We start from the raw sequence: 91,750 nt of genomic DNA, 5'->3' as shown, positions 1-91,750 counted from the left end.
GCGGCCGGCGACGCGGCGGCCCTGCGCCGCCTGCTGGACCGCCACGCGGAGCGCGGCCGGCTGACCGCGGAGTCGGCCTCCGTCGACGCGGCGGTGGCCGCCGCGGCCGGCGATCACGACAAGGCAGCCCAGGCCCTTGCCCTGGCCCGCTCCGACGGCTCCGCCGCGCTGCGGGCGCTGGAGGCGGCCAGGGAGGCCTACCAGGCCGCGGTGGCCGCGGACCGCGCGGTCGCGCTGCGGCCCCATCTGCGGGTCGGCGACGCCTGCCCGGTCTGCACGCAGACCGTGCACGAGCTGCCGACGGTGCCGCACGAGCCCGCCGTCGCCGCCGCCGAGGCCGCCGGCAAGGCCGCCCGCAAGCGCAGCGAGGCCGCCGACCGGGTCGTGGAGGAGCGCGACCGCGCCGTGCGCGAGCTGGACCGGGCGCTCGCCACCGCCCGGGCCCACGCCGAACAGATCGGCCGCCGCGCCGGCGAGCTGGACCGGGAGCTGGACGGGGCACCGCCGCCGGAGGCGCTGCAGCGCGACCTCGACGGCATCGCGAAGCTCACCAAGGGCCTGGAGAAGGCCGGCGCCGAGGTGCGCAAGGCCCGCGAGGCCCACCGCACCGCCGGGGGCGCCGCCTCCAGGGCCGAGGAGCGGCTGCGGGCTGCCTGGCGGGCCTTCGACGCCGCCCGCGACGGCCTCGCCGCCTTCGCGCCTCCCCCGGCCAACCGCGACGACCTCGCCGACGCCTGGTCGACCCTGCACGGCTGGGCCACCGGCGAGGCGGGCCGCCGCCGCGCGGGCCGACCGGCCGCCGCCGACGAGGTGGGCGCGGCCGAGCGCCGGGTCGCCGACGTCCGGCAGGCCCTCACGGCCGAGTTCGCCGGGGCCGGCCTGGCCGCGCCCGGGGGCGACCCGGCCCGGGAGGCCGCGATCGCGGTCGAGCGGGCCGAGGCGGCGGTGCGCCGCATCGAGGAGCGCCGGGCCGACGCCGTGAAGCTGCGCGAGCAGGCCGACGCGACCGCGCGCGAGAGCCAGGTCGCCCGGGCCCTCGCCCAGCACCTGCGGGCCGACCGGTTCGAGCGCTGGCTGCTCGCCGAGGCCCTCGACACGCTGGTCGAGGGCGCGTCGCAGACCCTGCGCGAGCTCTCCAGCGGCCAGTACGACCTCGGCCACGAGAAGGGCGAGTTCTACGTCGTCGACCACCACGACGCGGGCCTGCGCCGGGCCGTGCGGACCCTGTCCGGCGGCGAGACGTTCCAGGCCTCCCTCGCCCTCGCGCTGGCCCTGTCCGAGCAGCTGGCCGGGCTGTCGGCGTCGTCGGCCAGCCTCGAGTCGATCGTGCTGGACGAGGGCTTCGGCACGCTCGACGTCGCCACCCTCGACACCGTCACCGCCACCCTGGAGAACCTGGCCGCCCGCGGTGACCGGATGGTCGGCGTGGTCACCCACGTCGGGGCCCTCGCCGAGCGGATCCCGGTGCGCTTCGAGGTGCGCCGCGACGCCCGCACCGCGCGGATCGAGCGGGTGGGGCTGTGAAACTCCACGTCGATGCCTGGGATCCGGCGTACGGCCAGTCGTTCGACGCCGCCGACGGCCCGCAGGCGCCGAGCACGGCCCAGATCCAGCCCGACGTCGAACTCCCGGCCGCCGCGTGGCGGGCCGTCGACCCGCCCGCGGGCCTCGATGCACCCGGCACGGTGCTCATCGTCGACGGGGTGCAGCGCATCGACGCCCGGGTGTGGATCACCGACGACGCCGGGACCACCCACCCCGGCGTGGCCGCCTCCTACGCCGCCGGGGTCGTGCGCTGCGAGCTCGGCCGCGGGGTGGCGCAGGTGGCCACCACCCGGATCGAGCGCGGGCTGTTCACCCCGCTGGAGGAGCTGCCGCCGATCGTGGCCGGCAACATCCGGTACCCGGGGCGGCGGGTGTCCCGCGGCGAGCCGAAGGACCTGGCGCTGGGCGTGCAGCGGCACATGCGCGCGCTGGAGGTCGGGGTGTCGAACGAGGAGCGGGCCGACGGCGACCTGCTCATCGTGGACGGGCCGCTGCAGGAGCGGGCGCACCTGCCGCGGGCGCTGGGCTACATCAAGACGCACCGGGCCGAGTACCTGCCGGCCGAGCTGACCGCCGTGGTCACGTCGCTGCGGGGCGGGCAACGCACGCCCGTGTTCGTGCTCGGCACGTCGTGGAACCGGTTCGCGTGGTACCTGCGGCTGCCCGGGCCGGCCGGGGCGCCGTGGAGCGGGATCGTGCGGGCGGAGTGCTCGGCCGACCTCACCCCGTCGGCCGCGATCGACCTGGCCCACCTGTCGGCGGTCACGCTGCCGCGGTTCGCGTCGCAGGCGTACAAGGACCCGCGGGCGCCGCAGAATCTGGTGCCGATCGCGGGGCTGGAGCGTAAGCTGCGCGCCATGCTCGGCGACGCGCGGCTGCTGCACCGGGCCCTCAGCCGGGTCGCGGCATGACCGCTGGCTTGATTTGGGCACCTCGGGGTAGGACGGCGTGAGGGTCCCGCCGCTGTATGACCTGGCCGGCACCATGCGTGGGCTGGCGCTGATCCAGGGCGACCCGACGCTGTCGATCGGGCGTTCCACCGCGTGGTTCGCCACCCGTACGCCGCTCGGGCCCGGGACGCTGCGCATCGACCTCGCGGCCGGCTTCAGCGCGTATGGCCCTGGGGCGGACTGGCTGATCGAGCGGGCCGAGGCCATCGCCGGGCTGCGCGACGACGTCGACGGCTTCGCCGAGCTGGCCCGGCAGCACCCGCTCGTGCACCGGCTCGCCCGGGAGCACGCCGGGCTACGCATCGGGGCCACCGGGCGGGTCTTCCATCACCTCGTGCCGGCGATCATCGGGCAGAAGGTGAGCGGCAAGGAGGCCCACCACAGCTACGTGCGGCTGCTGCGGCGGATGTCCGAGCCCGCGCCCGGGCCGAAGGAGGGGCTGTTCCTGCCACCCGACCCGGCGGTGATCGCGGCGACGCCGTACTGGGCCTTCCACCCGCTCGGCATCGAGCAGAAGCGGGCCGACACGCTGCGCCGGGGCGCGGCCGCCGCGGCCGCGCTGGAGCGCTGCGGGGACGCCGCCACCTGCACCGCGCGGCTGGTCTCCATCGCCGGGATCGGGCCGTGGACCGCGGCCGAGGTCACCCGGGCCGCGTACGGCGACGCCGACGCGGTCTCCGTCGGCGACTACAACATCAAGAACAACGTGGCCTTCGCGCTGACCGGGGCGGCGCGCGGTACCGACGAGGAAATGCTCGAGCTGCTGGCCCCGTTCGCGCCGCACCGCGGGCGCGTGTGCGGGCTCATCGCCGCCGCCGGCATCGGGGCTCCGCGATTCGGACCCCGGATACAGCTTCGGTCCTACGCGCGGTTCTGAAACTTGTCGTACCCGTGTGGTTGACTTGGGCCCGTGGAGCTGCCAGTCCTGCCACCCGTGGAACCGATGCTCGCCAAGAGCATCCCCAGCCTGCCCAGCGCGCCCGGCATGAGCTATGAGCCCAAGTGGGACGGGTTCCGGTGCATCGTGTTCCGCGACGGCGACGAGGTCGAGCTGGCCAGCCGCGGGGGCAAGACCCTGACGCGGTACTTCCCGGAGGTCGTCGAGCAGGTCCGGGCCCAGCTGCCGGACCGCTGCGTCGTCGACGGGGAGATCATCGTGATCCGGCGCGACCACGGCGAGCCGAAGCTCGACTTCGAGCTGCTGGGCCAGCGCATCCACCCGGCCGCCTCCCGGGTGAAGCTCCTCGCCGAGCAGACGCCGGCCTCGTTCGTGGCCTTCGACCTGCTCGCCATCGGCGACGAGTCGCTCATGGGCGAGGGCTACGCGCAGCGCCGGGCCCGGCTCGTCGAGGCGCTCGCCAAGGTCGAGCCGCCCGTGCACGTCACCCCGGTCACCACCGACATCGAGGTGGGCCGCGACTGGTTCGAGCGCTTCGAGGGCGCCGGGCTGGACGGGGTGATCGCGAAGCCGGCCGACGGGCTGTACGAGCCGGGGAAGCGCACGATGTACAAGATCAAGCACTCCCGGACCGCGGACGCCGTGGTGGCCGGGTTCCGCTGGCACAAGGACGGGCCGATCGTGGGATCGCTGCTGCTGGGGCTGTATGACGACGAGGGGCGGCTGCACCACATCGGGGTCGCCGCGTCGTTCACCCGCGAGCGGCGGGCCGAGCTGGTCCAGGAGCTGGCGCAGTATCGCGAGGGTGTCGTCGACCACCCGTGGAACTGGGCCGGCCAGGCCCCCGGCACCGCCGCCGAGAGCCTGGAGTCGCAGCCGGCCGACACGGGCACGCGGCTGCCCGGCGGCGTGAGCCGCTGGACCGGCAAGAAGGACCTGTCGTTCGTCCCGCTGCGCCCGGAGCTGGTGGTCGAGGTGGGCTACGACGCGATGGAGGGCGACCGGTTCCGCCACACCGCCCAGTTCAAGCGGTGGCGGCCCGACCGGGATCCGCGCTCGTGCACCTACGAGCAGCTGGACCGGCCGGTGCGCTTCGACGTCGAGTCCGTGCTGGCGGGCCGTCCGTGAGCTTCTTCGCGCTGTTGCTTCATGGCGTTCGGTCGCCTCGCCACTCTGCTCCCGCCTCGGTGCCGCGACCCGTCCGGTTGCGGCGGCGGCTGGCGCGGTTCGTGCCCGCCGTCGCCGTGGCGGTGCTCGTCGCGGGGTGCACGGTGCCCGATCCGCAGTGGACGCAGCCCACGTCGGGACGGCCGCTGCACGCCCCGTCCGCCCAGGCCAGCGGGCCCGGCGGGCCGGCGTCGCAGTCCGGCGGGCTCGACATCCCGGCCGCCGACTGGAAGCCGTGCCCGGACGCCTACAAGGACGTGTTCCCCACCGCGCCGGAGAACACCAAGTTCGACTGCGCGACGGTGAAGGTCCCGCAGGACTGGGCCCACCCGAAGGACTCGGGGACGTTCGACATCGCCATGGTGCGTGGCCGCTCCACCAGCCAGCGCGACCGGGTCGGCTCGCTGTTCATCAACCCGGGCGGCCCCGGCGGCTCGGGCTGGGACTACGGCGTGTACCGCTCGGTGTACCTGCCGGCCGAGATCCTGCGCCGCTTCGACATCATCGGCTTCGACCCGCGCGGCGTCGGCCGCTCCTCCCCCGTCAAGTGCTTCTCCGACGCCGACCTGGACCAGAACTTCGGCCTCGACCCCGACCCGGCCACCGACGCCGGCTACCAGCAGACCGTGGCCCTGACCCGGAAGCTGGCGCAGAGCTGCGGCGAGAAGTACGGCGACAAGCTGCCGCTGTTCTCCACCGAGCAGGCGGCCCGGGACATGGACGCGCTGCGGGCCTCGGTCGGCGAGCGGCAGCTGACCTACCTGGGCTACAGCTACGGCACGCTGCTCGGCGCCGTCTACGCCCAGCTGTTCCCGAAGAACGTCCGGGCCCTGGTCCTCGACGGCGCCGTCGACCCGACCCTGTCGGCCCAGGCCTCCGCCGAGAAGCAGGCGGCCGGCTTCGAGCTGGCGTTCAGCAACTTCAGCAAGTGGTGCGCCAGCAACACCCAGAGCTGCCCGATCGCCCCCGACGCCCGGGCCGTGGTGATGAAGGCGATCGCCGACGCCCGCGTCTCGCCGGTCAAGGGCAACGGCCGGGACGCCACCGCCGGGTGGGTGTTCACGGCGGTGGTGTCGTCGCTGTACAGCGAGTCGTCGTGGCGCCTGCTGGCCCAGGCCATGCAGGACCTGCGCAACGGCAAGCCGGACAAGATGTTCCGCCTGGCCGACGCCTACGCCGAGCGCGACGCGGACGGCCACTACTCCAACATGTTCGACGCCAACTCGGCCGTGAACTGCGCCGACAGCGACAACGTCCCGACCGTCGAGCAGTCGCGCACGCTGGAGGCCCAGTGGCGCGAGAAGTACCCCCTCTTCGGCGGCCCGCTCGCCCTGAACCTGATCTGCTCCCAGTGGCCGGGCAAGCACGACCCGTACCCGACCGGCCCGGCCACCGGCTCCGCCCCGATCGTCGTCATCGGCACCCTGGGCGACCCGGCCACGCCGTACGAGCAGGCCCCCGCCCTGGCCAAGATGCTGGGCGTCGGCACCCTCGTCACGTGGAAGGGCGAGGGCCACACCGCCTACCCGCAGACCGGCTGCATCATCGACGCGGTCAACCGGTACCTGATCGACCTGCGCGTCCCGCCGCAGGGCACCACCTGCGAGAAGTAGCGCGGCACGCGGGCCGCGCCTGGCCAACCAGCCGGGCCGCGGCCCGCACTGCTCCGCCCGGCCTGGCCGCCGCTCGGCTCAGCTCCGCTGGGCTGAGCTGAGCTCGGCTGGGCCCCGCTCCGCCCGGCCTGGCCGCCGCTCGGCTCAGCTCCGCTCGACTTGAGCACCTCCCGCTCGGCTTGAGCACCTCCCGCTCGGCTAGGCCCGCTCCACTCGCCCGGCTAGGCCCCGACCCGCTCAGCAAGGCTCAACACTGCCCACCCCGACTCGACTTCGACCAGCTCAGCTCAGTCGGCTTGGACCAGCTCAGCTCAGCGTCCAATCGGCTCAGCTCGGCTTGGTCCGGCTGGGCTGGGCTGGGCTCGGCTCCGTGAGGCTTTGGTGATGGCAGGGCGCGGGCTGGGGTGTCAGGCCTCGGCCTTCTTCGCGCGGCTGGGCTGGACGCGCATCGGCTCGCCGTCCATCTTGGGGTACTCGGGCGGGTAGGGCATGTCGCCCTCACCGTTGGCGGCGTCGCGCTCGGCCCATTCCAGCAGCACGCTGATGTCGTGCGCGGTGTCGTCGATCCCGGCGTGCGGGTCGCCCAGTTCCGCGAAGCGGGCGGGCACGGTACGCAGGTCGAAGTCGTCCGGCTCGACGTCGCCCAGTTCCTCCCACCGTAACGGCGTCGAGGCGGTGGCGCGTGGGTTGGCCCGCAACGAGTACGCGCACGCGATCGTCCGGTCCCGCGCCATCTGGTTGAAGTCGACGAACACCCGCTCGCCGCGCTCTTCCTTCCACCACTTCGTCGTCACCAGGTCGGGTCGGCGCCGCTCCACCTCGCGGGCGAGCGCGATCACCGCCCGGCGGGCCTCGACGAAGGTCCATTTGGGGGCGATCCGGACGTACACGTGGATGCCGCGCCCGCCGGAGGTCTTCGGCCAGCCGGTGAACCCGATCTCGTCCAGAACCGCCTTGAGCTCACCCGCCACCACCGCGGCGTCGGCGAAGTCGGTCCCCGGCTGCGGGTCGAGGTCGATCCTCAGCTCGTCGGGCTGGTCGACGTGCCCGCGGCGCACCGGCCAGGGATGGAACACGATGGTCCCCATCTGCGCCGCCCAGGCCACGTGGGCCAGGTCAACGGGGCAGAGCTCGTCGGCCTTGCGGCCGCTGGGAAACGCGATCTGCGCCGTCTCGATCCACCCGGGCACCCCGCGCGTGGGCACCCGCTTCTGGAAGAACGTCTCCCCTCCGATCCCCTCGGGGAAGCGCTGCAGCGTCGTGGGCCGGCTCCCGAGCGCACGCATGATCCCGTCGCCCACGGCCAGGTAGTACTCGAACACGTCCCGCTTCGTGAACCCCCGCTCGGGGAACACGACCCGCTCCGGACTGCTGAGCCGCACCGCCCGGCCCGCAACCTCGATCTCCAGCGCATCGGCCATGCCAAGGACCTTACGCCGCAACCGGCTCCCCCACCGCCAACCCGAGCCCCGGTCCCTCAGCGGGTCCGGCGGGCCGGCTGGGGTCCTGGGCGCGGGCGGCGCGCGGCGCGGCCGGCGCCGTGGCCGGCGAGCGCGCGGTCGGGGTCGGGACCGGGGCCGGAGCGGCGGTTGCGCGGGCCGGGCACGGGCGTGGACTCGGGGTCGTCGTCGCGGCTGCCTAGGCGGGTGAGGTACAGGACGCCGGCGCCGCCGAAGATGAACGCGAAGCCGATCGTGGTCATCAAGGATGAGGACGGGCCGGTCACCGGGAGTTCGCCGACGGAGCCCGAAACGCCGGAGCCCGTCGTGGTGGTCGGCGGGATGCTGGTGACGCCGCCCGGGGTGTTGCCCGAGACGCCGCCCGTGCCGCCGCCGGGGGTCGTGGTGCCGCCCGGGGTCGTGCCGCCGTTGCCCTGGCCACTGCCGCCCGGGGTGGTACCGCCGTTGCCCTGGCCGCCGCCGCCCGGGGTGGTGCCGCCGTTGCCCTGGCCGCCGCCACCCGGAGTAGTGCCGCCGTTGCCCTGGCCGCCGCCACCGGGGGTGTTGCCGCCCTGGCCCGAGCCACCGCCGCCCGGGGTGCCGTAGCCGCCGCCCGCGCCATTGCCATGGCCCGAGCCGCCGTGACCGGAGTTGCCGTGGCCGCCCGAGCCGGTGCCGTGGCCCGAGCCGGTGCCGTGGCCCGAGCCGCCGTAGCCCGAGCCGGTGCCGACCGGGCCGCTGGTGTGGGCGGGGCCGCCGTGGCCCCAGGTCGGGCCGTTGGTGCTGCCGTAGCCGGCGTCGGCGGGGTTGTGGGCGGCGCCGTAGCCCGTGTCGAGGGCGGTCGTGGCGGGGTGCGAGGTCTCGGCCAGCAGCTGCAGGGGGCTGGGGACGGTCGGCGCTTCCGCGGTTTCGTGGGAGGCGGCGGCCTGGGCCGGGGTCGCCAGGGCGGTCATGCCGGCGGCGCCCACCGCGCCCACTGCGACGGCCTTGTACAGCAGCCTCATCCTCGTCCAATCCCACGCGAGCGTCCGTTGCACCACAAAAGTCCGAATCGTGGCTTTCGCGCAGCCCAACGAAGACAGGCCTGCACAGGATTCGGGCAAGTTTGGGCAAAGGCCGGAAAACCGTACTGTGGCGTTCGCGGGCCGTAATGGTCGGGGCGGGCGAGCGGGCCTAACGTTGAGGCATGACCGAGCCAACTGTCAGCCTGCCCACGACCGACGCGGAGTGGCGGGTGCGGCTGTCACCGGACGAGTTCCGGGTGCTGCGCCTTGCCGGGACCGAGGCGCCGTGGAGCGGGGAGTACGTCAGTACCAAGACCGAGGGCGTGTACCGCTGCCGCGCCTGCGGCGAGCAGCTGTTCACCAGCGACACCAAGTTTGACAGCCACTGCGGATGGCCCAGCTTCGACGATGCGATCCCCGGCACCGTCAAGGAGATCGAGGACCGCTCGCACGGCATGGTGCGCACCGAGATCCGGTGCGCACGCTGCGACTCCCACCTCGGGCACGTGTTCCGCGGCGAGCGCATGACCGAGAAGGACACGCGCCATTGCGTGAACTCCCTGTCGATCAAGCTGGACCCGAAGAACTAGCTGGACCCGAAGAACTAGCTGGACCCGAAGAACTAGGCGGAACGAAGAAGCACTAATGCGCGGGTAGCGGGCCGAGGCAGAGGACCACGTCCACCGTCATGCCGTCGACCTTCTTCGAGATGTCGGAGCTGCCCTTCCAGTCCCACGAGTAGCTCTTGTCGGCGCCCGGCACGTTGTGGCAGGCGCCGTCGGACTGGAAGGACAGCACGTTCTCCACGCGCTTGAGGACCTTGTGGTCGGCCTCCTTCGAGGCGCAGTCGGCGCGCTGGGGCTCGGCCGGGTCCAGGTCCACGCAGTCGCCCTCCTTGGCCACGTTGATGGCCTTGGCGGGGTCGACGTCCTTGGCGCCCATGCACACGATGTTGCTGTCGTCGGTCGTGGTCGAGGTCGAGGCCCCGGCCACGTCGGCGCACCGGCCACCGCCGGTTCCCAGGACGGCCAGCACCTTGTACTTCGCCCCCGCGTCGGTGCACGCGACGAGGCGGAACGGCTCGTCCTTGTCCTCGGGCGCGTCGCGGACGCAGTCGCCGGTCTTGGCGTTGGTCACGTTGTCGGCGTTGAGCACGAACTTGGAGTACAGCGCCACCCCGGCGACCGCCAGCAGCAGGATGGGCAGCAGCACGAGGTACACCTTCGTGGTCTTGTTCATCGATCCTCCCCCGTTCCGGTGAACGGGGGGAAACCCTACTATGCCGCCGGGCGGCGCATCGGCACGTGCTCGATGCCCTCGTCGTCGAACGCCGGGCCGCAGATCGCGAACCCGAACCGCTCGTACACCCCGGTGGCCCCGGTCTGCGCGTCGAGCACCACCTCCCGGCCCGGGCCGACGTGCTCCAGCGCGGCGGCCAGCAGGCGCCCGGCCAGCCCCCGGCCCCGGTGCGCGGCGGCGGTCACCACCCGGCCGATGCGGGCCCCGCCGCCCGGCTCGTCCAGGACGCGCAGGTACGCGGCCACCGTCCCGTCCGGGGCGTCCAGCCACAGGTGCCGGGTGCCCGGCTCGGTGTCGCGGCCGTCGAGCTCCGGATAGGCGCAGTGCTGCTCGACGACGAAGACATCGCACCGCAGCTTCAGCAGGCGGTAGAGATCGGCGGTACCGAGCGAGGAGAACGAAGCCGAAAGGGCCGACGAGGCGGTCACGCCAGGGCCTCCGCGGCCTTGCGGGCGGCGATCAGGATCGGGTCCCAGACCGGGGCGAAGGGCGGGGCGTAGGACAGGTCCAGCGAGGTCATCTCTTCCACCGTCATACCGTGCCACAGCGCGACGGCGAGGGCGTCGATGCGCTTCGCGGCCCCCTCCTCCCCCACGATCTGGGCGCCGAGCAGCCGGCCCGTCGTACGCTCGGCGATGATCTTGGTTCTGATCTTGCGGGCGCCCGGGAAGTAGCCCGCGCGCGTCGTGGACTCGGTGACCACGCCGTAAGGGGCGAAGCCGGCCGCGACCGCCTCGGCCGTGCTCAGGCCGGTCCGGGCCACCTCGTGCGCGCAGAGCTTCGACACCGCGGTGCCGACCACGCCCGGGAACGTGGCGTAGCCGCCGCCGATGTTGATGCCGGCCGCCCGGCCCTGCTTGTTGGCGTGGGTGCCCAGCGCGATGGCCACCGGCCGCTGCGAGACCAGGTGGAACGTCTCGACGCAGTCGCCGGCGGCCCAGATGCCGGGGACCGAGGTGCGCATCCGGCGGTCGACCCGGATGCCGCCGGTCTCGCCGATCGCGATCCCGGCGGCCCGCGCGAGGTCGCTGCCGGGCCGGGTGCCGAGGCCGAGGATGACCACGTCGGCCGGAATCTCGCCGGCGGAGGTGTGCACGGCGGTGACCCGGCCGCCGGAGGTGGCGAAGCCCTCCAGGGTCTCGCCGAGGCGCAGCGTGCCGCCCTCCTGGCGCAGCGCGTCGGCGACCAGGGCGCTCATGTCGGGGTCCAGGGTGCGCATCGGCTGCTCGGCGGCGTCGACGAGGGTGACGTCGAGGCCGTGGCGCAGCATCGCCTCGGCCATCTCCAGGCCGATGTACCCGCCGCCGACCACGACCGCGCGCCGCGGCCGGTGCCGGTCGAGGTACCCCAGCAGCCGGATCCCGTCCTCCAGGGTCTGCACGCCGTGGATCCCCAGCGCCAGCGCGCCGGGCACCTCGGGCCGCCGCGGCACCCCGCCGGTGGCGATGACGAGCTGGTCGAAGGGCTCGCGGTACTCCCGCTCGGGGTCGCGCACCACCACCTCGCGCCGGTCGGCGTCGATCGCCGTGACCTCGCTGGCCAGCCGCAGGTCGATGCGCTGGCGCTCGCGGAACTCGGCCGGGTGCCGGGCCACCAGGTCGTCGGGGTCGGTGACGTCGCCGGCCACCAGATAGGGGATGCCGCAGGCCGAGTAGGACACGTGCCGGCCCCGCTCGAAGGCCACGATGTTCAGGTCCTCGGGGCCGCGCCGCCGCCGGGCCTGCGACGCCGCGCTCATCCCCGCGGCGTCGCCGCCGATCACCACCAGCCGTTCGGTCACCGCTCCATTGTGGTCAGTCGTGGCGGCCGGGCGCAGGGATCGGCGCGCCGTTGTCGTCGAAGACATTGCCGGTGTACTGCGTGAGCGTCGTCCTCGTGCTGACGAGCACCGGGCAGGCGAAGACGGAGGCGCGCCCGAAGCGGTTGCCGACCACGGCGATGCCGGTCATCGGCGGCCCGCCCTGGTGGGCGAAGTTCAGCGTGCAGCCGCCGCCGTCCAGCCAGCTGCCCTCCACGCGCAGGTCGGTGCTGGTGCCGCCGCCGGTCTGGCGGACCTGCCAGGCCGCGTTGCCGCGCGGGCCGACCACCAGCACGTCGCGGCGCAGCGTGATACCGCGCTGGCCGACGGTCTCCACCGCGTCGGTCTCGGTCTCGCCGCCGCCCGGCGCACCGGAGGCGAAGTAGGCCAGGTCGTGCACCCACGAGTCCTGCAGCAGCACGTCGGGCCCGGTCGTGGCCACGCCGTTGACCCCGCCGTGCACGTTGAGCCGGGTCAGGGTGGCGGCCGTGGCCCGGATGCCGTCCAGGCAGGGGCCGGTGGCCGCGGGCGCGATCTCCACGTCCTCGAGCACCGCACTCGCGCCCGCCTCGATCTGCACGACCGCCCCGCACTTCGCGGCCCCGCCCCGGACGATCGCGTTGCGCAGCGTCACCCGCTTGCCCGTGATGCGGACATAGCCGTGAATGTCCACATTTTCGATGACCTTCCCGTCGGTACCGTACGCCTGATCGCCGTTCACGATGGTCAGCCGCACCCCGGCGATCGCGCCGGTGTTCGACGGCCCGGGCTTCCCGCCGGGCCGGGCCGGCCGGGACGCGACGACCGACCGGGACGGCGAGGGGGACACCGACCCGAGGCCGACGTCCGACATATCTGGCGTCTCCGAAATATCGGGCTGGACCGGCGCCGCCGCGCTGGGGCGAGGGGCCGAGCGAGGGGCGGGCTGCGTCAGCGGGTACGCCAGGACCGCCGCCACCGCGATGACCGCGACGCCGCCGGTGGCGAGCGCGATCGGCCCCCACCGCATCGTCACGCCCTGTTTCTAGTGGGACACGAGTGACGGCGCAAAGCCTGCGGGCGTTGTGCGGCCCTATGCCAGTTCTTTCGACATCTGTATCGACATCGTCTGATACCCGAGCTCCTCGTAGAGCGCCCGCGCCCCGGGGTTGTGCCCGAAGACGTTGAGCCCGAGCTTCGCCACCCCGCGCCGCTTGAGCTCCTCCTCGGCGGCCAGCATCAGCGCCCGCCCGTGGCCGCGGCGCCGGTGTGCGGGGTCCACCTGCACGTCGTACACCCAGGCCTGGTCGCGTTTCTCGCCGGGCAGCGCGAGCCAGATGTGCCCGACGACCGCGCCGTCGGCGACCCCGAGGAACAGCAGCTGCCCGGGCGTGCCGGCGCCCTGCGGCAGCAGCGTGGCGAAGAGCTCCTCCACCTTGGCGTGCACGGACTCGGCGGTGCCCCGCCCGGCCCGCAGCTCGTCCTCGGCGTACTCCCGCTTGAGCGCCGGCATCATCGCGTCGAGCTCGGCCTGGGTCATCGGTCGCAGTGTGAGCATGGGGTTCACAGTACGAAGGCGTCCGTCCACAGCTGGCGGGACCGCCCCGACAGCGCGTCGAGCAGGCCGACCGCCTGGCCGTCGGTGAGCGCGGCGACGAAGTCCACGATCGCCCGGCCACGGGCCATGGCCGCCCGGTCGAGGCGCTCGAGGCCGTAGTCGGCCGCGGTCAGCGTGGCGGTCTCGGCCTCGGCCAGCTCGACGAGGTCGTGCAGCCGGCGGGGCAGCCGGGTCTCCTCCTCCGGGTCGGTGAGCCAGGCGCGCAGGGCCTCGACCAGCCCGGCCAGCAGGCGGGCCTGGCCGCGCTGGTGCAGGGCCAGGTCGGGCCGCTCGAGCACGAACCGGTGGTGGATGAACTTGAGCACCTGCACCTCGTGCCACTGGGCGCGGGCCAGCAGCACGTGCCCGGAGCGCATCGGCGGGTCGGCGGTCACCCGCACGGCCTCGATGAGCCGGCGGGTCCAGCGGGCCGAGAACCGGGCCACGGCCTGCTCGGCGTCGATCGAGCCGTCGAAGGGCGCGGCCAGCAGCCCGTCGGCGAGCTCCGCCCGCACGTGCTCGACGGCGGCCGCGAAGGCGTCGTCGTCGCTGACCCAGCCGTCCTTGCGGACGATGTCGCGGCGCAGCTGCTCGACCGAGCGGCCGGGGTGGCGGGCGGTGGCCCGCAGCTGGACGTCGTCGAGGGCGCGCAGGGCGGCGGCGTCGCGCTGCCAGGCGACCAGCTCGGCGGCGACCGCGCCCTGCTGCAGCACCCCGACGCGGTGGAAGTCCTCGAGGTCGTGGATGGCGTAGGCGATGTCGTCGGCGGTGTCCATGACCGAGGCCTCGGCGGTCTGCTGCCAGTCGGCCAGCAGGCCGGCGAACGGGGCGCGGGCCTGGCGCACGTCGGCGAGCTCCGTGACGTAGGCGCCGAACTTGGCCGAGCCGACCTCGGGGTCGCCGCCGGCGCCGCGGGGCGTCGGGCGCATGTGCATCGGGTGCGGGTCGGGGTAGGTGCGCCGGGTCCACGGGTACTTCAGCAGCGCCGCCCGCACCGCCGCGGTGAGGTCCAGCCCGATCGCCGCGCCGCGCACCTGGGTGCTGGTGACGATGCGGTACGACTGCGCGTTGCCCTCGAACCCGTCGGGCAGGCCGAGCCGCTCGCGGGCCAGCCGGTCCAGGACCCGCTCGCCGAGGTGGCCGAAGGGCGGGTGGCCGAGGTCGTGCGCGAGGGAGGCGGCCTCGACCACGTCGGCGTCGCAGCCGCCGAGCTTGTCCAGCAGGGCCCGCTGCTCGGGGTCGGCGACGAGCCGCTCCACGATGCCGCGGGCGACGCTGGCCACCTTGAGGCTGTGCGTGAGCCGGTTGTGCACCAGCAGGCCGGAGCCCCCGGGGCTGATCACCTGGGTGACGCCGGCCAGCCGGGCGAAGAACGGCGAGGCGACGATCCGGTCGCGGTCGGCCCGGTAGGGGCTTCCCGCCAGGTCGCCGGGGGCGACCACGGCCCCGCCGAAGAGTCGTTGCGCGCGCTGGTCGTCCATGGACAAGTTCTATCAAGCGGGCTTGCGGACCTCGATCACGAACCCCGACGCGGCCTGCGCGGCCATCGGATGGTGCACGAGCAGCAGGTCGAGCAGCTTGAGCGGGGACAGCAGCCAGGTGAGCGGCAGGATCAGCCGGTAGAGCCGCTTGCTGCCCAGCGACAGCACCATGGCCAGCCACTCCTGCAGGACCCAGAGCATGCCGGAGGTGGGCCCGGCGCCGACCCGCACGCCGAGCACCTCGAAGGCCCCGAACTGCTCGCGCAGGCCGACCTCGGTGAAGCGCTGGAAGTCGTACGGCGACGCGTGGAACGGCTGCATGAAGGGCACGAACACGAGCATCCGGCCGCCGGGGCGCAGCACCCGGTGCATCTCGGCGATGTGCGCGGCCGGGTCGGGCACGTGCTCGAGCACCGCGATGCTCACGCCGCCGGCCAGGCTGCCGTCGGCCAGCGGCAGGCGGCGCAGGTCGGTGACGACGTCGACGTTGCCGTAGGAGCCGCCGTCGAGGCACAGGACCCGCTCGTCGCGGCGGTGGGTGCCGCAGCCGAAGTCGGCAACCAGGTCGCGGTCGAGGTCGAAGCTGCGCAGGAACGGGGCCACCAGCCCCGGGCGCTCCTGCACCGGCGAGAGCAGCCGGATCGCGGCCGGGTAGAGCCGGTGGAGGCGGGTCTTGACCAGTTCCTTGATCCGGTTGAGCGGGTCGGCGGTCAGCTCGCCCTCGCCGAAGCCGCCGAAGTCGAGCCGGTCGCCGTCGCGCCGGCCGGTGGTGCCGCACACCGCGCAGGCCAGCGACGGGTCGAGCCGGGCGTGGCAACGGGGGCAGGCCAGCACCTCCAAGAGCCGGTCCTGCCTGGTGGTTCCCGCGATGGTTTGCTGCATCACTCCCCCAACTGGTAGACCGCGATGCGGCCGGCGCGATAGCGGAACGTGGCGTAGTCCTGGATCCAGCTGGACGGCAGCAGCAGGTAGCCCTCGTCGACCATGAGCCACTTGACGTGGTACTCGTCGCGGAGCCTGCCGACCGTCGCGGCGCTCGGGTGGTAGAAGGCGGCGTCGTTGTCGGCGAGCTTCTGCCGGTCCCAGTAGGGCGCGAAGATGGCGTTGACGTGGTCCTCGGCCGCCTGGCGGTGGGCCCGGTCGGTGAAGCCCCAGCCCTCGACCAGGAACCGGCGCTCGGTGTAGGCGGAGAACCAGAAGTGCCGGTTGTCGCAGCCCTGCAGCGAGTCGGGGTCGCCGATGCAGTGGGCGTTGGTGGCCACGAGGTCGTCCGGGGCGGAGTGGTCGCGCAGCCAGCGGCCGGCCTCCTGGGTGCCGGGGGTGACGAACGTCCTGATCTGCACGACGCCGCGCCAGCCGCCGAGCCGCGAGGCGCGGGTCATCTCGTTGACGTGCTGCACCGCGGTGCCGAGGCAGGCGCCGGCGAGCATGGCGGCGACGAGTGTCCGCCAGGCCGGGAGGCGGCGGCGGTACATCCACCAGCCGGCCGCCCCGAGCAGCCCGTACGACAGCAGGTACGGCCAGACGAGCCCCCACAGCGAGACCCACATGCTGCCGGTGTTCTGCACCTTCGGGGTGTGCATGCTGCCGATCTTGTGCACCGCGAGCAGGATGACCAGTCCGGCGCCGATCGCGCAGTACACCTGGCGCAGCAGCCGGCCGGTGGGCAGGCCGCGCGGCGTGAGCAGGACCAGCCCGACCACGGAGGCGAGCGAGAGGTAGGGCCGGGCGGAGACCATGAACCAGCCCTCGGCGCCGGCCTCGTGGCCGAAGACCATGAGCGCGCCCACCCCGGACAGGCCGATGCCGAACATGAGGATCACCGGGTCGGCGGCGATGCCGAGGTCGCGGCGCATCCGGCGGGCGTGCCGGATGGTGGGCGCGAGCCGGCCCAGCCCCAGCAGCCCCGGCCAGATGCAGGCCCAGCAGCAGACGGTGAGGACGGTGACGACGAGCAGCCGCCACAGCGGGTGCGGGTACTCGGGGGCGGCGAACTTCACCGTGTACGGCGCCCCGGAGATCTGCGCGAAGTGCAGCGGGTCGATCGCCATGCCCTGCGAGGCGCCGCCGAAGAGCACGAACTGGGCGAAGAGCAGGCCGAGGAAGGTGACCCCGGCCGCGTAGAGCGCCCCCGGGTGCACCTTGCGGCGGGTGACCAGCCGGACGGCGACCACGAGCAGCAGGCCGGCCAGCAGCATCGGCAGGAAGGTTGCCTTGGCCCCGGTCACGGCGGCGGTGAGCACCGTGACGAGCACCCACCGGCCCCTCGTGTGCCGGGCCATGGCCTCGACGAGGGCGAGCGCGAGGCCGGCGAAGAGCAGCGCGCCGAACGTCTGCGTGGGGCTGGTCCACAGCTGGGCCCGCAGCGACGAGCCGTCCTCGTAGGCGTTCGTGCCGAAGGCGGAGAACCAGCCCTCCAGCGGCCAGTGGTACGGCATCGGGGTCAGCACGAAGAACGTGATGACGGCGGCGGCCGCGCCGGCCCACCACACGCCGGTGAGCCGCCGGCCGAGCACGCCGAGCAGCGCGACCAGCCCGAACAGCATCGGCAGCGGCGACAGGCGCACCAGCAGCACGTGCGGCTCGATGCCGGTGGCCCAGGAGGTGGCGGCCATCTCGGCGTAGACGAACCAGTGGTACAGCACCGGCTGGTCCGACAGCCACGGCGACATGAGCGGCATGTGGTGCTTGGCGTCGCCGATCAGGGCCAGGTGGAAGGGCGAGTCGGCGTCGGGGCTGAGCATGCCGGGCTCGCGCAGGTCGTGCGTGCGGAAGAAGCGCACGCAGCTCCAGTAGAAGACCACGGCGGCGGTGCCGGACAGGATGAGCGACCACCACAGCGGGGTCCGGTCGGCCGGGTCGGCGCTGCCGCGCCAGTGCCGGCGCAGCCGGGGCACGGCCACGAAGGCGGCGAGCACGGCGGCGGGCCACGCGAGGAACAGCAGCGGGGCGCCGGCGGCCCGGGCAGGGACGTAGGCGAGGACCTCCCCGGCGTAGCCGACGGCCAGGCCCGCGGCGAGGTCCTCGACCAGCCAGCCGGAGCGGCCGCGGATCGCCCGCCAGATCAGGGTGCCGGGCAGGACGACGCCGAGCAGCACGTACCCGGCGAACATGGCGGTGGTCGGCAGCGGCACGCCGTAGAACTTCAGGCCCGCGGCGACCAGCACGGCAACGGTCGCCGGCGGCACCCAGGCTGCCGCGGCCCGCCGGGCGGGGGTCGCGGCGACGGCCAAGGGGACGCGCTGCTGGACCGTTGCTGTCACACGCTCCGCCGTTCCTCGAGATGTCTGACGCAACGTATGCAACGCCGGACGGCACGGTGAGGCAGCGGGCGATTCTTACCCGATGGTGTGGTTTCAGCGTTCCTGCTGGCGCGTCATGTGCGCCTCGAGCCCGTCCAGGAACCGGGCGATGCCGAACTCGAAGTCGTCGTCGGGGACCTCGGCCGGGTCGTCCAGCGTGCCGGACGCGATGAGCTCGCCGATCGCCGGGAAGCGGGCCGGGTCGGCCAGGAGCTTGAGCAGCCGGGCGTAGCCGGCCATGGCCTGCTCGGTGGAGACCCCGCCGCCGCGGGCGGCCGCGTCGATGTCGGCGGTGAGCAGCGCCCAGTTCCGGGTCAGCCCACTGATGATCATGATCGCGGACAGCCGCTCGTGGTGCGCCAGCGTGGTGTCGCGCATGATTTCCAGGCCGTGGTTCATCCAGGCGATCTGGTTGGGCGTGATCGGCGGGCTGCTGATCGACACCCGGACCACCCACGGCTGGCGGCGCAGCAGCGCGAGGTAGGTGCGCGCGAAGCGGGTCAGCCCGGCCCGCCAGTCCTCCCCCGGCGGCCGGGGCTCCGGCTGGCCGATGGCGGCGTCGACCATGAGGTCCAGCAGGTCGTCCTTGGCCTTCACGTAGCGGTACAGCGACATGGTGGCCGCGCCCAGCTCGCTCGCGACCCGGGCCATGGAGACGGCGCCGAGGCCCTCGGAGGCGGCGACCTTCACCCCGGCCGCGACGATCCGGTCCAGCGTGAGGCCGGGCCGCGGCCCCTTGCCGGACCGCTCCCGCAGCCCCCAGGCGGCGGCGAGGACCGGCGGGATGCCGACTTCTGACTCGCTCATTGACTCGGATTCTACTTCTGCGTATAACGTACGCATAAGCTTACGCCATACGCAGAAGGGCTGTTCCATGGAAGTGCCCGCGATCGAGGCCACCGGCCTCGCGAAGTCCTACGGCAAGCTGCAGGTCCTCACGGGCGTGGACCTGCGGGTCCCGGCCGGCTCGGTGTTCTGCCTGCTCGGCCCCAACGGCGCCGGCAAGACCACCACTGTGCGCATCCTGACCACGCTCACCCGGCCCGACGCCGGCACCGCCCGGGTGGCCGGGCACGACGTGGTCCGGGACCGGGCCGGGGTGCGCCGCGCGATCAGCCTCACCGGGCAGTACGCCGCCGTCGACGCGCTGCAGACCGGCGCGGAGAACCTGCGGATGATGGCCCGCCTGGCCGGCGCGTCCCGGCGCGACGCCCGGGTGCGGGCCGGCGAGCTGCTGGAGCGCTTCGGCCTGACCGAGGCGGCGAACCGGCGGGCCGGGACGTACTCGGGCGGCATGCGCCGCCGCCTCGACCTCGCCGCCGGGCTCGCCGGTCAGGCCGCGGTGATCTTCCTCGACGAGCCGACCACCGGGCTGGACCTGACCAGCCGGCAGGCCATGTGGGAGGTCGTGGACGGGCTGGTCGGGTCGGGCACGACGGTCTTCCTCACCACGCAGTACCTCGAGGAGGCCGACCGGCTCGCCGCCCGCATCGCCGTGGTCGACCACGGCCGGGTGGTCGCGGAGGGCAGCCCGGCCCAGCTCAAGGCCCGCTTCGGCGACCAGCGCCTCGACCTCGACCTCGCCGACCGGGCCGCGTTCGAGGCGGCCGCGGCCCTGCTCGGCGCCCGGGTCGTGCAGCGCGACGACGCCCGGCTGACCCTCGGCGTCACCACCGACGGCAGCGCCGCGCACGTGCGCTCCGTGCTCGACGAGATCGACCCGTCCGGGACCGCCGTGCGCCGCTTCGCCCTGCACAGCGCCACCCTCGACGACGTCTTCCTGTCCCTCACCGCCCGGAAGGAGCCGGCCGTTGTCTAGCACCGCGCTCACGCAGTGGAGCGTCCTCGGCGCCCGCGCCCTGCGGCTCGGCCGCCGCAACGTCGAGGCCCTGATCATGTCGATCGCGCTGCCGGTCATGCTGATGATCGTCTTCGTCTACCTCTTCGGCGGGGCGATCCAGACCGGCACCGAGTACGTCACCTACGTCGTGCCCGGCGTGATGCTGCTGTGCGTGTCGTTCGGCTCGGCGATGACCGCGGTCGCCGTGGCCAACGACCTCAAGGAGGGCATCGTCGACCGCTTCCGCACCCTGGACGTCGGCGGCGCCGCGATGCTGTCCGGGCACGTGCTGGCCAGCCTGGTCCGCAACGTGGTGTCCAGCGCACTGGTCCTGGCCGTGGCCCTGGCCATCGGGTTCCGCCCGAAGGCCGGCGCGGGGCAGTGGCTGGCCGCCGCCGGCATCCTGGTGCTGACCATCGCCGCGGTGTCGTGGCTGTCGGCGGCGCTGGGGCTGCTGGCCGGCTCGGCCGAGGCGGCGAGCGGCTACACCTTCGCGATCACCTTCCTGCCGTACGCCAGCAGCGCCTTCGTCCCTATCGACACGATGCCGTCGTGGCTTCGCGGCTTCGCCGGCAACCAGCCGGTCACCCCGATCACCGAGAGCCTGCGCGGCCTGCTGCTCGACCAGCCGGTGGGCCACGCGCCGTGGCGGGCGGTGGCCTGGTGTGCCGGCCTGGTGATCGTCGCGATCGTCGCCTCCGCGGCGCTGTTCCGGGTCAAGACGAAGTCCTGACCGGATTGGTGCTTTTGCGCGAATAGATGGGTTATGCCCGGTAGGGTGACGCGGGTGCGATCGGCGATCATAGGTCTGGTCCTTGGCCTACTCCTCACCCCTGCCGGTGCCTCCTCAGCGCGGGCCTTCGACGACGGCTCCGCGAGGGCAGGCGCACACGGCCCGGAGGCGGCGGTGGCCACCCCCGGGCCGCAGTACCCGGTCAAGGGCATCGACATCTCCAGCCACGACCACTCGACGTACAAGACGATCGACTGGGCCGCCCAGGCCGCGGCGGGTGTGCAGTTCGCCTACGTCAAGGCGACGGAGACGAACAACTACGTCAACCCGTACTTCAGCCAGGACCTCGCCGACGCCAAGAAGGCCGGCCTGCTCGCCGGGGCCTACACGTTCGCCCGCCCCGACCACGCCGACCCGGTCGGCGACGCGAACATCTTCATCGACCACGCCGACTGGGCCAGCGACGCCAAGACGCTGGTGCCCTTCGTCGACCTCGAGTGGCCGTACTTCTCCGGCACCAACGCCTGCTACAACCTCGACCAGACCGCGATGCGCGCCTGGATCCAGTCCTTCCTGGACCAGATCCAGGTGCGCATCGGGCGCAAGGCGATGATCTACACCGCGGCGAGCTGGTGGAACCAGTGCGTGGGCAACACCACCCAGTTCGCGGCCTACCCGCTGGACGTGGCCACCTGGAGCGGCACCGCGCCGAAGCTGCCCAACGGCTGGACGAAGTGGACGCTGTGGCAGTACGCCGGCGGCGACACCAAGCAGTACGCCAACTACGACAAGGACGTCTTCAACGGCGACCTCGACGCCCTGCGCCGCCTCGCCGGCATCGACCCGCCGTCGCCCCTGATCGCCAAGCCGTCCGTCGCCCCGCACGCGCCCAGCAAGCAGATGCAGGTCTACACCGACGCCGGCCACGGCCTGTCGCAGCGGTACTGGAGCCCCGGCTACGGCTGGTCGAGCTGGAGCAACTTCGGCGGCGGCATCGCCGGCACCCCGCACGTGCTGCAGAACCCGGCCGCCGGCACCGTCGAGGTCTACGCCCGCACCCAGGGCGGTCACCTGGCCCAGAAGTACTGGCGGGCCGGGCGCTGGTCGGACTGGACCGACCTGGGCGGCAGCCTGGCCGGCGACCCGGTCGTCTTCTACAGCCCGCGCTACGGCTCGACCGAGATCTACGCCCGGGGCACCGACGGGCACCTGTGGCAGCGCTTCTACGCCGGCGGCTGGTCCGGCTGGAACGACCTGGGCGGCTCCCTCGCCGGCGACCCGGCCGAGGTGCTGTACAACCCGGTCTACCGCACGACCGAGATCTACGCCCGGGGCACCAACGGCCATCTCCTGCAGCTGTACTTCGGCGGCGCGTGGTCCCCCTGGAACGACCTCGGCGGCGACCTGGCCGGCGACCCGGCGGTCTTGCGCAGCCCGGTGTGGGGCTCGACCGAGATCTACGCGCGGGGCTCCGGCGGGCACCTCATGCAGAAGTACTTCGCGGGCGGCTGGTCGGGCTGGAACGACCTCGGTGGCAGCCTGACCGGGGAGCCGGCCGTGTTCTACAACCCGCAGTACCGCTCGACCGAGATCTACGCGCGCGACGGCGGGACGCTGCGGTACACGCTGATCATGCCCGGCGGCGGGTGGGCCGCGTGGACGGGCATCGGCGGCACGCTGGACACCGATCCGGCCGTCCTGCTGAACCCGTGGACCGGCAACACGGAGATCTACGCGGTCTCGGGCGGCAACCTGGTCACCCAGCTGTGGCTCAGGGACGCCTCGACCTGGACGGGCTGGTCGACCATCATGTCGAACCCGTTCTGATCGCGATTCATCGGGCGCCGGCGCGCCTACTTGGGACGCTTGTCGCTTTCCGGCGGGGCCTCGCAGGACGGGCGCCAGCGGGGCCAGCCGTGGTCGCCGGCCAGCTGGGACAGGCGCGAGCCCAGCATCAGCGCCGTGGCCGGCTCCACCCCGGTCAGCCGGTAGTGGACCTGCTCGGCGATCTCCGGCGCCCGGTACTCGGCGTGCTCCAGCACCTGCAGGGTCACCGACCACCAGTACCGGTCCTCGTCGGTGGCGTGCGGCGCACCCAGCCGGAACCACTCGGCCAGCCCGTCCAGCAGGTCGTCGCCGACGCCGTCCGGGTCGGTCAGGCGCAGCGCGGCGCACACCCGGGCCACCACGTCGTCGTCCCAGCCCGACAGGTGGCCGCGGACCAGCGTGTGCAGCGAGGAGTGGCCGAGCGCGCCGGCCGCGTCGATCTCCAGCGAGTACACGTTCTCGCGGGCCAGCCGCTCGCGCAGCACCGGCAGCGTGCGGGCGTCGCGGCGGCGGGCCAGGCCGAGCAGCGCCTCGCAGCGGGTGTCGTCGTGCGGGTCGTCGAGGCGGGCGGCGAGCGCGTCGCGGACCACCGGACCGTCCACCTCGGACAACTGGGTGCCCAGCGCGAAGCAGGCCCAGTCGCGCACGTCCTCGTCGGCGTCGCCGCTGAGGCGGACCAGGGCGTGGACCGTCTCGCCGGGGTCGGCGTCGCCGAGGACGCTCGGCAGGGCCTGGGCCACGGCCCGGCGCACGGTCGCGTCGTGGTGGCGGGCCAGCGGCAGCAGCAGCGGCAGCGCGGCGTCGTCGTAGCACCAGGCCACGGCGTCGGCGAGCTCGGCCACCGGGGTCGCGGGGGCGGCCAGCAGCGCGGCGATCGTGCGGGCGGTCGGCTCGGTCTCGTCGGGGAGGTACTCCCCCATGGCCCCGGCGAACGGGGCCGTGCCGCCGCCGAAGCCGCCGGTGTCGGCCAGCTCGGCGATCACCTCGGCCAGCGGGTTCACGGCGAACCCGTCCAGGCCGTCCGGCAGCGCGTCGGCCGGCTCGCGGGCCGCCGGCACGAACAGCTCGGACGAGCGCGGGAACAGGCCGGACACGTCGCTCGGGCCGCCGGGGCGCGGGGCCGGCGGCTCGTCGGGCGCAGGGCGGGAGGACGCGAGGTCGCTCATCCCCAGGAGTGTGCGCGCCTTCGCGGCGATCTTCCAGAGGGGTTCGCCCCTCAGATGGACATCGCGACCCGCAGGATCACCCTCGCCGCCGACATACCGGCACACATCGCCCGTGTCGTTGCGGTGGACCGGCCCCTGTACGTGTTAACGAGCGAGGGGCGCGCAGGCTACCGGCCGCGGGCCTCGAGTCGCAGCGACGACCAGGAGCCGTCGGCCGCCCAGCCGCCGTCGACGGAGAGCGCGGCGCCGTTGACGAAGCCGCTGCGCGCCGGGTCGGCCAGGAACGCGACCGCCCGGGCGATGTCGTCGGGCTGGGCGAAGCGGGCCATGGGCACGTGCTCGGTGATGTCGCGGTCACCGTACGCCCCCGAGGCCTGCGACTCGTCGTCCATCTCGGTCTTCACCCAGCCCGGGCAGACAGCGTTGACCCGCACGCCCCGGCCGCCCCACTCGACCGCGAGGGTCCGGGTGAGCCCGATCAGCCCGTGCTTGCTGGCGTTGTACGCCACCCGGTCCGCGACGCCGAGCAGCCCCGCGACGGAGGCGATGTTCACGATCGAGCCCGTGCCGCGCACCAGCATCCGGCGGCCGAAGGCCTGGCACAGCAGGAACGGCCCGGTGAGGTTCACGTCCAGGACCCGCCGCCACTGCTGCGCGGTGGTGTCCTCGGCCGGCGCGATGGAGGCGATGCCGGCGTTGTTGACGAGCACGTCCGCCCGCCCGTACCGCCCCTCGACCTCGGCCACGAACCGCAGCACGTCGGCCTCGTCGGAGACGTCACCGGCGAACGACAGCGCGTCGAGCCCGGTGACCGGCTGACGGTCCATGACGGCCAGCAGGTACCCCTCCTCGGCCAGCACCTCCGCCGTGCGCCGCCCGATCCCCTGCGCCGCCCCCGTGACAACTGCCACTCGCTGCTCGCCCATGCCGCGACAATAGACTGCCGGTATGACACGCGTCGTGGTTGTCGGTGGCGGCATCGCCGGGCTGGCCGCGGCGCACCGGCTGCACACCCTGCGCCCGGGCCTGGACGTGGTCGTGCTCGACCAGCGCGACCGGCCCGGCGGCAAACTGGCCACCGGCGAGCTCGCCGGCGGCCCGGTGGAGCGCGGCGCGGAGTCGTTCCTGATGGGCGACCCGGCCGGGGGGCCCAGTGCCGCGGTGCGCCTGGCCGAGGAGGTCGGGCTCGGCCCGGCGATCGTGCACCCGACCCCGGCCCGCGCGGCGGTCGCCCTCGACGGCGGCCTGCGCGACCTGCCCGCCGGGACCATGATGGGCATACCCCTGAAGGCCACGGATTCGGCGGCGGACGATCCCGCACCGGCGCCGCTGCTGTCACCCGGCGGCGACGTCACCGTGGGCGGGCTGGTCCGGGCCCGCCGGGGCGACGCCGTCGTCGACCACTACGTGGAGCCGCTGCTGGGCGGGGTCTACGCCGGCCGGGCCGACCACCTCTCCCTGCGCATGGCCCTGCCGGCCCTGGCCGCGGCGGCCGAGCGCACCCACACGCTGACCGACGCGCTGGCCGAGGCCGTGGGGGCGAGCCGGCGTACCCCCGGCGCCCCGGTCTTCGGCACGATCCAGGGCGGCATGGGCCGGCTCGTCGGCGCGGTCGCCGCGACGCTGCCCGGCGTGCGCAGCGGGGTCACCGTGCGCGCCCTGCACCGCCACGGCGCCGGCTGGCGCCTCACCCTCGGTTCGACCCGCGACGCCGAGACCCTGGACGCCGACGGGGTGGTGCTCGCGGTGCCCGCCGCGCCCGCGGCCCGCCTGCTGGCCGCCGTCGAGGGAGCCCGGGCGGTACCGCTGGAGTACGCGAGCGTGGCGCTCGTCGCGCTGGCCCTGCCGGACACCGCGCTGCCCGAGCTGTCCGGGTTCCTCGTGCCGGCGACCGAGGGCTACTCGGTCAAGGCCGTCACGTTCTTCGACCGCAAATGGGCCCACCTGCGCCGCCCCGGCGTGACCGTGCTGCGCGCGTCGATCGGGCGGCACGGCGACGAGGCGCGGCTGCAGCACACCGACGACGACCTGGTGCAGACCGTGCGGGCCGAGGTCGCGAAGCTGCTGGGAATGGGCGCGCTGCCCGCCGAGATCGACCGGGCGGTGTTCCGGTGGGGCGGGGCGCTGCCGCAGTACGAGCCGGGCCACCGCGACCGCGTCGCGACGCTGCGGGCCGGCCTCGCCGAACACCCGGCGATCGCCGTGGCCGGCGCCGCCTACGACGGCGTCGGCATCCCGGCCTGCATCGCGTCGGGCCGAGCCGCCGCCGAGACGGTACTAGCAGGATTGGAACAATGGACGCCATGACGACCACGAACGCCGCGCGCATCCGCGAGCTCAACGACACGATCCGGTACACGATGTGGTCGGTGTTCCGGCTCGAGACCCCGTACGGCCCGGACGGCCGCGACGCCACCCAGGCCGGCGCGTTCCTGGCCGACCTGGCCGCGAAGGACGTCGTGGTCCGCGGCACCTACGACGTCTCCGGCCTGCGCGCCGACGCCGACCTCATGATCTGGTGGCACGCCCCGAGCGCCGAGGCCCTGCAGGAGGCCTACGCGGGCTTCCGGCGCACCAGCGTCGGCCAGCGCATGGCGCCGGTCTGGTCCCAGATGGCCCTGCACCGCCCCGCCGAGTTCAACAAGAGCCACCTCCCGGCCTTCCTGGCCGACGAGCACCCGCGCGAGTGGGTGTGCGTGTACCCGTTCGTGCGCTCCTACGAGTGGTACCTGCTGCCCGACGAGGAGCGCCGCACCCTGCTGTCCGAGCACGGCCAGATGGCTCGCGGCTTCCCGGACGTGCGCGCCAACACCGTGGCCAGCTTCGCCCTCGGCGACTACGAGTGGATCCTCGCCTTCGAGGCCGACGAGCTGCACCGCATCGTCGACCTGATGCGCGAGCTGCGCGCGTCGGGCGCCCGCCGCCACGTCCGCGAGGAGGTCCCCTTCTACACGGGCCGCCGCCGCGACTTCGCCGACCTGGTCGCCAACCTCCCGTAGGTGACCTGCGGAAACGACAAGTCGGGCGCGGGCGCGCCACGACTTGTCGGACTTGTACCCCGACAGGCGGAATGTCCGAAGCCGGCGATGTCATGGCGCGCCGGCGCCCGGCACATCCGGAAAGGTCAGGAGTGCAGCGCGGTGACCCCCGGCGGCGGCAGGCCCGCCGTCGAGGCCAGCAGCGCGCACCACGCCTGCACGTGGGCCTGCATGTCGTCGTCGGTCGGCGTCCAGGAGGCCCGGATCTCGATGTCCGCCGCCGGCGGCGGCCCGGCCAGGTCGCCGAAGCGCGTGGACATGGTCTGCGTGACCGTGCCGCCGATCGCCGTGTACGCCGCACTGTGCCCGTCCAGCGCGTCCACCAGCCAGCTCCACCCCACGCCCGGCAGCAGCGGGTCGGTGGCCAGCTCGGCCTCCAGCTCCGCGGTCACGTACGTCACCAGCCGCATGGTCCCGTCCCAGGCGTCGTGCCCGGCGGGGTCGTGCAGCAGGATCAGCCGGCCCGTGGCCACCTCGTCGCCGTGGCGCAGGACCGTGCCGCTGATCGCGTGGGCGTACGGCGCCAGTCTCTGCGGGGCCGGGACCTCCTCGAGCGTGATCTCCGGCCGGGTGGTCGCGGCGCGCAGCTCCTCCACCGCCCGGGTGAACGTGGGTGGAGTCGCGGTCGATGGCGCCATAACGGAAGACTAAATCGGAAACGTGCGCAGGGGGTGCCGCCGCGCCGCCGACGCACACTGAGTGAAACGATGGGCTGGCTATGAACGACACGACGAAGCTGCTCCTGCGCGCCGCTCGCGGCGACGCCGTCCCGCACGCCCCGGTCTGGTTCATGCGCCAGGCGGGCCGTTCCCTGCCCGAATACCGCGAGCTGCGCGCCGCCGTCGGCATGCTGGAGTCCTGCCGCCGGCCCGACCTGGTCTGCGAGATCACCCTGCAGCCCGTGCGCCGGCACAAGGTCGACGCCGCGATCCTGTTCAGCGACATCGTGGTGCCGCTGCAGGCGGCCGGCATCGACCTGGACATCGTGGCCGGCACCGGCCCGGTGGTGGCCGAGCCGGTGCGCACCATGGCCGGCGTCGAGGCGATCCGGCCGCTGGAGGGCGAGTCGGTGGGCTTCGTCGCGGAGGCGATCCGGCTGCTGCTGGCCGAGCTCGGCGACACGGCCCTGATCGGCTTCGCCGGCGCCCCGTTCACCCTGGCCAGCTACCTGGTCGAGGGCGGACCGTCCAAGCACCACACGAAGACCAAGGCGCTGATGTACGGCGCCCCCGACGTCTGGCACGCCCTGTGCGACCGGCTGGCCGGCATCACCCGCACGTTCCTGCAGGTGCAGGTCGACGCCGGGGTGGACGCGGTGCAGCTGTTCGACTCGTGGGCGGGCGCGCTGTCCGAGGCCGACTACCGCCGCTACGTGCTGCCCCACTCCCGGGCGGTGCTGACCGGGCTGCGAGGGCCGGTTCCGCGGATTCACTTCGGCGTCGGTACCGCGGAGCTGCTCCCGGCCATGGCGGAGGCGGGCGCCGACGTGGTGGGCGTCGACTGGCGCACGCCCCTGGACGTGGCCGCCGCGCGGGTCCCGGGCAAGGCCCTGCAGGGCAACCTCGACCCGTGTGTCCTGCTGGCCCCGTGGGAGGTCGTCGAGCAGGAGGCCCGCCGGGTGCTGGGCGAGGGCGCCAAGGCCCCCGGCCACATCTTCAACCTCGGCCACGGCGTGCTGCCCGAGACCGATCCCGACGCGCTCACCCGGCTCGTCGAGCTGATCCACACCGCATAACGAGCAGCGGGGGCCCGACCGGGCCCCCGCTTGTCGTGATGCGGAGCGAGCAACGAGCAGCGGCGATCAGATCCCCAGGATCGTCTGGGCCTCGTTGCAGGGCTTCTCCATCTCGTTGATCTTGTTCTGCATCGTGGTCTTGTCGTTCGCGGCGGAGGCGTCGAGGGCCTCCAGCAGCAGCTTCAGGCAGCTGCCGATGACGTCGCGCTGACGCTTGGCCTCGGTGCTGTCGGCCTGGGTGCCGCGCAGGTCCTGCTGGGCCTTGGTCAGCTCGTCGGCCTTGGCCTTGAGGTCGGTCTTGGTCTGGTCGAGGTCCTTGTCGGACTGGTCGAGCGCGGCCTGACGCTGCGACGACTGGGTCTCGGACTTCGTCAGCTTGTCCGACTTGTCGACGTACAGGAAGACGAACACACCGGCGGCGATGACCGCCAGGGCCAGCAGGCTCGACAGCAGCGGCACGGCGAAGCCGCGCTTCGGCGCCGGCTGGGCCGGGTAGCCGACCGGCCCGCCGGGGAAGCCGCTGGTCGGCGGGCCCGAGACGGGGCCGTAGGACATGGGCGGGCCGGACATCGGCGGGCCCGACATGGGCGGCGCGGACATCGGCGGGGCCGGCTGCGCGAGCGGCACCGGGGCGGTCGGCGGGGCCGACACCGACGGGTCGAGGCTGTAGGACGCCTCGCCATAGGTGGGCAGCTGCGTCGTGCTCTGGTCGTGGAGCGGCTGCGGCTGCGGCGGCACGGGCTGGCCGTACTGCGGGGCCGGCTCGCCGTACGGGCCCGCGGGCGCGCCGGGGTAGCCGCCGCTCGCCGGGGCCTGGGGCGGCGGGTACGCGCCGCTCGGGGAGTTGGGGTCGGGGTAGCCGTAGCCTTCGTTCGGGTTCCCCTGGGGGCTGCCGGGGTATGTCATCGTTCTTCCTCCTGATGGTCCCGCCGGGCAGCACCCTCGCGGGAGTCGTACAACCGGCGCTACCGGGTCGGCGCCGGGATGAAGCACCCCGGCCGGGACCGGGGAAGCGAGGGTGGGTCAGCAGACCGACGCAACGGTGTCGCAGACCACGGAGATCGGGATGGCCAGGCCGATGCCCTCGGCCTGCTGGGCCTTGAGCGTCGCGACGCCCACCACCTCCTTCTTCGCGTTGAACACCGGGCCACCGGAGTTGCCGGGGTTGATGGCCGCGTCGAACTGCATGAGCGACTCGCCGTTGAGCTGGCGGAAGGCGCTCACCACGCCGGTGGTGACGGTGTCCTCCAGGCCGAGCGGGGAGCCGATGACCAGGACCGGCTCGCCGACCTTGGGCGCCTGGGCGGCCGCGGTGAGCCGGGCGAAGTCCTCGTCGGTGTGCAGCACGGCCAGGTCCTTGTCGGGGTGGACCTCGACGATCTTGCCGGGGAAGCGCTGGTCGGTGCGCTCCAGGCTGACGTCCTTCTCGCCCTTGGTGTAGGCGTCCTGCACGACGTGGTAGTTGGTGATCAGGTCGGTGCCGCCGCCGGACGGGGACTTGCCGATCGCGAAGCCGGTGCCGGTGGCGTACTTCGTGCTGACCCGGAACACGCTCGGCCGCACGCTCGCGGCGACGTCGGCCGCGTTCAGGTTGCCGCCGGTCTTCTGCTCCAGCTTGTCGGCGCGGTCCTCGACGGCCTTGAGCCGGGCCGCGTCCTCGGCCTGGGCGCTGCGCGCGGCGGCGTCGGCCTTGTCGGCCTTCTTCTCCAGGTCGATGATGAACGCCGCCTGCACCCCGACGACCACGAGCAGCAGCAGGGCCAGCACGAAGGCGACGGCGGCCAGCGGGCTGCGCCGCGCGGGCACCTGCATCGGCGGGGCACTGTGCGGCGGTGGCGGCCCGGCCGGCGCCGAGACGGGCCAGGAGTTGGTCGGCTGGGCCGGCAGCGCGCCCGTGGAGATCGGGCCGGTCGGGATGGAGCCGGTCTGGTGAAGCCTGGGGGGAAGTGGACCGAGTCGTTCCGGATCCTCGTGCACATCCGGGTTGCCGGAAGCCACCGGGTTGGAGGGGTCATACCCGGCCGTCATGCCGCTCGTTTTCCTTCCTGTCACGGTTCCACCCGTTCCGCCGGACTGCCTGCACCCGAGAAGGGGGTCATCCGGCGATACCGCGGTCGGCCCTCACCCTAGTTGCCCGGCACAAGCCCCGCGACCTCCGAGGCTGCTCTGTACACAACCTGACCGGCCGCGCAAGGGAACCTACCGGCAACGCGACCGCCTGTCCGTCCCGTTTCGGGGCGCCAGCGGCGACCGTCCGGCCGTTGCGAGCGCGCCGGCGCGACGCGTGCGGACGGCCTCCGCGCGGCCGGCGAGACAACGAAGGAGATCACAAGAACGCCGACGCGCCGGACCGGCTGCACGTGCGGACCTATGGCGCAACGTACGGTTGTCGCGTGACCGACGAACCCCCCATGCGGCGTCGGGACGAGGAGCCAGACAGTCCGGACAAACCGGACGCACAGACCGAGCCCGTCCTGCTGACCGCCCCCCGAGACGGGACGCCCGAGCCGATCGCCGACCGGGCCGAGCTGGCGCGTGCCGTCGAACGCTTCGCCGCCGGCACCGGACCGGTGGCCGTGGACGCCGAGCGCGCCTCCGGCTACCGGTACACCCACCGGGCCTACCTGGTCCAGCTGCGCCGCGCCGGCGCCGGCACGGTGCTCATCGACCCGCTCCCCTTCGGCCAGCTGCCCGAGCTCGACGAGGCCATCTCGCCGACCGAATGGATCCTGCACGCCGCCAGCCAGGACCTCCCCTGCCTGACCGAGCTCGGGCTGCGGCCCACCCGCCTGTTCGACACCGAGCTGGCGGCCCGCCTGTGCGGCTTCGAGCGGGTCGGGCTGGCCGCGCTGACCGAGTCGCTGCTGGGCTACACCCTGGAGAAGCACCACTCCGCCGCGGACTGGTCGACCCGGCCGCTCCCCTCGTCGTGGCTGACCTACGCGGCGCTGGACGTCGAGCTGCTCCTCCAGCTGCGCGAGACGCTCGCCACCGAGCTGGCCGAGCAGGGCAAGACCGAGTGGGCAGCCCAGGAGTTCGCGGCGCTCGTCGCCTCGGCCGGCGACCCGCCCCGCGTGCGGGCCGACCCGTGGCGGCGCACCTCCGGCATCCACCGGGTGCGCGGCGCCCGCGCCCTGGCCCGGGTCCGCGCGCTGTGGACGACCCGCGACGAGATCGCCCAGCGCCGCGACGCGAGCCCCGGCCGGGTCCTCGCCGACGCCGCCATCGTCGCCGCCGCCGAGGCCGACCCGAAGGACGAGAAGGCCCTGCTGGCCCTGCCCGGCTTCGGCGGGCGCTCGGTACGCCGGCTCGCCCCGACGTGGCTGGGCGCGCTGTCCGACGCCCGGGCGCTGAGCGACAAGGAGCTGCCCACCACGCCCCCGTCGGAGGGCCCGCCCCCGCCGCACCGCTGGGCCGAGCGCGACCCGGTCGCGGCCGCCCGCCTGGCCCGGTGCCGGGAGGTGGTGCTGGCCCTGGCCACCGCCAACCAGCTGCCGCCGGAGAACCTCATCGCCCCGGATTCGGTACGCCGCCTGGCCTGGTCCCCGCCCGAGGAGCTCACGGAGGAGGCGGTCGCGGCGGTGCTGTCCGGCTACGGCGCCCGCCCGTGGCAGGTCGGCCTCACCTCCCCCGGCCTGACGGAGGCCCTCCACCCCGTGGCATGAGCGCCGAATGCCCGATAAGTCGGGCACTGGCGCGCCACGACTTATCGGATTTATACCCCGACAGGCGAAAAGATCGAAAAGTCGCGGCACGGGGTGCCCGGCATTTCCGCGCAAGATCACCCGAGGGTGAGGTGAAGGGGTTCACAGCAACGATAGACCTACTGGCGAGTAACATGGCCGGTAATTCGTTGCTAGGAGGACTCCGTGCCCCGTGCTGTCCGCGACGTCGTCTTCGTCGACGGCGTGCGCACCCCGTTCGGCAAGGCCGGTGGGATGTATGCCAACACCCGCGCCGATGACCTCGTCATCCGCTGCATCCGCGAGCTGCTGCGACGCAACCCCCAGCTGCCGCCGGAGCGGGTGGACGAGGTCGCCATCGCCGCCACCACGCAGACCGGCGACCAGGGCCTGACCATCGGGCGGACCGCCGCCCTGCTGGCCGGGCTGCCCAAGACCGTGCCCGGCTACGCGATCGACCGCATGTGCGCGGGCGCGCTCACCGCGGTCACCACCGTGGCCGGCGGCATCGCGTTCGGCGCCTACGACGTGGCCATCGCCGGCGGCGTCGAGCACATGGGCCGCCACCCGATGGGCGAGGGCGTCGACCCCAACCCCCGCATCCTCGCCGAGAAGCTCGTCGACCCGTCCGCGCTGGTCATGGGCTCCACCGCGGAGAACCTGCACGACCGGCTGCCCGGCATCACCAAGGAGCGGGCCGACAGGTTCGGCTACGCCTCGCAGGTGCGGACCGCCGCCGCCTACGCCGCCGGCAAGCTGCAGCCCGACCTGGTCAGCGTGGCCACCCGCGACCCGGAGACCGGCTGGGGGCTGGCCACCGTGGACGAGGCGCCGCGGCAGACCAGCCTGGAGAAGCTCGCCACCCTCAAGACGCCGTTCCGCCCGCACGGCAAGGTGACCGCGGGCAACGCGGCCGGCCTCAACGACGGCGCCACGGCGTCGATCATCGCCGCCGAGGAGGTGGCCCGCGAGCTGGGCCTTCCCGTCGGCATGCGGCTGGTGTCCTACGGCTTCGTCGGCGTCGAGCCCGAGGTCATGGGCTACGGCCCGGTGCCCGCCACCGAGAAGGCGCTGCGCCTGGCCGGGCTCACCATCGACGACATCGGCCTGTTCGAGCTCAACGAGGCGTTCGCGGTGCAGGTGCTCGCCTTCCTCGACCACTTCGCCATCGCCGACGACGACCCGCGGGTCAACCCGTGGGGCGGCGCGATCGCCGTCGGCCACCCGCTCGCCTCCTCGGGCGTGCGGCTCATGACGCAGCTGTCGCGGCAGTTCGCCGAGCGGCCGGACGTGCGCTACGGCCTCACCGCCATGTGCGTCGGCATCGGCATGGGCGCGTCCGTGATCTGGGAGAACCCCAACTGGGAGGGCAACAAGTGACCGCCGCGCTGACCAACCCGAACGAGGTCGTGACCAAGGCGCTGCTGCGCTTCGTCACGCTGCCCAGCCGCGAGCGGGCCGCGCTCATCACCCTCGACAACGGCTTCGACCACACCAAGCCCAACTCGTTCGGCCCCGGCGGGCTGGCCAGCCTCGAGGCGGCCATCGACGAGGCGGTCGCGGCGGCGCCGAAGTTCATCGCGCTGACCGGCAAGCCGTACATCTTCTGCGTCGGCGCCGACATCACCGGCATGCCGCTGCTCACCGACCGGGCCCAAGCGGTGGAGCTCGGGCGGTACGGCCACCGGGTCTTCAAGAAGTTCCGGGACTCTTCGGTGCCGACGTTCGCCTTCATCAACGGCGCGGCGATGGGCGGCGGGCTCGAGGTGGCGCTGCACTGCCACTACCGGACCGTCTCCTCCGGCGCGGCCGCGCTGGCCCTGCCCGAGGTCGCGATCGGCCTGGTGCCCGGCTGGGGCGGCACCCAGCTGCTGCCCAACCTCATCGGCATCGCGCCGGCCGCGCAGGTCATCCTGCAGAACCCGCTCACCCAGAAGCAGCTCAAGCCGGCCCAGGCGCACGAGCTGGGCATCGCCGACGCGATCTTCGAGCCGGCCGACTACCTGGAGCGGTCCCTCGCGTGGGCCGAGGGCGTGGTGGACGGCGAGATCACGGTGACCCGCCCGGAGATCGACCGGGACATGTGGGACGGCGTGCTGTACTTCGCCAGGCACCAGCTCGACGAGCGCCTCCACGGCGCGGTGAAGTCGGCCAACCAGGCCCTGGAGCTGCTGGCGCTGGCCAAGGACGCCTCCTTCGAGGACGGCACCGCGGCCGAGGACGAGGCCCTCGCGGACCTCATCATGGGCGACCAGGCCCGGGCCAGCCTCTACGCCTTCGACCTGGTGCAGCGGCGGGCCAAGCGGCCGGCCGGCGCGCCCAGCGCGGGCCTGGCCCGCGACGTCAACAAGGTCGGCATCGTCGGCGCCGGCCTGATGGCCTCGCAGCTGGCCCTGCTGTTCGTGCGCCGCCTCGAGGTGCCGGTGGTGCTCACCGACCTCGACCAGGAGCGCGTGGACAAGGGCGTCGGCTACGTGCACGCCGAGATCGACAAGCTGCTCGCCAAGGGCCGGCTCGACCCGGGCAAGGCGGCCAAGTTCAAGGGTCTCGTCGGCGGCTCGGTCGACAAGGCCGCCTTCGCCGACGCCGACCTGGTGCTCGAGGCGGTGTTCGAGGACCTCAAGGTCAAGAAGCAGGTGTGGGCCGAGGTCGAGGCGATCGTGCGCGAGGACTGCGTGCTGGCCACCAACACCTCCTCGCTGTCGGTCTCCGAGCAGGCGGCCGACCTGGCGCACCCGGAGCGGGTCGTCGGGCTGCACTTCTTCAACCCGGTGGCGATGATGCCACTGCTGGAGATCGTGCGGGCGGCGCAGACCGACGACGCCACGCTGGCCACCGCCTTCGCCGTCGGCAAGGCGCTGAAGAAATCCTCGGTGCTGGTCAAGGACGCCCCGGCGTTCGTGGTCAACCGGCTGCTGACCCGCTTCCTCGGCGTGGTCACGGCCGCCGTGGACAACGGCACCCCGATCCCCGTCGCCGACTCGGCGCTGGACCCGCTGGGCCTGCCGATGCGCCCGATGGCGCTGCTGAGCATGGTCGGCCCGGCCGTCGCGCACCACGTCGCGGAGACGCTGCACCACGCGTTCCCGGACCGCTTCGGCGTCTCGGCCAACCTGGGCCGGGTCGTCGGGGCCGGCAAGCGCGGCTTCACCGACGCCGAGGGCAACCCGGACCCCGAGGTGCTCGCCCTGCTGGAGGTCGGCGACTCGCCGTCGACCGCCGAGCAGCTGCGCGCCGAGGCGACCGAGGCCCTGGCCCGCGAGATCCGGCTCATGCTCGACGAGGGCGTGGTCGCCGACGCGCGCGACATCGACCTGTGCATGATCCTCGGCGCCGGGTGGCCGTTCCACCTCGGTGGCGTGACGCCGTACCTGGACCGGGAGGGTATCTCCGAGCGGGTCACGGGTGCGCGGTTCCTGCCGGAGGGCGCGGCAAACGCCCCGAAAGAGTGACTTACCGCTGAATCAGCACGATCCGGACCCCGCCGGCGCCTAGCGTTGGCGGGGTTCGTGGTCCCCCCGGCCCGAGCGCACGACTCGTCTCGCCCCGGGGGAGCACCATGCGCAGAACGATCTCGATCATCGCCGTCGTCATTGCCGCTCTGGTACCACCCGTGGGCGCCCAGGCCGCCACCACCGGCGCGACGGTCGCCTCGCCCAAGCGCCCGCTCAACGCCCGGGCCGGGGCGGCGGTGTGGACCACCTCCCTGCGCACCCTGCCCGACGGGACCGCGCTCAGCATCGACTGCCAGGTCACCGGCCAGCTCATCGACCAGGGCCCGGTGCGCGTCACCGACAAGTGGGACCGGCTGAGCGACGGGTCGTACGTGAGCGATGCGTGGGTCCGGCGGGCTCAGGGCGTACAGATCCCGGCTTGTGGGCAGGCGACGACCCAGGCGGCCGCGACCACCCCGGCCACCCCGGGCGCCGTGGCCTCCGGCGCCATCCCGCTGAAGACCCGCGGCGGACCGGCCCGCAGCACCATCCAGTACGCGTCCCTGCCCAACGGCACCCCGCTGTCCATCGACTGCCAGGCCCGCGGCGAGGCCATCACCGGCACGATGCGCACCACCGACCTCTGGGACCGCCTCGCCGGCGGCGCCTACGTCTCCGACGCCTACGTGAACCGTGCGGGCACCCCGCCGCTGTGCGCCGCCCCGGCCCCGCCCGCGGCCGCGCCGGACACCGCGACCGGCAAGTGGGTGAGCCCGCTGCCCGGCTTCTCGGCCCGCCCGGGCTTCCGCACGCCGACCAACCCCAACCACGCCGGCGTGGACATCATGAGCTTCGTCGGCACCCCGATCCGGGCCGCCTCGGCCGGCACCGTGCTCGAGGTGGTCTGCAACATCGAGGCGGGCCACAGCTGCGACCAGACCGGCAGCGCGTCGGTCGGCGGCTGCGGCTGGTACGTCAAGATCCAGCACGCCGGCGGCATCTCCACCCTGTACTGCCACATGGTCCGCCGCGGCACCGTCCAGCCCGGCCAGCACGTCGAGGCCGGCCAGGTCATCGGCTACGTGGGCTCCTCGGGCAACTCCTCGGCCCCGCACCTGCACTTCGAGGTCCACGTCAACACCCCGCCCACCGCACCGGGCAACGCGATCGACCCGCTGCCCTTCATGCGTGCCCACGGCGCGCCGATCGGCTAGCGCGGGTAGACGTTATAACCCCACTGGGGTTATAATGGGGGTATGCCGAAAATCAACGTGTACCTCCCGGACGAGCTGGCCGAGGCCGTCCGCGAGGCCGGCGTGCCCGTCTCGGCGATCTGCCAGCGGGCCCTGGAGCAGGCCGTGCGCCGGGTGACCGCGATCCGCGAGACGGTGCTCGGCGACCTCGACGACGCCACCCTCGCCACCCGGCTGCCCGGCTTCACCGCCCGGGCCCGCACCGTCCTGCGCCTGGCCGCCGAGCGGGCCACCCCCTCCGGCACAATCGGCACCGGCCACCTGCTCGCCGGCCTCGTCGAGGAGGGCAGCAACCTGGCCCTGCACGTGCTGCGGGCGCTGGAGATCGACCCCGCGGCCATCCCCGCCGCCGGCCCCGACCCGGACGGCGTCACCGTGGCCGGCGCGCTCGAGCTGGCGGTGACCGAGGCGACCGCGCTCGGCCACAACTACGTCGGCTGCGAGCACCTGCTGCTCGGCCTGGTCGCCGACCCCGACGGCGCGGCCGGGCAGGTCCTGCGCTCCCTCGGCGCCGAGATGCGCCTGACCCGCCGGGCGGTGGCGGCCGCGCTGGCCGGCTACGTGCACCTGCAGGCCAACACCAACCTGCAGGCCAACACGGCCACGCAGCCGCAGGGCCCCGCCCTGGCCGCGCTGCTCGAGCGCATCGAACGGCTGGAGCGGCGGCTGGACGAGCGGGCGTGAAGGTCCTGCTGCTCGCCACCAAGGACACGATGGCGTACCGCCGCCGCCCGACCGGCATCGCGAGCGGCGCCGAGCTGCTGGCGGCGGTCCCCGAGCGGCGGCGGGGCGCCCACGTCGACGTGGAGGACGTCGCGGCCGAGCCGAGCTGGGACACCACGCCGGCCACGATGATCGGCCTGGCCCGCCGGGCCCGCGCGGCGCTGCGCGAGGAGGGCTACGCCGGCGTGGTCGTCACCCACGGCCTGGACACGCTGGAGGAGACGGCCTACCTCTGCGACCTGTACTGCCCCGGCCCGGTCGTGCTGACCGGCGCCGTCCGCCCGCTGGACGCCCTGTCCAGCGACGGCCCGCGCAACCTGTCCGCCGCCCTCACCGCCGCGGCCGACCCGGCGCTGACCGGCGCCGGGACGGTGGTGTGCCTCAACGACGAGCTGCACGCGGCCCGCTGGGCGACCCTGGCCGACGCGGCGGGCGTGGCCGCGTTCAGCTCCGCCCCGCACCCGCCGCTGGGCCGGGTGGCCGGGCCGGCCGTGGAGCTGCTCGCCCCCGCGCCGCCCCGCCCGCCGGCCCCGCGCGGCGAGCCCGAGGCCGAGGTGGCGCTGATCAAGACGTACCCGGGCATGGACGGCACCCTGCTGACCGCCGTCACCGATGCCGGCGCCCGGGGCGTGGTCCTGGAGGGCACCGGGATGTTCAACGTGCCGGCGTCATTGCTGGCCGCGATCAGCGACCTCGTCGAGTGGGACATCCCGGTCGTCGTCGCCTCCCGCGCCCGGGCCCGCCCGGTGGCCCTTGACGCGCTGCCGATGGGCGTCGGCCTGGCCGGCACGGTGGGCGCGATCGGCGCCGGCACGCTGAGCGCGGCCAAGGCCCGGATCGCCCTGATGGTGGCGCTCGGCGGGGGCGGCGGGGCCGAGGCGGCCCGGGAGTACTTCGCGAGGCTCTAGGGATCCCCGCCGGCCAGCGCCGGCAGGGCGCGCACGGCCGACCGGACCGCGGCGGCCGCGTCCTCGACGGCCCGCTCGTCGCCGCCGGCCGGGCGCACGGTCAGCCGCACCTCGTCGGTGAGCGGCGCCGCCGCCCAGACCGGCAGCCAGCGGAACCCGTCGGCGCGCCGGCCGCCGAACTCCATGCCGGGCTTGAACGCCAGGGCGGCGTCCGAGGGCATGAGCAGGACCCCGCCGTCGAAGTCCGCGGCGGCCCGGTGGCGCAGGACCGCGGCCGCCGCGTCGGGGGCCACCGGCACGCCGCCGAGGCCCCAGGCGGCGAGCCGGTCGCGGGGCACGCCGGCGGGGTGCAGCTCCGGGCGGTACTGCCGCAGCAGCTCCGGCACCGTGAGCCGCCCGGCCCCGGCCTGCGCCGCCGGCACCATCGCCTCCAGGCGGGCCGTGTAGAGGGGCACCGACCGGACCCCGGCGATCGCGGGCCCGACCAGCAGCGGGTGGCGGCCCAGGCCGCCCGGGTGGTCGTAGCCGTCGAGGTACTCCACCGTCACCCGGGCGCCGAGCCCGGCGGCGAAGAGCGCGTGGTGCGGCAGGCAGGCCAGCCCCGGCGGCCCTTCGTCGCGGGCGGTGCGCCGCATGAGGCGGTACTCCCCCACCACCCCGCGGGCGGCCCGCTCGAACTCCCGGCCCCGCGCGGTGAGCCGCAGCCGGCCCCGGCCGCCCTCGAAGAGCGGCTCGCCGCACCACCGCTCGATGCGCTGGATGGTCCGCCCGACGAGCTGCCGCGCGTAGGGCCGGTCCCGCAGGTGCCGCGGCCGGGCCGGGGACAGCACCTCGGCCGCCTTGGTGTGCTGGCCGTGCTCGACGACGGCGAGGAACACGCGGCACTCCCACTCGTCGGGCGCCACCTCGTCGCTCACGGCCATGACCCGTCAACCTAGGAGCCGCCGCGGCGGCCGCGGTAGCCCGCGGCCGGGTTTTCGCCGCATGCGCAAAATGCCGGACCGAACCTTGCACTCGTGACCGTCGGTAACGCGACGTATCAGGCGGCCGCCTAACGCTGTGTGATATAGACACTAGTGACGGAGGCGCGAAGGCGGCTTCGCACGGTGCGTAGAGGGGGGATAACTCTACGCACCGTGAGCGAACCGCCGGGGTGCACCGCCCCCGGCGATTACGGTGCGCACGCGCGACGGGGGCGGTAGACAGTGCACGTGACGGCGCTGCGGATCGAGTTCGTCCAGGGCGGGGTGGTCCGGGCGGCCCTGACGGTGCGCCGGTCAGGCGCGGTGCCGGCCGGGGCGGTCGGACCCGTGCTTGACGGCGTACATCGCCTCGTCGGCGTTGCGCAGGACGGCGTCGGGCTGCTCGCCGGGGCCGGCCAGGTGCACGCCGATGCTGGCCCCGATGCGCACCTCGTGCCCGTCGATCTCGAAGGACACGCCGACCGCCTCCTGCAGCCGCTCGATCAGCGCGGAGGTGTCGTCGCCCGGCCCGACGCCGGGCAGCAGCAGCACGAACTCGTCGCCGCCGACGCGGGCGAGCACGTCGCAGGGGCGCAGGCAGGCGGCGAGCCGGGCGCTCACCTGCCGTAGCAGCTCGTCGCCGGCCTCGTGCCCGAGCTCGTCGTTGACCGGCTTGAAGCCGTCGAGGTCGACGAAGAGCACGGCGACGGGCGAGGCCCGCAGCGAGTCGGCCAGCCGCTCGTGCAGGCGGCGGCGGTTGGGCAGCCCGGTGAGCGGGTCGTGGTGGGCGTCGTGGGCGAGGCGGTCCTGCATCTCGCGGCTGTCGGTGATGTCCCGGGCGTTGATGACCACGCCGTCCAGCGCCGCGTTGTGCAGCTGGTTGGAGGCGGTGAAGTCGAACCAGCGGTGGTTGCCGTCGGACTGGCGCACCCGCACCTGCATCCGCTCCAGCCCGCCCTTCTCGTGCAGCAGCGCGGCGAAGCGGGTGCGGACCTGGTCGCGCTCCTCGGGGTGGATGAGGTCGAAGACGCTGCTGCCGACCGCGACGAAGCCCAGGATCCGCGAGCCGCTGGGGCTGGCGTACACCACCCGCCCGTCGGCGTCGAGCACGGTGACGACGTCGGGGGCGTGCTCGACCAGGGCCGAGAAGCGCTCCTCGGCCCGCCGGCGCACCAACTGCGAGCGGTACCCGAGCACGGCCACCCCGGCCACCCCGACGAGCAGCATGGTGAGCAGCGCGAGGCTGGTGGTCAGGCTGCGGTTGCGCATCGGACCGTCGAACGTGGCGGTGGTCTGGGTGCGCACGTAGGCCCAGCCGCCCGGCAGCCCGCCGTGCACCGTCGCGATCATCGAGTGGCCGTTCTCGGAGTACGTCACCAGGATCGACTCCTGGGTCCCCAGCCGCGCGATGATCGCCGGGTCGGCCAGGCTGCCCACCCGCGCCGCGTCGCTCGACGCACCCACGGTGCCGGCCGAGTCCACGAGCATCGAGACGTGCGAGGCGTCGTTGAGCTTCAACAGGTACGCCTGGAGCTGGCTCTTCACCACCGGGATGAACCCGTACAGCAGCGCGGCGGGCTGGCTGCCCACGACGATCGGCACGGCCACCGCCTGCACCAGGGTGTCCTTCACCGTCATGATCGAGGAGAACCCGGGCTCGCCGAGGGCCAGCGAGGAGATGAGCGGCCTGAAGCCCACCGACGCCGGATCGGGGAACATGTTCACGGCCTTGGAGGCGTTGAGCGGGTTGCCGACGAGGTCGGTGAGCACGAGGCCGTAGGTGAAGTACGACGACTTGTCCGCGTACTCGGCCAGCGCCGCGGTGTCCCCGTCGTCCCCTTCCGACAGCGACAGCGGATGGCCCATGACGAAGTCGTTGAGCTCCTTCGCCGACACGCGCAGCAGCTGCCCCGCGAGCCCGGCGTTGTTGGTGGCCAGCGCCCGCGAGTCGTCGCGGTGCACCTTCTCCACGGCGTCGAGGGCGGAGCGGTTCATGAAGATGCCGACGCCGCCGATGGCGAGCAGCAGCACGACGCTGATGCCCACCACCAACCAGCTGCGCAGCCGCATCAGCCGCCTCCGTTCCTGGAAAACGCAGGCCATATCGGCGCCGCCGCGCTTGCGGCTGAGCGAGAGTGCCCGCGATCACACTGCTTCGGGATCGCTCGCGGCGGGCGCGCGGCGTTTCTTCTCGCCGTAACCGGCCACGGCGGTTTGTTGCCGCCTGGACCGCGCACGTCGGTTCGTTCCCGCCCGCACCCCTATGGCGGTTTGTTGCCGCCTGGACCGGTAACGGCGGTTCGTTCCCGACAGCCCACCCAGGGCAGTTTGTTCCCACCTCGACCGGTCACGGCGGTTCGTTCCCCACAGCCCACCCGGGGCAGTTTGTTCCCACCTCGACCGGTCACGGCGGTTCGTTGCCGACCGCGCCCGGCGGCAGTTTCTTGTCGCCGAGACCGGTCCAGACGAAAACTTTCCGCCTGGACCGGTCAAGGCGGAAAGTTTTTGCCGCAACCCACGACGCGCCCGCGCGCCGGGCCGCCGCCGCCTTATCGAGCCGCCTGCCGCACCGAAGCGGTACCGCTCAACACGGGCGTAATCGCCGCCGCAGGAAGGGACACCGTCACCTCGAGCCCCCCGCCGTCGAGGGCGACCGCGCTGACCCCGCCCCCGTGCGCCTCACAAACCGCCCGGATGATCGACAACCCCAGCCCGGTCCCGCGCGCCCCCGTCCGCTCCCGCCCACCCCGCCGGAACGGCTCGAAGAGGGCCGGCAGGTCGGTCGGCTCCACCTCGAAGCCGGTGTTGCCGACCACGAGCCAGGCGAGGGTGTCGTCGGTGCCGGTGCGCACCCAGATGCGTCCGGCCAGGTGGTTGTACCGCACCGCGTTCTCGATGAGGTTGCCCGCGAGCCGCTCCAGGAGGCCCGGATCGCCGACGACGGTGGCGGGCGAGAGGTCGGTGCTCACGTCGAGGTTGAGCCGCTTCACCTCCTTGCCCATCGCCGACAGGGCGACGGTGACCCCGGTGGCGAGGTCGGTGCTCACCTTGCGGCCCAGCCGGCGGCCGGCCTGGGCCTCGGTGCGGGCCAGCAGGAGCAGCGACTCGACCAGCGCGTTGGCCCGCATCGAGGCGTCCCGCACGACCGTGGCCATTCTGCGGTACTCCTCGACGTCGGCCTCCGGATCGGCCAGCGTCACGTCGACCTCGGTGCGCATCACCGCCAGCGGCGTGCGCAGCTCGTGCGAGGCGTTGGCCACGAACCGTTTCTGCGTCTCGAAGCCCGACGCGATCCGGTCCAGCATCGCGTCGAAGGTCTTGGCCAGCTCCGACACCTCGTCGTCGGCGCCGTCGTAGTTGATGCGGGCGTCGAGGGACTCGCCCGAGAGCCGCTGGGCGGTGGTGGTGACCCGCTGCAGGGGGCGCAGGGCCCGGCCGGCCACCACGTACGCGCCGGCCACGCCGACCGCGCCGATGAGCAGCAGGGCCAGGCTGCCCCGGGTGAGCAGCTCCCACTCGGCCGAGTCGACCAGCTCGTCCTGCCAGGTCGTCGCGTCGATCTCGGTGCCGTTCTCCAGCACGACGCGGGTGCCCGGCTGGAGCTGGTCGGCGGGCTTGAGCGCACCGTCGACCAGCAGGTACGCCAGCACGACGAGCACCAGGCCGGCGCCGATGAGCAGAATGCCGTTGAGCAGAGTGAGCCGCAGCCGGAGGGTGGGCCGGAAGACCGCGGTACGGCGGGCGTCGTAAATGGTCATTGGGGTAGCCGGGTCCGATAGCCGGCGCCGACGACGGTCTCGATGAGCGCCGGCTCGCCGAGCTTCTTGCGCAGCGTCATCATGGTCACCCGCACGGTGGTGGTGAACGGGTCGGCGTTGGCGTCCCAGACCCGCTCCAGCAGCTCCTCGCTGGAGACCACGGCGCCGCGGGCCTTGAGCAGCTCCTCCAGCAGCCCGAACTCCTTGCGGGTCAGGTCCAGCGGCTGCCCGGCGCGGGTGGCCACCCGCTTGGCCTGGTCGAGCACGAGGTCGCCGATGGTGAGCACCGGCGGCGCGGCGGGCGTGGCCCGGCGGCCCAGCGCCTGGACGCGGGCGACGAGCTCGTCGAACGCGAAGGGCTTCGGCAGGTAGTCGTCGGCCCCGATCTGCAGGCCTTCGACCCGGTCGGCGACGCTGCCGCTGGCGGTGAGCATGAGCACCCGGGTCAGCGCGCCCGAGGCGACCAGGTCGGCGCAGATATCGTCGCCGTGGATGCCGGGCAGGTCCCGGTCGAGCACCACGACGTCGTACCGAGTGATCATGACCATCTCGTGCCCGCTCGTGCCGTCGTAGGCCACGTCGACCGCCATACCCTGCCTGCGCAGCCCCCGGACGATCGCGTCGGCGAGATTGGTCTCGTCCTCGATCACCAGCACGCGCACGCCTTTCACCCCCAGCCGATCCGGGCCAGTCTCCGGCAGGAGACGTGAAGTCCCCGTGAAAGTTCCGTGTGCCAATGTAGCTAGTCCGGCAACCGCCACAGCCGCACCGAGTCGCCGCCGGCCAGGCAGGACAGCCGGTGGTGACGCACCGAACAGCGGGCGGGCACCGCGTCCACCCGGCCCATCGGGCTGATCGCGCCGGTGGTCAGGTCGATGCGGGCCAGCCGCGAGCCGTCCCCGTCCGGCCGCTGCACGAGCGCGGACGGCGCGACGGTGGCGCCCAGCTCGTCGTCGTCGGTGCCGGTGCTCGCCGACGGCACGACCGCCCAGCCTTGCAGATCGGCCCGGTCCTTCCCGGTACGCCAGTCCACCACCCGCACCCGGGTGAAGTCGTCGCGGTCCCGTGCCACCAGCACGCCGGGCCCGGCCGAGTCGAGCTGCACCGGCCGGCGCCACGCCTGCTCGCCGGTGTCCGGGTCGAGCACGGCGAGGTCGCGCCAGTTCGGCACGCAGACCATCGGCCCGCAGGCCACCACCACCGGCCCATAGGCGATCTCGGCGATCGGCGCCTGGTCACTGGAGGAGAAGAGCCGATGCCACCGGTACCGCAGGCTGCTCCGGTCGTACGCGGTGATCATCGCCCCGTCGGCCCGCACCGCGACCACCACGAGCAGGTCGCCGACCACCCGCACGCTGGTCGGCGGCGTCCCGGACAGCTCGTCCACGTTCGCCGCCGCCGTCACCCCGCCGGTGTCCGACGCCCGGATCTCGGTCCGCCCGCCCGGGTACCACACCGCGAACCACCCGGTCCCCGGCACGTCCGGCGCCACCAGCCGCGCCCCGCCGCCGAGGTCGAACGCCCACCGGATGTCCCCCGTCTCCGCGTCGAGCCCCGCAAGGTGTACGTCACCGGGCGGCGCGTTGCGCGGCGGCACCACGGGCGGGCACACGGCCTGGCGATCGTCGACGCTGAGCAGTACCGGCGCCGCTCCCGGCGGCCCGGCCAGCACGGCCAGCGGCGCCCCGGCCCGCAGCCACAGCGTGTGCCCGGTCGCCGGGTCGAGCCGCTCGAGGCTCCACCCGACGGTGTCCGTGCAGGGCCGATGGCGCACGTACGCGCGGTCCGCCGCCAGGTACACCTGCCCCGTCCCGCCGGTCACCGACCGGCTCCACCTGGCCCGCCCGGTCCCCCAGTCGAACGCGGCGAGCGCCGGCTCGTCCGCGAGCGCGTACAGGGCGCCGCGGTCGGCGACGAACGCGAGGGCCCGCTGGGCGAGCACCCCGATGTCGTCGATCCCGGCCGCGGGCCGCGACCCGGTCGCCAGCAGCGCCACCAGCACGAGCACGGTCACGATCGGCCACTGCCGCCGCCGGGCCGCGCCGGGCGCCGGCCAGTCGAGCACGTCGCCGTCGACCATCCCGTGTGATTCACCCAGGTCGATTAGCCCACCCACATGTTCCAGCGTCCCCGCCAACGCCCTTGGTCGCCAATCGACATGCCGCTTCCTGAGCACGTACGAACGGACGGACTTCGGCAGGGGTGGCGATGCCGCGACCGGTCAGGCCGGCAGCTTCAGCAGCACGACCTCGTCCTGCAAGGTCTGGCACGCGATGAGGTCGCCGTCCAGCTCGCACCCCACGAGCCGGGCGTCGACGGTGACCAGCGGGGCGACGCCCGACCCGGCCCGGAACCCGAGCAGCGTCCCGTCGCCCGAGGTGGCGCCCAGCAGCATCCGCCGCCCGTCCGCGCCCGGCTCGTGGGAGCCCGTTGCCGCCGTACCGCTGAAAGGCCCGTCCACGCCGAGCACATCCCAGTCGCCGAGGCTCACCGCCGTCGCTCCGGTGGAAGGGTCCAGCAGCGCGGCCGGTCGCGTCCCGGCGGCCAGCAGCCCGCCCGGCACCGCGGACAGGTCGGAGGGGCCGCCCGTGCTCCACAGCGTCGCGCCGCCGGCCGGGTCCAGCACCACGGTGCGCTGGCCGAGGACGCACAGCACGCGACCGCACGGGCGCACCGCGAAGCGGCCGCCTCCCGCTGACGCCGGGCGGGTGGGCACCTGCGCGCGCCAGGCCGGCGCCGAGTACTCGCCGCGCCGGTAGGCGGTCAGCGTCGCCGATGTCCCGGTCCCGTCGAAGCTCGCCAGGACGAGCAGCCCGCCGGCGGCCAGCATCAGGTCGCCGGGCGCGACCCGCAGCGACCCGGCGGGCGTGCGGGCGCCGGTGACGAAGTCGGCCACGGTGACCTCGCCCTGCCGGTCGGCCAGCGCCGCCCACGCGGCCCCGTCCTCGGCCGAGTCGAGCGCGACCCGCGACCCCGCGTCGACGGGCACCTCCCACAGCGCCCGCCCGTCCGCGTCGAGGGCCTGCCAGCGCAGCGTGCCGCCGGTCGGCGCGTTGGCCGCGAGCGCCTCGCACCCGTCCGACCAGAGGCTGCGCAGGATCACCGTGCCGGGCACCGAGCGGGCGGTCCGCACCGGCACCCCGGTGGCGTGCCACCGCTCCCGCCCGGTCCGCAGGTCCAGCGCCACGGTCGTGCCGGTCACCCCGGACCGGCAGAGGTCGGGCCAGAGCACCACGATGCCCTGCGCCGCGGCGGCGTACGACAGCGTGGTCAGCCCCTCCGGCGTGTACGTCCACATCGGCGCGCCCCCGCTGCCGTCGAAGGCCTCGACGGGCGTGGGCGTGCGGTCGTTCTCCAGCAGCAGCAGCGCCCCGCCGACCAGGTGGAAGGCGCCGTTGCGCAGCGGCATCCGGGCCACCTCCCGCGCGGTCGGCGGCATCGGTGCGGCCGACACGAGGGAGAGCACCAGCCCGAGCGCCAGCAGCAGCCCCCATCCGCGGGGCAGCCCCGCCGGGTCCCGGTCGGCGTCGGTGGCCGGGGCGTCCCGGACCAGCCCCAGCTCGATCACGCCCCCGTCGGCGGCCCCGGTGGCGTGCGACGCGCTCAGCAGCACCCATCCATTGTGCTGAGTGAGCCGCCCTTGAGGCAGCCCTTGCAACGTCACCTGTACGACCCACCGGCGGGCGCTTTGCCCGAAATGCCGAGGCATTGCGGCGTTTCGGACACATGACCTGTCCCCGGGGTATAAGTCCGATAAGTCGTGGCGCGCCAGCGCCCGACTTATCGCACCCCGGCCGGCAGATGCCACAGGGTCATGTCGCCCATGATGCCGCAGGCGATAAGGGCCTCGGAGGTGACGCACTGCGGCTCCCCGGCCCACGTGTCCGCCCATCCGAGGACCAGCACCCCGCCCGTCGCCGGGTCCAGCAGGCCGACCGTCGTGCGGCGCGAGTCCTCCGCGCGGTGCCACACCACGAGGCGGTCGCCGAGGGACTGCAGGTAGTGCCAGTCAGGGAAGGTGCGGCGCACGGCGCCGGTGCGCGCGTCGACGATCCGCACGCCCGGGCCGGCGAACTGGTCGCCGTTGCCCATGGCGGCGAGCGCGACCGCGTCCGGGCCCAGTTCCGAGATGCGGAAGTAGCCCTTGGCGCTCCAGCGGGGGCTGCCGGTGACCGGGTCCAGGACGGTGAGTCCGGAGGAGTCGCCGCGCCAGGCCGGGCGGCCGGTGGCGGCCTCGTACGCGACGCCGCCGCGGGCCCCGCTCACGCACCAGTGGTCGGCGTCGCAGGGGTAGGCGCCGTACGTGGGCGGGTCGACTCGAAGGATGCGGCGGCCGGAGGCCAGATCGTAGACACCCGCGCTGCCGTCGGCGTCGCCGTCGGCCACCATCACCTGGCCGCGCGCGCGGCCCGAGCCGCCGAACTCGAAGTACCTGACCGGGCCGGTGCGCTCGATCCGGGCGGTGCCGCTCACCGCGCCGGTGCGCAGGTCGTAGGAGCGCAGCACGCCGTCCGGGTCGAGGACGCCCAGGGCCGTGGTGCGGTACGGGTCGCCGGGGTCGTGGCCGAACGACGGCGCCGAGCCGGCCGGCACCAGCAGGGTCCACGCGTCCGCGCCGGTGCGGGGGTCCACGGCGAAGATCCGGCTCTCCTGCGGTACCGGCGGCGCGGCACCGGGGTCGGGGGCGTCTTGCACCGGTTGCATCCGGCTCGTGTCCATCAGCAGCAGGCGGCCGCCGCCCGCGCCGACCACCACGACGGCCGCGCGCCGCCACAGCTCGGCGCCGGTGTGGGTGTCGCGGGCGGTGACGCCGGTGAGTGGGCCGACGGGGTACGTGTGGCCGAGGACCACGATGCTCGCGTCGGCGAAGTCGAGGCCCTCGCCCTCGGCGAGCTCCACGGTCCAGCGCACCGGGCCGTCGCCCGGGCGCGCCTCGATCGTGTGGGCGCCCTCCCCGGCGTACCGGGTGACGAACATCCATCCCCCGGCCAGCACCACGCTCTGCGAGCCGGGGCCGATGAGCAGCGCAGGGGCTGCTGCGGCCGTTTCCTTTCCCGGCAGTACGGCGACCAGCACCGCCACCGCCGCCACCACGACGGCGCCCAGCCGCCCGGGCCGGCGGCGCGGCGGCGCGGTGTCCGGCGGCTCCCAGGAGGGCCCGACAACGCCGAGGTCGATCACGGGTCCTCCCAGACGTAGAGCATCCCGATCGCGAGGCAGGCGACCCGCCCGGTGGTGGCCACGCACTGCGGGCTGCCGTAGAACTCGCCGGCCCGCCCGATCACGCCGACCGTGCCGTCGCGGGCGTCGAGCCGGCCGATCACCGCGGCGGTGTTGTCGATCGGGCGCCACATGAAGTACCCGCGCGAGCGCAGCTCGAAGGCCTCCCGCCCGCTGAGCAGCCAGCCGGTGCGCCGCCAGCGGGTCGCGCCGTCGCCCGCGCCGAACGCGGCCAGGTCGTCGGGCCGGAACTCGTCGGCGAGCTGCCGGAACATGAGCAGCTGACGGCCGTCGGCGCCGAGCATCGCGGTGTACCCGTCGACCCGCCACCGCACGTCCCCGGTCCCGGCGTCGAGCACGTCGGTGCGGCGGTCGCCGAAGACGCAGTACTTCCCGGGCAGGCACGGATAGGGCCCGTCGTATCCGTTGGTGGACCCCGGCCAGTGCCACAGCCGCCGCCCGGTGGCCCGGTCGTAGACGTCGGCCCTGCCCGCCCCCGCCGGCCACACGAGCTCCTGGCCGGCCGCCCCCTGCACGTGCCGCGCGACCGTGCCGGACAACTGCAGGCGGTACGTCCGCGCGACCGCCCCGCTGCCCATGTCCCGCACCCGCAACACGCCGTCGCTGTCGAGCTCGCTGAACCCGCTGACCTGCGGATAGTCGGTCATGGTGAAGCTGACGACCGCGCCCGGCGGGGTGTCGGCCGTCCACACCGCCCGCCCGCTGTCCTCGGCCAGCCCGACGTGCCGCTCGTGGTGCGGCAGCTGCGGCAGGGCGACCTCGGCGTCGTCGAGCGAGCCGAAGCTGGTGTCGAACCCCCGCCTCTCCTTCGGCCACGCGATGTCCTCGGCGATCACCAGCCCGCCGGCCAGCCCGACCATCCGGGCCGGGGCCCGCGTCCACCGCACCGCCCCGGTGGCCGCGTCGAGGGCGGTCAGCTGCCCGTCGTACGCCTCGTCGTCCGCCCGCGCGGCCTGGATCAGCACGATCCGGTCGGTGACCGCCACGATCGCCTCGCCGGTCGCCTGGGCCCGGCGCCACAGCACGGCACCGTCGCGCGCGTCGAGGGTCTCGATGACGGGCTGACCGCCCGCCTGGTACCGCGACAGCACGAACCGCCCGCCGCCGGCCCGCACCTGCAGCACCTGGAAGTCCACTGTGTACAGGGGGTCGAGCCCCCGGCCCGGGCGGGCCGCGGTCAGCAGCCCGGCGACCAGGGCGAGCACGGCCACGGCCGCCAGCCACCGGAGCCGGCGCCGGATCCGCGCGGCGGCGCGGGGGGACGGCCCGGGCGGCTCCCACGCCGTGCTGATGTCCAGCTCGATGATCGCGTCCGCCACGGTCCCCCTCTCCGCCAGAAGAGAGTCCCACGCCCGTCCGCCGGTTCCCACCCCGGCGGCCGGTCATGTCACGGGAGCCGCCAGACATACACCACGCCGAGCGCCAGGCAGGCCAACCGATCGGCCGTCGCCGCGCACAGCGGGCTGCCGGCGAACCACTCGGCCCGCCCGATCGCGCGCACCTGCCCGGTCCGCGGATCGAGCCGCCCGACGACGGCCGTGGCGCCGCCGGCGGCCCGCCAGACGATGTACCCCGGCGAGCGCGGCGCGCCGGAGACGTCCGCGGCGAGCAGCCAGCCGGTCCGCCGCCAGCGCAGCGCGCCCGTCGAGGCGTCGAACGCCGCCAGGTCGTCGGGCCGGAACTCGTCGGTCACCTGGCGATACATGATCATCTGCCGGTCGTCTGCCTCGAGCAGGGCGGAGTACCCGTCGGCCCGCCAGCGCGGCTCGCCCGTGCCCGCGTCGAGCACGTCGGTGCCGCCGTCGCCGAAGATGCAGTACCGGCCGGGCAGGCACGCGGAGAGCCGGGGATACCCGTCGCCCGGCCCCGGCCAGACCCACAGCCGGCGCCCGGAGGCCCGGTCGTACACCTCGGTCCCCGCCGACCCGGCCGGCCACACGAGCTCCTGGCCCGCCGCGCCGGGCGCGTGCTGCCCCACCGCGCCGGACCACTGCAGCCGGAACGTCGCGGCGACCGCGCCCGTCCTCAGGTCCCGGACCCGCAGCTGGCCGTCCCCGTCGAGCTCGCTGAGCTGGCGCACCTGCGAGTACTGGGCCACCGCCAGGCTGGTCACCACCCCCGGCGGCGCGTCGGCCGACCACACCACCCGCCCGCTGCCCTCGTCGAGCGCGACCAGCCGCTCGTCGCCCCCGGGCCGGTCCATGTCCTCGGCGAGGATCAGCCCCGGCGCCAGCCCGTCGATGCGCGCCTTGGCCCGGGTCCAGCGCGGCTGCCCGCTGACGGCATCCAGCGCCGTGATCTCGCCGGTGTACTCCAGGTTGTCCTCGGTCCGCTCCGCCTGGACCACCACGGTCCGGCCGGTGACCGCCATGATCGACTCATCGGCACCGGCCGGCCGGCGCCACAGCAGCGCCCCGTCGCGCGCGTCGAGCGCCTCGATCGCGATCCGCCCGGCCTGTAGGCGCGCCAGGACGAACCGCCCGCCGCCGGCCATGACCTGCAGCACCTGGAAGTCGGCGGTGTACACGGGCGCGAGCCCCGGCGGCGTCCCACTGCCGGTGAGCAGCCCCGCGGCGACCGCGAGCACGGCGACGGGCGCCGCCCACCGCCACCGCCACGGGCCTTTCCGCGGCTCGGCCGGCTCCCACGGCGCGCTGATGTCGAGTTCGATGATCGCGTCCGGCACGGTGCCCTCTCTTCGCCAGAAGAGAGTCCCACGCGACACGCCCGCGTGCCCACGTACAGCCTGTCGAATATCGCCGCGCCGACCCCCGACATTTCGGGCAAGCGCGGCCAACCAGGCCCCAGCAGCCCGGGCGAGAACCGGCAAGCAAAGGCCGCCGTCGCGAGACGGCGGCCCTTGGCAAACGGGTCAGCGGCGCGGCGCGCGCGCCCGGGCGGGCGGGGCCGACGTCAGCGGCGTCGGCTCCTCGATCCGGCTCACCCACTCGGTGACCTGCCGCGCCACGTCCTGCGCGGTCAGCCCCAGGTCGGCGAGGATCTCGTTGCGCGACCCGTGCGGGTGCCACCCCTGCGCAACGCCCAGGTCCCGCAGCGGCACCCAGACGTCGGCGTCGCGCAGCGACTTGGCGACCGCGTCGCCCACGCCGCCGGTGCGCACGCCGTCCTCGAGGGTGACGACGAGCCGGTGCTCGCGGGCGAGGGCGACGATCTCGACGGGCACCGGGCGGACCCAGCGCGGGTCGACGACGGTCACGCCGAAGCCCTGCTCGGCCAGCCGCCCCGCCACCTCCACGGCCATGTGGGCGAAGGCGCCGACGCTCACCAGCAGCACGTCCTTGCGCTCGTGCTCGGCCAGCACGTCCACGCCGCCGAAGCCGTCCACGCCGCCGACGCGGCGCAGGGCCGGGAGGTCGGCCGGGACGGAGCCGGTCGGGAAGCGCAGGATGGTCGGGCCGTCCTCGATGCCGACGGCCTCGCGCAGCTCCTCGCGGACGGTCTGGGCGTCGCGCGGGGCGGCCAGGCGCAGGCCCGGCACGACGCCGAACACCGACATGTCCCAGATGCCGTAGTGCGACGGGCCGTCGGGGCCGGTGATGCCGGCGCGGTCGAGCACGAAGGTGACCGGCAGCTTGTGCATGGCCACGTCGAGCAGGACCTGGTCGAAGGCGCGGTTGAGGAACGTGGCGTAGACGGCGACGACCGGGTGCAGGCCGCCGATGGCCAGGCCCGCGGCCGAGGTGACGGCGTGCTGCTCGGCGATGCCCACGTCGTAGGCGCGCTCGGGGTACTTGTGCATGAGCTTGGCGATGCCGGTCGGCTCGGCCATCGCGGCGGTGATGCCGACGACGTCGGCCCGCTCGTCGGCGATGGCGACGAGCTCGTCGGCGAAGACGCCGGTCCACTTGACCGAGGCGGGGGCCAGCAGCCTGCCGGTCTCGATGTCGAAGGCGCCCGGCCCGTGCAGGCAGTCGGCCTCGTCCTCCATGGCGGGGCGGTAGCCGAAGCCCTTGCGGGTCACCGCGTGCACGATCACCGGGCCGCCGAAGCCCTTGGCCTTGCGCAGCGCGGACTCGACGGCCTCGCGGTCGTGGCCGTCGACCGGGCCGACGTACTTGATGCCGAGGTCCTCGAACATCGCCTGCGGCGCGACGGCGTCCTTGATGCCCTTCTTGACGGCGTGCAGCACCTCGTAGAGGGGCGGGCCGACCAGCGGGGTCCGGCCGAGGGAGTCCTTGACGAGGTCGAGGACCTTCTCGTAGCCGGGGTTCAGGCGGAGCTTGGACAGGTGGTCGGCCAGGCCGCCGATGGTCGGCGAGTAGGACCGTCCGTTGTCGTTGACCACGATGACCAGCGGGTTCTTGGCGGCGGCGATGTTGTTCAGCGCCTCCCAGCACATGCCGCCGGTGAGCGCGCCGTCGCCGACGACCGCCACGACGTGGCGGGGCTCGCCGCGCAGCGCGAACGCCTTGGACAGGCCGTCGGCGTACGACAGCGCGGTCGAGGCGTGCGAGTTCTCGATGATGTCGTGATCGCTCTCGGCCTGGCTCGGGTAGCCGGTGAGCCCGCCGCGGCGGCGCAGGAGGTCGAAGCCGTCCTGACGGCCGGTGACGATCTTGTGCACGTACGCCTGGTGGCCCGTGTCGAAGAGGATCCGATCCTTCGGCGAGTCGAAGACGCGGTGCAGCGCGAGGGTCAGCTCGACGACGCCGAGGTTCGGACCCAAATGACCGCCGGTGCGCGAGACCTTCGCGATGAGGAAGTCGCGGATCTCCGCGGCGAGCACGTCGAGCTGCTCAGCGGTCAGTCGACGAAGATCACCCGGGGCCTGGACCGTGCTCAGCAGGGACGCGGCCTCGTTCTCTTCTGCGCTCATGACCGCCGAGTCTAGTGGGGTCGCGCAGTGGCGCACCTGGGCCGGAGGAATCTTGACAGGTTCCGCACATCCCTGCCACACAGTGTTACGTACGGCCCACCGCCACCGCCACGGCGAGCCGCGCGGCGTCCTTGTCCTGCACGAACGCGGCCGGCGCGGTGCCGATCGCGGGGTTCAGGGGTAGCCCACGACCACCCCGTGGGTGAGCGATCCCACCACCCGGGTGGCGGCGTCGGCCCTGCTTCAGTCCTGTGCGTGGGGCGTTGCGGGCAACTGGGCCGAAGGGGCGGTACGGGCAGCCCGCACCCGCACCGCCCGGCCGGTCAGTACACGCCGGCCTCGCGGGCCAGGGTGGCCGTGTCCAGCGGCTCGTAGCGCCCGCGCATGTCGGCGTACGCGGTGACCACGAGGACGTCGGTGAACATCCGCGTGGCCGTGCTGAACAGCAGCGTCACCACCTGCCGTGACGGCGGACTGGACCATGGCCGCGACCAGGGCGAGGGCGACAATCTTGAACAACGCGCCCCACACGCTGGACAGGTCGGCCGCGCCGGCCTGCTGGTTGGCGTTGAGATCGGCGACGACGTCGTTGAGGGCGCCGAAGGTCCAGACAGCCGTGGCGACGGCCACGACCAGGCCCGCCACGAAGCCGACGAGCTGGACCAGCGCGAGCTGCTTCCACCCGGCCTTGAAGATCTGCCCGCTGCGCCGCCACCAGCCGGCGTAGTCGGGGCTGACCATCGGGTCGTACGGGGCCGGCGGGATCGAGTAGCCGCCGCCGGGCACGGCCTGGTACACCGCATAGGACTGCGCGGGGTCGTACGCCACCCCCTGCGGCACGTCGGGCACCTGGGGCCGCAGGGGCGGCGGCTCCTCCGGTCCGGGGTTCGTCGAGGGGTGGCTCATGTTTCCTCCGTACCGCGGCCGCGCACTGCGGCCGACACAGAAGATAGAAGCAACCCGCCAGCCCCGCTGTCCGGTCCCATCGACCGGCTCCGCTCAGCGCAGCGTCGGCGCCGGCACCATCTTGGAGTAGACGATGGCGAGCACCAGGCCGGTCGCCCACAGCCCCGCGGCCCACCAGACGGTGACCTTGCCGGTCGCGGCCGGCTCCCGCCCGCGCAGCATCTGGATCGCCAGCGCCGACGCGGCCACCATCAGCGCCACCCCGACGCCCCAGACGGTCCAGGCGGCCGGGCTGCGGTCCACCTTGAGCCGGCCGAGCCCGAGCGCGGCCCGCCCGATGGCGAAGACGAACGGGATCGTGAACACCACGACGGTCTGGGCGATGGTGCGCCGCAGCGCCCGCATCGGGTCGCGGCGGGGCCGCTCACCCTCGTCCGGCTCGGTCATGCGTCGCCCCCTGCGGCCCGCCGCGCGGCGTACCCGGGCGAGAAGGTCTCCAGCAGCCGCACCGTCTCGGCGAAGGGCAGCTGCCCCGGGGCCGGGCGCCCGCCGATGGCCGAGTAGGTGATCCGGGAGCCGAGCAGCGGGAAGAACACCCGCGACCCCGCCCCCTCCGCGCCCATGCCGATGACGATCATGGAGTCGTACCGCAGGAGCAGCCCGGCCAGCACCCGGAGGTCCTCGGGCCCGCGCGCCATCGTGCTGATCTTGACGACGTCGGCCCCCGCGGCCACGGCCGCCTCGACCGTCGCCCGCAGCGCCGCCTCGCCCGGGGTGGCCTCGAAGTCGTGGTACGACACGATGACCGGCCGGTCGGCGGCCCGCGCCGCGGCCACCACGCCGGGCAGGATCCCCGCCGAGGACAGCTCGACGTCGACCGCGTCGACCTCCGGGATCACCGCCTCGAAGAGCGCCAGCCGCTCGGCGTCGTCGCCCGGCCAGTAGCCGCCCTCGGCCTTGGACCGGATGGTGGCCAGGGTGGGCAGGCCGGCGGCCCGGAACGCCGCGGCCGCGCGGCACACGTCGCCGGGCACGTAGCTGCGGTACCAGTCGATGCGCAGCTCGGCCAGGTCGACCCCGAGCGCGCGGGCCCGCGCCGCTTCGCCTTCGGCGTCGTCGTCACCGAAGCTGACCGCGACCAGCGGCGCACCGCCGGCCAGCCGCTCCCGCAGCGTCGCCATGAACTCACCCAGCCTTTCCGACAGGGGGAGTCTACGGGCCGCACACGGCACGGCACGGCCAGGTACCGGCCGCCCGCCCGCGGCAGCCGGCGCGGTGAGATTCGGCTGCCCGCTCCCGCGTCCTCGCGCATCGTGGCGCAATGACACGCTTCGACCTGCGCGCGGCGGACCTGCGGACACTGAACTCTACGGCGGCAAGGTGGGCGGCGCGGCCCGGCAGTACACGGCCGACCCGGCCCGCTTCGGCCGGCGCCTCTTCGACGTGGTCCGGCTGGACGACTGGGCGACGCCGTTCTCCTGGGCGCCGCCCCAGATCGCGGCCTGGCGGGAGGCCGGCGCCCAGCCCTTCGCCGCCGAGGCCGAGCTGACCGCGCTGGCCGCGGCGGCGGGCCTGGAGCTGACCCCGCGCCTGTTCACGGCCGAGTCCCTGCCGCAGTCGATCGACGAGATGCACGCCCTGCTGACCGCCACCCTGCCGGCGACGCTGGTGTCGCTGGACGACGGCGACCCGGGGCGGGCCGAGGGCATCGTCCTGCGCACGCCGGACCGCAAGGTCATCGCCAAGGCCCGCTTCCAGGACTACGAGCGCACCCGCAAGCGCCGGGCCCGAGGCTAAGGGTTGGCCGGCGAGAGCAGGCCGATGGTCTCGAAGTGCTGGGTCATCGGGAAGCTGTCGAAGGCCCGCACCGCCGTCAGCGCGTAGCCGAGCTCGCCGAAGGTCCGCACGTCCCGCCCGAACGCCGCCGGGTCGCAGGCCACGTAGGCCACCGCGCGGGGCGAGCGGGCCGCGATCGCCTCCACCACGGGACGGCCGGCGCCGGAGCGGGGCGGGTCGAGCACCACGAGGTCGACCGCGCGCCACCGGGGGTTGGCCAGCGCCTGGGCCACGTCGGCCCGGGTGAAGGCGACGTTGCGCAGGTCGCGCAGCGCCCGCCGGCCGGCCGACACCGCCCGGGCGTCGGCCTCCACCACGGTGACCGGGCCGCAGTGCGGGGCCAGGGCGGCGGCGAAGACTCCTGCGCCGCCGTACAGGTCCCAGGCCCGCTCCCCCGCGGCCGGGCGCAGCATCTGCAGGACCGCGCCGGTGAAGGCGGCGACGGCGTGCGGGTGCACCTGCCAGAAGCCGGTGGCGTCCAGCGACCACTCCCGGCCGGCGACGGACTCGCGGACCTGCGGGACGGCGCCGGTCGGGCGGCCGGTGCGCGACGCGCGGGCCACCACCGCCGTGTCGCCGGTGGAGCTCGCCACCGCCTCGACGGCCGAGCCCGGGGGCCAGTGCCGGTCCAGGACGGGCAGGGACTGGATCGCCGGGTGGGCGATGCGGCAGCGGTCGACGGGCACGATGTCGGCGGAGCGGTGGCGGTGGAAGCCGGCGCGGCCGTCGGGGCCGGCCGTGTACTGCACCCGCGTGCGCCAGGACAACGGGCCGCCGGGCAGGGCTTCCACCAGCTCCGACAGGTCCGCGAAGCCGTCGATGCCGGTGAAGTCCTCGATGCCGCCCAGCCGGGTCAGCTGCTCGCGCAGGACCTGGGCCTTCAGGCGGCGCTGGGCCGGCCAGTCCGCGTGCTGCCAGTCGCAGCCGCCGCAGGCACCCGGGCCGGCGAAGGGGCACGGCGGGATGACCCGGTCCGGCGAGGGCAGCAGGATCTCGACCGCGTCGGCGCGCAGGAAGCCCTTGGCCCGCTCGGTGATGCGGGCCACGACCCGCTCGCCGGGCAGGGCGTGGCGCACGAACACCACCTGGCCCTCGTGCCGGGCCACGCAGATGCCGCCGTGTGCGACCGCGCCGACCTCGAGCTCGAGGTCGGCGCCGACGGCGACGGTCATGCGTCGGTGCTGGCGGTCGAGCGCGGGCCGCGCTTCGGGCCGCGGCTCAGCGTCGCGTCGAGCCGGTCGATGTCGACGTCGCCGATCGAGCTGAGCTGCCACGGGACGCTGGTCACCATCACGCCGGGCTCGAAGAGCAGCCGGCCCTTCAGCCGCAGGGCGCTCTGGTTGTGCAGCAGGTGCTCCCACCAGCGGCCGACCACGTACTCCGGGATGAACACGGTCACCACGTCGCGCGGCGAGTCCTGGCGCTTGGTGCGCACGAAGTCGAGGATCGGGCGGTTGATCTCGCGGTACGGGCTCTCGACCACGGTCAGCGGCACCGGGATGCCCCGCCGCTCCCATTCCTCCTGCAGCGCCCGGGTGTCGTGGTCGTCGACGTTGACGGTCAGCGCGGTCAGGCTGTCGGGCCGGGTGGCCTGGGCGTAGGCGACCGCGCGCAGGGTCGGGCGGTGCACCTTGCTCACCAGCACGACGGCGTGGTTACGGGCGGGCAGCACCGGCCGGTCCTCGCTCGGCGTCAGCTCGCGGGCCACGGTGTCGTAGTGCTTCTTGATGCCCACCATCAGGAAGTAGATGACGATCATCGCGATGATGGCGATGTACGCCCCGAGCAGGAACTTGGTGATGAGCACCACAATCAGCACGGCGCCGGTGAGCGTGAGACCGATCATGTTGATGGTGCGCGATCGGATCATCCGGTTGCGGGCCTGCTTGTCACGAACGGTTCTGAGCAGGCGGTTCCAGTGGCGGATCATGCCGGCCTGGGAGAGCGTGAACGACACGAAGACGCCGACGATGTACAGCTGGATGAGCCGCGTCACCTCGCCGTTGAAGCCGACGATGAGCACCATGGCGGCCAGCGCCAGCAGGATGATCCCGTTGGAGAAGGCCAGCCGGTCGCCGCGGGTGTGCAGCTGGCGCGGCAGGTAGCGGTCCTGGGCCAGGATCGAGCCGAGCACCGGGAAGCCGTTGAACGCCGTGTTGGCCGCCAGGAACAGGATCAGGGCGGTGATGACCGCCACGACGTACAGCAGGATCGACCCCGCCCCGAACACGGTCTGGCCGAGCTGGGTGGTCACCGTCTTCTGCACGTAGTTGTGCGGGCCGCCCACGATCTGGCTGGGGTCCTCGACGAACTTCAGCCCGGTCTTGTTGGCCAGCATGATGATGCCGAGCAGCATGGCGATCGAGATCGTGCCGAGCAGCAGCAGCGTGGTCGCCGCGTTCTTGCTCTTGGGCTCCTTGAAGGCCGGCACGCCGTTGGAGATGGCCTCGACCCCGGTCAGCGCCGCACAGCCCGACGAGAACGTCCGCAACAGCAGGAACGCCATCGCCGCGCCGGTCATGTTCGCATGCTCGGCATGGATGACCAGGTCGGCGCTGGGCGCCCGGAGGTCCTCCCCCAGCACGAAGATCTTGAAGAAGCCGGTGAGGACCATCCCGATCATGACGATCATGAAGCCGTACGTCGGGATCGCGAACGCCGCCCCGGACTCCCGGATGCCGCGCAGGTTCATGGCGGTGAGCACGGCGATCGAGATGATGGAGATGGCCACCTTGTGCGTGGCGACCCAGGGCACGACCGAGCCGAGGTTGGCCACCCCGGAGGCGGTCGACACGGCCACGGTCAGCACGTAGTCGACCAGCAGCGCGCTGGCCACCGCCACGCCGAAGCGCGGGCCGAGATTGACCGTCGCCACCTCGTAGTCGCCGCCGCCGGAGGGGTACGCGTGGACGTTCTGCCGGTAGCTCGCGACGACTGTGAGCATCACCACTGCGACCGCGAGACCGATCCACGGCGAGATCGTCAGCGCCGAAGCACCCGCGATGGACAGCGTCAGCAGGACCTCGTCGGGGGCGTAGGCGACCGACGACAGCGCGTCGGAGGCGAACACCGGAAGTGCGATGCGCTTGGGCAGCAGCGTGTGTTTGAGCCGGTCCGAGCGGAACGGTCGGCCCACGAGCAGCCGCTTCATCAGGGAGGTGGGACTGGCCACGACGCCTAAGCGTACGGGCCGCGCCGCCTCCCGTTGCACCGGTCTGTGCCGCGCATGACATCCTCGTGTCTGAGTGCCGAGGACACGGAGGCGGGGACGTGCACGTTGTGATCATGGGCTGCGGGCGCGTGGGTTCCACGCTCGCGCTGAGTCTGGAGCAGCGCGGACATACGGTCGCCGTGGTCGACGTGAACGCCGATGCGTTCCGCCGGCTGGGCTCGGACTTCCAGGGCACGACGGTGAACGGCGTCGGCTACGACCGCGAGGTACTGCTGCAGGCCGGCATCGAGCGCGCGGACGCGTTCGCCGCCGTCTCCTCCGGCGACAACTCGAACATCATCTCCGCCCGGGTGGCCCGCGAGACCTTCGGCGTGGGTCGCGTGGTGGCCCGCATCTACGACCCGAAGCGCGCGGAGGTCTACGAGCGCCTCGGCATTCCGACCGTGGCGACGGTGCGCTGGACGGCCGACCGGATGCTGCGCCACCTGGTCCCCGAGGGCAACGTCGAGGTCTGGCGCGACCCGACCAGCACCGTGTCGATCGTCGAGGTGCCCGTGCACCCGGACTGGATCGGCCACACCGTCGGCCAGCTCGAGCAGCGCAGCGGCGCCCGGGTGGCCTACCTCATGCGCTTCGGCCTGGCGATGCTGCCGACCGAGTCCACCGTCTTCCAGGACGGCGACCTCGCGTTCATGCTGTTGACCGACGAGATGGCCGGCTCCGTGACAAAGGTCACCGGCACGGCGCCCGAAGGGGGACACTGATCATGCGGATCGCGATCGCCGGGGCCGGCAACGTGGGCCGGTCCATCGCCAAGGAGCTCGTGGACAACGGCCACCAGGTGATGCTCATCGAGCGGGTCCCGCGGATGGTGCGCCCCGAGCGGGTGCCCGCCGCCGAGTGGATCCTCGCCGACGCCTGCGAGCTGTCGAGCCTGCAGGAGGCCGACCTGTCCTCGTGCGACGTGGTCGTGGCGGCCACCGGCGACGACAAGGTCAACCTGGTGGTGTCCCTGCTGGCGAAGACCGAGTTCGCGGTACCGCGGGTGGTCGCCCGCATCAACCGGGCCGAGAACGAGTGGCTGTTCAACGAGCAGTGGGGCGTCGACGTCTCGGTGAGCAAGCCGCGGCTCATGGCGGCGCTGGTCGAGGAGGCGGTGTCGGTCGGCGACCTGGTCCGGCTGATGACCTTCCGGCAGTCCGAGGCCAACCTGGTCGAGATCACGCTGCCGGAGAACGCGCCGTACGTCGGCCACCCGGTCCGCGACGTGCCCCTGCCGCACGACGCGGCCCTGGTCGCCGTCCTGCGCGGCCGCCGGGTGCTGGTCCCCACCCCGGACGACCCGCTGGAGCCCGGCGACGAGCTGGTGTTCGTGGTCACGGCGGAGATGGAGGACGCCGTCCGCGCCGTGATGCTGGGCAACGACGACGAGAACGGCAAGCAGCTCAAGGGCGTCCGCGGCAAGGTCTTCTGACCGCTTTGCGCGGATAAGCGGATAAGTCGGGCACTGCCGCGCCAGTGGGATGCGCTGTGCCGCTGCGCCGCCATCGCCGCCATCGCCGCCCGGACGCCCACGATCCACCGCCGGTTTGCGCGGATAAGCGGATAAGTCGGGCACTGCCGCGCCAGCGGGATGCGCCGCGCCGCTGCGCCGCCATCGCCGCCCGGACGCCCACGATCCACCGCCGGTTTGCGCGGATAAGCGGATAAGCCGGGCACTGCCGCGCCAGCGGGATGCGCCGCGCCGCTGCGCCGCCATCGCCGCCATCGCCGCCCGGACGCCCACGATCCACCGCCGGTTTGCGCGGATAAGCGGATAAGTCGGGCACTGCCGCGCCAGCGGGATGCGCCGTGCCGCTGCGCCGCCATCGCCGCCCGGACGCCCACGATCCACCGCAGACTGAAGGTCTGGCTGTCGCCGGCCTCGCGCACCGAATCCACACCCTGGTCCTGGCCGCGCTCGACCGGATGATCGGGCTGCAGCCTGACCGTCCTGGCCGTGGGCGGCTGCATCACCAAAATCACCAAGGCGGCCCGACGGGCGGAAAGTCCGGATCAGCCGTTTTCGGCCGCCTCGCCCCGCACATGTCGGATTTATGAGCCGTCGGGGTATAAATGCGACATGTCGTGGCGCGCCAGCGCCCGACATGTCGGGCGATCTTGGCACGGCGGAGCTGGCAGGGAGGCCCCCCAGGGCCGACCGGTGTCTGACGGGAGCAACGGCGCCCTGGTTGCGCGGACCGGAGCCAGCAACAGGCTTTTAAGCGGCCGGCTCTTCCTCAGCCTTCGAGGGCGCCAGTGCCGAGGCGGGCTCCTCGCGCAGGATGCGCCGCGCCTGCCACACGGTCAGCGCGGCCAGCAGCGCGTAGGGCGGCCACCCCAGGGCCAGCCGCGCGATGCCGAGCAGGTCGTCGGAGCCGGCGCTGCTGTCCCGGTAGAGGATCACCTGCACGCCGAGCTTGAGCGCGTAGACGACCGCCCACAGCACGGTCAGCCAGATGAAGGTCCGGCGCAGGCGCTGGTTGTCGTACCAGCGGGTGGCACCCCCGTCGAGGGTCACCGACCACAGCCAGCCGACCAGCGGACGTCCGATCGCCACCGAGGCGAGCATGCCCACCACGTAGCCGACCGTGATCAGCATGCCCGGCAGGTACACGTCCTTGGCGTCGCCGCTCTTCCAGGCCAGGTAGGCGCCGATCGCGATGCCGAAGACGCCGTTGAGGGCGTGCCGGGTCGGCTCGCGGCGGGCGAGCCGGTAGATCCCCATGGACAGCGCGGCGCCGACGGCCACGATGAGCGAGGTGCGCAGCGACCACCAGCCGAAGTGGTTTCCCAGGAAGTTGATCACGATGAACAGCGTGATCGGGACACTGGACTCGATCAGGCCCCGCACGCCGCCGAGCTGCTGAGCCATCTGCACCGAGAACGGTGGGAGCTGCTCTTCGTCGACGTTCTTGCCCTGTTCGGTCGTGGTCTCGTTACCTGGCTGCATCCGGCCTCATCGGGGTGTTTCGAGCTCGTAGTACGGGTTGTAGAGCACCTTACGGCCATCCCGGACCGCCAGGCGCCCCTTCACCGTGATCGGTCGACCCGGTTCGATGCCGGCGATGTGCCGGCGGCCCAGCCACACGAGGGTGACCAGGTCGCTGCCGTCGAACAGCTCCGCCTCCAGGGTCGGCAGGTTGGTGCGTGGCGTGTACACCACGGTACGCAACCGTCCCTTGAGGCGCACCACCTGGCCGCGCTGACAGGCCAGCGCCGGTGTGCTCCCGCACTGCTTCGCGTCGCGCTGCAGCTCCTCCGCGTCGAGCTCGGAGTCGCTCGCGGTCAGCCGGCGGAGAAACTTTCGGAGGCCGCGTTGGCCGGCTTGATCACTGACCGCATCACTGTCCGTGGCCATAATGACGGTGCCACCCTTCCCTCCGGCCGTCATGACACCCTCACTACGACGGTACGCGCTTTACGCGTTCTTGCATCCAGCCAGTAGTGACAGCTTCGTCACTACTGGCGACGCGGGCGGGGCGAAGGCTTGCGGCGGCCGTCGGCGCCGTTCGGGCCGTTCACGGCCTCGGGCGCGTCCTCGTCGGCGGCCTCACCCGGCTCGGCCCCGGCGTCGGTGACCTCCTTGGGCAGGTGCAGCGGCAGCGGCTCGCGCACCGGCATGGCCTCGTGGCCACGCTCGACGACGAGGCTGCGCAGGCACTCCAGCAGCGCCGGGGCGGCCGACGGGTCGACCGCGGCCGGGCCCTGGAACACCGCGCGGACCAGCCAGCGGGGCCCGTCGACGCCGACGAAGCGGATGTCGGTCAGCCCCTCGGGGGTGCGCACCCGGGCCCGCAGCTCGCTGCCGTAGTCGCCCGCGACCTCCTCGGCCGCGACGCCGTCGTTGAACAGCTGCTTGCGGATCTCGGCGCGCACCTCGTCCCAGATGCCCTCGCTGCGCGGCGCGGCGAACACGCCCAGCTGCAGCGCGCTGTCCTGGGAGACCAGCACGATCTGCTGGATCTTGCCGTCGTTGTCGGCCTGGACCCGCACCTCGACGCCGTCGACCGCGGGGACCTTGAGCGAGCCGAGGTCGAGCTGGGCGATGCCCTCGGGCGCCTCGGTGATGTCGTAAGGGCCGTCGGCCCGGCTGGACTTGCCGGCGCGCGGATCGGCGTCCTCGTCGGCGGCGTCGAGGTCGTCGAGGTCCTCGTCGAACGTGTCCCGGGCCTGGCCGCGCGGATCGGCCTTGGCGTGCCGCCCGCTCCCGCCCTTGCGCGAGAAGATCACTGCTCTGCCTCCAAGTTCGCTGCCGGAACGAGCCCGGCATGCCCGCCGGTGGACCCATGGCCCCCGGCCCCGCGCACAGTATCGGGAAGATCCTCGACGACGTGGAAGTGTGCCCGCTCCACGCGCTGGATCACAAGCTGGGCAATTCGGTCACCACGGGATATTTTCGCGGATATCACTCGATCGTGATTGATGAGGTTCACCAGGATTTCGCCCCGGTACCCCGCGTCGACGGTGCCCGGCGCGTTGAGCACCGTCACCCCCATCTTCGCGGCCAGGCCGCTGCGCGGGTGCACCAACCCGACGTACCCGTCCGGCAGAGCGATCGCGACCCCGGTGCGCACCAGCGCCCGCTCACCCGGCGCGATCTCCACGTCCTGCGCCGAGTACAGGTCGGCGCCGGCGTCGCCCGGGTGCGCGTAGGCCGGTAACGGCAGGCCGGGGTCGAGCTGCCGCACGAGCACGTCCATCCCCATGCCTCCATCCTGCCGGGTCGCCCCGGCGGCCCAACACGTACCCTCGCCTACATGGCCCAGCCGAACCCGTACCGCGAGCGTCTCCGCCTGTCGTGGTGGCTGTGGCTGCCCGCGGTCGCCGTCGCCGGCGCGCTGGCCGCGGAGGTCAAGCTGGGCGCGCCCGGCGCGGCCACGTGGATCGCCTACCTGGTGCTGCTGCCGCTGACCGTCGTCGGACTCTGGTTGCTCGGCCGCATCCGCATCGAGGTGTCCAACGGCGAGCTGCGGGTCGACGACGCGCACATCCCGCTGCGGTACGTCGGCGAGGTGACCCCGCTCACCGCCGCGGACAAGCGCGACCTGCTGGGCCCCTACGCCGACCCGGAGGCGTTCGTGGTGCAGCGGCCCTGGATCGGCGGGGCGGTGCGGCTGGATGTGCGCGACGACGCCGACCCCACGCCGTACTGGCTGGTCAGCTCCCGCCGCCCGGAGGCCCTGGCCGAGGCCCTGCGGGCCGCTCAGGCCTCGATCGCGGGCTGAGCGCCGGCTCCCCCGCCGGACAGCAGGTCCTTGCGGATCTCCTCGCCCAGGGCGAGGGTGGCCCGGCGGTTGAGGAAGCCGCCGACCGCGGCGCCGGTGAGGAAGGGCCCCATCGTGCTCAGGTTGCGCCCGAAGCGCCTGAGCAGCCGGTCCCGCAGCTCCTTGCGCAGGGCCGTGCCCATGGCAGCGGCCATGCTCCCGCCGACCTTCAGCGGGTTGATGCCGCGCCGCTGGGCCCAGGCCTGGATGAGGAAGCCCGCCCGCTGGGTGCCGGAGCCGGGGACCGGGCGGCCGTAGACGGCGTGCAGCTCGCCGATGAGCTTCATCTCGACCGCGACCACCGCCACGGTCTCGGCGGCCAGCAGCACCGGGGCGGACAGCAGGCTCGGCGTGACCGCCCACTCGACCGCGGCCACACCGCCACCGGCCGCGCCGATGCCGGCCGTGACCCGCGAGGCGTTGCGGATGAGCCGCTCGGCCATCTGGTCGCGGTCCAGGCCGGGGTGGTGCGCCCGGAGGGTGTCCAGGTCGCGCACCGGGATGTACGGCGCGACCCGGGTCACGGAGTCGGTGATCCAGCCGATCGCCTTCTTCGGCTGGAACAGGTCGCGCACGCCACGCTCGCCGATCTCGAGACGGACGAGCCGGCCGAGCAGCCTGCGGCGATCCTTGGTGGGGACGTCGTCACCGGTCAGGGCGACGACGGCCTGCGAGAACTCGGCCTCGTCCGCCGGCGCGCCCTCCTCGGGCTCCGCCGGGGCCCCGTGCGCCGGCCAGGAGGCCGGCATCCGCTGCGCGCCCGGGGAGTGCGGTCCTCCGGGTGCGTCCGGAACTCCGGAGGTCTCAGGCTGGACGGGGGCGTTCTCGGCCGCCTCGTCGGCGGGAACCGGCTGGACCATCGTCAACCTCCGGGGTACGGAAAATCGGTCGCCGCCTCAAACTGAAGCACGCCGGGACCAACTCCGCGTGATCAACTCGTCCTCAGACGCACTCGCGGCAGATCAGCTCCCCGTTGCGCTCCGCCGCCAGCTGGCTGCGGTGGTGCACCAGGAAGCAGCGCGAGCAGCGGAACTCGTCCGCCTGCATCGGCAGGACCTTCACGGTCATGTCCTCGTCGGCAAGGTCGGCGCCCGGCAGCTCGAAGTTCTCGGCGAGGTCGGAGTCGTCGACGTCGACGGTCGCGGACTGCGCATCGGTCCGACGGGACTTGAGCTCCTCGAGGCTGTCCTCCCCGAGGTCGACCTCGTCGCGACGTGGCGCGTCGTAGTCGGTGGCCATCGGTGTTCACACTCCCAATTCGTGTCGCCGGGTAGGTTGGGCGCCCGAAACAACGTTGTTTGCAACGTCCAAAGGCGGCGTACCTTACCGCCCTCGTGCGCTTGTTGTACGCCCACGCGCGGAAACTTGTTCCCACTGTGACCGAGGCGACACAACGATCTTGCCGCGGGAACGATCTCGGCGCAAAAACCGGGCCCGCTCCGCGGCGATGCGACGATACCGTCCGCCCACCGCTTCCGTGGGGAGTCGTCCCGCAACTGCGAGTAGGAACTTTGCGGTATGTCCGGTGGGGACTTCAGCGGGTCTTCGAGTCAGGCGCTAACCTCTCCGGCAGCCAGAGCGTCTTCTCTGGTGTGGAAGCAAGGTACGAGGCGGGCGCGGGGAGCGAGCCATGAGTTTTGCGCGGGTGAGAGCACTCGCGGTGGTCGGCATCCTCATTGTCGCCGCGGCGGTGTTCGTGATCGTTGCCGTGGTGAAGGACCGCCAGGGCGGCCCGGCCGCCGATTCGAAGAAGTGCGCCGAGGGAGCGGTGATGGCCAACGCCAGGCTGCCCCGGCAGGAGGACGTCAAGGTCACGATCTTCAATGCCACGAACCGGCCCGGAACCGGCTCGGACGTCGCCAACGACTTCCTGAGCCGCCGGTTCAAGGAGGCGAAGGTGGTCACCGCCGCGCCGAACCCCCCGGTGACCAAGCCCACCGACGTGGTCGCCGTGATCCGCTTCGGCCCGCAGACGGTCGGCGCGGCGTGGCTGGTGCGCGCGTACTTCCTCGACCAGGCCCGGTCCGAGTTCGACAAGGCCCGCCAGGACGACAAGGTGGAGATCATCCTCGGCGGCAAGTTCCGGCAGCTGCCGACGACCACCGAGGTCAACCAGGAGATCGCGGCGCTGGGCAACCCGGTGCTGCCCGAGGGCACCTGCGCCAAGGACGACAGCTGAGGCGCTGAGCGTGGCGCCGTCGGCGGGTCATGACCCTCCGGCGGCGCCTGTCACCGCCGGAGGGCGGATCACGGCCCTCCGGCGGCGTCCAGCTCGCTCAGGCGGGCGTGCAGCTGCTCGTACAGCCCGGGCGGGGCCGCGATGAGCATGTCCGGGCCCGGTGCCGCCCCGTCGAGGCCGGTCACCAGCGCGCCCGCCTCGGCCGCGATGAGGCCGCCGGCCGCGTGGTCCCAGGGGTTGAGGCCCTTCTCGTAGTACGCGTCCAGGGCCCCCTCCGCCACGAGGCACAGGTCGAGCGAGGAGGCCCCGAACCGGCGGATGTCGCGGATGTGCTCGATCAGCCCGGCCACCACCTTGGCCTGGTGCGCGCGGCGGGCCGCCGCGTAGCCGAAGCCGGTGCCGACGAGGGCCTGCCCCAGGTCGGTCTCCCCGGAGACGGCCAGCCGGCGGTCCCCGGCGAAGGCGCCGCCGCCCCGGGTGGCGGTCCACTCCTTGCCGGTGGCGGCGTTGCGAACCACCCCCGCGACCACCTCCCCGTCCACCTCGGCGGCGAGGGAGACCGCGTACTGCGGCAGGTCGTACAGGTAGTTCACGGTGCCGTCGATCGGGTCGAGGATCCAGCGCACCGCGGAGCCGCCGGAGCCGCCGCCGTACTCCTCCCCCAGCACCGCGTCGCCGGGGCGCGCCGTGTGCAGCGCCTCCCGCACGTGCCGCTCGACCGCGCGGTCGGCGGCGGTGACCACATCGGTGGCGGTCGACTTGGTGGCGACGGCCGCGACGCCCTCGGCGCGCATGCGGACGGCCAGCTCGCTCGCGGAGCGGGCGATGGAAACGGCAAGGGCCAGAAGGTCGGCTGGTCGGTCCATGGTCACTATCCTTACAAAGGTGCGCGGGGCCCCTCGCAGCCCATCCGTTCGGTCACAACAGCGCGTCCAGCCCCCTCAAGAGGGGATGTTGGGGCGAGAGAGCGTTACAATTCACGCGCTGCCCGCTGTCGTTAGTGAATCCGCCCGGAGTCACGGCGCACACGGGCGCCACCAAAAGCAACCCGGCCACTTCAGCACGGCCGCGCCGTGCGCGAACCCGGCCGCATCGGCCGTCGCTCGCCATCGCACCGGAAGGTCGTTCGTGACAGCAGCTCACCAGCCCAGCGTTGACGTACGCTCCCTCGCCGACACGCTGATCGCGCGTGCCGCCGCCAACGGAGGGCATCTGACGTCGGCCGAGGTCGCCCAGGCGGTGGACACCGCAGACGTAACCCCCGCGCACGCCAAGAAGCTGCTGAGGAGCCTGGCCGAGGCGGGCGTCACCGTCGTGGTCGACGACTCCGCTCACAGCCGGCGCCGGGTTGCGGCGGCCCGCTCCGCCACTCCTGCGTCCAAGGCGGCCACCGCCAAGGCCGCGCCGGCCCGCAAGGCACCCGTTGCCAAGCCGCTCACAGCCGTCGAGTCCGCACCGGAACCGGCGGCGGCGAAGAAGGTCCCCGTGAAGAAGGCCGCGCCATCGGCGCCCACCGCACCCGCCGCGGCAGCTGCCGCGCCCGCCGCCGCGGCCCCGGCCGCCGCCCCGGCGAAGAAGGCCGTGCCGGCCAAGAAGGCGGCGAAGAAGGCCGCGCCCACCGCCAAGAAGGCCGATCCCGCCGATCCCGCCGCCCCGGCGGCCGCCGGCGGCGACGAGCCGGAGCTCGAGGAGCTCGACGACGCCGCGCTCGCGGCTGAGATCGAGGATGTCATCGTCGACGAGCCGGTCGAGGAGACCAAGGCCGCCGAGGCCGACGCCGAGGCGACCGCGACCGACGACGACTTCGCCTGGGACGACGACGAGTCCGAGGCCCTCAAGCAGGCCCGGCGCGACGCCGAGCTCACCGCGTCGGCCGACTCGGTCCGCGCCTACCTCAAGCAGATCGGCAAGGTCCCGCTGCTCAACGCCGAGCAGGAGGTGGAGCTGGCCAAGCGCATCGAGGCCGGGCTCTACGCCTCCGAGCGGCTGCGGGCGGCCGACGAGGCCGGCGAGCCGATGCCCATGCCGGCCAACCGCGACTTCCTGTGGATCTCGCGCGACGGCGAGCGGGCCAAGAACCACCTGCTCGAGGCCAACCTGCGCCTGGTCGTGTCGCTGGCCAAGCGGTACACCGGCCGCGGCATGGCCTTCCTGGACCTCATCCAGGAGGGCAACCTCGGCCTCATCCGCGCCGTCGAGAAGTTCGACTACACCAAGGGCTACAAGTTCTCCACCTACGCCACCTGGTGGATCCGCCAGGCCATCACCCGCGCCATGGCCGACCAGGCCCGCACCATCCGCATCCCGGTGCACATGGTCGAAGTGATCAACAAGCTCGGCCGCATCCAGCGCGAGCTGCTCCAGGACCTGGGCCGCGAGCCCACCCCGGAGGAGCTGGCCAAGGAGATGGACATCACGCCGGAGAAGGTGCTGGAGATCCAGCAGTACGCCCGCGAGCCCATCTCCCTCGACCAGACCATCGGTGATGAGGGCGACAGCCAGCTGGGCGACTTCATCGAGGACTCCGAGGCGGTCGTCGCGGTCGACGCGGTCTCGTTCTCGCTGCTGCAGGACCAGCTCCAGCAGGTCCTCCAGCCGCTCTCCGAGCGCGAGGCAGGCGTGGTGCGGCTGCGGTTCGGGCTCACCGACGGGCAGCCGCGCACCCTGGACGAGATCGGCCAGGTGTACGGCGTGACCCGCGAGCGGATCCGCCAGATCGAGTCGAAGACCATGTCGAAGCTCCGGCACCCGTCGCGCTCCCAGGTGCTTCGCGACTATCTCGACTGACCTCGACCTTTTTCGCTCTGCGCGAACCCGGGCCGCCCCTTGGGGTGGCCCGGGTGTGTTTCCGGTCACCGCGGGCATTACACAGCCATGGCGCAACGCCAACCCACTTGTGATCGCAAGCGAGGCGCGATAGGAAGCACGTAGCGGGTATTCGGTCCCTACGGGGATCGGACCCACCGGCACGACAGAAATGTGACATCGGTCCCGCACACCGAGCGGGAACGATGTCGGGCAACAGGGTGTTGAACCATCTGTGAACGACGCAAGGAAGCGTTCGTCGGTGACGATCAGAGGAGGAAGGCGATGACCCCGACCCTCACGCCGCCGCCGGAGACGGCGGCACCCCCCGCCGCCGAGGAACGGTGCGACCGCTGCAACGCGGCAGGGAAACTCCGAGTCAGACTCGCCGAAGGTGGCGACCTGATCTTCTGTGGACATCACGCCAACAAGTACGCCGACCAGCTGGTCAAGATCGCTGTCGAGTACGCCGTCGCCCCGGACTTCTCGTGGCGCGGTTCGGATCTCTCGGCCGGCTGAGACCAATACCGGTTCGTGCAGGGCGTCCCTTCGGGGACGCCCTGCGGTCATTTCCGGTACAGTTTTCGCTTTTGTGGCGGTTCGAGCGCTTTGAGAAGTGTCGATCAGAGCGTCTGAATCGTCGCGATGCGCTCTTCCAGTTGCTCGATCGTCGCCTGAGCGCTCGGCGGCCCCCCGCACAGCCGGCGCAGCTCCGCATGAATCTTGCCGTGCGGTAGCCCGGTGCGGTGGTGATGGGCCGCCACCAGAGTGTTGAGCTGCCGCCGGAGCATGATCCGCTTCTCCCCCGCCGTGCGCGGCTGGGGCGGGATCTCGGGCGCGGCCTGGGCCGTGGCCGCCGGGCCCCTGCGCCGCTCGGACGCCGCCTGCTCCGCCTGCCGCTTGGTCAGCAACGCCGACACCTGGTCCGGGGTCAGCAGGCCCGGCAGGCCGAGGTACTCCTCCTCCTCGGCCGTCCCCGTCTGCGCCGGCAGCCCGAAGGTCGCCCCGTCGAAGATGACCTGGTCGAGCTCGGCCGTGGCGGACAGGGCCTCGAAGCTCTTCTCCAGCTCACCGGAGGCCTTCTCCTCGCGGTTGGCCCGCTCGAGCTCGTCGTCGTCGAAGCCTTCCTTCTGCTTGCGCTCGCCCAGCACGTGGTTGCGCTGCGCCTCCAGCTCGCTGGCCAGCTCCAGCAGGTGCGGCACGCTCGGCACGAACACGGTGGCCGTCTCGCCGGGCACGCGGGCCCGCACGAAGCGCCCGATGGCCTGGGCGAAGTACAGCGGGGTGGAGGCGCTGGTGGCGTACACGCCGACGGCCAGCCGCGGGATGTCCACCCCCTCGGACACCATCCGGACGGCGACCATCCACCGCTCCTGCGACGCCGAGAACGCGGCGATGCGCCCCGAGGCCCCCACGTCGTCGGAGAGGACCACGACCGGCTTCTCGCCGGTGAGCTCCCCGAGCACCTTCGCGTAGGCCCTGGCGTTCTGCTGGTCGCTCGCGATGACCAGCCCGCCCGCGTCGGGCATGCCCCCGGCCCGCAGGTTCTGCAGGCGGGAGTCGGCGGCCCGCAGGACCTGCGGCATCCAGTCCCCGGTCGGGTCGAGCGCGGTCCGCCAGGCCTGCGCGATGAGGTCCTGGGTCATCGGCTCACCGAGCCGGGCCGCCAGCTCGTCGCCGGCCGACGTGCGCCAGCGGGTCTCCCCGGAGTACGCCAGGAAGATCACCGGCCGCACGACGCCGTCGCGCAGCGCGTCGGAGTAGCCGTACACGGTGTCGGAGCGCGACCGCGCGATGCCGTCGGCGCCGCGCTCGTACTCGACGAAGGGGATCGGGTTGTCGTCGGACCGGAAGGGCGTCCCGGTCAGCATGAGCCGCCGCACGGCCGGCTCGAACGCCGCCTTGACCCCGTCGCCCCAGGACTTCGAGTCGCCGGCGTGGTGGATCTCGTCCAGCACGACCAGGGTCCGCCTGGTGATGGTCCGCCGCTTGTGTACGGCGGGAGCGATGCCCACCTGCGCATAGGTGACGACGGTGCCGTGGAAGTCCGAAGTCGAGTGCACGTCGGAGTTGCGGAACCCGGCGTCGAGGTCGATCCCGACCCGCGCCGCCGCCTGCGCCCACTGCGTCTTCAGGTGCTCGGTCGGCGTGACGACGGTCAGGTTGTCGATCGTCCCGTCCCCGAACAGCTCGAGCGCGACCCGCAGCGCGAACGTCGTCTTGCCGGCCCCCGGGGTGGCGACCGCCAGGAAGTCCTCGCGATTGCCCCGCAGGTACTGCATGAGCGCCTTGCGCTGCCACACCCGGAGCGTCTGACCTTGCTGCACCACCGGACGCGGCGGCATGCGGCACCCCTCCCCGTCGATACGTCCGTCTCGCACCGTGTTCGCGCGCGCTTGCCCGCCCCGTCGCCGGGGCCTGCGGATCCGCCCCTAGGCCCGATTCGTCGGGCCGAAGCGCGCATGAAAACGCCCTCGCGTCAGCGCGGACCGCGAAGGCGTTGACAGCCTAGCGGGCATCGGCCGGCGTTGTGCCGAACCGAGCCGAACGTCACGAAGACGGGTCGTCGTTATGGACCACGTTCTCGTACAGGTCCTTGCACACGGGGCACACCGGGAACCGGCTGGGGTCGCGCGAGGGCACCCAGAGCTTCCCGCAGAGTGCCCGCACCGGCGTGCCCTCGATCATGGCCTGCATGATCTTGTCCTTCGGCGCGTAGTGCGAGAACTTCTCGTGGTCACCGGCGTCGTATCGGTAATCGGTGCTGGTCTGCTCTTCGACGCGCTCGTCGGTAAGCGTCCCGCCACCGTTCTCGGGAGTGGTCGTCACGGCTCCCAGTCTGCCAGGCCGGGGCCGAATTGGCCCGCTCACGCCGTCACCTCCGCTGCGCTCCGGCGACGACGTGCACAACTGCGCCTAAGGTGAGCGGCCCCTCCGCTTCGCCCCGGACCGCTCACGCCGCCACCTCCGCTGCGCTCCGGCGACGACGTGCACAACTGCGCCTAAGGTGAGCGGCCCCTCCGCTCCGCTCCGGGCCGCTCACGCGCCTTCGGCTTCCTGCCGCGCACCCCCCGCATCCAGGCGAGCACGCACCGCTGCGCCACCTGGCCGGGGCTAAGGTGGGCTCGTGATCAACCATGTCATCCGGTTCGGCCCGGCCGTCGAGGCCGCCCGCAGCACCGGCGCACCGATCGTCGCGCTGGAAAGCACCATCATCTCGCACGGACTGCCCCGCCCCGCCAACCTCACGGTGGCGAAGGAGATCGAGGCGACGGTACGGCAGGCAGGCGCCGTGCCGGCCACCATCGGCATGATCGCCGGCGAGATCGTGGTCGGGCTGGACGAGGCGGAGATCGCCCACCTGGCCGACAGCGACGACGTGGTCAAGCTCTCCGTGCGCGACCTCGCCCCGGCCGCCGCCGCCCGGGCCGACGGCGCCACCACCGTCGCCGCCACGTCGGCCATCGCCGCCCGCGCGGGCATCTCGGTCTTCGCCACCGGCGGCCTGGGCGGCGTGCACCGCGGCGCCGGCACCACCTTCGACGAGTCCGCCGACCTGACCGCCCTGTCCCGCCTGCCGATCGCCATCGTCTGCGCCGGCGTGAAGTCGATCCTGGACGTGGGCGCCACCCTGGAACGCCTGGAGACCCTCGGCGTGAGCGTGGTCGGCTACGGCACCCGCCGCTTCCCCGGCTTCTACCTCACCGACGCCGGCTACGACCTGGACTGGTCGGCCGGCGACCCGGCCGCGGTGGCCGAGATCATCCGCGCCGCCCGCGGCCACGAGGTCCACACCGGCGCCCTGATCGTGGCCAACCCGCTCCCCTCGGCCGAGCAGCTCGACCCGGCCCTGCACGACCGGGTCCTGGCCGAGGGCCTGGCCGGCCTGGAGCGCGACGGCATCACGGGCAAGGACGTGACGCCGTACCTCCTGTCGCACTTCCACACCGCCACCGAGGGCAAGAGCCTGGACGTGAACGTGCGCATCATCCTGCGCAACGCCGACCTGGCCGCCCGCATCGCCGCCGCACTGTGACCGTCGTCGTCATCGGGGACGTGGTCACGGACATCCTCACGGTGCACGAGGGCGCGCTCGCCATCGGCTCCGACACGATCGCCCGGGTGCGCATCGCGGGCGGCGGCTCGGCGGCCAACACGGCGGCCTGGCTGGCGGCGGCCGGATGCCCCGTGGTGTTCGCCGGCGTCGCCGGTGACGACGAGCCCGGCGACGCCCGCATCGCCGAGATGCGGGCCGCCGGGGTAACCACGAGCGTGCGCCGCGTCACCGGCGCCGCGACGGGCACGGTGGTGGTGCTGACCTCCGACGCCGAGCGCACCATGTTCACGGACCGGGGGGCCAACCGCCTCCTCGACCGCTCCGACGTCGACCGCGCGCTGGATCTGCCCGGGGTGCGGCACCTCCACCTGTCCGCGTACGTCCTCTTCGACCCCGACTGCGCCCCCGCCGGCCGCTACGCCCTCGCCGAGGCCCGCCGCCGCGGCCTGACCACCAGCCTGGACGCCGCCTCTGCGGCGCCCTTGGAGCAGCTGGGCGGGCGCGAGTTCCTGGCCGCGATCCCCCGGCCCGGCATCCTCTTCGCCAACCTGGACGAGGCCCGCGTCATCGCCCCGGCACCACCCACCCCAACGGCAGCCGCTCCCACACCAGGCCGCGCGGAGGCGTCCACTCCAACGCCGGCCACCCCAACGGCAGGCTTCCCGACGACGGCCACCCCACCGGCAGCCACTCCGACGGTGGGAAACCCATCGGCAGCCACTCCCACGGTGGGCGCCCCCACGACAGACGCCCCGACGACGGTGACCCCCACGGCAGGCACCCCGAAGGCATCCACGCAAACGACGGACGCCCCAACGGCAGCCACCCCGATGACGGCCACCCCAACCGCGGAGGCCGCGGCCCCGACGGAGTGCGAACGGCTGGCCAAGGCGCTCCTGGCCCACGCGGACGCCGCCGTGGTCAAGTCCGGCCCGGGCGGCGCCGCGTGGGCAGATCCGGACCGCTCCGCGCACGCACCGGGCGTCCGGGTCACCCAGGTGATCGACCCGACCGGCGCCGGCGACGCGTTCGCGGCGGGCTTCCTAGCCGCATGGCTAGGCGGCGCCGACCCGGAAACCGCCCTGCGCCGCGGCAACGAGCTGGGCGCCGACGCGGTAACCCGGCTCGGCGGCCGCCCCTGACCCCGGCACCACCGACCCGCACATTCCGCCACATCGGACGGCCCCGACTCCGCTTGACGGTTGCCGTGACCGGATTTATCGCCCTGACAGGGCTTAAGGCGGTTGTGCGGTTCTTTGTCCGGCCCGCCGCCGGCCGAACGTTCCGTCGCCGTCGACGGGCAGGGCATCCCGGCCGGCACCGACCCAGCCCCCACGGCGCGTCAACGCCCGACCTATCGGACGCAAAGCCCTCAGTCGGCGTCGATGACCTTGTGCTCGCGCTCGGTCACGGCATGCGATGGATCCGGGTGCGAGGTGGCCCGCCGCCGCAGCCGATTGCGCCACAGCCGGTCCTTCCGAGGCGGCGCGTCGTTGGCCAGGAGCACGGCGATCATCGGCAGCCCCACAGCCCCGACGGTGCACAGCGTCAGCCAGAGCCACAGCACCGGCGGGCGGGTCGCGACGAGGATCGCCGCGACCACCACGCAGGCGGCACGGATCAGCATCATCAGGACATACCGCAACTCACGGGCACGGAGCTCCTGTTCGGGGCTGCGCGCCGCGTCAGTGATCAGCTGCGGTCGTTCCCTGCGGGCCATTAACCCGAGTCTGCCACGATCGAGGAGACGATGGTGAGTCAGATACCCGTGGGCTTGGTGGCCGCCTGCGCCTCCGCCACGGCCTGGCCCTGCTCGCGGGCCGTCGTGCCGGTCGCCAGCAGGTCGCGGATCTCGGTCAGGAGGCGGATCTCGTCGCTCGGGGCCTCGGGCTCGGGCTCGATGCCCCGCTTGCGGCGCTGGGCGAGCTTGTTCATCGGGAGCACGACCAGGAAGTACACCGTGGCCGCGGTGAGCAGGAAGGTGATCACGGAGTTGACGAAGCCGGGCCAGTCCAGGACCTGCTTGCCGATCTTGAGGCCCTGAGCGTCGTCCCCCATGCCGATGCCGCCGGTCAGCTTGATCAGCGGCTGGAGGAATCCATCAGTGAAAGCGGTGACGACGCCGTTGAAGGCGGCGCCGATGACAACGGCTACGGCAAGTTCGATGACGTTGCCGCGTGAGATGAAATCCCGGAAACCCTTCAGCACGTAGGCACCTTACGACCGCGCGCGGCGCGGCGCATCCGTTGTCCCCTGTACGGCGCCCGTGAGACAGTTCCACGACGTGGATGGCTTGGTCGAGCAGGTCGCGGCGCGGCACCGGGTGCCGGCCGAGAAGGTGCAGCCGGGGCCGGTCGGCGGGGCGAACCACGTGTACTTCCTCGGCGACGAGCTCGTCCTGCGCATTCCCCGGACCCGCCGCGACGGCCCGCGGTTGTTCACCGAGGCGGCGGTCATCCCGGCGGCGCGCCGGGGCGGGGTGCTGACGCCGGCCGTGGTCGAGTTCGACGCCACGGTGCCGTATCTGGTGACCGAGCGCGTGCGCGGCGTCGATGCGGCGGCTCATGCGGTACCGAATCCGAAGCTCTTCGAGGAGCTCGGCCGGGAACTGGCGAAGCTGCACCAGATCCCGCCCCCGGCCCGGTTGCCGGTCGACGCCGCGCCGGCCGACCCGTGGGCCCTGGTCTCCGACCTGCGCGCGGAGGGGCTCCTCGACCAGGACGCGGCGGAGTGGCTGGCCGGGTGGTTCGACCGGCTGGCGCCCCGCGTGCCGATCGCGCCGCTGCGGGTGGCCGTGCACGGCGACGTCGCCCCGCAGAACGTCATGGTCGCGGGCGGATCGCTGGCGGGCCTGGTGGACTGGGGCGACGCCATGCTGGCCGACCCCGCGACCGAGTTCGCCAAGCTACCGCTCACGGTCGTGCCCGCGGTGCTGCAGGGGTACCACGGCGACAACATGCCCCCGCGCGTGCTCTGGCATCACCTCGTCTGGGCCCTCGCCCGCCTGCGCGACCCCCGGCCGTCAGCGGCCCGGCACTGGTCCGCGCCCCCGGGCAGCCGGCTCCTCGGCCTCTTGCGGTTTTTCACAGAGACCCCCATGTGGCGTGACCTCATCTGATTGTCAGGCGATGATGGGCGAAACGAAGCGGGGAGGGCCGATGATCCAGCTCCTGGCGCCCGACGGCACGTTGCGCGAGGACGAGCGGGCACCACTCGAGGTGACCCCTCGGCTGTGCCTGGACCTGTTACGCGACATGGTTCTCGCCCGGCGCTTCGATACCGAGGCCCTGGCCCTGCAGCGCCAGGGCGAGCTCGGCCTCTGGCTGATGTCGCTCGGGCAGGAGGCGGCCCAGGTCGGCTCGGTGCGCGCGCTCGCGCCCGGCGACTACGTCTTCCCCAGCTACCGCGAGCACGCCGCCGCCCGCTGCCGCGGCCTCGGGCCGGCCGAGCTGCTGGCCCAGTGGCGCGGCGTCATGCACGGCGGCTGGGACCCCGCCCGCTACCGCTTCCACATCTACAGCCTGGTGCTCGGCACGCAGGCGCTGCACGCGGCGGGGTACGCGGTCGGCGTCGGCCTCGACGGCGCCGACGAGGTCGTCATGTGCTACTTCGGCGACGGCGCCAGCAGCCAGGGCGACGTGAGCGAGGCGCTGAACTGGGCGGCGGTCGCCAACGCGCCGCTGATCTTCTTCTGCCAGAACAACCAGTGGGCGATCTCCACCGGCACCAGCCGCCAGATGGCCGCGCCGCTGCACCGCCGGGCCGAGGGCTTCGGGCTGCAGTCCCACCTGGTCGACGGCAACGACGTGCTCGCCGTGCACGCCGTCACCGCAAAAGCCGCGGATTCGGTACGGCGCGGAGGCCCCCCGGTCTTCATCGAGGCCACGACCTACCGCATGGCCGGGCACTCCACCTCGGACGACCCGCGCCGCTACCGCTCCGACGACGAGGTCGACGCCTGGCGCGGGCGCGACCCGATCGCCCGCCTGGACCGGCTCGTGCGCGAGCGCGACTGGGCCGACCAGGCCTTCTTCGACGCCCTCGACGCGGAGGCGGACGAGCTCGCGGCGCAGACCCGGGCCGCGTGCCTGTCCCTGCCGGACCCGCAGATCCCGGACATCTTCCGGGCGGTGCTGTCCCACGAGACGGACCTGCTGCGCGAGCAGCGGGAGTGGCTGGAGAAGTACCACACCTCGTTCACCGGCCGGTGACGGAACGCTCCCGCGGGGCGGCGAGGGAGGGCAAGATGTCGGCATGGCCATCACGCTGCCGATCGACGACGCCGCCAACGAGTACCTGACCCGCGACCCGCTCGCGCTGCTGATCGGCATGACGCTCGACCAGCAGATCCCGCTGGAGAAGGCGTTCTCGTCGCCGTACGTGCTGGCGCAGCGCCTCGGGCACGAGCCGAGCGCGCACGAGCTGGCCGAGTTCGACCCCGAGGCGCTGGTTGAGATCTTCGCCACGCCCCCGGCCCTGCACCGCTTCCCGAAGGCGATGGCGGCCCGCGTCCAGGAGGTCTGCCGGGCCCTCGCCGACCGCTACGACGGCGACCCGGCCGGCCTGTGGACGGGGGTCGCCGACGGCGCCGAGCTGCTGCGCCGGATGCAGGGCCTGCCGGGCTTCGGCAAGCAGAAGGCCCAGATCTTCGTGGCGCTGCTGGGCAAGCAGTACGGCGTGCAGCCCACCGACTGGCGCGAGGCCGCCGGCGGCTACGGCGAGGCGGGCGCCCACCGCTCCGTCGCCGACATCGTCGACGGCCCGTCGCTGGCCAAGGTCAGGGAGTACAAGAAGCAGATGAAGGCCGAGGCGAAGGCCGCGAAGAGCGGCTGACCGGTTGGCGACCGCGCGCGGCGGCCGGCGCCCGGACCCTACCCGCCGTTCACGGTGCTGCTGTTCCGGCCGCTCACCCTGCTGCCGGAGGGCGCGGTCCAGGCGCTGTGGCTGGCGCTGACCTGCGCGGCCGTCGCCGGGATCGCCGCCGCGGTGGGCCGTGGGCTGGCCGCCTCGCGCAGCTTCACCGGGCTGGACGCGTCAGTCTGATCCGCTCGGCAGCGGCGCGCCCGTCTCCAGGACGGTCTTCAGGCCGCTCACGATCCGCGACCAGGCGTCGTCGCGCTCCGGGTCGTCCGCGCGGTCCACGTCGTCGCAGGTCAGGGTGACCCGGGTCAGGTGTACGTCGGCCGGGGTGAGTGTCCAGGTGAGCCAGCAGTGCGGGTCGCGCTCGGGACCCACGCCGGTCAGCAGGTTGTGTATCAGGTGGCGGGCCGGGGCGGCGTGCAGGATCTCGCCGAAGAGGGCGTCGGCGACCGGCCCCTGGTCGGTGCGGAACACGATCGGGGCGCCCTCGTCCCAGGTCGAGTCGACGGCCAGGCCGAGGTAGTAGCGGCGGGTCAGGGCCGGGTCGGTCAGGGCGTGCCAGACCTGCTCGGGGGTGGCGGCGATGTACAGCGTGAACGTCCGGGTCCTCATGCTGGAGAATCTGCCCGACCGAACTTGCCGCCGACTTGAGCGCGGCTTGGGCCTGGGATGCGAAGGAGAACCCGGTGGCGGACCTGCAGGAGCTGATCGGCGAGCTGGAGGCGCAGGAGGCGCGCCTGGTGCTCGGGCGCTTCGACAACGACGACGCCTGGGCGCTCGGCTGCCTGCTGGTCGAGGTGGCCAAGGAGCGCGGGCTGGCGATCACGATCGACGTGCGCCGCGGCGGGCAGCAGCTGTTCCACGCGGCCCTGCCCGGTACCGCGCCCGACAACGACCGGTGGATCGAGCGCAAGATCCGGGTGGTGGAGCGGCTGCACGCCTCCTCCTACCTGGTCGGGCGGCGGCTGGCGGCCAAGGGGGCCGCGTTCGACGCCGGCTACGGGGTCGACCCCGCCGACTACGCCACCCACGGCGGGGCGTTCCCGATCCGCGTCCAGAATGTGGGCGTCGTCGGGGTGGTGACGGTCTCGGGTCTGCCCCAGGCCGACGATCACGCGCTGGTGGTGGAGGTGCTCGGGCGTTTCCTCGAGCGCGTGTCGTGATGCCGACAAGCGCGGCGGGGCGCCAGGCCCCAACATGCCGCGTGTGAATACACGCATCGCGATGTACGCCGCCGTGCCGGCGCTGCTGCTGTCGGCCGCCCTGGCGGGCTGCTCCGACGATTCGACCGACGACACGGCGGCCCCGGCTGCCCCGACGAGCGCCGCCGGGCCGAGCTCCGCCGCGCCGAGCAGCGCCGCGCCGTCGGCAAAAACGTCGTCGAAGACGTCGGCGAAGCCGTCCGCGGCCGGGGGCTGCCCGGTCACGGCGGCCGTGCTGGAGAAGGCGTACAAGGCCAACGCCGAGGTCGCCGGGGCGCTCGTGCTGGGCAAGGGGCTCACGAACGTCAGCTGCTACCAGGGCTGGGCCACGGCGCAGACCCAGCCGACCGACGTCGACCAGGCGGTGGTGCTGTTCCAGTACGACGCCGCCAAGAAGTCCTGGGCCGCGCTCATCGGCGGCACCGACGGCGTCTGCCGGGACACCGTGCCCGAGGACGTCGCGACACATCTCGCGGGTTGCCAGAACTAACCCGATCGAGTGTCGTAGATTGCTGGGGTGAGATACACACTCCTCGCTGTCCTCGCCGGAGCGGCCGCCACCCTTGCGGCCTGCTCCGGCGGGCCGACGAACAACGCCAACCCGCCCGCCGTGCCGACCGCCGAAGAGGGTTCGCCGCCGCCGCAGACCGGACCGGCGCCGCTGAAGCCCGGCGCGAGCCCGGCCGGCGGGTGCCCGGTCGACGCCGCCGCCCTGGAGAAGGCCCTGACCGCCAACGGCGAGGCCGCGGCGGCCGTGCAGCTCGGCAAGGGGCTCACCGACGTGAGCTGCGCCCAGGGCTACGCCGCCGCCCGCACCCAGGGCGACCGCCAGGTGATCCTCTTCCAGTTCGACAACGCGCAGGCGCGCTGGGCGTTCGTCGGGGTCAAGTGCGAGCAGGCCCCCGCCGCGATCCGCGCGCAGCTGCAGACTTGCGCGTGACCGCCCGGCGGTACCCCTGGCAGTTCGTCCCGCTTTATGGTCATATTGAGCATGGAGCGTGAAGCATTGCTCCGGCTCCTCGCCGAGGAGCCCGGGGCTGCGTTCGAGGCGTGCGGCGCCGCGATCCGCGCCGGCGCCGAATACGTCGTGTGGGACCACACCGTGCCGGCCCACGAACTGGCGCGCAGCTACTCCCGCCGGGCCCAGCACATGGCGAAGATCGGCAACCCGATGCTGGGCGGGACCGAGGCCGTCGCCCAGCTGCAGATCTCCGGGGACCGGCCGCTACGCATCGGCGAGGCCAAGGTCGAGAACCCGCCGACCCACTTCCAGCTGTTCCTGACCGCGGACGCATCCCGGGTCGTGGCCTGCATAGGCATCGATCAACGCTGAAGTACCAGGATTGCGGTGTGGACGCATTGCTGGAACCCACCGCACTGGATCAGCTTCGCGAGGCGCTCGGCTCCGCGCGGTACACCTCGGAGGGCATCAAGGACCTCCTCGGCGAGGACGCCGCGGCGGCCTGCGCGCGCAACGACTTCCGGGCCGCGCTGCGCATCACCGAGTCGGACGGGGGCCGGCTGGCCACGCTGATCCGGCTCTTCATCTGCGGCCAGACCGAGCCGCTGCCCCGGGTGGCCGCCGCGCTGGCGCCGCTGCCGCTGGAGGCCGCGCTGCCGCTGCTGGAGGCCGACGGCGACGGCGTGCGGGCCGCGCTCGAGCTGGAACCCTACGGCGACTGGTGGGTGGTGGCCGACCTGTCCGCCGGGATGCGGCCCGGGCGCCCGCTGCCGGGCGACCACGTGCTGGGCATCGGCGGCGCGTCGACGACCCTCGCCGCCGCCACGCTGCGCCGCCCGGTCGGCACGGCGCTCGACCTCGGCACCGGCTGCGGGGTCCAGGCCCTGCACCTGTCCACCCGCGCCGAGCGGGTCACCGCCACGGACGTACTGCCCCGGGCCCTGCGCTTCGCCGCCACCACGGCCGCCCTCAACGGCCTCGACTGGGAGCTGCTGCAGGGCGACCTCACCCGGCCGGTCGAGGGCCGCCGCTTCGACCTGGTGGTGAGCAACCCGCCGTTCGTGGCCGGCCCGGGCACGACCGCGCACACCTACCGCGACTCGGGCCGCCCCGGCGACGCCGTCTGCGCCGAGCTGGTGGCCGCCGCGCCGGGGCTGCTGGCCCCGGGCGGGCACATGCAGTTCCTGGCCAACTGGCTGCACGTGGCCGGGCAGGACTGGCGGGACCGGGTCAACGACTGGCTCGCCGGCACCGGGCTGGACGCGTGGGTGATCCAGCGTGAGGTCTCGGATCCGCTGGCGTACGTCAACCTCTGGCTCGCCGACGCCTCCGAGGACCCGTCCCGCCAGCCGGCCCTGGCCGCGGCCTGGCTGGACTGGTTCGACGCGCAGGAGGTCGACGCGGTCGGCTTCGGGCTGATCACCCTGCGCGCGGCCGGCCACGACGACCCGACCGTGCGGATCGAGGACCTGCGCCAGGGCGTCTCCGGGGACCTGGGGCCGCTCATCGCCGACTGGTTCGGCCGGCAGGACTTCCTGCGCCGGGCCGACCTCCTGCACAGCCGCCTCGTCGCCGCGCCCGGCCTGCAGCTGCGGCAGGAGGCCGCGCTCGGCGCCGAGGGCTGGGAGGTGGGCCGCCAGACGCTCGCCCTGCCCGACGGGCTGCGCTGGATCGAGGAGATCGACCCCGTCGCGCTGGCCCTCGTCGGGGCGTGCGACGGGTCGGTCACGCTGCAGGACCAGGTGGACGTGCTGGCGGCCGCGCACGAGGTACCTTCCGAGGTCCTTGCCGACGTGGCCGTACCGCTGGTGGCCCACCTCGTCGAGCGCGGCATCCTCCTGCCGGCGTCCTGATGCGCGCCCTCGTCCAGACCGTCAGCCGCGCCAGCGTCACCGTCGACGGCTCGGTGGTCGGCTCGATCACCGACGGCCTGCTGGTCCTGGTGGGCGTGACGCACTCGGATAGTTCCGACATCGCCGAAACGCTGGCCCGGAAGGTGCACGAGCTGCGCATCCTCGACGACGAGAAGTCGGCGGCCGACACCGGGTCGCCACTCCTCGTCGTCTCGCAGTTCACCCTGTACGGCGACGCGCGCAAGGGCCGGCGCCCCACCTGGATCGCCGCGGCCCGCCCGGAGGCCGCCGAGCCCTTGATCGAGGCCTTCTGCGCCGCGCTGCGAAACCGGGGCGCAACCGTTGAAACCGGGCGATTTCGCACCCACATGCTCGTCGAAAGCGTGAACGTGGGACCGCGGACGGTGCTGCTGGAGATCTGAGACTCACGGTTTCGTGCCACGGCTGCGCCGCCTCACCGCCACTTCACGCCCGCTCAGCGAAGCTACTTCTCGCAGGAATGATCGCGCCACTTGTCAATCCACACGGGAGGCGAGCGAAGTGGCCCAGCCGCTGAGTGACACCACGGACTTCAACGCTGTCGACGTCGAGGCCGACGACCAGCACGAGCAGGCGCTCGACAACACGGGCGTCTCAGCGGACCTGGTGCGCGCCTACCTGAACACGATCGGCCGCACCAAGCTCCTCACCGCCGAGCAGGAGGTGGAGCTGTCGAAGAAGATCGAGGCCGGCCTGTACGCCGAGGAGAAGCTCTCCACCGGCATGGTCCACCCCGCGTGGATGAACACCTACGAGATCGTGGTCCGCGAGGGCCGGGCGGCCAAGGCCCACCTGCTGGAGGCCAACCTGCGCCTGGTGGTGAGCATCGCCAAGCGGTACACCGGCCGCGGCATGGCCTTCCTGGACCTCATCCAGGAGGGCAACCTCGGCCTCATCCGCGCCGTCGAGAAGTTCGACTACACCAAGGGCTACAAGTTCTCCACCTACGCCACCTGGTGGATCCGCCAGGCCATCACCCGCGCCATGGCCGACCAGGCCCGCACCATCCGCATCCCGGTGCACATGGTCGAGCAGGTCAACCGCATGGTGCGGGTGCGCCGCGACCTGGCCGCCACCCTCGGCCGCGAGCCGGTGGTGGCCGAGATCGCCGCCGCCCTGGGCGTCGAGGAGTACCAGGTCATCGAGCTCATCTCGTACGACCGCGAGCCGGTCAGCCTGGACCAGGCCGTCGGCGAGGACGGCGAGAGCGCCCTGGGCGACTTCGTGGCCCGCATCGACCCGCGCGAAGAGCCGGCCGACAGCGTCTCGCAGGGCATGCTGCGCTCCGAGGTCGAGATCGTCCTGTCCACCCTGTCCCAGCGCGAGCAGGCCGTGATCCGCCTGCGCTTCGGCCTCGACGACGGCCGCCAGCGCACTCTGGACGAGGTGGGCCGCGAGTTCGGCCTGTCCCGCGAGCGGATCCGCCAGATCGAGAAGGTCACCCTGCTCAAGCTGCGCCACCCGTCCCGGGCCAAGCGCCTCGAGGCCTACGCCTCCTGACCGGCCCGCCACGCGAGAAGGCCGCCCCTCGGGGCGGCCTTTGCGCGTCTAGGGTTGGGTCATGGAATACACCCGTTTGGGCAGTTCCGGCCTCAAGGTCAGCCGGATCGCGCTGGGCTGCATGAGCTTCGGCGAGCCGAACCGCGGCAGCAACCAGTGGACCCTCGACGACGCGGCCGCCGAGCCGGTCTTCCGGCAGGCCGTCGAGCTGGGCATCACGTTCTGGGACACGGCCAACGTGTACAGCCACGGCAGCTCCGAGGAGGTCGTCGGCCGGGCGATCCGCAAGTACGCCGACCGCGACTCGATCGTGCTGGCGACCAAGGTGTTCTTCCCCATGCACGACGGCCCCGGCGGCTCGGGCCTGTCGCGCAAGGCCATCCTCGAGCAGATCGACGCGTCGCTGGCCCGGCTCGGGACCGACTACGTCGACCTCTACCAGATCCACCGCTTCGACCCGGACACCCCAGTCGAGGAGACGATGGAGGCGCTGCACGACGTGGTCCGGGCCGGCAAGGCCCGCTACCTCGGCGCGTCCTCGATGTGGGCCTGGCAGTTCGCGAAGCTGCAGCACGCGGCCGACCTCGGCGGCTGGACCCGGTTCGCGTCGATGCAGAACCAGTACAGCCTGGTGCAGCGCGAGGAGGAGCGGGAGATGTTCGGCCTGCTCGCCGACCAGGGCGTCGGGTCCCTGCCGTGGAGCCCGCTGGCCAAGGGGCGCCTGGCCCGGCCGTGGGACGAGCACACCACCAAGCGCGCCGAGGTCGACCCGCTGCACGCCCGCTACGAGGGCGACGAGAACCGGCCGATCGTCGACGCGGTCCGGCGCGTGGCCGAGGCCCGGGGCGTGCCGATGGCCCAGGTCGCGCTGGCCTGGGTGCTGCGCAACCCGGTCGTGGACGCCCCGATCGTCGGCCCCACCAAGCCCCACCACCTGGCCGACGCCGTCGCCGCGCTGGACCTGGAGCTGACCGACGACGAGGCCGCGGCGCTGGAGGAGCACTACACCCCGCGCCTGCCGTCCGGCTACTGAGCCCTACAGGCGCCGGGGCCCGCTGTCCGGGCGGGGCTGGTGCGCGGTGAACTCGGCGCTGGCGTGCAGGACGGCCAGGCCGCTCGGGCGGGCCAGGACCGGGTTCAGCGTCAACGAGGACAGGGCCGGCTGCTCGTCCACCAGCCGGCCCACCCGCAGCAGCAGGTCGACCAGCGCGTCCAGGTCCACCGGCGCGGCGCCGCGGTAGCCGGTCAGCAGCGGCGCCGCCCGCGGCGCCCGGACCAGGGCGGCGGCGTCGCGGTCGGTGAGGGGTACCGGGCGCCAGGCGCGGTCGCCCAGCAGGTCCGCCGCCTCCCCGCCCAGCCCGAAGCCCACCACCGGCCCGAACGAGGGGTCGTCGACCACCTCGACCACGCAGGCCACGCCGGGGGCGACCATCGGCTGCACGACGACCTCGACGCCCAGCCCGAAGAGGCGCTCCAGCTCCTGGTAGGCCTCCTGCACGGCGGCGGCGGAGGTGAGGTTGAGCCGTACGGCGCCGAGGTCGATCCGGTGCCGCCAGGGCCGGGTGGCGACCTTGAGGGCGACCGGGTACCCGACGGCGGCGGCCACCTCGGCGACCCGGTTCCCGGCGGCCCAGGAGGCCGGGACGACCGGGATGCCGTAGGCGGCCAGGAGAGCGTCCGCCTCGCCGCGGTCGCCTGCGCCGGAGGCCGCCAGGCGCGCGGCCAGCTCGGCGGCCTGGAGCGGGTCGACGCCGGGGAGGGCGGGCAGCGCGCCGACCGGCTCGCGGCGCCAGGCGGCGTAGCGGGCCACCCGGCCCAGGGCGCGCACGGCCTCCTCGATCGCCGGGAACATCGGCAGCGCGGCCGGGTCGTCCTCGGAGTAGGCCGGGGCGACCGTGAAGGACGGGTCGGCCGGCATCACCACGGCGATCGGGCGCGGGGCGGCGGCCGTCGAGACGCGCAGCAGCTCGGCCACGCCGAGCTTGTCGTCCTCGGCCAGGGCGGGGGCGTACGCGGCGACGACCGCGTCCACGCCCTCGTCGTCCAGGGCGGCGTGCACGGCGCGGACGAAGTCGACGTCGGAGACCGCCGGGCCGAGGTCGCGCGGGTAGCCCTCGGCGATGCGCAGGCCGGCGGCGGGGGCCTTGGCCACGGTGAGGACGCCCAGCGCGGCCGCGTTGGTGACCACGGCGATCCGGTCGCCGGTCGGCAGCGGGCGGCCGGCGACGAGCAGGCCCACGTCGAAGAGCTCGGCCACCGTGTCGACGCGGATGACGCCGGAGCTGGCGAAGAGCGCGGCCACGCCGCGGGCATCGGGGCCGACGGTCACCGCGTCGAGGGCCGGCGGGCGGACCGGGCTGGCGACGGCCACGACCGGCTTGCGGCGGGCCAGCTCGCGGGCGATGCGGGCGAACTTGCGCGGGTTGCCGAAGGTCTCGAGGTACAGCAGCACCGCGTCGGTGTGCGGGTCCTCGCGCCAGTACTGCAGGGCGTCGTTGCCGGACACGTCGGCCCGGTTGCCGGCCGACACGAACGTGGACAGTCCCAGGCCGCGGCGGTCGGCCTCGGCCAGCAGGGCGGTGCCCAGCGCGGCGGACTGGCTGAAGAAGCCGACCCGGCCGGCGCGCGGCAGCAGCGGGGCCAGGGTGGCGTTGAGCCGCACGCCCGGGTCGGTGTTGGCCACGCCGAGGCAGTTCGGGCCGACCAGGCGCATGCCGTGGTCGCGCACGGCCCGCAGCAGGGCGGCCTGGGCCTCGGCGCCGGCCGGGCCGGACTCGGCGAAGCCGGCGGAGACGACGACCAGCGCGTGGACGCCGGCCGCGGCGCAGTCGGTGACCACCTCGGGGACGCTGCCGGCCGGGACGGCGACGACGGCGAGGTCGACTCCCGGCCTGCCGCTGAGGCTCGAAACGGCGGGAAGACCACCGATCACCCGGGCCGACGGGTGGACCGGGATCAGGCTCCCGGCGAAGCCGGCCGCCTTGAGGTGCGCGAGCAGGGCGGCGCCGATGCCGGAGCCGTCGGAGCGGGCGCCGTAGACGGCCACCCCGCGCGGGTTGAGCAGCCGGCCGATCGAGCGGGCCTCGGCGCGCTGCTCGCGGGCCTGCTGCACGCGCAGCGAGTCGGGGGTGGCGGCGATCGGGAACCACAGGTGCACCACGCCGTCGGCGAACTGGCGCTCGATGTGGAAGCCGGCGGCCATGAAGACGCGCAGCATCGCCTGGTTGACCGGCAGGACGTCGGCCTCGAACTCGGTGATGCCCTCGGTGCCGGCCGCGGCGACCAGGTGCTCGATGAGCACCGAGCCGATGCCCCGGCCCTGGTGGGCGTCCTCGACCACGAACGCGACCTCGGCCTGGTGGGAGCCGGTGCCGAGCCGGTCGTAGCGCCCGACGGCGATCAGCTCCCCGGCGTGCTCCACGACGAACGCCTCGCGGTCGTGGTGGTCCACGTTGACGAAGCGGTCCAGGTCGCGCTGCGGGATGCGGGGGTACGCCGAGAAGTACCGCAGATATCTAGTCCGCTCCGAGAAGCGGGAGTGCAGCGCGACGATCCGGTCCGCGTCGTCAGGGCGGATCGGTCGCAAGTGGACGGTGGTCCCGTCCGCCAGCAGCACGTCGGCCGCGCGGGCCGAAACGTCGTTCACCCGCCTAGTTTCCACCCGATTGGGTTACCGTGTCTCGCATGATGCTGACCCCGGCGGATGTGCAAAGCCTGCGGTTCGCCAAGGCGCCGTTCGGCAAGCGCGGGTACGACGAGGACGAGGTCGACCAGTTCCTCGACGTGGTCGCCCAGACCCTCGTCGCGCTGCGCGACGAGATCGCCGCGCTGCGGGGCGGCGCCCCGATGGACGCCGCCTTCGGCACCTCCACGGCGGCGGAGACCGAGATGCTGGCCGAGCTCGACCTGATCAAGCAGCGCCTGGCCCGCCTGGAGGCCGCTGTCCAGCATTAGTCCCGCGGGTCATGCGGATCCAGGCCGAAGTGGGGGAACGCGGCCAGGCGGGTGGCCATGATCGCGCGGTCGACGGCGGACGGGGTGTCGCCCGGGATCCACGGCGAGAACGTGGTCGTGCCGCCGTCGGTCATCGTCTCCGGCAGCGGATGCCCGGGACGGCGGGCCGTCGCCAGGTCGCGCCACGACTGCGGGATCGGCCGCTCCGGGTCGATCGGCTCGCCGGTGAGCACCGCCAGCAGGTGGGTCCAGGCCCGCGGCACGCACTCGACCAGCGCGTACCCGCCGCCCCCGCTGGCCACCCACTTGCCGCCGGCGACCTCCTCGGCCAGGTCGCGCAGGGCGAGGTAGGCGGCGCGCTGGCCGTCGACGGTGAGCCGCAGGTTGGCGAGGGGGTCGTGGCGGTACGTGTCGGCGCCGCACTGCGTGAAGAGCAGCTGGGGCTGGAAGGCCCGCAGCACGCCCGGCACGACGGCGTGGAACGCCCGCAGCCAGGTGGAGTCGGTGGTGCCCGGCGGCAGGGCCACGTTCACCGCCGTGCCGGGCGCGTTCGGGCCGCCGGTCTCGTCCGCGAAGCCGGTGCCGGGGAAGAGCGAGCGCGGCGACTCGTGCAGGCTGACCGTGAGCACCCGCGGGTCGTCGTAGAAGACCTCCTGGACGCCGTCGCCGTGGTGCACGTCGATGTCGACGTAGGCGACCCGCTCGGCGCCGAGCTCCAGCACGCGCTTGATCGCCACCGCCGGGTCGTTGTACACGCAGAAGCCCGACGCCCGGGCCGGCATCGCGTGGTGCAGGCCGCCGGAGATGCTCACCGCCCGGTCGGCCTCCCCGCGCCAGACCGCCTCCGCCGCCCGCCGGGTGGCCCCGGCGATGAGCGCGCTGGCCTCGTGCATGCCCTCGAACGTCGGGTTGTCCGGGGTACCGAGGCCCATGATCCCGACCCGGCGCCCGGTCGACGCCGCCTTCACCACGGCGATGTAGTCCGGGTCGTGCACGGTGGCCAGCATCTCGTCGGAGGCCGGCTCCACCCGCTCCAGGACCACCCCGGGCCGGTCCAGCACGCCGAGGGCGCGGGCCAGGGCCATCGTCAGCTCGACCCGGACGGGGTCGAGGGGATGATCGCCCATGTCGTACTTCAGGAGCCGCTCGTCCCACACCACCAGCGTGCTCATTCAGTCCCCCTTGGCGACGGGCCGGTCCGGGTCGGTGATCCAGTGGCTCCAGGAGCCCACGTACAGGGCGGCCGGCACCCCCTGCTCATGCAGCGCGAGCACCAGCTGCGCGGCGGTCACGCCGGAGCCGCAGTAGGCGCCGACCGGCCCGCCGGGGGCCTCGACCGGGCGCAGCAGGCCCTGCTCGTCGACCGTCTCGGCGGCGGGCAGGCTGCGGGCGCCGGGGATGTGGCCGGCGACCGGATCGACGGGTTCGATCTCGCCGCGGTACCGCGGGAGGATCCGAGCATCCAGCAGCACCCGCCCCGGATCGGCCGCCTCGGTCTCGGTCCACACCGGCATACCACCCGGCCGGACCGTGACGTCGCCCACTTCCGGGGTCGCCGGATCGGTCGTGGTCGGCAACCCGGCGGCCAGCCAGGCCGCGTATCCGCCGTCCAGGACCCGCACATCGTCGATGCCCGCCCAGCGCAGCGTCCACCAGGCCCGCGCCGCGGCACCGGTAGGATTGGTCCCGCCTGCGTCGTACACCACCACCGGGTGGCCGGCGCGGACCCCCAGCCCCCGCAGCGCAATCTCCAGCGCGGCGGGTTCGGGCAGCGGATGGCGCCCCCCGGCGCCCGGCGGCCCACATAGGTCCTCGTCGAGGTCGGCGAAGACCGCGCCAGGCAGGTGACCGGCCGCGTAGGCGGCCCGGCCGTCCTTCGCGAGGGTCCAGCGCACATCGAGAAGAGTCGGCGGTTGGGCGGACCGCACCAGCTCGGCGAGCATGGCAACGTTCAAGATCGCCCGGTTGGCTGTCACGCTCCAATCTTGTCGTACGCAGCGGGTAACATCGCGTACCGGGAGGGCAGGGCAGTGAACGACCTGGTTGACACCACCGAGATGTACCTCAAGACGATCCTCGAGCTCGAGGAAGAGGGCGTCGTGCCCAAGCGTGCCCGCATCGCGGAGCGGCTGCACCAGAGCGGCCCCACCGTCAGCCAGACCGTGGCCCGCATGGAGCGCGACGGCCTGCTCATCGTGGAGGGCGACCGCCACCTGGCGCTGACCGACCAGGGGCGCGACCACGCGGTCGCCGTCATGCGCAAACACCGCCTCGCCGAGCTGCTGCTCGTCAACGTGATCGGCCTGCCGTACGAGGAGGCCCACGAGGAGGCGTGCCGCTGGGAGCACGTCATGAGCGACGCCGTGGAGCAGCGGGTCTACGAGCTGCTGGGGCGGCCGACGCGGTCGCCGTATGGCAACCCGATCCCCGGGCTGGAGGCGCTGCAGGGCAGCGAGGAGGCCGACGCGGCGGCCGACCGCGAGCGCAACCTGGCGTTCCCCGGGCTGGCGGGGTCGGTCGTGGTGAGCCGGATCTGCGAGTCGGTGCAGACGGACGCCGACGTGCTGCGGCAGCTGCACACCGCCGGGATCGACCCGGGCGCGACGGTGACCGTGGCGCAGGAGCGGGACGGGGTGAGCATCGACCGGGAGGGCGAGCGGATCCGGCTCCCGCGGGAGGTCGCCTCGCGGGTGTTCGTCGCGGCGGCGTGAGCTTCGAAGAAGCCCCGTCGGCCTGCGGTCCGCCGTCGGCCTGTTCCGTCGAGGACGTCATCGACCGGGTCGGGTCCAAGTGGAGCGTGGGCATCCTGCTCGCCGCCGCCGACGGGCCCATCCGGTTCAGTGCGCTCGAGCGGGCCATTCCCGGGATCTCGCGGCGGATGCTGACGCTCACGCTGCGCAACCTCGAGCGGGACGGGCTGGTCGTGCGGACCATGTATCCGGTCGTGCCGCCCCGGGTCGAGTACTCGCTGACGCCCATGGCGCTCGAGCTGCGGGCGGCGCTGGTCGCCCTCTCCGGATGGGCGGCCCGGCACCGGGGTGATATTGCGGCCGCCCGGACTCGATACGACGAGCGGGAAGCCGGATCTGCCTAGGCTTTTCGGCGTGGGAATCGATCTCGCCTTCGACGACGAAGGGCTCGATAAGGCCGTCCGGGCACTGGCCGAGGACGGCGACGCGACGGCGGCGCTGGAGCTGGTTGAGGGCGAGGGCGACGCACACCGGCGGGAGCAGGCCGTCAGCGTGCTCGGCGCGGCCGGGGTCAACGAGATCGAGTCGCTGCGCGCGCTCGCGGCCCGGCAGTCGTACCGCCCGGAGCGGTGGCTGCTGCTCGGCGCCGCCCTCGCCGCCGCGGCCTGGGGCGTGCGCGAGGCGCCCGGCCGGGACAAGCGCATCGACCGGCGGATCATCGCCCAGAAGGCGCTCGTCGCGGAGTCCCGCACGGCGCTGCGCCGGGCGGCCGCGCTGTCCCCGGGCGACGCGGTGCCGTGGAGCGAGCTGACCGGGGTGGTGATCGGGGCGCCGCTGCACGCCACCGAGACCGCCGACGTGTTCAAGCGGGCCTGCGTGCTCACGCCCGGCCTGTACCTCGCCCACGCCCGCCACCTCGTCGGCCTGACCCGGCGCTGGTACGGCTCCCCCGACCGCGTCCTGGCCTTCGCCCACGCCCGCGTCGAGGGCCGCCCGGACGGCCATCCGCTGCACGCGCTGGTGGCGCTGGCGCACATCGAGGGGTACGTCGACGGGGTCCTGCGCGGCACGACGGTCGGCCGGTTCTGGCGGGCCTGGCGCTACTTCGCCGACCCGGTGGTGCGCCACGAGATCGACTCGGCCGCCAACCGGCTGCTGGCCGGGCCCGACGACCACCCGTGGTCGATGTCGGCCCACCAGGCGTTCGCCGCCGCGTACCA

Annotated in this window: 88 protein-coding genes and 1 pseudogene (1 of these 89 running past the window's edge); 43 read left to right on the top strand and 46 right to left on the bottom strand. The window is 73.5% G+C overall.

Annotated features, from left to right (window positions below; translation table 11 throughout):
- From ABD352_RS45435 to ABD352_RS45415, 5 genes are all read left to right on the top strand, one after another.
- A partial coding sequence (locus tag ABD352_RS45435; protein WP_344618816.1) for an SbcC/MukB-like Walker B domain-containing protein occupies positions 1-1,524 on the top strand: 1,524 nt, incomplete at its 5' end.
- Positions 1,521-2,456 carry a hypothetical protein gene (locus tag ABD352_RS45430; RefSeq protein WP_344618815.1) on the top strand — a complete coding sequence of 312 codons (936 nt, stop codon included), beginning with the start codon at positions 1,521-1,523 and terminating at the stop codon, positions 2,454-2,456. The genes ABD352_RS45435 and ABD352_RS45430, both read left to right, overlap by 4 nt.
- Positions 2,457-2,529: 73 nt before the next feature.
- The gene (locus tag ABD352_RS45425; RefSeq protein WP_344618835.1) at positions 2,530-3,372 is read left to right on the top strand and encodes a DNA-3-methyladenine glycosylase family protein; all 843 of its coding nucleotides are present in this window, start codon (positions 2,530-2,532) and stop codon (positions 3,370-3,372) included.
- A gap of 33 nt (positions 3,373-3,405) precedes the next feature.
- Positions 3,406-4,521 (top strand): ATP-dependent DNA ligase, encoded by a 1,116-nt coding sequence (locus ABD352_RS45420; protein ID WP_344618814.1) that lies wholly within the window; start codon positions 3,406-3,408, stop codon positions 4,519-4,521.
- Between the two features lie 59 nt (positions 4,522-4,580).
- Positions 4,581-6,173 (top strand): alpha/beta hydrolase, encoded by a 1,593-nt coding sequence (locus tag ABD352_RS45415; protein ID WP_344618813.1) that lies wholly within the window; start codon positions 4,581-4,583, stop codon positions 6,171-6,173.
- Between the two features lie 407 nt (positions 6,174-6,580).
- Here the strand turns inward: ABD352_RS45415 and ligD are convergent, their stop codons facing one another.
- Both ligD and ABD352_RS45405 read right to left on the bottom strand, forming a co-directional pair.
- Positions 6,581-7,594 (bottom strand): non-homologous end-joining DNA ligase, encoded by a 1,014-nt coding sequence (gene ligD, locus ABD352_RS45410; protein ID WP_344618812.1) that lies wholly within the window; start codon positions 7,592-7,594, stop codon positions 6,581-6,583.
- Positions 7,595-7,650: 56 nt separating this feature from the next.
- The gene (locus ABD352_RS45405; RefSeq protein WP_344618811.1) at positions 7,651-8,616 is read right to left on the bottom strand and encodes a hypothetical protein; all 966 of its coding nucleotides are present in this window, start codon (positions 8,614-8,616) and stop codon (positions 7,651-7,653) included.
- A 182-nt stretch (positions 8,617-8,798) separates the two neighbouring features.
- Here ABD352_RS45405 and msrB point away from each other — a divergent pair, with 182 nt between their 5' ends.
- Positions 8,799-9,206, top strand: a complete 408-nt coding sequence (msrB, locus tag ABD352_RS45400; protein ID WP_344618810.1) for a peptide-methionine (R)-S-oxide reductase MsrB — start codon at positions 8,799-8,801, stop codon at positions 9,204-9,206.
- A 52-nt stretch (positions 9,207-9,258) separates the two neighbouring features.
- Here msrB and ABD352_RS45395 read toward each other — a convergent pair whose 3' ends face one another.
- From ABD352_RS45395 to ABD352_RS45355, 9 genes are all read right to left on the bottom strand, one after another.
- Positions 9,259-9,855 carry an LppU/SCO3897 family protein gene (locus ABD352_RS45395; RefSeq protein WP_344618809.1) on the bottom strand — a complete coding sequence of 199 codons (597 nt, stop codon included), beginning with the start codon at positions 9,853-9,855 and terminating at the stop codon, positions 9,259-9,261.
- 38 nt (positions 9,856-9,893) lie between these two features.
- Positions 9,894-10,343 (bottom strand): GNAT family N-acetyltransferase, encoded by a 450-nt coding sequence (locus ABD352_RS45390; RefSeq protein ID WP_344618808.1) that lies wholly within the window; start codon positions 10,341-10,343, stop codon positions 9,894-9,896.
- On the bottom strand, positions 10,340-11,695 hold the full coding sequence (locus tag ABD352_RS45385; protein ID WP_344618807.1) for an FAD-dependent oxidoreductase: 1,356 nt from the start codon (positions 11,693-11,695) through the stop codon (positions 10,340-10,342). The genes ABD352_RS45390 and ABD352_RS45385 overlap by 4 nt, the downstream gene beginning before the upstream one ends.
- A gap of 13 nt (positions 11,696-11,708) precedes the next feature.
- Entirely contained in the window at positions 11,709-12,728 is a 1,020-nt protein-coding gene (locus tag ABD352_RS45380) for a hypothetical protein (protein ID WP_344618806.1), read from the bottom strand.
- Between the two features lie 57 nt (positions 12,729-12,785).
- Complete coding sequence (locus ABD352_RS45375) at positions 12,786-13,250, bottom strand: GNAT family N-acetyltransferase (RefSeq protein ID WP_344618805.1); 465 nt, start codon at positions 13,248-13,250, stop codon at positions 12,786-12,788.
- A gap of 5 nt (positions 13,251-13,255) precedes the next feature.
- The gene (locus ABD352_RS45370) at positions 13,256-14,770 is read right to left on the bottom strand and encodes a deoxyguanosinetriphosphate triphosphohydrolase family protein (RefSeq protein ID WP_344618804.1); all 1,515 of its coding nucleotides are present in this window, start codon (positions 14,768-14,770) and stop codon (positions 13,256-13,258) included.
- A gap of 12 nt (positions 14,771-14,782) precedes the next feature.
- Positions 14,783-15,652, bottom strand: a complete 870-nt coding sequence (locus ABD352_RS45365; protein ID WP_344618803.1) for a methyltransferase domain-containing protein — start codon at positions 15,650-15,652, stop codon at positions 14,783-14,785.
- Positions 15,652-18,033 carry a hypothetical protein gene (locus ABD352_RS45360; RefSeq protein ID WP_344618802.1) on the bottom strand — a complete coding sequence of 794 codons (2,382 nt, stop codon included), beginning with the start codon at positions 18,031-18,033 and terminating at the stop codon, positions 15,652-15,654. The genes ABD352_RS45365 and ABD352_RS45360 overlap by 1 nt, the downstream gene beginning before the upstream one ends.
- A 93-nt stretch (positions 18,034-18,126) precedes the next feature.
- Entirely contained in the window at positions 18,127-18,879 is a 753-nt protein-coding gene (locus ABD352_RS45355) for a TetR/AcrR family transcriptional regulator (RefSeq protein ID WP_344618801.1), read from the bottom strand.
- 67 nt (positions 18,880-18,946) lie between these two features.
- Here ABD352_RS45355 and ABD352_RS45350 point away from each other — a divergent pair, with 67 nt between their 5' ends.
- The 3 genes from ABD352_RS45350 to ABD352_RS45340 all read left to right on the top strand — a co-directional run bounded on the left by ABD352_RS45350 (position 18,947) and on the right by ABD352_RS45340 (position 22,472).
- Complete coding sequence (locus ABD352_RS45350; protein ID WP_344618800.1) at positions 18,947-19,891, top strand: ATP-binding cassette domain-containing protein; 945 nt, start codon at positions 18,947-18,949, stop codon at positions 19,889-19,891.
- Positions 19,884-20,645: an ABC transporter permease gene (locus tag ABD352_RS45345; RefSeq protein ID WP_344618799.1), complete on the top strand. Its 762-nt coding sequence runs from the start codon at positions 19,884-19,886 to the stop codon at positions 20,643-20,645. Before ABD352_RS45350 ends, ABD352_RS45345 begins: the two co-directional genes overlap by 8 nt.
- Before the next feature lie 174 nt (positions 20,646-20,819).
- Positions 20,820-22,472, top strand: a complete 1,653-nt coding sequence (locus ABD352_RS45340; RefSeq protein ID WP_344618798.1) for a GH25 family lysozyme — start codon at positions 20,820-20,822, stop codon at positions 22,470-22,472.
- Positions 22,473-22,498: 26 nt separating this feature from the next.
- Here the strand turns inward: ABD352_RS45340 and ABD352_RS45335 are convergent, their stop codons facing one another.
- Together ABD352_RS45335 and ABD352_RS45330 are read right to left on the bottom strand one after the other, a co-directional pair.
- Positions 22,499-23,638, bottom strand: coding sequence for a HEAT repeat domain-containing protein (locus ABD352_RS45335; RefSeq protein WP_344618797.1), 1,140 nt, complete (start codon positions 23,636-23,638; stop codon positions 22,499-22,501).
- A gap of 167 nt (positions 23,639-23,805) precedes the next feature.
- On the bottom strand, positions 23,806-24,564 hold the full coding sequence (locus ABD352_RS45330; protein WP_344618796.1) for an SDR family NAD(P)-dependent oxidoreductase: 759 nt from the start codon (positions 24,562-24,564) through the stop codon (positions 23,806-23,808).
- 22 nt (positions 24,565-24,586) lie between these two features.
- Between ABD352_RS45330 and hemG the strand changes: the two genes are divergently transcribed.
- Positions 24,587-25,945: a protoporphyrinogen oxidase gene (gene hemG, locus ABD352_RS45325; protein WP_344618795.1), complete on the top strand. Its 1,359-nt coding sequence runs from the start codon at positions 24,587-24,589 to the stop codon at positions 25,943-25,945.
- Complete coding sequence (gene hemQ, locus ABD352_RS45320; protein ID WP_344618794.1) at positions 25,942-26,637, top strand: hydrogen peroxide-dependent heme synthase; 696 nt, start codon at positions 25,942-25,944, stop codon at positions 26,635-26,637. The genes hemG and hemQ overlap by 4 nt, the downstream gene beginning before the upstream one ends.
- Before the next feature lie 125 nt (positions 26,638-26,762).
- On the opposite strand, the gene ABD352_RS45315 is transcribed toward hemQ, so the two are convergent.
- Positions 26,763-27,314: a DUF3000 domain-containing protein gene (locus tag ABD352_RS45315; protein ID WP_344618793.1), complete on the bottom strand. Its 552-nt coding sequence runs from the start codon at positions 27,312-27,314 to the stop codon at positions 26,763-26,765.
- Between the two features lie 80 nt (positions 27,315-27,394).
- Between ABD352_RS45315 and hemE the strand changes: the two genes are divergently transcribed.
- Positions 27,395-28,411 (top strand): uroporphyrinogen decarboxylase, encoded by a 1,017-nt coding sequence (gene hemE / locus ABD352_RS45310; protein ID WP_344618792.1) that lies wholly within the window; start codon positions 27,395-27,397, stop codon positions 28,409-28,411.
- 66 nt (positions 28,412-28,477) lie between these two features.
- Here the strand turns inward: hemE and ABD352_RS45305 are convergent, their stop codons facing one another.
- The gene (locus ABD352_RS45305; RefSeq protein WP_344618791.1) at positions 28,478-29,317 is read right to left on the bottom strand and encodes a hypothetical protein; all 840 of its coding nucleotides are present in this window, start codon (positions 29,315-29,317) and stop codon (positions 28,478-28,480) included.
- Between the two features lie 117 nt (positions 29,318-29,434).
- A complete protein-coding gene (locus tag ABD352_RS45300) occupies positions 29,435-30,439 on the bottom strand; it encodes a S1C family serine protease (protein WP_344618790.1) in 1,005 nt (334 codons plus the stop codon).
- A gap of 383 nt (positions 30,440-30,822) precedes the next feature.
- Between ABD352_RS45300 and ABD352_RS45295 the strand changes: the two genes are divergently transcribed.
- The 6 genes from ABD352_RS45295 (at position 30,823) to ABD352_RS45270 (ending at position 38,412) form a co-directional block, all read left to right on the top strand.
- A complete protein-coding gene (locus ABD352_RS45295) occupies positions 30,823-32,076 on the top strand; it encodes a ribonuclease D (protein ID WP_344618834.1) in 1,254 nt (417 codons plus the stop codon).
- A gap of 204 nt (positions 32,077-32,280) precedes the next feature.
- The gene (locus ABD352_RS45290; protein ID WP_344618789.1) at positions 32,281-33,474 is read left to right on the top strand and encodes a thiolase family protein; all 1,194 of its coding nucleotides are present in this window, start codon (positions 32,281-32,283) and stop codon (positions 33,472-33,474) included.
- Positions 33,471-35,546, top strand: coding sequence for a 3-hydroxyacyl-CoA dehydrogenase NAD-binding domain-containing protein (locus tag ABD352_RS45285; RefSeq protein WP_344618788.1), 2,076 nt, complete (start codon positions 33,471-33,473; stop codon positions 35,544-35,546). The genes ABD352_RS45290 and ABD352_RS45285 overlap by 4 nt, the downstream gene beginning before the upstream one ends.
- 107 nt (positions 35,547-35,653) lie before the next feature.
- Positions 35,654-36,742 (top strand): peptidoglycan DD-metalloendopeptidase family protein, encoded by a 1,089-nt coding sequence (locus tag ABD352_RS45280; protein WP_344618787.1) that lies wholly within the window; start codon positions 35,654-35,656, stop codon positions 36,740-36,742.
- A gap of 42 nt (positions 36,743-36,784) precedes the next feature.
- On the top strand, positions 36,785-37,465 hold the full coding sequence (locus ABD352_RS45275) for a Clp protease N-terminal domain-containing protein (RefSeq protein ID WP_344618786.1): 681 nt from the start codon (positions 36,785-36,787) through the stop codon (positions 37,463-37,465).
- Entirely contained in the window at positions 37,462-38,412 is a 951-nt protein-coding gene (locus ABD352_RS45270; protein ID WP_344618785.1) for an asparaginase, read from the top strand. Before ABD352_RS45275 ends, ABD352_RS45270 begins: the two co-directional genes overlap by 4 nt.
- Here the strand turns inward: ABD352_RS45270 and ABD352_RS45265 are convergent.
- The 13 genes from ABD352_RS45265 to ABD352_RS45205 all read right to left on the bottom strand — a co-directional run bounded on the left by ABD352_RS45265 (position 38,409) and on the right by ABD352_RS45205 (position 55,297).
- Positions 38,409-39,335 carry a LysR family transcriptional regulator gene (locus tag ABD352_RS45265; RefSeq protein ID WP_344618784.1) on the bottom strand — a complete coding sequence of 309 codons (927 nt, stop codon included), beginning with the start codon at positions 39,333-39,335 and terminating at the stop codon, positions 38,409-38,411. The genes ABD352_RS45270 and ABD352_RS45265 overlap by 4 nt on opposite strands.
- Before the next feature lie 354 nt (positions 39,336-39,689).
- Positions 39,690-41,444 carry a diguanylate cyclase domain-containing protein gene (locus tag ABD352_RS45260; protein WP_344618783.1) on the bottom strand — a complete coding sequence of 585 codons (1,755 nt, stop codon included), beginning with the start codon at positions 41,442-41,444 and terminating at the stop codon, positions 39,690-39,692.
- 479 nt (positions 41,445-41,923) lie between these two features.
- Entirely contained in the window at positions 41,924-43,132 is a 1,209-nt protein-coding gene (locus tag ABD352_RS45255) for a sensor histidine kinase (protein WP_344618782.1), read from the bottom strand.
- Entirely contained in the window at positions 43,129-43,794 is a 666-nt protein-coding gene (locus tag ABD352_RS45250; RefSeq protein ID WP_344618781.1) for a response regulator transcription factor, read from the bottom strand. Before ABD352_RS45250 ends, ABD352_RS45255 begins: the two co-directional genes overlap by 4 nt.
- 80 nt (positions 43,795-43,874) lie before the next feature.
- Positions 43,875-45,248, bottom strand: a complete 1,374-nt coding sequence (locus tag ABD352_RS45245) for an outer membrane protein assembly factor BamB family protein (RefSeq protein ID WP_344618780.1) — start codon at positions 45,246-45,248, stop codon at positions 43,875-43,877.
- Positions 45,249-45,353: 105 nt separating this feature from the next.
- Entirely contained in the window at positions 45,354-46,745 is a 1,392-nt protein-coding gene (locus tag ABD352_RS45240) for a hypothetical protein (RefSeq protein WP_344618779.1), read from the bottom strand.
- Between the two features lie 167 nt (positions 46,746-46,912).
- Positions 46,913-48,313, bottom strand: a complete 1,401-nt coding sequence (locus tag ABD352_RS45235) for an outer membrane protein assembly factor BamB family protein (protein WP_344618778.1) — start codon at positions 48,311-48,313, stop codon at positions 46,913-46,915.
- Entirely contained in the window at positions 48,310-49,692 is a 1,383-nt protein-coding gene (locus tag ABD352_RS45230; protein WP_344618777.1) for an outer membrane protein assembly factor BamB family protein, read from the bottom strand. The genes ABD352_RS45235 and ABD352_RS45230 overlap by 4 nt, the downstream gene beginning before the upstream one ends.
- Before the next feature lie 68 nt (positions 49,693-49,760).
- Positions 49,761-51,059: an outer membrane protein assembly factor BamB family protein gene (locus ABD352_RS45225; RefSeq protein WP_344618776.1), complete on the bottom strand. Its 1,299-nt coding sequence runs from the start codon at positions 51,057-51,059 to the stop codon at positions 49,761-49,763.
- 186 nt (positions 51,060-51,245) lie between these two features.
- Positions 51,246-53,210 carry a 1-deoxy-D-xylulose-5-phosphate synthase gene (gene dxs / locus ABD352_RS45220; protein ID WP_344618775.1) on the bottom strand — a complete coding sequence of 655 codons (1,965 nt, stop codon included), beginning with the start codon at positions 53,208-53,210 and terminating at the stop codon, positions 51,246-51,248.
- Between the two features lie 243 nt (positions 53,211-53,453).
- A complete protein-coding gene (locus tag ABD352_RS45215) occupies positions 53,454-54,116 on the bottom strand; it encodes a hypothetical protein (RefSeq protein WP_344618774.1) in 663 nt (220 codons plus the stop codon).
- A 93-nt stretch (positions 54,117-54,209) separates the two neighbouring features.
- Positions 54,210-54,563 (bottom strand): hypothetical protein, encoded by a 354-nt coding sequence (locus ABD352_RS45210; RefSeq protein WP_344618773.1) that lies wholly within the window; start codon positions 54,561-54,563, stop codon positions 54,210-54,212.
- Positions 54,560-55,297, bottom strand: a complete 738-nt coding sequence (locus ABD352_RS45205) for a type I 3-dehydroquinate dehydratase (protein WP_344618772.1) — start codon at positions 55,295-55,297, stop codon at positions 54,560-54,562. Before ABD352_RS45205 ends, ABD352_RS45210 begins: the two co-directional genes overlap by 4 nt.
- 199 nt (positions 55,298-55,496) lie before the next feature.
- Between ABD352_RS45205 and ABD352_RS45200 the strand changes: the two genes are divergently transcribed.
- Positions 55,497-55,913 carry a hypothetical protein gene (locus tag ABD352_RS45200; RefSeq protein ID WP_344618771.1) on the top strand — a complete coding sequence of 139 codons (417 nt, stop codon included), beginning with the start codon at positions 55,497-55,499 and terminating at the stop codon, positions 55,911-55,913.
- On the opposite strand, the gene ABD352_RS45195 is transcribed toward ABD352_RS45200, so the two are convergent.
- Together ABD352_RS45195 and ABD352_RS45190 are read right to left on the bottom strand one after the other, a co-directional pair.
- On the bottom strand, positions 55,910-57,124 hold the full coding sequence (locus tag ABD352_RS45195; protein ID WP_344618770.1) for a class I SAM-dependent RNA methyltransferase: 1,215 nt from the start codon (positions 57,122-57,124) through the stop codon (positions 55,910-55,912). The genes ABD352_RS45200 and ABD352_RS45195 overlap by 4 nt on opposite strands.
- Positions 57,121-59,124 carry an APC family permease gene (locus ABD352_RS45190; protein WP_344618769.1) on the bottom strand — a complete coding sequence of 668 codons (2,004 nt, stop codon included), beginning with the start codon at positions 59,122-59,124 and terminating at the stop codon, positions 57,121-57,123. The genes ABD352_RS45195 and ABD352_RS45190 overlap by 4 nt, the downstream gene beginning before the upstream one ends.
- A gap of 98 nt (positions 59,125-59,222) precedes the next feature.
- Here ABD352_RS45190 and ABD352_RS45185 point away from each other — a divergent pair, with 98 nt between their 5' ends.
- Together ABD352_RS45185 and ABD352_RS45180 are read left to right on the top strand one after the other, a co-directional pair.
- Positions 59,223-59,888 (top strand): potassium channel family protein, encoded by a 666-nt coding sequence (locus ABD352_RS45185; protein ID WP_344618768.1) that lies wholly within the window; start codon positions 59,223-59,225, stop codon positions 59,886-59,888.
- Complete coding sequence (locus ABD352_RS45180; protein WP_344618833.1) at positions 59,885-60,598, top strand: potassium channel family protein; 714 nt, start codon at positions 59,885-59,887, stop codon at positions 60,596-60,598. The genes ABD352_RS45185 and ABD352_RS45180 overlap by 4 nt, the downstream gene beginning before the upstream one ends.
- A gap of 786 nt (positions 60,599-61,384) precedes the next feature.
- Here the strand turns inward: ABD352_RS45180 and ABD352_RS45175 are convergent.
- The 4 genes from ABD352_RS45175 to dut form a co-directional block, all read right to left on the bottom strand.
- The gene (locus ABD352_RS45175) at positions 61,385-62,116 is read right to left on the bottom strand and encodes a DUF3159 domain-containing protein (RefSeq protein WP_344618767.1); all 732 of its coding nucleotides are present in this window, start codon (positions 62,114-62,116) and stop codon (positions 61,385-61,387) included.
- 6 nt (positions 62,117-62,122) lie between these two features.
- A complete protein-coding gene (locus ABD352_RS45170) occupies positions 62,123-62,524 on the bottom strand; it encodes an OB-fold nucleic acid binding domain-containing protein (protein ID WP_344618832.1) in 402 nt (133 codons plus the stop codon).
- Between the two features lie 101 nt (positions 62,525-62,625).
- Positions 62,626-63,396: a DUF3710 domain-containing protein gene (locus tag ABD352_RS45165; RefSeq protein WP_344618766.1), complete on the bottom strand. Its 771-nt coding sequence runs from the start codon at positions 63,394-63,396 to the stop codon at positions 62,626-62,628.
- Positions 63,393-63,866, bottom strand: a complete 474-nt coding sequence (gene dut, locus ABD352_RS45160; RefSeq protein ID WP_425553915.1) for a dUTP diphosphatase — start codon at positions 63,864-63,866, stop codon at positions 63,393-63,395. The genes ABD352_RS45165 and dut overlap by 4 nt, the downstream gene beginning before the upstream one ends.
- A 57-nt stretch (positions 63,867-63,923) precedes the next feature.
- On the opposite strand from dut, the gene ABD352_RS45155 reads away from it, so the two are divergent.
- On the top strand, positions 63,924-64,391 hold the full coding sequence (locus tag ABD352_RS45155; protein WP_344618764.1) for a DUF3093 domain-containing protein: 468 nt from the start codon (positions 63,924-63,926) through the stop codon (positions 64,389-64,391).
- Here ABD352_RS45155 and ABD352_RS45150 read toward each other — a convergent pair.
- Together ABD352_RS45150 and ABD352_RS45145 are read right to left on the bottom strand one after the other, a co-directional pair.
- Positions 64,370-65,179, bottom strand: coding sequence for a hypothetical protein (locus ABD352_RS45150; RefSeq protein WP_425553921.1), 810 nt, complete (start codon positions 65,177-65,179; stop codon positions 64,370-64,372). The two genes, ABD352_RS45155 and ABD352_RS45150, sit on opposite strands and share 22 nt — an antisense overlap.
- 193 nt (positions 65,180-65,372) lie before the next feature.
- A complete protein-coding gene (locus ABD352_RS45145) occupies positions 65,373-65,669 on the bottom strand; it encodes a DUF4193 domain-containing protein (protein ID WP_344618762.1) in 297 nt (98 codons plus the stop codon).
- 406 nt (positions 65,670-66,075) lie between these two features.
- On the opposite strand from ABD352_RS45145, the gene ABD352_RS45140 reads away from it, so the two are divergent.
- Complete coding sequence (locus ABD352_RS45140; protein ID WP_344618761.1) at positions 66,076-66,609, top strand: LytR C-terminal domain-containing protein; 534 nt, start codon at positions 66,076-66,078, stop codon at positions 66,607-66,609.
- A 68-nt stretch (positions 66,610-66,677) separates the two neighbouring features.
- Here ABD352_RS45140 and ABD352_RS45135 read toward each other — a convergent pair whose 3' ends face one another.
- The gene (locus tag ABD352_RS45135; RefSeq protein ID WP_344618760.1) at positions 66,678-67,475 is read right to left on the bottom strand and encodes an inositol monophosphatase family protein; all 798 of its coding nucleotides are present in this window, start codon (positions 67,473-67,475) and stop codon (positions 66,678-66,680) included.
- Positions 67,476-67,737: 262 nt separating this feature from the next.
- On the opposite strand from ABD352_RS45135, the gene ABD352_RS45130 reads away from it, so the two are divergent.
- Complete coding sequence (locus ABD352_RS45130; RefSeq protein ID WP_344618759.1) at positions 67,738-69,396, top strand: RNA polymerase sigma factor; 1,659 nt, start codon at positions 67,738-67,740, stop codon at positions 69,394-69,396.
- 303 nt (positions 69,397-69,699) lie between these two features.
- On the top strand, positions 69,700-69,933 hold the full coding sequence (locus tag ABD352_RS45125) for a DUF7455 domain-containing protein (RefSeq protein ID WP_344618758.1): 234 nt from the start codon (positions 69,700-69,702) through the stop codon (positions 69,931-69,933).
- A 104-nt stretch (positions 69,934-70,037) separates the two neighbouring features.
- Here the strand turns inward: ABD352_RS45125 and ABD352_RS45120 are convergent, their stop codons facing one another.
- Positions 70,038-71,759 (bottom strand): DEAD/DEAH box helicase, encoded by a 1,722-nt coding sequence (locus ABD352_RS45120; RefSeq protein ID WP_344618757.1) that lies wholly within the window; start codon positions 71,757-71,759, stop codon positions 70,038-70,040.
- Positions 71,760-71,964: 205 nt separating this feature from the next.
- Positions 71,965-72,243 carry a DUF3039 domain-containing protein gene (locus tag ABD352_RS45115; RefSeq protein WP_344618756.1) on the bottom strand — a complete coding sequence of 93 codons (279 nt, stop codon included), beginning with the start codon at positions 72,241-72,243 and terminating at the stop codon, positions 71,965-71,967.
- Positions 72,244-72,541: 298 nt separating this feature from the next.
- Between ABD352_RS45115 and ABD352_RS45110 the strand changes: the two genes are divergently transcribed.
- Together ABD352_RS45110 and ABD352_RS45105 are read left to right on the top strand one after the other, a co-directional pair.
- Positions 72,542-73,450: a pseudouridine-5'-phosphate glycosidase gene (locus ABD352_RS45110; RefSeq protein WP_344618755.1), complete on the top strand. Its 909-nt coding sequence runs from the start codon at positions 72,542-72,544 to the stop codon at positions 73,448-73,450.
- On the top strand, positions 73,447-74,613 hold the full coding sequence (locus ABD352_RS45105) for a carbohydrate kinase family protein (RefSeq protein ID WP_344618754.1): 1,167 nt from the start codon (positions 73,447-73,449) through the stop codon (positions 74,611-74,613). The genes ABD352_RS45110 and ABD352_RS45105 overlap by 4 nt, the downstream gene beginning before the upstream one ends.
- A gap of 230 nt (positions 74,614-74,843) precedes the next feature.
- Here the strand turns inward: ABD352_RS45105 and ABD352_RS45100 are convergent, their stop codons facing one another.
- The gene (locus tag ABD352_RS45100; protein ID WP_344618753.1) at positions 74,844-75,191 is read right to left on the bottom strand and encodes a DUF3099 domain-containing protein; all 348 of its coding nucleotides are present in this window, start codon (positions 75,189-75,191) and stop codon (positions 74,844-74,846) included.
- A gap of 38 nt (positions 75,192-75,229) precedes the next feature.
- Positions 75,230-75,679: a large conductance mechanosensitive channel protein MscL gene (gene mscL, locus ABD352_RS45095; RefSeq protein WP_344618752.1), complete on the bottom strand. Its 450-nt coding sequence runs from the start codon at positions 75,677-75,679 to the stop codon at positions 75,230-75,232.
- Positions 75,680-75,755: 76 nt separating this feature from the next.
- Between mscL and ABD352_RS45090 the strand changes: the two genes are divergently transcribed.
- The 4 genes and pseudogenes from ABD352_RS45090 to ABD352_RS45075 all read left to right on the top strand — a co-directional run.
- Positions 75,756-76,589: a phosphotransferase family protein gene (locus ABD352_RS45090; protein ID WP_344618751.1), complete on the top strand. Its 834-nt coding sequence runs from the start codon at positions 75,756-75,758 to the stop codon at positions 76,587-76,589.
- A 40-nt stretch (positions 76,590-76,629) separates the two neighbouring features.
- On the top strand, positions 76,630-77,682 hold the full coding sequence (locus ABD352_RS45085) for a thiamine pyrophosphate-dependent dehydrogenase E1 component subunit alpha (protein WP_344618750.1): 1,053 nt from the start codon (positions 76,630-76,632) through the stop codon (positions 77,680-77,682).
- Positions 77,683-77,725: 43 nt separating this feature from the next.
- Positions 77,726-78,304 carry an HhH-GPD-type base excision DNA repair protein gene (locus ABD352_RS45080; protein ID WP_344618749.1) on the top strand — a complete coding sequence of 193 codons (579 nt, stop codon included), beginning with the start codon at positions 77,726-77,728 and terminating at the stop codon, positions 78,302-78,304.
- 51 nt (positions 78,305-78,355) lie between these two features.
- Positions 78,356-78,514 (top strand): annotated as a pseudogene (locus ABD352_RS45075) (hypothetical protein); the annotation flags it as partial.
- On the opposite strand, the gene ABD352_RS45070 reads toward ABD352_RS45075, so the two are convergent.
- The gene (locus ABD352_RS45070) at positions 78,506-78,943 is read right to left on the bottom strand and encodes an SRPBCC domain-containing protein (RefSeq protein WP_344618748.1); all 438 of its coding nucleotides are present in this window, start codon (positions 78,941-78,943) and stop codon (positions 78,506-78,508) included. The pseudogene ABD352_RS45075 and the gene ABD352_RS45070 sit on opposite strands and share 9 nt — an antisense overlap.
- 74 nt (positions 78,944-79,017) lie before the next feature.
- Here ABD352_RS45070 and ABD352_RS45065 point away from each other — a divergent pair, with 74 nt between their 5' ends.
- The 8 genes from ABD352_RS45065 to ABD352_RS45030 all read left to right on the top strand — a co-directional run bounded on the left by ABD352_RS45065 (position 79,018) and on the right by ABD352_RS45030 (position 84,919).
- Complete coding sequence (locus ABD352_RS45065; protein ID WP_344618747.1) at positions 79,018-79,494, top strand: heme-degrading domain-containing protein; 477 nt, start codon at positions 79,018-79,020, stop codon at positions 79,492-79,494.
- Between the two features lie 43 nt (positions 79,495-79,537).
- Complete coding sequence (locus ABD352_RS45060; protein ID WP_344618746.1) at positions 79,538-80,023, top strand: hypothetical protein; 486 nt, start codon at positions 79,538-79,540, stop codon at positions 80,021-80,023.
- A gap of 27 nt (positions 80,024-80,050) precedes the next feature.
- Positions 80,051-80,473, top strand: coding sequence for a hypothetical protein (locus ABD352_RS45055; RefSeq protein ID WP_344618745.1), 423 nt, complete (start codon positions 80,051-80,053; stop codon positions 80,471-80,473).
- Positions 80,474-80,524: 51 nt separating this feature from the next.
- Positions 80,525-80,866: a hypothetical protein gene (locus ABD352_RS45050; protein ID WP_344618744.1), complete on the top strand. Its 342-nt coding sequence runs from the start codon at positions 80,525-80,527 to the stop codon at positions 80,864-80,866.
- Between the two features lie 17 nt (positions 80,867-80,883).
- Positions 80,884-82,347 carry a DUF7782 domain-containing protein gene (locus ABD352_RS45045; protein ID WP_344618743.1) on the top strand — a complete coding sequence of 488 codons (1,464 nt, stop codon included), beginning with the start codon at positions 80,884-80,886 and terminating at the stop codon, positions 82,345-82,347.
- Positions 82,347-82,769: a D-aminoacyl-tRNA deacylase gene (gene dtd, locus ABD352_RS45040; protein WP_344618742.1), complete on the top strand. Its 423-nt coding sequence runs from the start codon at positions 82,347-82,349 to the stop codon at positions 82,767-82,769. Before ABD352_RS45045 ends, dtd begins: the two co-directional genes overlap by 1 nt.
- Positions 82,770-82,899: 130 nt before the next feature.
- Complete coding sequence (sigB, locus tag ABD352_RS45035; RefSeq protein ID WP_425553920.1) at positions 82,900-83,886, top strand: RNA polymerase sigma factor SigB; 987 nt, start codon at positions 82,900-82,902, stop codon at positions 83,884-83,886.
- 61 nt (positions 83,887-83,947) lie between these two features.
- Positions 83,948-84,919 carry an aldo/keto reductase gene (locus ABD352_RS45030; RefSeq protein WP_344618740.1) on the top strand — a complete coding sequence of 324 codons (972 nt, stop codon included), beginning with the start codon at positions 83,948-83,950 and terminating at the stop codon, positions 84,917-84,919.
- A 3-nt stretch (positions 84,920-84,922) separates the two neighbouring features.
- Here ABD352_RS45030 and ABD352_RS45025 read toward each other — a convergent pair whose 3' ends face one another.
- A complete protein-coding gene (locus ABD352_RS45025; RefSeq protein ID WP_344618739.1) occupies positions 84,923-87,532 on the bottom strand; it encodes a bifunctional acetate--CoA ligase family protein/GNAT family N-acetyltransferase in 2,610 nt (869 codons plus the stop codon).
- A gap of 38 nt (positions 87,533-87,570) precedes the next feature.
- Here ABD352_RS45025 and ABD352_RS45020 point away from each other — a divergent pair, with 38 nt between their 5' ends.
- Entirely contained in the window at positions 87,571-87,840 is a 270-nt protein-coding gene (locus ABD352_RS45020) for a DivIVA domain-containing protein (RefSeq protein ID WP_344618738.1), read from the top strand.
- Here the strand turns inward: ABD352_RS45020 and ABD352_RS45015 are convergent.
- Both ABD352_RS45015 and ABD352_RS45010 read right to left on the bottom strand, forming a co-directional pair.
- The gene (locus tag ABD352_RS45015) at positions 87,837-89,012 is read right to left on the bottom strand and encodes an acetoin utilization protein AcuC (protein WP_344618737.1); all 1,176 of its coding nucleotides are present in this window, start codon (positions 89,010-89,012) and stop codon (positions 87,837-87,839) included. The genes ABD352_RS45020 and ABD352_RS45015 overlap by 4 nt on opposite strands.
- The gene (locus ABD352_RS45010) at positions 89,013-89,783 is read right to left on the bottom strand and encodes a sulfurtransferase (RefSeq protein ID WP_344618831.1); all 771 of its coding nucleotides are present in this window, start codon (positions 89,781-89,783) and stop codon (positions 89,013-89,015) included. It abuts the gene before it with no gap.
- A gap of 87 nt (positions 89,784-89,870) precedes the next feature.
- Between ABD352_RS45010 and ABD352_RS45005 the strand changes: the two genes are divergently transcribed.
- The 3 genes in view from ABD352_RS45005 to ABD352_RS44995 are tightly spaced (at most 10 nt apart) and all read left to right on the top strand, a layout consistent with a single transcriptional unit that may run on beyond the window.
- Positions 89,871-90,551, top strand: a complete 681-nt coding sequence (locus ABD352_RS45005) for an iron-dependent transcriptional repressor DtxR (RefSeq protein WP_344618736.1) — start codon at positions 89,871-89,873, stop codon at positions 90,549-90,551.
- Positions 90,548-90,934 (top strand): winged helix-turn-helix transcriptional regulator, encoded by a 387-nt coding sequence (locus ABD352_RS45000; protein ID WP_344618735.1) that lies wholly within the window; start codon positions 90,548-90,550, stop codon positions 90,932-90,934. Before ABD352_RS45005 ends, ABD352_RS45000 begins: the two co-directional genes overlap by 4 nt.
- A 10-nt stretch (positions 90,935-90,944) precedes the next feature.
- Positions 90,945-91,750 carry the 5' portion of a hypothetical protein gene (locus tag ABD352_RS44995; protein ID WP_344618734.1) on the top strand. Its footprint extends 133 nt past the window's final position, so only the first 806 of its 939 coding nucleotides appear in the window; its start codon is at positions 90,945-90,947; the stop codon falls past the right edge of the window.

The sequence above is a fragment of the Dactylosporangium salmoneum genome (genome assembly GCF_039532525.1).
In the GTDB taxonomy this organism is placed as follows: Bacteria; Actinomycetota; Actinomycetes; order Mycobacteriales; family Micromonosporaceae; genus Dactylosporangium; species Dactylosporangium salmoneum.
This window is presented reverse-complemented; position numbering and strand designations above follow the sequence as displayed.

Bases quoted from the DNA above. Each gene is read 5' to 3' on its own strand.
- ABD352_RS45305 (WP_344618791.1), bottom strand. From the start codon at position 29,317: ATGACATACCCCGGCAGCCCCCAGGGGAACCCGAACGAAGGCTACGGC.
- ABD352_RS45150 (WP_425553921.1), bottom strand. From the start codon at position 65,179: ATGCCGGCCTCCTGGCCGGCGCACGGGGCCCCGGCGGAGCCCGAGGAG.
- dtd (WP_344618742.1), top strand. From the start codon at position 82,347: ATGCGCGCCCTCGTCCAGACCGTCAGCCGCGCCAGCGTCACCGTCGAC.
- ABD352_RS45070 (WP_344618748.1), bottom strand. From the start codon at position 78,943: ATGAGGACCCGGACGTTCACGCTGTACATCGCCGCCACCCCCGAGCAG.
- ABD352_RS45330 (WP_344618796.1), bottom strand. From the start codon at position 24,564: ATGGGCGAGCAGCGAGTGGCAGTTGTCACGGGGGCGGCGCAGGGGATC.
- ABD352_RS45375 (WP_344618805.1), bottom strand. From the start codon at position 13,250: ATGCTCACACTGCGACCGATGACCCAGGCCGAGCTCGACGCGATGATG.
- hemE (WP_344618792.1), top strand. From the start codon at position 27,395: ATGAACGACACGACGAAGCTGCTCCTGCGCGCCGCTCGCGGCGACGCC.
- ABD352_RS45365 (WP_344618803.1), bottom strand. From the start codon at position 15,652: ATGCAGCAAACCATCGCGGGAACCACCAGGCAGGACCGGCTCTTGGAG.
- ABD352_RS45155 (WP_344618764.1), top strand. From the start codon at position 63,924: ATGGCCCAGCCGAACCCGTACCGCGAGCGTCTCCGCCTGTCGTGGTGG.
- ABD352_RS45425 (WP_344618835.1), top strand. From the start codon at position 2,530: ATGCGTGGGCTGGCGCTGATCCAGGGCGACCCGACGCTGTCGATCGGG.
- hemG (WP_344618795.1), top strand. From the start codon at position 24,587: ATGACACGCGTCGTGGTTGTCGGTGGCGGCATCGCCGGGCTGGCCGCG.
- ABD352_RS45405 (WP_344618811.1), bottom strand. From the start codon at position 8,616: ATGAGGCTGCTGTACAAGGCCGTCGCAGTGGGCGCGGTGGGCGCCGCC.
- ABD352_RS45265 (WP_344618784.1), bottom strand. From the start codon at position 39,335: ATGGCCGTGAGCGACGAGGTGGCGCCCGACGAGTGGGAGTGCCGCGTG.
- ABD352_RS45275 (WP_344618786.1), top strand. From the start codon at position 36,785: ATGCCGAAAATCAACGTGTACCTCCCGGACGAGCTGGCCGAGGCCGTC.
- ABD352_RS45215 (WP_344618774.1), bottom strand. From the start codon at position 54,116: ATGAGCCACCCCTCGACGAACCCCGGACCGGAGGAGCCGCCGCCCCTG.
- ABD352_RS45175 (WP_344618767.1), bottom strand. From the start codon at position 62,116: ATGCAGCCAGGTAACGAGACCACGACCGAACAGGGCAAGAACGTCGAC.
- ABD352_RS45120 (WP_344618757.1), bottom strand. From the start codon at position 71,759: ATGCCGCCGCGTCCGGTGGTGCAGCAAGGTCAGACGCTCCGGGTGTGG.
- ABD352_RS45315 (WP_344618793.1), bottom strand. From the start codon at position 27,314: ATGGCGCCATCGACCGCGACTCCACCCACGTTCACCCGGGCGGTGGAG.
- ABD352_RS45395 (WP_344618809.1), bottom strand. From the start codon at position 9,855: ATGAACAAGACCACGAAGGTGTACCTCGTGCTGCTGCCCATCCTGCTG.
- ABD352_RS45085 (WP_344618750.1), top strand. From the start codon at position 76,630: ATGATCCAGCTCCTGGCGCCCGACGGCACGTTGCGCGAGGACGAGCGG.
- msrB (WP_344618810.1), top strand. From the start codon at position 8,799: ATGACCGAGCCAACTGTCAGCCTGCCCACGACCGACGCGGAGTGGCGG.
- ABD352_RS45010 (WP_344618831.1), bottom strand. From the start codon at position 89,783: ATGCTCGCCGAGCTGGTGCGGTCCGCCCAACCGCCGACTCTTCTCGAT.
- ABD352_RS45370 (WP_344618804.1), bottom strand. From the start codon at position 14,770: ATGGACGACCAGCGCGCGCAACGACTCTTCGGCGGGGCCGTGGTCGCC.
- ABD352_RS45080 (WP_344618749.1), top strand. From the start codon at position 77,726: ATGGCCATCACGCTGCCGATCGACGACGCCGCCAACGAGTACCTGACC.
- ABD352_RS45335 (WP_344618797.1), bottom strand. From the start codon at position 23,638: ATGAGCGACCTCGCGTCCTCCCGCCCTGCGCCCGACGAGCCGCCGGCC.
- ligD (WP_344618812.1), bottom strand. From the start codon at position 7,594: ATGGCCGATGCGCTGGAGATCGAGGTTGCGGGCCGGGCGGTGCGGCTC.
- ABD352_RS45355 (WP_344618801.1), bottom strand. From the start codon at position 18,879: ATGAGCGAGTCAGAAGTCGGCATCCCGCCGGTCCTCGCCGCCGCCTGG.
- ABD352_RS45205 (WP_344618772.1), bottom strand. From the start codon at position 55,297: ATGGCGACGCTGCGGGAGCGGCTGGCCGGCGGTGCGCCGCTGGTCGCG.
- ABD352_RS45280 (WP_344618787.1), top strand. From the start codon at position 35,654: ATGCGCAGAACGATCTCGATCATCGCCGTCGTCATTGCCGCTCTGGTA.
- hemQ (WP_344618794.1), top strand. From the start codon at position 25,942: ATGACGACCACGAACGCCGCGCGCATCCGCGAGCTCAACGACACGATC.
- ABD352_RS45350 (WP_344618800.1), top strand. From the start codon at position 18,947: ATGGAAGTGCCCGCGATCGAGGCCACCGGCCTCGCGAAGTCCTACGGC.
- ABD352_RS45015 (WP_344618737.1), bottom strand. From the start codon at position 89,012: ATGAGCACGCTGGTGGTGTGGGACGAGCGGCTCCTGAAGTACGACATG.
- ABD352_RS45260 (WP_344618783.1), bottom strand. From the start codon at position 41,444: ATGCGGCTGCGCAGCTGGTTGGTGGTGGGCATCAGCGTCGTGCTGCTG.
- ABD352_RS45195 (WP_344618770.1), bottom strand. From the start codon at position 57,124: ATGACCGTCGCCGTCGGCGCCGACCTCGAGCTCGAGGTCGGCGCGGTC.
- ABD352_RS45020 (WP_344618738.1), top strand. From the start codon at position 87,571: ATGATGCTGACCCCGGCGGATGTGCAAAGCCTGCGGTTCGCCAAGGCG.
- ABD352_RS45050 (WP_344618744.1), top strand. From the start codon at position 80,525: ATGGAGCGTGAAGCATTGCTCCGGCTCCTCGCCGAGGAGCCCGGGGCT.
- dut (WP_425553915.1), bottom strand. From the start codon at position 63,866: ATGGACGTGCTCGTGCGGCAGCTCGACCCCGGCCTGCCGTTACCGGCC.
- ABD352_RS45030 (WP_344618740.1), top strand. From the start codon at position 83,948: ATGGAATACACCCGTTTGGGCAGTTCCGGCCTCAAGGTCAGCCGGATC.
- ABD352_RS45125 (WP_344618758.1), top strand. From the start codon at position 69,700: ATGACCCCGACCCTCACGCCGCCGCCGGAGACGGCGGCACCCCCCGCC.
- ABD352_RS45145 (WP_344618762.1), bottom strand. From the start codon at position 65,669: ATGGCCACCGACTACGACGCGCCACGTCGCGACGAGGTCGACCTCGGG.
- ABD352_RS45210 (WP_344618773.1), bottom strand. From the start codon at position 54,563: ATGACCGAGCCGGACGAGGGTGAGCGGCCCCGCCGCGACCCGATGCGG.
- ABD352_RS45135 (WP_344618760.1), bottom strand. From the start codon at position 67,475: ATGGACCGACCAGCCGACCTTCTGGCCCTTGCCGTTTCCATCGCCCGC.
- ABD352_RS45295 (WP_344618834.1), top strand. From the start codon at position 30,823: ATGCGGCGTCGGGACGAGGAGCCAGACAGTCCGGACAAACCGGACGCA.
- ABD352_RS45100 (WP_344618753.1), bottom strand. From the start codon at position 75,191: ATGGCCCGCAGGGAACGACCGCAGCTGATCACTGACGCGGCGCGCAGC.
- ABD352_RS45300 (WP_344618790.1), bottom strand. From the start codon at position 30,439: ATGACGGCCGGGTATGACCCCTCCAACCCGGTGGCTTCCGGCAACCCG.
- ABD352_RS45255 (WP_344618782.1), bottom strand. From the start codon at position 43,132: ATGACCATTTACGACGCCCGCCGTACCGCGGTCTTCCGGCCCACCCTC.
- ABD352_RS45170 (WP_344618832.1), bottom strand. From the start codon at position 62,524: ATGGCCACGGACAGTGATGCGGTCAGTGATCAAGCCGGCCAACGCGGC.
- dxs (WP_344618775.1), bottom strand. From the start codon at position 53,210: ATGAGCGCAGAAGAGAACGAGGCCGCGTCCCTGCTGAGCACGGTCCAG.